Source organism: Nesterenkonia sandarakina (assembly GCF_014138825.1).
In the GTDB taxonomy this organism is placed as follows: domain Bacteria; phylum Actinomycetota; class Actinomycetes; order Actinomycetales; family Micrococcaceae; genus Nesterenkonia; species Nesterenkonia sandarakina.
Genome location: NZ_JACJIH010000001.1, coordinates 2,731,653 through 2,844,541 on the forward strand (window position 1 = coordinate 2,731,653; position 112,889 = coordinate 2,844,541).

Annotated in this window: 114 protein-coding genes and 4 tRNA genes (2 of these 118 cut by a window edge); 87 read left to right on the plus strand and 31 right to left on the minus strand. The window is 67.9% G+C overall.

The genetic code is table 11. The features are described from left to right. A protein-coding gene (gene menD / locus HNR24_RS12460; protein WP_182495920.1) for a 2-succinyl-5-enolpyruvyl-6-hydroxy-3-cyclohexene-1-carboxylate synthase crosses the window boundary here: on the plus strand, positions 1–1,102 show its 3' portion. 914 nt of this gene lie to the left of the window's left edge; only the last 1,102 of its 2,016 coding nucleotides appear in the window; its start codon lies off the left edge, out of view; the stop codon is at positions 1,100–1,102. A 116-nt stretch (positions 1,103–1,218) separates the two neighbouring features. Here menD and HNR24_RS12465 read toward each other — a convergent pair whose 3' ends face one another. Beyond that, positions 1,219–2,604: an isochorismate synthase gene (locus HNR24_RS12465; protein ID WP_182495921.1), complete on the minus strand. Its 1,386-nt coding sequence runs from the start codon at positions 2,602–2,604 to the stop codon at positions 1,219–1,221. Between the two features lie 60 nt (positions 2,605–2,664). Here HNR24_RS12465 and HNR24_RS12470 point away from each other — a divergent pair, with 60 nt between their 5' ends. Next, complete coding sequence (locus HNR24_RS12470; protein WP_269745502.1) at positions 2,665–3,393, plus strand: demethylmenaquinone methyltransferase; 729 nt, start codon at positions 2,665–2,667, stop codon at positions 3,391–3,393. A gap of 21 nt (positions 3,394–3,414) precedes the next feature. Then, positions 3,415–4,467, plus strand: coding sequence for a polyprenyl synthetase family protein (locus HNR24_RS12475; RefSeq protein ID WP_182495922.1), 1,053 nt, complete (start codon positions 3,415–3,417; stop codon positions 4,465–4,467). Between the two features lie 57 nt (positions 4,468–4,524). Here the strand turns inward: HNR24_RS12475 and HNR24_RS12480 are convergent, their stop codons facing one another. Next, on the minus strand, positions 4,525–5,034 hold the full coding sequence (locus HNR24_RS12480; RefSeq protein ID WP_182495923.1) for an HIT family protein: 510 nt from the start codon (positions 5,032–5,034) through the stop codon (positions 4,525–4,527). Next, on the minus strand, positions 5,031–5,480 hold the full coding sequence (locus HNR24_RS12485) for a hypothetical protein (protein ID WP_058887577.1): 450 nt from the start codon (positions 5,478–5,480) through the stop codon (positions 5,031–5,033). The genes HNR24_RS12480 and HNR24_RS12485 overlap by 4 nt, the downstream gene beginning before the upstream one ends. A 99-nt stretch (positions 5,481–5,579) precedes the next feature. On the opposite strand from HNR24_RS12485, the gene HNR24_RS12490 reads away from it, so the two are divergent. After that, positions 5,580–7,019 (plus strand): FAD-dependent oxidoreductase, encoded by a 1,440-nt coding sequence (locus HNR24_RS12490; protein ID WP_182495924.1) that lies wholly within the window; start codon positions 5,580–5,582, stop codon positions 7,017–7,019. Positions 7,020–7,180: 161 nt separating this feature from the next. Here HNR24_RS12490 and HNR24_RS12495 read toward each other — a convergent pair whose 3' ends face one another. Next, on the minus strand, positions 7,181–8,062 hold the full coding sequence (locus HNR24_RS12495) for a M48 family metalloprotease (protein ID WP_179440993.1): 882 nt from the start codon (positions 8,060–8,062) through the stop codon (positions 7,181–7,183). Positions 8,063–8,336: 274 nt separating this feature from the next. Between HNR24_RS12495 and HNR24_RS12500 the strand changes: the two genes are divergently transcribed. Both HNR24_RS12500 and HNR24_RS12505 read left to right on the plus strand, forming a co-directional pair. Next, a complete protein-coding gene (locus HNR24_RS12500) occupies positions 8,337–9,572 on the plus strand; it encodes a Na/Pi symporter (protein WP_182495925.1) in 1,236 nt (411 codons plus the stop codon). 162 nt (positions 9,573–9,734) lie between these two features. Beyond that, positions 9,735–10,025 (plus strand): hypothetical protein, encoded by a 291-nt coding sequence (locus HNR24_RS12505; protein ID WP_182495926.1) that lies wholly within the window; start codon positions 9,735–9,737, stop codon positions 10,023–10,025. 102 nt (positions 10,026–10,127) lie between these two features. On the opposite strand, the gene HNR24_RS12510 is transcribed toward HNR24_RS12505, so the two are convergent. Continuing rightward, a complete protein-coding gene (locus HNR24_RS12510) occupies positions 10,128–10,616 on the minus strand; it encodes a YajQ family cyclic di-GMP-binding protein (protein WP_058887572.1) in 489 nt (162 codons plus the stop codon). Between the two features lie 147 nt (positions 10,617–10,763). Next, positions 10,764–12,131 (minus strand): aminotransferase class I/II-fold pyridoxal phosphate-dependent enzyme, encoded by a 1,368-nt coding sequence (locus tag HNR24_RS12515; RefSeq protein ID WP_182495927.1) that lies wholly within the window; start codon positions 12,129–12,131, stop codon positions 10,764–10,766. 207 nt (positions 12,132–12,338) lie between these two features. Here HNR24_RS12515 and HNR24_RS12520 point away from each other — a divergent pair. Next, positions 12,339–12,423 (plus strand) — tRNA-Tyr (locus tag HNR24_RS12520). Positions 12,424–12,504: 81 nt separating this feature from the next. On the opposite strand, the gene HNR24_RS12525 is transcribed toward HNR24_RS12520, so the two are convergent. Continuing rightward, positions 12,505–13,137 carry a LysE family translocator gene (locus HNR24_RS12525; protein ID WP_182495928.1) on the minus strand — a complete coding sequence of 211 codons (633 nt, stop codon included), beginning with the start codon at positions 13,135–13,137 and terminating at the stop codon, positions 12,505–12,507. Between the two features lie 139 nt (positions 13,138–13,276). Here HNR24_RS12525 and trxA point away from each other — a divergent pair, with 139 nt between their 5' ends. Beyond that, positions 13,277–13,663 carry a thioredoxin gene (gene trxA / locus HNR24_RS12530; RefSeq protein ID WP_058887569.1) on the plus strand — a complete coding sequence of 129 codons (387 nt, stop codon included), beginning with the start codon at positions 13,277–13,279 and terminating at the stop codon, positions 13,661–13,663. A gap of 6 nt (positions 13,664–13,669) precedes the next feature. Here trxA and HNR24_RS12535 read toward each other — a convergent pair whose 3' ends face one another. Then, on the minus strand, positions 13,670–14,788 hold the full coding sequence (locus HNR24_RS12535) for a DNA-3-methyladenine glycosylase family protein (protein WP_182495929.1): 1,119 nt from the start codon (positions 14,786–14,788) through the stop codon (positions 13,670–13,672). Positions 14,789–14,927: 139 nt separating this feature from the next. Here HNR24_RS12535 and HNR24_RS12540 point away from each other — a divergent pair, with 139 nt between their 5' ends. The 6 genes from HNR24_RS12540 (at position 14,928) to HNR24_RS12565 (ending at position 21,129) form a co-directional block, all read left to right on the plus strand. Continuing rightward, positions 14,928–16,475 (plus strand): pyridoxal-phosphate dependent enzyme, encoded by a 1,548-nt coding sequence (locus HNR24_RS12540; protein WP_182495930.1) that lies wholly within the window; start codon positions 14,928–14,930, stop codon positions 16,473–16,475. Further along, positions 16,472–17,629, plus strand: coding sequence for a cystathionine gamma-synthase (locus HNR24_RS12545; protein ID WP_182495931.1), 1,158 nt, complete (start codon positions 16,472–16,474; stop codon positions 17,627–17,629). The genes HNR24_RS12540 and HNR24_RS12545 overlap by 4 nt, the downstream gene beginning before the upstream one ends. A 4-nt stretch (positions 17,630–17,633) precedes the next feature. Then, positions 17,634–18,260 carry an MOSC domain-containing protein gene (locus tag HNR24_RS12550; RefSeq protein WP_182495932.1) on the plus strand — a complete coding sequence of 209 codons (627 nt, stop codon included), beginning with the start codon at positions 17,634–17,636 and terminating at the stop codon, positions 18,258–18,260. Between the two features lie 387 nt (positions 18,261–18,647). Continuing rightward, complete coding sequence (locus tag HNR24_RS12555) at positions 18,648–20,741, plus strand: DEAD/DEAH box helicase (RefSeq protein WP_182495933.1); 2,094 nt, start codon at positions 18,648–18,650, stop codon at positions 20,739–20,741. Positions 20,742–20,881: 140 nt separating this feature from the next. Further along, positions 20,882–20,953, plus strand: a tRNA-Thr gene (locus HNR24_RS12560). Positions 20,954–21,052: 99 nt separating this feature from the next. Further along, positions 21,053–21,129 (plus strand) — tRNA-Met (locus HNR24_RS12565). A 145-nt stretch (positions 21,130–21,274) separates the two neighbouring features. On the opposite strand, the gene HNR24_RS12570 is transcribed toward HNR24_RS12565, so the two are convergent. The 3 genes from HNR24_RS12570 to nirD all read right to left on the minus strand — a co-directional run bounded on the left by HNR24_RS12570 (position 21,275) and on the right by nirD (position 24,858). Beyond that, positions 21,275–23,437, minus strand: a complete 2,163-nt coding sequence (locus tag HNR24_RS12570; RefSeq protein WP_182495934.1) for a DEAD/DEAH box helicase — start codon at positions 23,435–23,437, stop codon at positions 21,275–21,277. Between the two features lie 280 nt (positions 23,438–23,717). Then, entirely contained in the window at positions 23,718–24,479 is a 762-nt protein-coding gene (locus HNR24_RS12575; RefSeq protein WP_182495935.1) for a sirohydrochlorin chelatase, read from the minus strand. Positions 24,480–24,489: 10 nt separating this feature from the next. Further along, positions 24,490–24,858 (minus strand): nitrite reductase small subunit NirD, encoded by a 369-nt coding sequence (gene nirD, locus HNR24_RS12580; RefSeq protein ID WP_058887566.1) that lies wholly within the window; start codon positions 24,856–24,858, stop codon positions 24,490–24,492. 259 nt (positions 24,859–25,117) lie between these two features. On the opposite strand from nirD, the gene nirB reads away from it, so the two are divergent. The 3 genes from nirB to HNR24_RS12595 are packed head-to-tail and all read left to right on the plus strand — an operon-like array spanning position 25,118 to position 29,852. Further along, on the plus strand, positions 25,118–27,871 hold the full coding sequence (gene nirB / locus HNR24_RS12585) for a nitrite reductase large subunit NirB (protein ID WP_182495936.1): 2,754 nt from the start codon (positions 25,118–25,120) through the stop codon (positions 27,869–27,871). Further along, positions 27,868–28,683, plus strand: coding sequence for a uroporphyrinogen-III C-methyltransferase (cobA, locus tag HNR24_RS12590; RefSeq protein WP_182495937.1), 816 nt, complete (start codon positions 27,868–27,870; stop codon positions 28,681–28,683). Before nirB ends, cobA begins: the two co-directional genes overlap by 4 nt. Next, positions 28,683–29,852, plus strand: coding sequence for a uroporphyrinogen-III synthase (locus tag HNR24_RS12595; RefSeq protein WP_182495938.1), 1,170 nt, complete (start codon positions 28,683–28,685; stop codon positions 29,850–29,852). Before cobA ends, HNR24_RS12595 begins: the two co-directional genes overlap by 1 nt. A gap of 47 nt (positions 29,853–29,899) precedes the next feature. Here HNR24_RS12595 and HNR24_RS12600 read toward each other — a convergent pair whose 3' ends face one another. From HNR24_RS12600 to HNR24_RS12610, 3 genes are read right to left on the minus strand one after another with little or no spacing between them, the layout of a single operon-like run. Then, positions 29,900–31,432 (minus strand): FAD-dependent oxidoreductase, encoded by a 1,533-nt coding sequence (locus HNR24_RS12600; RefSeq protein ID WP_182495939.1) that lies wholly within the window; start codon positions 31,430–31,432, stop codon positions 29,900–29,902. After that, a complete protein-coding gene (locus HNR24_RS12605; RefSeq protein WP_182495940.1) occupies positions 31,429–33,654 on the minus strand; it encodes a molybdopterin oxidoreductase family protein in 2,226 nt (741 codons plus the stop codon). Before HNR24_RS12605 ends, HNR24_RS12600 begins: the two co-directional genes overlap by 4 nt. Continuing rightward, positions 33,654–35,084 (minus strand): MFS transporter, encoded by a 1,431-nt coding sequence (locus tag HNR24_RS12610; protein ID WP_182495941.1) that lies wholly within the window; start codon positions 35,082–35,084, stop codon positions 33,654–33,656. The genes HNR24_RS12605 and HNR24_RS12610 overlap by 1 nt, the downstream gene beginning before the upstream one ends. A gap of 206 nt (positions 35,085–35,290) precedes the next feature. Between HNR24_RS12610 and HNR24_RS12615 the strand changes: the two genes are divergently transcribed. From HNR24_RS12615 to HNR24_RS12645, 7 genes are all read left to right on the plus strand, one after another. Further along, the gene (locus tag HNR24_RS12615) at positions 35,291–35,554 is read left to right on the plus strand and encodes a hypothetical protein (protein ID WP_179440981.1); all 264 of its coding nucleotides are present in this window, start codon (positions 35,291–35,293) and stop codon (positions 35,552–35,554) included. Then, a complete protein-coding gene (locus HNR24_RS12620) occupies positions 35,555–36,034 on the plus strand; it encodes an FAS1-like dehydratase domain-containing protein (RefSeq protein ID WP_058887561.1) in 480 nt (159 codons plus the stop codon). Continuing rightward, positions 36,031–36,534 carry a MaoC family dehydratase gene (locus tag HNR24_RS12625; protein WP_058887560.1) on the plus strand — a complete coding sequence of 168 codons (504 nt, stop codon included), beginning with the start codon at positions 36,031–36,033 and terminating at the stop codon, positions 36,532–36,534. Before HNR24_RS12620 ends, HNR24_RS12625 begins: the two co-directional genes overlap by 4 nt. A 163-nt stretch (positions 36,535–36,697) precedes the next feature. Then, a complete protein-coding gene (locus tag HNR24_RS12630) occupies positions 36,698–37,570 on the plus strand; it encodes an ABC transporter substrate-binding protein (RefSeq protein WP_259392459.1) in 873 nt (290 codons plus the stop codon). Positions 37,571–37,575: 5 nt separating this feature from the next. After that, positions 37,576–38,370 carry an amino acid ABC transporter permease gene (locus HNR24_RS12635; RefSeq protein WP_182495942.1) on the plus strand — a complete coding sequence of 265 codons (795 nt, stop codon included), beginning with the start codon at positions 37,576–37,578 and terminating at the stop codon, positions 38,368–38,370. 14 nt (positions 38,371–38,384) lie between these two features. Continuing rightward, positions 38,385–39,209: an amino acid ABC transporter ATP-binding protein gene (locus HNR24_RS12640; protein WP_182495943.1), complete on the plus strand. Its 825-nt coding sequence runs from the start codon at positions 38,385–38,387 to the stop codon at positions 39,207–39,209. A 103-nt stretch (positions 39,210–39,312) separates the two neighbouring features. After that, positions 39,313–40,491: a UDP-N-acetylmuramate dehydrogenase gene (locus HNR24_RS12645; RefSeq protein WP_182495944.1), complete on the plus strand. Its 1,179-nt coding sequence runs from the start codon at positions 39,313–39,315 to the stop codon at positions 40,489–40,491. Positions 40,492–40,621: 130 nt separating this feature from the next. Here the strand turns inward: HNR24_RS12645 and asd are convergent, their stop codons facing one another. From asd to HNR24_RS12680, 7 genes are all read right to left on the minus strand, one after another. Next, positions 40,622–41,830, minus strand: coding sequence for an aspartate-semialdehyde dehydrogenase (gene asd / locus HNR24_RS12650; protein ID WP_182495945.1), 1,209 nt, complete (start codon positions 41,828–41,830; stop codon positions 40,622–40,624). A 37-nt stretch (positions 41,831–41,867) separates the two neighbouring features. Then, positions 41,868–42,731, minus strand: a complete 864-nt coding sequence (locus HNR24_RS12655) for a dihydrofolate reductase (protein ID WP_182495946.1) — start codon at positions 42,729–42,731, stop codon at positions 41,868–41,870. Beyond that, positions 42,728–43,537: a thymidylate synthase gene (locus HNR24_RS12660; protein WP_182495947.1), complete on the minus strand. Its 810-nt coding sequence runs from the start codon at positions 43,535–43,537 to the stop codon at positions 42,728–42,730. The genes HNR24_RS12655 and HNR24_RS12660 overlap by 4 nt, the downstream gene beginning before the upstream one ends. Before the next feature lie 108 nt (positions 43,538–43,645). Continuing rightward, positions 43,646–43,981 (minus strand): GNAT family N-acetyltransferase, encoded by a 336-nt coding sequence (locus HNR24_RS12665; RefSeq protein WP_182495948.1) that lies wholly within the window; start codon positions 43,979–43,981, stop codon positions 43,646–43,648. Positions 43,982–44,040: 59 nt separating this feature from the next. Next, positions 44,041–45,063 (minus strand): NUDIX hydrolase, encoded by a 1,023-nt coding sequence (locus tag HNR24_RS12670; RefSeq protein WP_310735444.1) that lies wholly within the window; start codon positions 45,061–45,063, stop codon positions 44,041–44,043. 14 nt (positions 45,064–45,077) lie between these two features. Continuing rightward, positions 45,078–46,142, minus strand: coding sequence for a mycothiol synthase (mshD, locus tag HNR24_RS12675; protein WP_182495949.1), 1,065 nt, complete (start codon positions 46,140–46,142; stop codon positions 45,078–45,080). 40 nt (positions 46,143–46,182) lie between these two features. After that, a complete protein-coding gene (locus HNR24_RS12680; RefSeq protein WP_058887553.1) occupies positions 46,183–46,893 on the minus strand; it encodes a response regulator transcription factor in 711 nt (236 codons plus the stop codon). A 166-nt stretch (positions 46,894–47,059) separates the two neighbouring features. Here HNR24_RS12680 and HNR24_RS12685 point away from each other — a divergent pair, with 166 nt between their 5' ends. From HNR24_RS12685 to ygfZ, 4 genes are all read left to right on the plus strand, one after another. After that, positions 47,060–47,902, plus strand: a complete 843-nt coding sequence (locus tag HNR24_RS12685; RefSeq protein WP_182495950.1) for a hypothetical protein — start codon at positions 47,060–47,062, stop codon at positions 47,900–47,902. Between the two features lie 17 nt (positions 47,903–47,919). Further along, positions 47,920–48,054, plus strand: a complete 135-nt coding sequence (locus HNR24_RS14170; protein ID WP_255342456.1) for a hypothetical protein — start codon at positions 47,920–47,922, stop codon at positions 48,052–48,054. 69 nt (positions 48,055–48,123) lie between these two features. Beyond that, positions 48,124–48,759, plus strand: a complete 636-nt coding sequence (locus HNR24_RS12690) for a nitrobindin family protein (RefSeq protein WP_182495951.1) — start codon at positions 48,124–48,126, stop codon at positions 48,757–48,759. Between the two features lie 80 nt (positions 48,760–48,839). Further along, entirely contained in the window at positions 48,840–50,003 is a 1,164-nt protein-coding gene (gene ygfZ, locus HNR24_RS12695; protein WP_182495952.1) for a CAF17-like 4Fe-4S cluster assembly/insertion protein YgfZ, read from the plus strand. Between the two features lie 20 nt (positions 50,004–50,023). Here ygfZ and HNR24_RS12700 read toward each other — a convergent pair whose 3' ends face one another. The 3 genes from HNR24_RS12700 to HNR24_RS12710 form a co-directional block, all read right to left on the minus strand. Continuing rightward, complete coding sequence (locus HNR24_RS12700) at positions 50,024–50,755, minus strand: hypothetical protein (protein WP_182495953.1); 732 nt, start codon at positions 50,753–50,755, stop codon at positions 50,024–50,026. Further along, positions 50,745–51,776 (minus strand): 6-phosphofructokinase, encoded by a 1,032-nt coding sequence (locus HNR24_RS12705; RefSeq protein WP_182495954.1) that lies wholly within the window; start codon positions 51,774–51,776, stop codon positions 50,745–50,747. The genes HNR24_RS12700 and HNR24_RS12705 overlap by 11 nt, the downstream gene beginning before the upstream one ends. Before the next feature lie 102 nt (positions 51,777–51,878). Further along, entirely contained in the window at positions 51,879–53,096 is a 1,218-nt protein-coding gene (locus HNR24_RS12710; protein ID WP_182495955.1) for a pyridoxal phosphate-dependent aminotransferase, read from the minus strand. A 174-nt stretch (positions 53,097–53,270) separates the two neighbouring features. On the opposite strand from HNR24_RS12710, the gene HNR24_RS12715 reads away from it, so the two are divergent. The 7 genes from HNR24_RS12715 (at position 53,271) to rplL (ending at position 57,459) form a co-directional block, all read left to right on the plus strand. Beyond that, positions 53,271–53,343, plus strand: a tRNA-Trp gene (locus HNR24_RS12715). A 38-nt stretch (positions 53,344–53,381) separates the two neighbouring features. After that, on the plus strand, positions 53,382–53,684 hold the full coding sequence (gene secE, locus HNR24_RS12720; protein WP_179440966.1) for a preprotein translocase subunit SecE: 303 nt from the start codon (positions 53,382–53,384) through the stop codon (positions 53,682–53,684). Positions 53,685–53,789: 105 nt separating this feature from the next. Then, entirely contained in the window at positions 53,790–54,650 is an 861-nt protein-coding gene (gene nusG / locus HNR24_RS12725; protein WP_182495956.1) for a transcription termination/antitermination protein NusG, read from the plus strand. 232 nt (positions 54,651–54,882) lie between these two features. Continuing rightward, positions 54,883–55,314, plus strand: coding sequence for a 50S ribosomal protein L11 (gene rplK / locus HNR24_RS12730; protein ID WP_179440964.1), 432 nt, complete (start codon positions 54,883–54,885; stop codon positions 55,312–55,314). A gap of 108 nt (positions 55,315–55,422) precedes the next feature. Next, a complete protein-coding gene (gene rplA, locus HNR24_RS12735) occupies positions 55,423–56,127 on the plus strand; it encodes a 50S ribosomal protein L1 (protein ID WP_179440963.1) in 705 nt (234 codons plus the stop codon). 372 nt (positions 56,128–56,499) lie between these two features. Beyond that, positions 56,500–57,018, plus strand: coding sequence for a 50S ribosomal protein L10 (rplJ, locus tag HNR24_RS12740; RefSeq protein ID WP_058887543.1), 519 nt, complete (start codon positions 56,500–56,502; stop codon positions 57,016–57,018). Positions 57,019–57,078: 60 nt separating this feature from the next. Next, positions 57,079–57,459, plus strand: a complete 381-nt coding sequence (gene rplL, locus HNR24_RS12745; RefSeq protein ID WP_058887542.1) for a 50S ribosomal protein L7/L12 — start codon at positions 57,079–57,081, stop codon at positions 57,457–57,459. 162 nt (positions 57,460–57,621) lie between these two features. Here rplL and HNR24_RS12750 read toward each other — a convergent pair whose 3' ends face one another. Beyond that, positions 57,622–58,095 carry a hypothetical protein gene (locus tag HNR24_RS12750; RefSeq protein ID WP_182495957.1) on the minus strand — a complete coding sequence of 158 codons (474 nt, stop codon included), beginning with the start codon at positions 58,093–58,095 and terminating at the stop codon, positions 57,622–57,624. Beyond that, a complete protein-coding gene (locus HNR24_RS12755; protein ID WP_182495958.1) occupies positions 58,095–59,504 on the minus strand; it encodes a PspC domain-containing protein in 1,410 nt (469 codons plus the stop codon). Before HNR24_RS12755 ends, HNR24_RS12750 begins: the two co-directional genes overlap by 1 nt. A gap of 137 nt (positions 59,505–59,641) precedes the next feature. On the opposite strand from HNR24_RS12755, the gene HNR24_RS12760 reads away from it, so the two are divergent. From HNR24_RS12760 to glmM, 42 genes are all read left to right on the plus strand, one after another. Next, complete coding sequence (locus HNR24_RS12760) at positions 59,642–61,063, plus strand: ATP-binding protein (protein WP_182495959.1); 1,422 nt, start codon at positions 59,642–59,644, stop codon at positions 61,061–61,063. Continuing rightward, positions 61,056–61,733, plus strand: coding sequence for a LuxR C-terminal-related transcriptional regulator (locus tag HNR24_RS12765; RefSeq protein ID WP_182495960.1), 678 nt, complete (start codon positions 61,056–61,058; stop codon positions 61,731–61,733). Before HNR24_RS12760 ends, HNR24_RS12765 begins: the two co-directional genes overlap by 8 nt. Positions 61,734–62,036: 303 nt before the next feature. Further along, entirely contained in the window at positions 62,037–65,555 is a 3,519-nt protein-coding gene (gene rpoB / locus HNR24_RS12770) for a DNA-directed RNA polymerase subunit beta (protein WP_058887537.1), read from the plus strand. A gap of 62 nt (positions 65,556–65,617) precedes the next feature. Then, on the plus strand, positions 65,618–69,505 hold the full coding sequence (locus HNR24_RS12775) for a DNA-directed RNA polymerase subunit beta' (protein WP_182495961.1): 3,888 nt from the start codon (positions 65,618–65,620) through the stop codon (positions 69,503–69,505). 323 nt (positions 69,506–69,828) lie between these two features. Beyond that, complete coding sequence (rpsL, locus tag HNR24_RS12780) at positions 69,829–70,203, plus strand: 30S ribosomal protein S12 (RefSeq protein ID WP_036473238.1); 375 nt, start codon at positions 69,829–69,831, stop codon at positions 70,201–70,203. Further along, on the plus strand, positions 70,203–70,673 hold the full coding sequence (gene rpsG, locus HNR24_RS12785) for a 30S ribosomal protein S7 (protein ID WP_058887535.1): 471 nt from the start codon (positions 70,203–70,205) through the stop codon (positions 70,671–70,673). Before rpsL ends, rpsG begins: the two co-directional genes overlap by 1 nt. 18 nt (positions 70,674–70,691) lie before the next feature. Continuing rightward, complete coding sequence (gene fusA, locus HNR24_RS12790) at positions 70,692–72,806, plus strand: elongation factor G (protein ID WP_058887534.1); 2,115 nt, start codon at positions 70,692–70,694, stop codon at positions 72,804–72,806. A gap of 243 nt (positions 72,807–73,049) precedes the next feature. Continuing rightward, positions 73,050–74,240, plus strand: coding sequence for an elongation factor Tu (gene tuf / locus HNR24_RS12795; protein ID WP_058887533.1), 1,191 nt, complete (start codon positions 73,050–73,052; stop codon positions 74,238–74,240). Positions 74,241–74,799: 559 nt separating this feature from the next. Then, complete coding sequence (rpsJ, locus tag HNR24_RS12800) at positions 74,800–75,108, plus strand: 30S ribosomal protein S10 (RefSeq protein ID WP_022871716.1); 309 nt, start codon at positions 74,800–74,802, stop codon at positions 75,106–75,108. Positions 75,109–75,129: 21 nt separating this feature from the next. Further along, positions 75,130–75,792 carry a 50S ribosomal protein L3 gene (gene rplC / locus HNR24_RS12805; RefSeq protein ID WP_058887532.1) on the plus strand — a complete coding sequence of 221 codons (663 nt, stop codon included), beginning with the start codon at positions 75,130–75,132 and terminating at the stop codon, positions 75,790–75,792. Between the two features lie 5 nt (positions 75,793–75,797). Beyond that, positions 75,798–76,412, plus strand: coding sequence for a 50S ribosomal protein L4 (gene rplD / locus HNR24_RS12810; RefSeq protein ID WP_182495962.1), 615 nt, complete (start codon positions 75,798–75,800; stop codon positions 76,410–76,412). Beyond that, positions 76,409–76,717, plus strand: a complete 309-nt coding sequence (gene rplW, locus HNR24_RS12815; protein ID WP_058887531.1) for a 50S ribosomal protein L23 — start codon at positions 76,409–76,411, stop codon at positions 76,715–76,717. Before rplD ends, rplW begins: the two co-directional genes overlap by 4 nt. 37 nt (positions 76,718–76,754) lie before the next feature. Further along, positions 76,755–77,591: a 50S ribosomal protein L2 gene (rplB, locus tag HNR24_RS12820; RefSeq protein WP_182495963.1), complete on the plus strand. Its 837-nt coding sequence runs from the start codon at positions 76,755–76,757 to the stop codon at positions 77,589–77,591. 12 nt (positions 77,592–77,603) lie between these two features. Continuing rightward, positions 77,604–77,885, plus strand: a complete 282-nt coding sequence (gene rpsS / locus HNR24_RS12825) for a 30S ribosomal protein S19 (RefSeq protein ID WP_058887529.1) — start codon at positions 77,604–77,606, stop codon at positions 77,883–77,885. A 68-nt stretch (positions 77,886–77,953) separates the two neighbouring features. Continuing rightward, complete coding sequence (gene rplV / locus HNR24_RS12830) at positions 77,954–78,319, plus strand: 50S ribosomal protein L22 (protein ID WP_036473246.1); 366 nt, start codon at positions 77,954–77,956, stop codon at positions 78,317–78,319. Continuing rightward, positions 78,319–79,137: a 30S ribosomal protein S3 gene (rpsC, locus tag HNR24_RS12835; protein ID WP_058887528.1), complete on the plus strand. Its 819-nt coding sequence runs from the start codon at positions 78,319–78,321 to the stop codon at positions 79,135–79,137. Before rplV ends, rpsC begins: the two co-directional genes overlap by 1 nt. After that, positions 79,137–79,553, plus strand: a complete 417-nt coding sequence (gene rplP / locus HNR24_RS12840; RefSeq protein WP_058887527.1) for a 50S ribosomal protein L16 — start codon at positions 79,137–79,139, stop codon at positions 79,551–79,553. The genes rpsC and rplP overlap by 1 nt, the downstream gene beginning before the upstream one ends. Positions 79,554–79,555: 2 nt before the next feature. Next, on the plus strand, positions 79,556–79,843 hold the full coding sequence (gene rpmC / locus HNR24_RS12845) for a 50S ribosomal protein L29 (protein WP_058887526.1): 288 nt from the start codon (positions 79,556–79,558) through the stop codon (positions 79,841–79,843). A 2-nt stretch (positions 79,844–79,845) separates the two neighbouring features. Continuing rightward, a complete protein-coding gene (gene rpsQ / locus HNR24_RS12850) occupies positions 79,846–80,118 on the plus strand; it encodes a 30S ribosomal protein S17 (RefSeq protein ID WP_083504573.1) in 273 nt (90 codons plus the stop codon). A gap of 414 nt (positions 80,119–80,532) precedes the next feature. After that, positions 80,533–80,904 (plus strand): 50S ribosomal protein L14, encoded by a 372-nt coding sequence (rplN, locus tag HNR24_RS12855; protein ID WP_036473253.1) that lies wholly within the window; start codon positions 80,533–80,535, stop codon positions 80,902–80,904. Between the two features lie 3 nt (positions 80,905–80,907). Continuing rightward, positions 80,908–81,243, plus strand: a complete 336-nt coding sequence (rplX, locus tag HNR24_RS12860) for a 50S ribosomal protein L24 (RefSeq protein WP_058887524.1) — start codon at positions 80,908–80,910, stop codon at positions 81,241–81,243. Beyond that, positions 81,243–81,818, plus strand: coding sequence for a 50S ribosomal protein L5 (rplE, locus tag HNR24_RS12865; RefSeq protein ID WP_058887523.1), 576 nt, complete (start codon positions 81,243–81,245; stop codon positions 81,816–81,818). The genes rplX and rplE overlap by 1 nt, the downstream gene beginning before the upstream one ends. Before the next feature lie 116 nt (positions 81,819–81,934). Continuing rightward, positions 81,935–82,333, plus strand: coding sequence for a 30S ribosomal protein S8 (gene rpsH / locus HNR24_RS12870; protein ID WP_036473257.1), 399 nt, complete (start codon positions 81,935–81,937; stop codon positions 82,331–82,333). A 20-nt stretch (positions 82,334–82,353) separates the two neighbouring features. Continuing rightward, positions 82,354–82,890, plus strand: coding sequence for a 50S ribosomal protein L6 (gene rplF, locus HNR24_RS12875; RefSeq protein WP_179440943.1), 537 nt, complete (start codon positions 82,354–82,356; stop codon positions 82,888–82,890). Positions 82,891–82,893: 3 nt separating this feature from the next. Then, on the plus strand, positions 82,894–83,265 hold the full coding sequence (rplR, locus tag HNR24_RS12880; protein ID WP_058887521.1) for a 50S ribosomal protein L18: 372 nt from the start codon (positions 82,894–82,896) through the stop codon (positions 83,263–83,265). Continuing rightward, the gene (rpsE, locus tag HNR24_RS12885) at positions 83,262–84,023 is read left to right on the plus strand and encodes a 30S ribosomal protein S5 (protein WP_310735445.1); all 762 of its coding nucleotides are present in this window, start codon (positions 83,262–83,264) and stop codon (positions 84,021–84,023) included. Before rplR ends, rpsE begins: the two co-directional genes overlap by 4 nt. Continuing rightward, on the plus strand, positions 84,020–84,256 hold the full coding sequence (gene rpmD, locus HNR24_RS12890; protein WP_058887519.1) for a 50S ribosomal protein L30: 237 nt from the start codon (positions 84,020–84,022) through the stop codon (positions 84,254–84,256). The genes rpsE and rpmD overlap by 4 nt, the downstream gene beginning before the upstream one ends. Before the next feature lie 2 nt (positions 84,257–84,258). Next, the gene (gene rplO / locus HNR24_RS12895) at positions 84,259–84,753 is read left to right on the plus strand and encodes a 50S ribosomal protein L15 (RefSeq protein ID WP_182495964.1); all 495 of its coding nucleotides are present in this window, start codon (positions 84,259–84,261) and stop codon (positions 84,751–84,753) included. A gap of 186 nt (positions 84,754–84,939) precedes the next feature. Next, positions 84,940–86,247: a preprotein translocase subunit SecY gene (gene secY, locus HNR24_RS12900; protein ID WP_058887517.1), complete on the plus strand. Its 1,308-nt coding sequence runs from the start codon at positions 84,940–84,942 to the stop codon at positions 86,245–86,247. Continuing rightward, the gene (locus tag HNR24_RS12905) at positions 86,244–86,813 is read left to right on the plus strand and encodes an adenylate kinase (RefSeq protein WP_058887516.1); all 570 of its coding nucleotides are present in this window, start codon (positions 86,244–86,246) and stop codon (positions 86,811–86,813) included. Before secY ends, HNR24_RS12905 begins: the two co-directional genes overlap by 4 nt. Beyond that, on the plus strand, positions 86,810–87,658 hold the full coding sequence (gene map, locus HNR24_RS12910) for a type I methionyl aminopeptidase (RefSeq protein ID WP_058887515.1): 849 nt from the start codon (positions 86,810–86,812) through the stop codon (positions 87,656–87,658). The genes HNR24_RS12905 and map overlap by 4 nt, the downstream gene beginning before the upstream one ends. A gap of 266 nt (positions 87,659–87,924) precedes the next feature. Continuing rightward, positions 87,925–88,146, plus strand: coding sequence for a translation initiation factor IF-1 (infA, locus tag HNR24_RS12915; RefSeq protein WP_036473267.1), 222 nt, complete (start codon positions 87,925–87,927; stop codon positions 88,144–88,146). A 62-nt stretch (positions 88,147–88,208) separates the two neighbouring features. Further along, complete coding sequence (gene rpmJ, locus HNR24_RS12920) at positions 88,209–88,325, plus strand: 50S ribosomal protein L36 (protein ID WP_036473268.1); 117 nt, start codon at positions 88,209–88,211, stop codon at positions 88,323–88,325. Between the two features lie 214 nt (positions 88,326–88,539). After that, entirely contained in the window at positions 88,540–88,908 is a 369-nt protein-coding gene (gene rpsM, locus HNR24_RS12925) for a 30S ribosomal protein S13 (protein WP_058887514.1), read from the plus strand. Positions 88,909–88,971: 63 nt separating this feature from the next. After that, a complete protein-coding gene (gene rpsK, locus HNR24_RS12930) occupies positions 88,972–89,373 on the plus strand; it encodes a 30S ribosomal protein S11 (RefSeq protein ID WP_036473271.1) in 402 nt (133 codons plus the stop codon). Positions 89,374–89,491: 118 nt separating this feature from the next. Continuing rightward, positions 89,492–90,508: a DNA-directed RNA polymerase subunit alpha gene (locus tag HNR24_RS12935; protein ID WP_058887513.1), complete on the plus strand. Its 1,017-nt coding sequence runs from the start codon at positions 89,492–89,494 to the stop codon at positions 90,506–90,508. Between the two features lie 77 nt (positions 90,509–90,585). Next, a complete protein-coding gene (gene rplQ, locus HNR24_RS12940; RefSeq protein ID WP_058887512.1) occupies positions 90,586–91,122 on the plus strand; it encodes a 50S ribosomal protein L17 in 537 nt (178 codons plus the stop codon). 142 nt (positions 91,123–91,264) lie between these two features. Further along, positions 91,265–92,143, plus strand: a complete 879-nt coding sequence (gene truA / locus HNR24_RS12945; protein ID WP_058887511.1) for a tRNA pseudouridine(38-40) synthase TruA — start codon at positions 91,265–91,267, stop codon at positions 92,141–92,143. A gap of 229 nt (positions 92,144–92,372) precedes the next feature. Continuing rightward, on the plus strand, positions 92,373–93,836 hold the full coding sequence (locus HNR24_RS12950; protein WP_058887510.1) for a sugar porter family MFS transporter: 1,464 nt from the start codon (positions 92,373–92,375) through the stop codon (positions 93,834–93,836). Between the two features lie 369 nt (positions 93,837–94,205). Further along, positions 94,206–94,649: a 50S ribosomal protein L13 gene (gene rplM, locus HNR24_RS12955; RefSeq protein WP_058887509.1), complete on the plus strand. Its 444-nt coding sequence runs from the start codon at positions 94,206–94,208 to the stop codon at positions 94,647–94,649. A gap of 37 nt (positions 94,650–94,686) precedes the next feature. Beyond that, positions 94,687–95,184, plus strand: a complete 498-nt coding sequence (gene rpsI, locus HNR24_RS12960) for a 30S ribosomal protein S9 (RefSeq protein WP_058887508.1) — start codon at positions 94,687–94,689, stop codon at positions 95,182–95,184. Positions 95,185–95,312: 128 nt separating this feature from the next. Beyond that, positions 95,313–96,665 carry a phosphoglucosamine mutase gene (gene glmM, locus HNR24_RS12965; RefSeq protein ID WP_058887507.1) on the plus strand — a complete coding sequence of 451 codons (1,353 nt, stop codon included), beginning with the start codon at positions 95,313–95,315 and terminating at the stop codon, positions 96,663–96,665. A gap of 57 nt (positions 96,666–96,722) precedes the next feature. Here glmM and mscL read toward each other — a convergent pair whose 3' ends face one another. The 3 genes from mscL to coaA form a co-directional block, all read right to left on the minus strand. Continuing rightward, on the minus strand, positions 96,723–97,253 hold the full coding sequence (mscL, locus tag HNR24_RS12970; protein WP_083504572.1) for a large conductance mechanosensitive channel protein MscL: 531 nt from the start codon (positions 97,251–97,253) through the stop codon (positions 96,723–96,725). Between the two features lie 107 nt (positions 97,254–97,360). Then, a complete protein-coding gene (locus HNR24_RS12975) occupies positions 97,361–98,383 on the minus strand; it encodes a M15 family metallopeptidase (protein WP_058887506.1) in 1,023 nt (340 codons plus the stop codon). A 76-nt stretch (positions 98,384–98,459) separates the two neighbouring features. After that, positions 98,460–99,449, minus strand: coding sequence for a type I pantothenate kinase (coaA, locus tag HNR24_RS12980; RefSeq protein WP_375139293.1), 990 nt, complete (start codon positions 99,447–99,449; stop codon positions 98,460–98,462). A gap of 86 nt (positions 99,450–99,535) precedes the next feature. On the opposite strand from coaA, the gene glmS reads away from it, so the two are divergent. The 8 genes from glmS to tsaD all read left to right on the plus strand — a co-directional run bounded on the left by glmS (position 99,536) and on the right by tsaD (position 107,803). Continuing rightward, positions 99,536–101,407, plus strand: a complete 1,872-nt coding sequence (glmS, locus tag HNR24_RS12985) for a glutamine--fructose-6-phosphate transaminase (isomerizing) (RefSeq protein WP_182495966.1) — start codon at positions 99,536–99,538, stop codon at positions 101,405–101,407. A 140-nt stretch (positions 101,408–101,547) separates the two neighbouring features. After that, positions 101,548–101,898, plus strand: coding sequence for a holo-ACP synthase (locus HNR24_RS12990; protein ID WP_058887504.1), 351 nt, complete (start codon positions 101,548–101,550; stop codon positions 101,896–101,898). A 2-nt stretch (positions 101,899–101,900) separates the two neighbouring features. Next, positions 101,901–103,385 carry an NAD(P)H-hydrate dehydratase gene (locus HNR24_RS12995; RefSeq protein WP_182495967.1) on the plus strand — a complete coding sequence of 495 codons (1,485 nt, stop codon included), beginning with the start codon at positions 101,901–101,903 and terminating at the stop codon, positions 103,383–103,385. A gap of 45 nt (positions 103,386–103,430) precedes the next feature. Further along, complete coding sequence (gene alr / locus HNR24_RS13000) at positions 103,431–104,747, plus strand: alanine racemase (protein WP_182495968.1); 1,317 nt, start codon at positions 103,431–103,433, stop codon at positions 104,745–104,747. Next, complete coding sequence (gene tsaE, locus HNR24_RS13005) at positions 104,744–105,334, plus strand: tRNA (adenosine(37)-N6)-threonylcarbamoyltransferase complex ATPase subunit type 1 TsaE (RefSeq protein WP_182495969.1); 591 nt, start codon at positions 104,744–104,746, stop codon at positions 105,332–105,334. The genes alr and tsaE overlap by 4 nt, the downstream gene beginning before the upstream one ends. A 17-nt stretch (positions 105,335–105,351) precedes the next feature. Next, positions 105,352–106,131, plus strand: coding sequence for a tRNA (adenosine(37)-N6)-threonylcarbamoyltransferase complex dimerization subunit type 1 TsaB (gene tsaB / locus HNR24_RS13010; RefSeq protein WP_182495970.1), 780 nt, complete (start codon positions 105,352–105,354; stop codon positions 106,129–106,131). Then, positions 106,128–106,679 carry a ribosomal protein S18-alanine N-acetyltransferase gene (gene rimI / locus HNR24_RS13015; protein WP_182495971.1) on the plus strand — a complete coding sequence of 184 codons (552 nt, stop codon included), beginning with the start codon at positions 106,128–106,130 and terminating at the stop codon, positions 106,677–106,679. The genes tsaB and rimI overlap by 4 nt, the downstream gene beginning before the upstream one ends. After that, on the plus strand, positions 106,676–107,803 hold the full coding sequence (tsaD, locus tag HNR24_RS13020; protein WP_182495972.1) for a tRNA (adenosine(37)-N6)-threonylcarbamoyltransferase complex transferase subunit TsaD: 1,128 nt from the start codon (positions 106,676–106,678) through the stop codon (positions 107,801–107,803). Before rimI ends, tsaD begins: the two co-directional genes overlap by 4 nt. 27 nt (positions 107,804–107,830) lie before the next feature. Here tsaD and HNR24_RS13025 read toward each other — a convergent pair whose 3' ends face one another. Then, entirely contained in the window at positions 107,831–108,994 is a 1,164-nt protein-coding gene (locus HNR24_RS13025; protein ID WP_179440917.1) for a glutamate--cysteine ligase, read from the minus strand. A gap of 161 nt (positions 108,995–109,155) precedes the next feature. On the opposite strand from HNR24_RS13025, the gene HNR24_RS13030 reads away from it, so the two are divergent. Continuing rightward, on the plus strand, positions 109,156–110,958 hold the full coding sequence (locus tag HNR24_RS13030) for a glycoside hydrolase family 3 protein (RefSeq protein WP_182495973.1): 1,803 nt from the start codon (positions 109,156–109,158) through the stop codon (positions 110,956–110,958). Positions 110,959–110,962: 4 nt separating this feature from the next. Here the strand turns inward: HNR24_RS13030 and HNR24_RS13035 are convergent, their stop codons facing one another. After that, the gene (locus tag HNR24_RS13035) at positions 110,963–112,252 is read right to left on the minus strand and encodes a class I SAM-dependent methyltransferase (RefSeq protein WP_182495974.1); all 1,290 of its coding nucleotides are present in this window, start codon (positions 112,250–112,252) and stop codon (positions 110,963–110,965) included. Positions 112,253–112,475: 223 nt separating this feature from the next. Between HNR24_RS13035 and HNR24_RS13040 the strand changes: the two genes are divergently transcribed. Beyond that, positions 112,476–112,889, plus strand: partial view of a siderophore ABC transporter substrate-binding protein gene (locus HNR24_RS13040; RefSeq protein WP_182495975.1) — the 5' portion only. It continues 708 nt past the right edge of the window; 414 of the gene's 1,122 nt are visible here — the first part of the coding sequence; it begins with the start codon at positions 112,476–112,478; its stop codon lies off the right edge, out of view.

A 112,889-nucleotide genomic window follows, 5' to 3' on the forward strand; every position in this document is an offset into this window, starting at 1 on the left:
GGCCGGGCCGGGCACGGCGCGCACCGTCTTCGTCATGGGCGCCGACGCCCCTGCAGAAGCCCGTGAGCTGGCCCGCCGGCTCGGGCACCCGCTGCTCGCGGAGCCCAGCAGCGACGCTCGCTGGAGCGATCTGGGCACCATCCAGGGCTACCGGCTGATCCTGCAGGCCCCGGAGGGCTCGCCCGCGGGCATCCTCACCGACAGCGTCGATCGCGTCGTCGTCGCCGGTCGGCCCACGCTGACCCGACCGGTCCAGGCGCTGATCAACCGGTCCGACGTCGAGGCGGTGCAGTACGCCCCCGGTGGGGAGGCCTGGTTCGATCACCGGCTCGCCCGGCGGGTGCTTCCCGATCTGCTCGCGCTGGCGCAGTTCGCCCGCAAGGCGCCCCCGGGGTGGCATGACTCCTGGACCGAACGAGGACTGGCCGCGCAGCGCCTGATCGACGCGGCGCTGACCGAGCAGGAGGCCCTCGCCCAGGGAGAGCTCTCCTCGGTGCGGGTGGCGCAGTTCGTGGCGGAGACGGTGAAGACCCCGCTGCTGCTGGGCTCCTCCTCGGTGATCCGCGACGTGGACCTCGCCGCGGTGCTCAACCGCACCGTGCTCGGCGCCCGCGACGACGCCCGGCGGATCTATGCGATGCGCGGTCTGTCCGGGATCGACGGCAACCTCTCTGCGGCCTCCGGGATCGCGCTGGCCCGCAGCACCCGGGTCACCGCGCTGGTCGGGGATCTGACCTTCCTGCACGATGTGAATGCGCTGCTGCTTCCGGCCACCGAGCGCGAGCCGGACCTGGACATTGTGGTGGTCAACGATTCCGGGGGCGCGATCTTCGACCAGCTCGAGCACGGGGCGGTCGGGCGCCGAGAGGGCCAGGCCGAGGCGGTGGAACGCTTCTTCGGCACCCCGCAGACCGTGGACATCGAGGCGCTCGCCGATGCCTACGGCCACGACTACCACTTCGCCGAGGACCTCGAGGCGCTGGGCGAGGGACTCTCCGGGCTCGAGGACCGGGTGGGCATCCGGATCATCGAGGTGCGCACCGACCGCAGCGTGCTCCGGGACTTCCACGCCCGGCTCCGCGCCGCGGCCGCCGACCTCTGACCCCTCCCGCCCGCACCCCCCTCCCCGCGTTTTACCGGGCTCTACGTGAGATACCGGCCTTACGGCAGGCCCAGTAACACCGCCAAGGGCCGGTAAAACGCTGGCGAGGGGAAGCCTCAGGGCAGGCGGACGCCGAGGGCGCCGAGCATCGGGCGCATCTTGGCCCAGGTCTCGGCGAGCTCCTCCTCGGGATCTGACCCGGCCACGATCCCGCAGCCGGCGAACAGCCGGATCTGGGTGCCTTGTTCCTCCAGGACCCCGCCGCGCAGCGCGATGCCGAAGTCCGCATTGCCCTGGGCGTCGAGCCAGCCCACGGGCCCGGAGAACGCGCCGCGGTCCAGACCCTCCAGGGTGGAGATCAGCTCGGCGGCGGTGGCTGTGGGGGTGCCGCAGATCGCAGCCGTGGGGTGGGCGCGCTCGGCCACCAGCAGCGCCGGGGTCTGGGCGGTCAGCTCGCCGGTCACGTCGGTGGAGAGGTGAAAGACGTTGGGCAGCTGGAGCACCGCCGGAGGATCCTGGGCGTGCAGGTGCTGCGCCACCGGCGCCAGCTGGTCCAGCAGCGACTGGGCGGCCAGGCGGTGCTCGTCGCGCTGTTTCGGATCCTCCAGCAGCAGGGCCCGCGCCTGCTGCAGACCAGTGCCGCCGTCCACGGTGCCGGCCAGCACCCGGGCCGAGAGCTGGCGTCCCCGGATCTTGACCAGCATCTCCGGGGTGGCGCCCAGCACGTCTCCGGCGAGGTAGGTCCAGCAGTCGGCGTAGTCGGCGGCCAGCGCGGCCAGCACCGGACCGGTCGCCAGCGGTGCGTCGGCGGCGACGACGACGTCGCGGGCCAGCACCAGCTTCTCGAGCCTGCGGTGCCCGATCGCCTGGACACCGGCGCGCACCGCCTGCAGATAGTGCTGCTCGGAATGTGCGCCCTGGATCAGCGAGGTGGCCGCTGAGGTGCCCACTTCAGACGCGCCGGCCCCGGCTGAGCCTGCCTTGCCCGGATCGGCCAGGCTCAGCCGTCCCTCTCGCAGCTGCAGGGCATGCTTCGCCAGGAGCTGCTGCACCTGAGACAGTCGCGCGGCGTCGTCCTCCGTGTCGATCGGCTCATCCAGAGCGGAGGTGCGGACCACCGCGGTGACCCAGGCGGTGCCCTCGGCCGCGCCCAGGATCAGCTCGGGAAGGATCAGGTGGGAATCGGCGCCGGAGGTGGAGGAGTAGGTGATCGATGTCAGCGCCACCGGCCCGGCCCCGGGGATTCCATGGAGCTCGTCCGGCAGCGGCGAGGTCTCGGCCAGCGGCGTCAGATGCTGGGCATGCCACTCCGCCAGCTCGGCGAAACGCTCCGCTCCCCGGGTGCGCACGTGCGCAGTGGTGCCCAGACCGATCAGGCCCTCCCCGCGCAGCAGCCACACCCCGCTGGGCTCGAGCCCCGGCAACAGGTCCGCCAGGGTGGTTCCGAGGGGGAGATCCACCACCAGGGTGGTGGAGTCGAGGGAACCGGGGAGCGCTGTCATGGCTGGACAAGTCTAGGACATGGCGGTGGGAGGGATCGGCGCATGTGGGAGAATGCCAAGGTGAATCGCCCCAGCACCGGAAGCCGCGCAAGCCTCGCGAAGAAGCCCGAGGACGTCGCCTCGATGTTCGATGAGGTCGCCGACCGCTACGACATCACCAACGACGTGCTCTCGCTGGGACAGACCCGGCGCTGGCGCCGGAAGCTGGTCGCCGCGCTCGCGGTCCGCCCAGGTGAGCGGGTCCTGGACCTGGCCGCAGGCACCGGGAGCTCCACCGAACCCTTCCACGACGCCGGTGCCGAGGCCGTGGCCTGCGACTTCTCCCTGGGCATGCTTCAGGTTGGCAAGCGACGCCGTCCGGACATGAGCTTCATCGCCGGGGACGCGATGAACCTGCCCTTCGCCGATGACACCTTCGACGCCGTCACGATCTCCTTCGGTCTGCGTAACATCGTGGATCCGCTGGCCGGGCTGCGCGAGATGCTGCGGGTCACCAGGCCCGGTGGACGCCTGGCCGTGATGGAGTTCTCGGACCCCACGAACAAGGTCTTCAACACCGTGTATAACGAGTACCTGATGCGCGCGCTGCCTCCCACGGCGCGGGCCGTGTCCTCGAACCCGGAGGCCTACGTGTACCTCGCCGAGTCCATCCGGGCCTGGCCGGATCAGGACCACCTGGCCGCCGAGATCTCTGCCGCCGGCTACGCCGCGGTGAAGTACCGCAACCTCAGCGGGGGAATCGTCGCGATTCATCACGCCACCAAGCCCGGCGACCTCCTCGCATCCTGACCCTGGATAGGCTAGACACCGATGACTGAATCAGCTGCTGACCCCCTGACCGCGAAGCTGCCGGCAGGGTTCGACGTGCTGGCCGACGACGTGGCGCTGGCCACCGAGGTCGCCGAGGCCCTGACCCAGGTCGAGGAGGACCTCCTGGGCTCCCTGGCCAGCGCCGATGAGCTGGTCAACGCCTCGGCGCGATACCTGGCCCAGGCCGGCGGCAAACGGGTCCGTCCGCTGCTCACCGTGCTGACCTCGATGCTCGGCGACGGGGTCGATGACCGGGTCCGCCGGGTGGCAGCGGTCATGGAGATGACCCATCTGGCCACGCTGTACCACGATGACGTGATGGACTCCGCGCCGGTGCGCCGCGGGGCGCCCGCGGCCCATCAGGTGTGGGGCAACTCCGTGGCGATCCTCACCGGGGACCTGATCCTGGCCCGGGCTTCCCGGTTGATGTCCGAGCTCGGCGTGCAGGCCTCGGAGATCCAGGCCCAGACCTTCGAGCGTCTGGTCATGGGTCAGCTGCATGAGACCGTCGGCCCCCAGGAGGGCGAGGACGCCTACGCGCACTACCTGCGCGTGATCGGTGACAAGACCGGTTCCCTGGTCGCCGCGGCCTCACGGCTGGGTGCGCACTTCGGCGGCTGCTCCGCCGAGACCATCGCGATGCTCGCCAGCTACGGCGAGGCGGTCGGCGTCGCGTTCCAGCTCGCCGATGACGTCATCGACCTCACCGCGGATCCGGAATCCTCCGGGAAGACTCCTGGGACCGACCTGCGCGAAGGGGTGGCCACGCTGCCGGTGCTGCTGCTGCGCCAGCAGGCCCAGAATGCCGACTCGGTGCAGGAGCAGCAGGAGGCGGCGCGGCTGCTGGCCATGATCGACGCCGACCTCAGCTCGGACGAGGCGCTGGCGCAGGCCGTCGCCGCCGTCGTCGCCCATCCGGTGACCGAGCAGTCCTGGCAGGTGGCGCACAGCTGGGCCGAGCGGGCCAAGGACGCCATCGCCGAGCTGCCGGAGTCCACGGTGAAGTCCGCGCTGCTCGCCTTCGCCGACGCGGTGGTCGAGCGCGAGGGCTGAGCCCGACCGGAGGGGCCTGGGGGTGCCCTCGACAGAGGTGACCTTCTCCGAGGTGGCTCAGCTGCGCTCGGCGAGGACCTGGATCAGTGCTGCCCGCAGCTCACGGGCCTTCTCGGCGCGCACCTCCACGTCGACCGGATGGCGGACCTGGCGGTAGAGCATGTCATCGGCGTAGCGCGGGAACACATGCAGGTGGTAGTGCCACACGTGCTGGTTCCCGGCGGGCTCGTTGTGCTGGCGCACCGAGGTGCCCTCCGGGTTCCACGCCAGCTTCATCGCCTTGGAGACCTCGCGGGACATGATCGCGATCTTTCCCAACAGCTCGTCGTCGAGGTCGTACAGCGCCTCGCGGTGCTGGACCGGGGTGATCATCGCGTGCCCCTCATGCGGGCCGAAGCCGTCGCAGGCCATGAAGACCAAGACATCCGCATCCTGGTGCACCAGGTCGCTGAGCTCGCACCGGTTCCCGGGGTCTGCCACATCCCCGCGGGCGAGTCCGCAGAACGGACAGGAATAGCCCTCCGGGGAGTGCGAGGTCCACAGCTGCGCCAGATCCGGGGCGCTCATGGCGAGTCCTCCTCCTCGAAGGAGAACTCCAGCAGGTCGAAGATGAACTCGCTGACCGTGGCGCCCTCGTCGTTCCACATTCCGGAGTTGTTGCTGCGCCGCACGATCAGCGGATCCGGAACATCCAGAGTGTCCACATCGACGCCCCAGACCCAGCGCTCCTGCTCATCCTCTAGGAAGAGCAGGTGCCCGTCCTCGACGATGAGCTCATCGGGATCGAAGAAGAAGTGGTAGGCCTCCATGATCTCCTCGCAGCTGCCCAGCGCCAGGTAGAACTCCTCGAGCACCTGGGGCAGCCGCGGGCGGGCCTTGAGCTCATCGGGCAGCTCGGAATCGGCGATCATCTGGCGCAGCTGATCGACGGTGAGGCCCTCGGCGGGGGTCCACTTGGCGTCGAGATAGGCAGGCACCAGGGCGCGGAACTTGTCGAGGAACATATCAGCCATGGCCACAGTCTAGAAGACCGGGAACAGAGTCATTCGCCGCCGACGTTGAGACCAATACGGCATACTGTGCTGAGTTAATCGATCGATAGGAACCTATCCGTGTCCCAGAATTCCTCGCAGCGGCCAGCAGACCGGGCCATCCGAGTCGCCGTCGTCGGCGCCGGCCCCGCAGGCGTGTACGCCTCCGACATCCTGGCCAAGGCGCAGAAGAAGAGCGACTTTGAGTTCAGCATCGACCTCTATGACCGCTACCCGGCCCCGTTCGGGCTGATCCGCTACGGCGTGGCCCCGGACCATCCGCGGATCAAGGGGATCGTCAAGGCGCTGCACAAGGTCCTGGACCGCGGCGACATCCGGCTGATCGGCAATGTCGAGATCGGCAAGGACCTCACCTTGGAGGACCTGCGCCGACACTACGACGCCGTGATCTTCGCCACCGGCGCGATCAAGGACGCCGAGCTGGACATCCCGGGGATCGAGCTGCAGGGCAGCTTCGGCGCCGCTGACTTCGTCTCCTGGTACGACGGGCACCCCGACTACCCCCGCGACTGGCCGCTCGACGCAGAGCAGGTGGCGGTCATCGGCAACGGCAACGTCGCCCTGGACGTGGCCCGGGTGCTCTCCAAGCACGCCGAGGACATGCTCACCACGGAGATCCCGGAGAACGTCTACACCGGGCTGAAGGCCTCCCCGGTCACCGATGTCCACGTCTTCGGGCGGCGCGGCCCGGCGCAGGTGAAGTTCACCCCGCTGGAGCTGCGCGAGCTCTCGCACAGCCGCGACGTCGACATCATCCTGAACGAGGAGGACTTCGACTTCGACGCCGGCTCCGATGAGGCGATCAGGACCAATAACCAGGTCAAGACGATGGTCAACACCCTGGGCAACTGGCTGGTCGAGCAGGAGGAGCGTGAGGCCGAGGCCTCCCGCCGCCTGCACCTGCACTTCCTGCTGCAGCCGGTAGAGATCCTCGAAGGAACCGACGAGGCCGGACAGGGCACCGGCGCCGTGGCAGGCATCCGGTTCGAGCGCATGGAGCTCGATGGGACCGGCAACGTGCGCGGCACCGGTGAGTTCCAGGACTTCGAGGTCCAGGCGGTCTACCGCGCGGTGGGCTACCTCGGCTCGGAGATCCCCGGGCTGCCCTTCGACCAGCGCCGAGGCGTGCTGGTCAACGAGGCCGGCCGGGTCAAGGACGACGTCGGCGCCCACGTCCCTGGCATCTACGCCACCGGGTGGATCAAACGCGGCCCCGTGGGGCTGATCGGGCACACCAAGGGCGACGCCCTGGAGACCATCGGCTGCCTGCTCGAGGACCTGCACCACCTGCCGGTGGCGCCGGAGCCCGCCGAGGACGCGGTGATCGAGCTGCTAAAGTCCCGCAGCGTGGAGTACACCACCTGGGACGGCTGGCAGAAGCTCGATGCCCACGAGGTCTCCCTGGGCGAGGCCTACGGCCCGCTGCCCGACGGCGGTGCCCGGGAGCGGGTCAAGGTCGTCGAGCGCGAGGACATGATCCGGATCTCCCGAGAGGGCTGAGCCGGCGCGAGCGCCCCAGCCAGAGCCCGGACGCAGCGATGCCCCCACGCCTGATGGCGCGGGGGCATCGCTGCGTCCGGGGGTGGATCTAGCCGGGCTTGGTTCCCTCGGCCTGAATCAGCCGGGTCCGGCTCAGCCAGCTCGGCTCAGCCGGGTCCGGCTCAGCTCGGGTTGTGACCGGCCATCGCTTCGAGTCGGGCGATACGCTCGGGCATCGGTGGGTGGGTGCTGAAGAGCTTCTTCGCGCGGGCCCCGAAGGGGTTGGCGATCATCATGTGCGCGTGCGCGTCGTGCTTGGGATCTTCCTTCAGCGGGTAGCGCGAGATTCCGCGCTCCAACTTGTCCAGCGCGGAAGCCAGCGCCAGCGGATCTCCGGTGAGCGCGGCGCCGTCGGCGTCGGCGTCGTACTCCCGGGTGCGGCTGACCGCCATCTGGATCAGGCTGGCGGCGATCGGCATCAGGAACACCGCGACGATCGCCCCGATCAGGGCCAGCGGGTTGCCGCCCTGGTTGTTGCCCCGGCCGCCGCCGAAGAGCAGGAAGAACTGGCTGATGGTGGTCAGGAAGCCGGCCACGGCCGCGGCGACCGAGGAGATCAGGATGTCGCGGTTATAGACATGCATCAGCTCGTGGCCGGTGACTCCGCGCAGCTCACGCTCGTTGAGCAGGTTCAGGATGCCCTCGGTGAAGCAGACCACCCCGTTCTCCGGATTACGACCGGTGGCGAAGGCGTTCGGCGTGGGGGAGGGGGCGATGAAGATCCGCGGGGCCGGCTGCTGGGCGCGCTGGGCCAGCTCCTCGACCATCTGGTAGAGCTGGGGCGCCTGCTCCCGGGTTACCGGATAGGCCTTCATCGCCTTGAGCGCGATCTTGTCCGAGTTCCAGTAGGAGTAGGCCACGGAGACCAGGCCGATCAGCCCGAAGACGAAGATCAGTCCCGGGGTCTGGGTGGCATAGGCGATCACGGCGCCGACGAGCAGGAGCATCGCGAAGAGGAACGCGAGCAGACCCGCTGTGCGCAGCCGTCCGTGGTGCTGGTGCATGGACTCTCCTAGAGGGGGATCAGGGTCTTGATGGTCGCCATGTGACCAATGACATCCTACTCTCGAGCGGTTTCGGTGGATCGTTCACCTGCAGTTCACCTTCCCGTGTGACGCTCGTCGAGCACGCGGTGCACAGTGTTCCACGGCCCTTCATCCGGCAGTGGTATCCGCCCCTGTGATGCGCCTCGCAGACGCTGTGAGGATCGGTTCGCTCAAGTGCCAGCGCCAAGACTCAAACAGGGCTCACCACGCTCGTGTTCCAAGAGGAGATTGCATGTCCGCACCGTCGATTCAGGCCCAGCAGCGGGTCGCCGGCACCGTAGACGAAGCACCCGCCACGCGGACCTTCAGTCCTTTCGAACGGTTCGGACTCACCGGGCGCCCCCTCGACGCCGCCAACTGGGTCTCCGTGGCCCTGGCGATCTACGTGCTGATCACCGCGGTCAACGTGATCGGCACCGGTTTCGGCATCGCCACCGGGGATCAGGCCGAGAGCCTCTTCGCCTTCGCGAGCAACCCGGTGATCGGTCTGATGATCGGCATCTCGGCCACCGCGCTGACCCAGTCCTCCTCCACCACCACCTCGGTCACGGTGGGCCTGGTCGCCGGCGGGCTGCCGCTGGGGATTGCGATCCCGATCATCCTCGGCGCCAACATCGGCACCACCTTGACCAACACCCTGGTCAGCCTGGGCATGGTGCGCGAGCAGGAGTCCTTCCGCCGCGGCTTCGCCGCCGCCACCGTGCACGACTTCTTCAACCTGATCGCAGTGGTGATCTTCCTGCCGCTGGAGATGATGTTCAGCCTGCTCGAGCGGCTCTCCACCTTCTTCGCCGGACTCGCGGTGGGCACCGACGGCGGCCCGGTCGCCTATGTGCTTGAAGGCGTGGGCTCCACCATCAAGGCCGGCACCAAGCCGCTGGCGAACCTGATCGAGGATTCGCTGAGCTTCATCCCGGGCAGCTGGCACGGGGTGGCGATGATCGTCGTCGCGATCGTGCTGATCCTGCTGGTGATCAACTTCATCGGCAAGCTGCTCAAGGTGCTGCTGGTCGGCAAGGCCCGTCAGGTGCTCCACGCCGCCATCGGTCGCGGTCCGATCGCGGGCATCGGCTCCGGGGCGGCGGTCACCGTGATGGTGCAGTCCTCCTCGACCTCCACCGCGCTGATCGTGCCGCTGGCCGGTTCCGGCGCGTTCTCGCTCAAGCAGCTCTACCCCTTCACCCTGGGGGCGAACATCGGCACCACGGTGACCGCGCTGATCGCGGCCTTCGCCTTCGACGGCCCCGCGGGGCAGATCGCGCTCACTGCGGCCCTGGCCCACCTGCTGTTCAACGTGATGGCCACCTTGATCATCTTCTGCACCCCGTGGCTGCGGGACCTCCCGCCGCGCGGCGCCACCTGGCTGGCCGACCTGGCCGCGGAGAAGAAGCTCTGGGCGTTCACCTGGGTGCTCGGCGTCTTCGTCCTCGTCCCGCTCACGCTGATCGGCCTGAGCATCCTGTTCTGAGCCTCCCCCCCCACCAAACCCCGCTGGTTGAGTTCTCCGGCAGATACGTATCCACCGGAGAACTCAACCAACGGGGTTTGTTCGTGTGTGGAGTCGCGCTAGCGTGGGGCGCTGGACGTTGATCGCGCAGGTCAGCGCCATGACATCGACATGGAGGACCCCATGACCTTGACCACGCTGCTCAGTGCCGGTGACACCAACCCGATGGTGCCCAACCCCGTGGACGTGCTCGGGCTCGGCTTCTTCCTGATCGTTCCGCTGCTCGCGCTGGCGCTCGCGATCTGGGCCATCGTGGTGGTCATGCGCACCGCGACCCTGGATATCACCGCCAAGGGTGTGCTGTTGCTTCTGACTCTGAGCGCGCCGATCCTCGGACCGATCCTGGCGCTGCTGCTGTGCCGCCAGAGCCGCCGAGCACGAGCCGGGCACGGCGAGGCTGACTGGCGAGGCTAGAGCCGGTCCGGCACCGAAAAACCCGGCTGGTTGAGTTCTCCGGTGGATACGTATCCACCGGAGAACTCAACCAGCCGGGTTTCTTGGGGTGTCGGGGGAGGGTCAGCGCATGTTGACGAACTGCAGGTCGGCGTCCTCGAAGTTCTTCAGCATCGTGATGACCTCCTGGAGATCGTCCCGGGACTTCGAGGTCACGCGGAGCTCGTCACCCTGGATCGTGGCCTTCACGGACTTCGGGCCCTCATCGCGGATGAGCTTGGTGATCTTCTTCGCGGTGGGCTGATCGATGCCCTCCTTGATGGTCCCCTCGATCCGGAACTCCTTGCCTGAGGCATAGGGCTCCCCGGAGTCGAAGGACTTCAGCGAGATCCCGCGCTTGACCAGCTTGGAGCCGAAGACGTCCTCCACGGCCTTGGCGCGCTCCTCAGAGTTGGCCTTGATCAGGAGCTTCTCGCCGGAATAGTCGATCTCCGCGCCGGTGCCCTTGAAGTCATAGCGCTGCGCGATCTCCTTCTGCGCCTGGTTCAGCGCATTGGCGACCTCCTGCTTGTCCACCTTCGAGACGACGTCGAACGTCGAGTCCTTGGCCATGAGTACCTCCTGATCGGCATGGATATATGCGGCTGAGTCTAATCATTGTGGCCACGGCGATCATTGTGGCCGCTCCGAGCGGAGGAACCGGTCCGACGACGACGCAGCACCTCGCCCGCTCGAGCGACGCTGCTGCGCAGGGGTTGCTCAGACGAAGGTGGAGTTCAGTCCGTCCTCGGTGGCGTGGCGCACCAGCTGCGCCAGTCCGTCGAGCAGCTCCATGTCCTCGGGGAGCTGAGCGATCGAGAGGCGCAGCAGGCCGGTGGGCTGTTCGGTGATGAAGGAGCTGGTCCCCACATCGGTGATGACGCCCTGGGCGCTGAGGGTCAGCGCAGCGGCGCGCTCATCGGGGACCTTGACCCAGATGGCCCAGCTGCCGGGACCTGCCTGTGCCGAGAGCCCCGCTGAGGTGAATGCCTCCAGCGCGAGTCGACGGCGATTGGCATAGCGTGTCCTGGCGCTGTTGACCCGTCGAGCGGCAGCCGGGTCGCGCAGCAGGAAGGCCAGGGTGTTCTGCAGGATCCGGCTGTTCGAGCTCACGCCTCCGGAGCGCTCCGCGATCGCCGCGGTGATCAGGTGCTTGGGCCCGGCCACCACGGCGGTGCGCAGGTCCATGCCATAGGCGCGTTCGAACCCGATGACGCGCAGCGTGCGCTCGGGCAGCAGGGCGTCCAGGGAGGGCGCGAACGGTGTCTCCTCGGCGAGCGGGCCCAGTGGGTCCTCTTCGATGATCACGGTCTCAGGGGAGGACTCCAGCACCTGCGCGAGCTCCTGAGCGCGCTCGGAGCTCAACACGTGGCGTGGCGAGAAGGCGCCGCCGGGGCTGTGCAGGAACGCCACGGCGCCGGCGTCGAGCGCCCGCTGCAGCGCCTCGGGGACCGGGCCGTGCTCATCCACCGGGACCCCGATGGTACCCAGTCCCAGGCTCTTCGGGACGGAGAGATAACCGGGGGAGGCGGGCTCCTCCACGGCGATCAGGGCGCCGCTGCCAGCCACGGATCGCGTCGCGAGCCACAGCCCCTCGGTGGCGGAGGAGACGGCGGCGAAGCTGCGCCCGCGAGCGGGCTCGGCCGGGTGTCCCAGTTTCTTCTCCATGGCGCGCTGGAGCTCCGGCAGGATGTGCTCCCGGCTCCAGCTGTGCAGCTGAGGTTGTTTGAGGCTGCGCACCAGCCCCTCCTCCAAGGAGGGCAGGAGTCGCTGATCCGGGCTGGAGTGCAGCAGATCGACTCCGGACCAGTTGCGGAAGTTCGGCCCGCCGACGTCGCCGGGCTCCACGATCCGAGTCCCGCCGCGGCGGCGGGTCTCGACCAGGTTGGACTCTCGCAGCAGGCTCCAGGCCTGCGCGATCGTCCCTACGCTGACACCGATCTCGGTGGCCAGGTCGCGGACGGTGGGCAGGCGCATCCCGCCGCTGAGGGTGCCGGCGCTGATCAGCTCGCGCACCTGCTCGGCGATTCCATTGGGACTGCGTTCACTGAGGTGTCGAGCCAGTGTCTCAGCCTCGATATCGGCCACGGTGCTCCTTGAGATGGGTGCTAGGGATCGGGCATGCGTCGACGTCGACGATCTGAACGGGGATCGTCGAACACGCAGCAATGATGAGTTCAACCCTACTCCTGGTATGAGCCGCGGATTCGAAAATTTCCCCTGTTGTCGCTAAAGTAATGGGGTGCCTCTTACGGGGCGCCGGAAACTCCTCAGGGAGCGTCCGCATGGTTGCACGGCAGATTACCCGAGCGGCCAAAGGGGGCTGACTGTAAATCAGCTGGCATCGCCTACGGGGGTTCGAATCCCTCATCTGCCACCATGGGATGTCTCAGGACATCAGAGAAGGGCTCTGAACTTCGGTTCAGGGCCCTTCTTCGTGTGCCAAGTCCGTCCCAGCGGCTCAGGTCAGAGCCTGCAGCGCGAGCAGCACGGCCATCACCAGCAGGGCCAGACCGGACCCGCCCTCGACCACGCGGATCCAGGTGGAGCTCAGCGTGCGCTTGACCCCGGCGATGAAGCCGGCGCAGAGGAAGCAGCAGAGCAGGGACGTGATCATGAAGGCGATGAAGAAGACCAGCAGCGAGCTCAGCGCGGCATCCTCCCCGAGTGCTCCGGCCACCGCGCCACCGGCTCCGCCCCAGTAGACGACGTTCCAGACGTTGCCCACCGACAGCAGCGCCCCGGCTGCCAGTGGACCTCGAAGCATGTGCGTACCGGGTGCGCTGCTGCCCGTCGCGGGGGCGACGGCGCGCCCGGACGCGGCGTAGATCCCCTGCGCCCCCAGGATCACCAGCACCAGGCAGCCTGCCAGGGTGATCGGGATGTGCAGATGAGGCTGGGTGAGAAGGGCCGCCGCCCCGGCGAGCCCCAGAACCGCCCACACGGCGTCGCCTACCAGGGATCCGAGCTGGACTCCGAGTGCGGACCGGAACCCGCCGCGCACCCCGCGGCGCAGCGACTCCGTGAAGATCGGACCAGGGGCGGCGTTGTAGAGAAGTCCCAGCCAGATCCCGGTGAGGATGATCTGTATCACCTGAACATCATGTCCTGAATGCCCGGTTGCAGTCTTCAACGGTGTTCCCCGGACGTGGGTTCCGCTGGACGCTTAAGTGCTCCCGGGGGCGCAGGGCGGGGGCCGACAATCCGCGCGTGCTCGCGTAGGGTGGCGAGGCATGGCTACCACTGACCTGACCACGACAGACTTCCAGCAGACCCTGGAGGACAGCGACATCCTGCTCGTCGACTTCTGGGCCGACTGGTGCGGCCCGTGCAAGCAGTTCGCCCCGGTGTACTCCGCGGTCTCCGAGCAGCACCCCGACGTCACCTTCGCCAAGGTGGACACCGAGGCCGAGCGGGAGCTCGCCGCCGCCGCGAACATCACCTCGATCCCGACCCTGATGGCCTTCCGGGAGAAGGTCCTGGTCTTCTCCCAGCCCGGCGCGCTGAACGCCGAGCAGCTCAACGAGGTCATCACTGCGGTGAAGGACCTTGACATGGCTGAGGTGCATAAGCAGATCGCCGAGGACCAGGCCGCGCAGGACACCACTCCGCAGGCCTGACCTCGCTCAGCGGCCCCGGTGATCCGCCGGGGTCAGCTTGGGACCATACTTCTGGTCCCGGAAGCCGGAGAGCTTCAGCAGTCGGATGATCCGCTGCCGGTGCGGGGAATAGGGCGCGAGCAGGCGCAGCATGCCGGGATCGTCGGTGCGCGCCCCGGTCATCGCGGCCCCCACGAAGTTGCTCAGGTGATAGTCCCCGACCGAGGGAAGATCCGCCGACCCGTGGGAGCGCTGCAGCGCCTCCGCCACCGTCCACTCTCCGATCCCGGGGATCGAGCGCAGCCGCTGAGCCAGCTCCGCGACTGCGTCGGTCTGCGCGGCGGTGCGCGCACTGAGCTGATGGATGGTGCTGGCGCGCTCCGCCACCCGCTGGATGGTCTTGGACAGCGCGGGCTGGACCCAGAGCCGGTGCCATTCCCAGGAGGGCACCCGGCGCAGCTGTGCACCGGTCAGCGGAAGCCGCATCCACGGTGGAGCCGGCAGATGCGCCGAGCTTGGGGCGAGCTCACCATGCCGACGCAGCAGCTCGCGCCATCCGCTGCGCGCCTGATCGTGGGTGACCTTCTGTTCGAAGGTGGCTGTCACGAGTTGGTCGAAGAGCCCGCCGGTGGCCGGCAGGCGCACACCGGGATGCCGACGTCGCACCCGCACCAGCGCGGCCGAGAGCTGGTCTCCAAGGGCGTCCAGCAGCAGCTCCACCTCCTGCCAGTCATCCTCGACGCCGAGGATCTGCCCGCCCCGCCGGGCGGCGAGATCGGCCACCGCCTCGGCCTCGAGTCCGGGACCGGCCGCGGTCACGCGCACCCGCACCGTCGAGGCGGTGCGCTGATCGAAGCGCCAGGTCGCCGCCCCGAGCTGCGCCCCGGTCGGGTCATAGATCCGTTGGCACATCCATGCGCCCGCGCCGGGAGTGCCGCGCGGGCCTCCGGTCATCGACGCGGCACCCGGATCCAGCCTGATGCTCGGGTCGCCGGCGCCGCGCTGGAGCACCGCGAGCGTGCGCGGTAGGTCGATCGGCCCGCCGAGGTCCAGGAGCACCTCGTGATGGTGCGCCGCCGGGGTCACAGCCGGGGTCGCCGCAGGGGTCGGGCCCGGGGTCGCGCCGGTGGTTGCTCCCGTGGTCATGGTTCCACTGTGGCACAGGCCCGCGGCATCGTCCCGGCGCCCGTCCGGTGGGCCCCCACAGACCCAGATCAGCGGGGTGAGGTTTCCTCAGAAGACCGGGCCTGACTGATCCGCTTCCCAGGTCGGTAGAGTTGGCGGCATGAAATATGCCCAGTCTGTCGTCGAGCTGATCGGCCGCACCCCCCTGGTGAAGCTGAATCGGATCACCGAGGGCGTCTCCGCCACTGTCCTTGTGAAGCTCGAATACCTCAACCCTGGCGGGTCCATCAAGGACCGCATCGCGCTGAAGATGATCGAGGAGGCCGAGTCTGCGGGCCTGCTCAAGCCCGGGGGAGTGGTGGTCGAGCCGACCTCCGGGAACACCGGCGTCGGCCTGGCGCTGGTGGCCCAGCAGAAGGGCTACCGGGCGGTGTTCGTGACGGTTCCCAAGGTGGCCCAGGAGAAGCGTGACGTGCTGCGCGCCTATGGCGCCGACGTCGTCGTGGGCCCGGCCGGTGTCCCCTCGGAGTCTCCGCTGTCCTACTACGGGATCTCGGATCAGCTGGCCGAAGAGATCAAGGGCGGCTACAAGCCGGACCAGTTCTCCAACCCGGCCGCGCCGAACTCGCACTACGAGACCACCGGGCCGGAGATCTGGGAGGACACCGAGGGCAAGATCACCCACCTGGTGGTCGGCGCCGGCACCGGGGGCACCGTGACCGGCTCCGGGCGCTACCTCAAGGAGGTCTCCGCGGATCGCCCACAGGGGCCCGTCCGCGTGGTGGTGGCCGACCCGGACGGTTCCATCTACTCCGGCGGGGAGGGCCGCCCCTACTTCGTGGAGGGCGTCGGCGAGGACATCTGGGTGAAGAACTACGACGCCTCGATCCCCGATGAGCACCACGCCATCTCCGACGCCGAGTCCTTCGCGATGGCGCGCCGGCTCGCCACCGAGGAGGGTCTGCTGGTCGGCGGCTCCTCCGGCACCGCCGTGGTCGCCGCGCTGAAGGTCGCCAAGGATCTCGGCCCCGAGGATGTGGTGGTCGCGGTGCTGCCCGACTCCGGCCGCGGCTACCTGGGCAAGATCTTCAACGACCAGTGGATGATCGACCACGGCTTCGGCGCCGTGGTCTCGAACTCCACCGGCGTGGAGATCAGCGTGAAGACCTCCGCAGAGCTCAGCGAGGCGGTCAGCACCGGGCTGATCGGCGCCGAGCCCGAGGACGGCGAGGCCCAGGCCGCCGAGGAGTCCGGGGGCCAGGACGCTGAACCGGTCACCGCCTCCGACGTGCTGCTGGCGAAGAGCTCGCTGTTCTCCTCCGCGATGCCCGAGGTGGTCTCGATCTCCCGGCACACCACGCTGCGCGAGGCGGTCTCGGTGATGAACCGCTACGGCATCGACATCGTCCCGGTGATCGACCAGCCCGGCCGGGTGGCCCGGATCGGGGAGGTCTACGGCGTCGTCGACGTCGCGCACCTCTCCGAGGACCTGATCATCGGTCATGCCACCCCCGATGAACTGGTCTCCGAGCATCTGGACATCAACCTGCCGCTGGTCGGGATCACCGAGACGCTGCCGGAGATCCTGAAGAAGCTGCGGACCAGCCCCACCCTGCTGGTCGCCGAGAATGGCGACATCGTAGGAGTGCTCACCCGAAACGACCTGCTCGCGCACCTCTCCGGTGCCCAGAAGAAGGAGACCCGATGACCGAGAACCGCCACGGATTCGCCACCGACGCCATCCACGCCGGACAGGAGGTCGATGAGGTCTTCGGAGCAGTGGTGCCGCCGCTGCACTTCTCCACCACCTACGCCCCCGACGGTATCGGCAACCTGCGCCGCGGCTACGACTACGGCCGGGCCGGCAACCCCACCCGCACCTCGCTGCAGACCCAGCTGGCGGCACTCGAGGGTGGCCGCCACGCGTTCAGCTTCGGTTCCGGGCTCGCCGCCGAGGATGCGATCATCCGGGCGGTGACCCGGCCCGGGCAGCGGATCGTGATGGGCAACGACGCCTACGGCGGCTCCTACCGGCTGATCAGCCGGATCCACGGCGACTGGGGGATCGCGAACACCCCGCTGGATCTCACCGACCTCGACCGGGTCGAGGCCGAGCTCGCCACGCCGGACGCCACGCTGCTCTGGGTGGAGACCCCGTCGAACCCGCTGATGGCCATCACCGACATCGCGGCCCTGGCGAAGATCGCCCATGCCAACAACGCGCTGCTGCTGGTGGACAACACCTTCGCCAGCCCCTACCTCCAGCAGCCGCTGGCGCTGGGCGCGGACATCGTGGTGCACTCCACCACGAAATACATCGGCGGGCACTCCGATGTGGTCGGCGGCGCCGTGATCACCTCCGACGACGAGCTGGCCGCCGCCATCGGCTTCCAGCAGTTCGCCGTGGGTGCGGTCTCCGGCCCGCTGGATGCCTACCTGACCACCCGCGGGCTGAAGACCCTCGCGGTGCGGATGGACCGGCACTGCAGCAACGCCCAGGTGATCGCCGAGCACCTGGTGGACCACCCCGCCGTGGAACGGGTGCTCTACCCGGGTCTGCCGGACCACCCCGGCCACGAGCTGGCCAAGACTCAGATGAGCGGCTTCGGCGGGATGGTCTCGGTCCAGCTCGCCGGGGGTGAGGCTGCCGCCCGGAAGGTCGCCGAAGGCACCCGGCTGTTCATCCTCGCGGAGTCTCTCGGGGGCATCGAGTCGCTGATGAACTACCCGCATGAGATGACCCACGCCTCGGTGCGCGGCACCGAGCTCGCCGTCCCGGAGAACCTGCTGCGGCTCTCGGTGGGCATCGAGGATGTCGCGGACCTGATCAACGACCTCGACATCGCGCTCGCCGGACTCTGATCCGATGACCGAGGCGTCACCGACCTGCCTGGCGGGCGCGGCCGACCGGCTGGGACTCACCGGCACGATCGATGCGGTCTGCGTGGTGCACCAGCTGGTCACCGACGACGTCGGGCAGGTCGGGGTCAGCGGGATCGACAAGCGCCCGGTCTCCGGCCCGGTCCGGGTGCGCACCCTGGGACTCCACGGTGATGTCCAGGCCGACCGCAAGCACCATGGTGGAGCATTGAAGGCGATCTACGGCTACACCGCCGAGGACGCCGCCTGGTGGGCCCAGGAGCTGGGACGGGAGATCCCCGCAGGAAGCTTCGGGGAGAACCTGCGGATCTCCGGGATCGACCTGGATGGCGCCCACCCTGGCGAGCGTTGGCAGATCGGGGATCACGTGGTGCTCGAGGCCACGGTCCCGCGGATCCCCTGCGCCACCTTCGGCCGGTGGCTGGGCGAGCCCGGCTGGGTGAGGCGCTTCCTGGCGGCCGGCCGGCCCGGCACCTACTTCAAGGTGATCACTCCCGGCACCGTGCAGGCGGGGGATCGCGCCGTGGTGAGCGCGATCCCAGAGAACCCGGGCCCCAGCATCCGGGAGACCGCGCTGCGGCGGGGCCCGGCCCTGGCTCGCCCGGGCGACTGAGCCGCCGGCGCATCCGGCACATCGTGAGCTTCGTCTCCTAAGGCGACAGCTGAGGATGATGTGGGCTAGACTCAATGGGCATTCTCCGGATGATCCCGTTTTCTCTTGCTGACTCCGAGCGTGCCCCATTCACATGGGGCCGGAAGCTCGTTGAGGGTTGTGTGTATCCACGGGTCGACTCCGGAGCCGACAAAGCGGCCGAGTCCCTGTGACTGATCCAGTCCCGTCCTAGAACCTTGAGCAACCTGCCCTGCCCATGCAGCGGCTGCGTGCAGTGCCATTCGGCATGCCCAGCTGCTTCGAGCAGCGGTGGTTGATTGTGCAGGTTTCTGGGACTGGATCCTCAGCGGGGACTCTCGGTCGCGTGACATGTGACGAGGAGTCAACATGACCATCCAGGACCAGTTCCCCACCGAGCCCACGCCGGCCGACGCGGAGACCGCAGCTGCCGCTCAGACGGCGGCCACCACCGAGTCCGGCGCGACGCAGACGCCGGAGACTGCCCCCACTGCTGAGGCTCCGGCCGCTGAGGCTCCGGCCGCTGAGGCTCCCGCCGCTGACGCGGCTCCGGCGGCTGAGGCCCCGGCCGAGAAGGCTCCGAAGGCCGCCGAAGAGTCCACCGGACCGAAGTTCTCGGAGCTGGGCCTGGATGACCGGGTGCTGGAGTCGGTGACCAAGCTGGGCTACGAGACCCCGTCGCCGATCCAGGCGCAGACCATCCCGCTGCTGAGCCAGGGCCGCGACGTCGTGGGCCTCGCCCAGACCGGCACCGGCAAGACCGCTGCCTTCGCGCTGCCGGCGCTCTCGCACATGGCTCGGGCCCACGATTCCGGTGAGCTCGGGAACTCCCCCTCCACCCTGGTGCTCGCGCCCACCCGTGAGCTGGCGATCCAGGTCGCCGAGGCGTTCTCCACCTACGCCCAGGGCGTGCCCGGGATCACCGTGCTGCCCATCTACGGCGGCTCCCCCTATGGCCCGCAGCTGGAGGGCCTGCGCCGCGGCGCGCACGTCGTCGTCGGCACCCCGGGGCGCGTGATTGACCACATGACCCGCGGTTCGCTGAACCTCTCCACGATCAAGCACCTGGTGCTCGACGAGGCCGACGAGATGCTGCGCATGGGCTTCGCCGAGGAGGTGGACCAGATCCTGGCCCGCACCCCGAAGACCAAGCAGGTCGCGCTGTTCTCCGCCACCATGCCCAAGGCGATCCGCCGGATCTCCGCGGACTACCTCAACGACCCGGTCGAGGTCTCGGTGAAGTCCAAGACCTCCACCGGCACCAACATCCGGCAGCGCTTCGTGCTGATCAAGCACTCCGCGAAGCACGAGGCCCTGACCCGGATCCTGGAGACCGAGCCGCACGACGCCGCGATCGTCTTCGTGCGCACCCGCTCGGCCACCGAGGAGGTCGCCAACAAGCTCGCCGCCCGCGGGTTCCGCACCGCGGCGATCAACGGTGACATCCCGCAGAACCTGCGCGAGAAGACCGTGGAGAACCTCAAGGCCGGTCGAGTCGACGTGCTGGTCGCCACCGATGTGGCGGCCCGCGGGCTCGACGTGGAGCGGATCAGCCACGTGTTCAACTACGACATCCCGCTGGACACCGAGTCCTACGTGCACCGGATCGGGCGCACGGGCCGCGCCGGTCGCTCCGGCGAGGCCGTGCTGTTCGTGACTCCTCGGGAGAAGCGCATGCTGCGCGCCATCGAGAAGGCCACCCGCCAGCCGGTGGAGCAGATGTCCATGCCGACCATCGCGGACGTGAACTCCTCGCGGCTGGAGCGCTTCTCGGAGCGGATCACCGAGACCCTGGCCTCTGAGGAGCTCGAGGAGTACCGCGGACTGGTCTCCTCCTACACCCAGGAGCACAACACCCCGGCCGAGGACGTCGCCGCCGCCCTGGTGGCAATGGTCCACGAGGGCCGGCCGCTGCTGCTCGATGAGAAGCGCGACGACGAGCTGGTTCGCGAGTCCAAGCGCGAGGTCGGCGAGATCCGCCCCAGCGGGGACCGCCCCGAGCGTGGACCGCGGGACCGCGGACCGCGCACCGCCGGTCCGGGCAATGCGATGTACAAGATCGCCGTGGGCCGTCGCAACGGGGTGAACCCCGGGCACATCGTCGGGGCGATCGCCAACGAGGCTGGGCTCAGCGCCCGCGAGATCGGCGGGATCGACATCCGCCCCACGCACTCCCTGGTGGAGCTGCCCGAGAAGCTCTCCTCCGAGCAGTGGGCCGCCCTGGCGAAGACCCGCATCGGTGGCGAGCTGCTGAAGATCGAGCGTGACACCGGCGCTCCCTCCGGCTCAAGCGATCGCGGCGGCTCCAGCGACCGCGGCGGCTATAAGCGTGAGGGCGGCTACGGCGAGTCCCGCGGCGGCTACGCCGGCAAGCGTGACGGCGGCTCGAGCGATCGAGGCGGCCGCGCAGGCTCCGGCGACAGCCGATTCGGCAACAAGGATCGCAAGCCCCGCTGGAAGTGATCTCGTCCCCCGCGAGGGAGTCGGTCTTCGTCGCCGCAGGTCTCGATCTGTGGCGGCGAAGACCCCGGTCCGGGGAGACGCAGCTCACCTCTGATCGGTTTTTGAACGGTGCTGGACTGATGGTAGAGTTTAGTGCTGTTGCCCCAATAGCTCAGTGGTAGAGCGCAGTCTTGGTAAGACTGAGGTCGCGGGATCGATTCCCGCTTGGGGCTCTGATTGAGAGCCCGCGCAGCGCAGCATATTGCGCGGCGCGGGTGTTTCTCATTCACACCGATTCTCCGCCCGCACAGCGAGCCGGAGGAACGGGGTATGGCGGTGTAGCTCAGCTGGTTAGAGCGCACGACTCATAATCGTGAGGTCCCGGGATCGAGCCCCGGCACCGCTACCACACGCCGCACAGGCGAGCGAGACGATTCGGGCCCCCACGCATCACCGCGTGGGGGCCCGATCTGTCTCCGCCCATCGGCGGGCGGCCTGGACCGCTTCACGCTCCAGTGCCAGGCCCACCCGTTCTGCCGCCGCGCCGAGGAGCCTCAGGGCTCCTGCCGGATGCCGCGTTCTTCCAGAGCCGCCTCCAGGAGCGTGACGAGCGCCTCGAGCTGCACATCTGCGGAGTCTGGGAGCTCCTGCTCGGCCCCGTCCAGCGCCCGAGCAGCCAGCCCCGCCTTGGCGTCGATGAGCTCAGCGATCCTGGTGTCCGGGGTCTGCGCCGCGATGATCCGCCACGCCGTCACCGGTTCCTCCTGCCCGATGCGGTGGATGCGATCGATGGCCTGGGTCTGCTCGGCGTCGGTCCAGGAGAGCTCCGCGAGCACCATGTTCGACGCGACCTGCAGGTTCAGCCCGACGCCTGCGGCCGTGAGGGAGCACACTGCGATGCTGACGTCGGGGTCGTTGGTGAACGCGTCGATGTGCTTCTGCCGGGCCGAGGCCGTCTGGTCTCCTCGGATCGAGGCGTACCGGATGCCCTGCTTGGCGAAGGTCTCCTCGGCGATGTCCATGACATCGATGTGCTTGGCGAAGAAGACCACCTTGCCCGCGCTGCGGGCGAGCTGCGCGGCATAGTCGGCCGCGAGCCCGGCCTTGGCCTGACCGATGCGCCGGGTCATGGTGAACACGTTCTCGGTGGACTTCTTCGTGGACTTGCTCGCACGCTCCTGTGCGGCGACCTGACGCACCAGCGCGTGGTCGATGCCCTCAGCGGCCTCGCCCGCCGGCTTCGCCGCCAGCGCCCGTTCATAGCGTGTGAGCAGGCGATCGGCGAGCTTCTGCTCGGCGGCTCGGATGGAGCGCGCGGCCGCGTCGTCGATCTCCACCGGGACGTCGGCCACCCGGCGGGCCGGCAGGTCGGCGGCCACGTCCATCTTGCGCCGGCGCACGATGCCACGGTTGATCACGGCCGCGCGGGCCGCCGGGGAGAAGCCGCGGTCGGCCGGGGTCAGGCCGATCGCCTCGAGCGACTCCATCAGCTCACCGATCGGATTGGTCTCATCGACCCAGCCGAGGAACTGCCAGATCGCCCGGAAGTCTTCGATGTCGTTGATCAGCGGGGTGCCGGTGAGCGCGATGAGCAGCGGGTCAGCGATCCGCGTGCGGATGCGCTCGGAGAGGTGCAGCACGTTCTGTGACCGCTGTGAGCGGCGGTTCTTGATGTAGTGCGCCTCATCGACCACCATCCCGCGCAGCCCCAGTTCCTGCAGCCATCCCGCGTGCCGGTCGAGCACCTCGTAGTTCACGATGATGATGTCCGCGAAGCCGTCGATCCGCTCACCGTCGCCGTGGACCACGGTGGCCGGGTGATTCGGCGTCCACAGCTCAGCCTCTCGCGCCCAGTTCATCTTCACCACGTTCGGCACGACGACGAGCAGCGGATAGGCGTTGGCTGCCTGTGCGGCCAGCAGCGCCTGTGCCGTCTTGCCCAGACCGGGCTCGTCGGCGATCAGGAAGGACCGGTGTCCCTGCGCGGCGGAGGCGACCAGCCGTGCCTGGTGCGGCATCAGGTCCAGCTCCCGGCTCATCCGGGAAGCGCCGGGCTGCGGCAGGTCCATGCAGGCCAGCGAGCCGCCCTCGGCGAAGGATTTCATCAGCGGCTCGATGAGCTCCCAGCCCACGAGGCGACGCGGCTTGGCGGTGCGCTTGGCGGCCGCCGAGTAGTCAGGCTCCAGGAAGGGGTTGGCGAGCTGGCGGGACTCCACCGAGACCGGCACCACTCGGCGCTGCCGGTCCTCTCTGGGGGCGGCCGGTTCGGGCGCCTTGGCGGGCTCGTCCGGGACCTCGATGCCGGCGGACTCCAGCAGCTCCCGGCGCAGCGAGCGCGCGCGGTCGGAGATGACGGCGTCATCGGCGAGCAGTCCCAGAAGCGAGGTGTCGCGGGCGGCGGTGGTCGCGAGGATGGTGGCGACGCCGTCGAGCCGCTTCAGGTCCTCGGCGCCGCGGGATCCGGTCTTGGCCTCCACCGCTTTGAGCCGGGCGCGCTCCTCCCGCACCAGAAGCGCCACCACTTGGAACTTGGTCCGGGTCGAGGGCAGGTCGAGGCCGCGCTGGACCGCGGACTCGACCTCGCGCACGACCTTGGCGAGCAGCGCGATGATCCCGCCGTCCTCGCGTCGGCGGGGTCGCCGGCGGGCGCGGCTGCGCGTGGGGTTCTGACGCTGGGCTCCTCGAGCCACGGAGTCCTCCTTGGAGCGATGGGTCATTCCTCTCGGCGGGACAGAGCCCACACTGCACCCGCGGCGGGGTGAGGGACGTCCGAGCAGTCTCGGCAGAGACGTCCCGGTGCACAAGCTGGTCCAGCGGATCCGTGAAAGAGATCGACGCATGGAGCGTGCCCCGCCGGGAGGGCCCAGCCAGCGTACCGCGTGCGGGGCGAATCTCAGCCTTCGCAGGGAGATTCATGACGCGGGACACGCCGGGGGACCACTTTGAGGCAGCGGCGCGGGTTGCGTTTTCTGCAGAGGGTTCGGTGTCCGAGAGCCCTCAGAGCGGCGTCTGCAGGGCGGGGGACAGCTTCGCCAGTCCCGCGGTGAAGCGATCCAGGATGATCTCCACCAGCTCCGGCGGCGCCTGCGTGGAGTCCTGCGGGAGCAGGGAGCTGGTGACCAGATCGGCGCCTGCGCGCTGCAGGAGGTTTTGGAAATACCCCGGGGCCAGCAGATAGCTGATCAGCACGACCCGACCCCGTGCGGTCTCTCGGGCCTGCGCCACCGCCGTCTTCACCGAGGGCTGCGCGAAAGAGAGGTAGGCGTCCTGGACCGGGCGGCCCAGTCTCCTCTGGAGCCGCGCTGCCATGTCCTGGCAGTCCCGCACGGCCGAGCTGTCCGAGGATCCGGCGGCGGCAAAGATCAGGGCGTCTCGAGCGGGGTCCACCCCGGATTCCTGCATGCGACGCAGCAGCAGATCCACCAGCCGGTCATCGGGGCCCAGCGCGGCGGCGACGGTCACCGGACGATCCAGATCGGCGGTGTCCTTCCTGAGGTCCACGTTGACGTGGAACCCGGCGGAGAGCAGCAGCGGCACTACGACGGCGGCAAGCTCCTGCGGCAGGGCGGCCAGGCTGGCAGGGACGTCGGGCTGCTGCACGTCCACGTGTCCGAGCCTTATCAGGTCCTGCCGCCCTTGTGCGGCGGCGGCCTCGCGGACCCGGTGCGCGAGCTGGGTGACCAGACGCTGACCCTCGGGGTTGGAGGTGCCGTGGGAGACCGCCACCAGCGCGGCCCGTGATGGTGCGGCGTGGGTCATCCAGGACACCTCAGACCTTCACCTCGACGAATCCGGCCTCGACGCGGACCGGATAGGACTTCAGCTGCAGCGCCTCGTCGCTGAGGCACCGACCGGTGGCCAGATCATAGGGCTGCTTATGGATCGGGGAGGCCAATGTGGGCCGGCCAGCTTTGGACCCGACGATACCGCGAGACATCACATTCGCCCCGGCGTAGGGATCCCACTGGGACACTGCGTGCACGGTCTCACCCTGGAGCCGGACCAGTGCGATCTGCGTGCCCTCGATCAGGGCGGCCTCTCCCCACATCGGCTCCAGGTCTGCCACGCGGCACACTCGATGCCAGCCAGGCTCGGCGCTGTGGGTGGGCGTGGATGAAGGCGTGGTCCCAGGGCTCATCGCCCCAGCCTAGGCCGGGCTGATTTCGTCCGAGAAGCGCCTGTGTAAAGGCCTCATGACACTGGTCTCACGGGCACTGACATCATGATGAGGACCTCGTCACTTTGGTGTTACAAATGCGACACCGCGTAGAAACCGCCCGTTCCTAGGCTGAAGCGAACCCTCGACGGTCAGGCGGACCCTGTGGAACACCGAACCCCTCCGCCCGATCGACGTGAAGGCATATCGCACTCATCGTCTACCGCGAAGGTGAACCCCCATGGACGCAACCACACACTCGGCCGAGGTCGCAGCCAAGGCCAGGGTCGAACGGCATATCGCCGTCGTCGGAGGCGGCCCCGCCGCACACCGGCTGACCGAGGCGCTGATCTCTCGAGACCCGGCGGATCTGCGGATCAGCGTGTTCACCGAGGAGACGTCGGCGCCGTACGACCGGGTGGCGCTGTCCCGGCGCTTCGCGCAGTTCGACGATGAGCTGCTGCTGGGGGACCCGGCGCTCTGGGATGACCCGCGGGTCCAGCTGCACACCGGCACCGCGGTGACCGAGCTGGACGTGGAGGCCAAGACGATGCGCACGGCGGCCGGTGAGCTGATCGGCTTCGACGAGCTGGTGCTAGCCACCGGATCCTCCGCACCGCGCCCCCCGATCGAGGGCAGCGAGCACATCGCGGTCTACCGCACCCTGGACGACGTCGACTGGTTGCGCCTGCGGGCCGCCGAGCTCAGCGAGGAGCTTGGCCGCCCGGCCCGCTGCGCGGTGATCGGCGGCGGCCTGCTCGGCCTGGAGGCCGCCGGAGGGCTGCGCGGCCTCGGCGCCGAGGTCACCGTGGTGCATTCCCGCCCCTGGCTGATGAACGCCCAGGTCGACGAGTACGGCGGTCGCACCCTGAACCGGCTGCTGCAGCAGGAGGGATACCGGCTGCAGCTGGGCCACCGGCCGACCCGCATGGCCGTGGACCCGGAGGCAGGCCCCGAGCGCAGCCGCTACACCCTGGAGTTCGCTCAGGCCGAAGCCCTCCCGGCCGACCTGGTCGTCGCCGCGATCGGCATCACCGCTCGCGACGAGCTCGCTGCCGCAGCAGGGCTCGATTGCGCCGAGCGCGGGGGAGTCGTCATCGACGAGACCTGCGCCAGCTCGGCACCGAACATCTGGGCCATCGGGGAGGTTGCGAGCTACCAGGGCACCTCCATGGGTCTGGTCGCTCCGGCCAACGCCATGGCCGAGGTCGTCGCCGACCGGCTCAGCGGTGGCCAGGCCTCCTTCGTCGGGTTCGACACCGCCGCGAAGCTCAAGCTCGCCGGCATGGACGTGGCCTCCTTCGGTGATGCCTTCGCTGAGACCCCCGGCGCGCTCGAGGTGGTCTACGCCGATGCCGTCGGTGGGATCTACCAGAAGATCGTGGTCACCGACGACGCCACCACCCTGCTCGGCGGAGTCTTCGTCGGCGACGCCAGTCCGTATTCCTCACTGCGCCCGCTGCTGGGCCGGGAGCTTCCCGCCGCCCCGGGCGCCTTCCTCTCCGCCGCCGGCGGCGCAGACCTGGACCTGGAGCTGCCCGATGACGCACAGGTCTGCTCCTGTAAGGACATCTGCGCCGGAACGATCCGATCCGCCGTCGCCGGGGACGCCGGCACACCCGGCTGCACCGATATGACCGCTATGAAGAGCTGCACCAAGGTGGGCACCCAGTGCGGCTCCTGCATCCCGATGGCGAAGAAGATCATGGAGGCCCAGATGTCCTCCCTGGGTCTGGAGGTCTCCAAGGCGCTGTGTGAGCATTTCGGGCACTCCCGCGCCGAACTCTTCGAAGCCGTGCGCGCCACCCAGCTGAGAACCTTCACCGAGATCGTCGAGCGGTTCGGCAGCCCGGCGGACGCGCAGCGCAACCTCGGCTGTGACATCTGCAAGCCCGTGGTGGCCTCAATCCTGGCCGCCCAGCACGGCGCCGAATACATCCTGGAATCGGGTCGCGGCTCGCTGCAGGACACCAACGACCGAGCGCTGGCGAACATGCAGAAGGACGGCAGCTACTCGGTGATGCCAAGGATCCCCGGCGGGGAGATCACCCCGCAGAAACTGAAGGTCATCGCCGAGGTCGCGGCCGACTTCGATCTCTACACCAAGATCTCCGCCGCGCAGCGGGTGGACATGTTCGGCGCCCGGCTGGAACAGCTGCCGCAGATCTGGCGCCGGCTGGTCGACGCCGGTTTCGAATCCGGACAGGCCTACGGCAAGGCGCTGCGCAACGTGAAGTCCTGCGTGGGTTCGAGCTGGTGCCGCTACGGAGTCCAGGACTCCGTGGCCATGGGCATCCGGCTGGAGAACCGATACCGCGGACTGCGCTCGCCGCACAAGATGAAGTTCGGCGTCTCCGGCTGCGCCCGCGAATGCGCCGAGGCTCGGGCCAAGGACGTCGGCGTGATCGCCACCAGCGACGGCTGGAACATGTACGTGGGCGGCAACGGCGGGGCCACGCCCGCCCACGGACAGCTGCTGGCCAAGGACCTCGACGACGAGGCGCTGCTGCGCTACATCGACCGCTACGTCATGTACTACGTGCGCACCGCGGATCGGCTCCAGCGCACCGCCCGCTGGATCGAGGAGCTGCCCGGGGGAGTCCAGCATGTCTACGACGTGGTGGTCAAAGACTCGCTGGGCATCGGCGAGGACCTCGAAGCGGCTATGGCCCAACACGTGGACGGCTACGAGGACGAATGGGCCGCCACGCTGCGCGACCCGGAGCGGCTGCGTCGCTTCCGCAGCTTCGTCAACGCCCCCGACGCCCCTGACCCCGGCCTGGCCTACGTGCTGGAACGCGGCCAGCGTCGCCCGGCCACCGAGCAGGAGAAGGCCGAGGCCGTCTCCGGTGACGGCCCGGTGCTGCTGACCGGGCCGCGGATCCCGGTGCGCGAAGAGATGGCCCGAGAAGACGCAGCTCACCAAGAGGCAGCGCGGGCGCGGGAGGGCGCACCGGTCCCCGACAATCTGGCACCGGCGGAGGGAAGCTCATGATGGATCTGGGAGAGGTCACACTGATCGGGGGCGGCCCAGGAGCCGCAGACCTGATGACCGTGCGAGCCCGCGACGCGCTGGCCATCGCCGACGTCGTCTTCTACGACCGGCTCGCACCCACCGAGGGGCTGCGCGAATGGGCCCCGGCCGCGGAGCTTTTCGACGTGGGCAAGCGTCCAGGCCACCACCGGGTGACCCAGGAGGACATCCAGTCGTTGATGACCGACGCCGCGCGCCGCGGCCGCCGGGTGGTTCGGCTCAAGGGCGGTGACCCGTTCGTCTTCGGACGCGGCTGCGAGGAGGTCGCCGCCTGCCGCGATGCTGGCATCCCGGTCACTGTGGTCCCCGGCATCACCTCGGCGATCGCGGTGCCCGCCGCGGCCGGCATCCCGGTGACCGCCCGCAACGTCTCGAAGTCCTTCACCGTGATTTCCGGCCACGACCCGCTCGGGGAGCAGGAGCTCGCCGGGCTGGCCGCGCTGGGCGGCACCGCGGTGATCCTGATGGGCGTGGGCACGCTCGGACACACCATGACCGGGCTGCAGCGCCATGGACTCGCCGGGGACACCCCGGTGGGCATCGTGGAGCGCGGCTTCAGCCCCGACCAGCGGGTGCTCATCGCCCCCCTGAGCGAGATCCTCGGCGTCGCGGCCGAGGCCAGGCTGCGCTCGCCGGCGGTGCTGGTCATCGGGGAGGTGGTCCGGCTGGCCGCGGCCGAACCCTGCTCCGGTGAGGCGCGCACCGACACCGACTCCTCTCCGGCGGTCGCTGGAGAACAGGTCATCCGCGCCATGGCCGGGGTGGTGCTCTGATGAGCACGGCGAGCTCCTCCACGGCCTCGATGCCCGCCGGCCCCGCGGGGGATGCCGCGGCATCGGTGCCGCAGACCCTGGCGGGCTTCCGGATCGGGGTCACCTCGGACCGACGCAGCGAAGACCTGATCTGCGCCTTCCGACGTCGCGGCGCCGAGGTGATGCATGCCCCCGCGCTGCGGATCGTGGCCCTGACCGAATCCGTGACCCTGCAGCAGGACACCCGCAGGGTGATCGAGGCCGCACCGGACTTCGCGATCATCACCACCGCCTACGGGATGCGCCGCTGGTTCGAGGCGGCCGACACCTATGGGCTGGGCACCGAGCTCTTCGAGACCCTGGAGCAGGCCACGATCCTGGTCCGAGGCCCCAAGGCGCGCGGCGCGGTCCGGGCCGCCGGACTCGACGACGACGGCTCCGCCGAGGACGAGCGCACCGCCACCGTGGTGGACATGCTGCTGACCCGAGACGTGCGGGGCAAGACCGTGGCGCTGCAGCAGCACGGGGCCAGCGATGACTCCCAGATCCACCGGATGCAGGCGGCCGGCGCCACCGTGGTCACCGTGCTGCCCTATACCTGGACCAAGCCCGATGAGGATTCAGACCTGCTGCGCATGATCGACGCAGTGATCGAACGTCAGCTCGATCTGGTCACCTTCACGGCCGCCCCGGCCGTGGAGGCGTTCCTCTCGGTGGCCCGGCAGTACGGCAGGTTCGAGGCGCTGGTGGCCGCGCTGCGCGGGGACGTGGTCTCGGTGGCGGTGGGGGCAGTGACCGCTGGACCGCTCTATGACGCAGGGCTCAGCCCGATCATTCCCTCCCGCTGGCGTCTGGGCGCGATGATCAAGTTGGTCTGCGACCACCTGGAGGAGCACCAGACGCTGCGGATCTCCACACGGCACGGCCCGGTGGAGATGCGCGGCTCCGAGGTGCGGGTGCCGCAGGTCACCGACGAGCCGGTGCGTCTTCCTCCGGGCCCGCTGTCCTTGATGCGGGCGCTGGTCAAGGCCGAGGGGGCGGTGCTCTCCCGCGAGCACCTGATGCAGCTGCTGAGCCAGTGCGATTCGGAGCACGCTCTGGAGATGTGGGTCTCCCGGCTGCGCAAATCGCTGCCCGTCAGCGATCTGGTCAGCACGGTGGTCAAACGCGGATACCGCCTCTCCGTCTGAGCTCCTCGCCGTTCGCCTCTCCGTCTGAGCTCCTCGCCGTTCGCCGCTCAGGCGGTCACCCCCGCCGGGAGCTGCTGCGTCTCCTCGCGCAGCAGCTTCTCGATCCGCCCATGACAGGTCCCGCAGCCGGTGCCTGCCCGGCAGGCCGTCCCGACCTCAGCCACGCTGGAGGAGCAGGCCGCGGCGTCCTGCACCTGGGCCAGGGTTGTGCCCGCGCACCGGCACAGCACGTCCTGCGGACCGAGCTGCGCCTCGCGGGTCGCGTGCTCGGCGGCCAGCAGCGCGGTCCGGTCGGTCACCGGCATGGTTCCGCGACCAGCATGCATCGCCAGCTCGGCGGCCGAGCGCGGCATCCCGACCGAGACGAATCCGAGCAGCCGGTCCTGATCCGAGACGATGCGCAGGTACTGCCCGCCCTTGGGATCAGACCAGGTCGAGACCGTGGGCGAGTCGGGGTTCCAGGGATCCACGTCGGTGGTGCCGGCGCAGGCGATGTTCAATGTGTGGGACTTCAACAGAATGACGTCCAGTCCGGTGGCAGCCGCAAGCTCCACCGGGGCCCCGGCGGCATCGCGCTCACGCGGCTGCTTCAGCCCCACGTCTTCGCGCAGCGTCTGCGCCACGGTTCCGGCGTGCTCCCAGCCCGGGGCGATCAGCCCCGCGGAGACCCTTCCCGCCACCGTGGCGCAGTCACCGATCGCGAAGATCCGCGGATCGCTGACGCTGCGGCAGGCCTCATCGGTCATCACGCCCCAACGGGTGGGCAGGCCCGCCGCCCCGGCCAGCTGGTCCCGGGCGCGGACGCCGGTGCAGGTGACCAGCAGCGCGGCGGGCAGCTTCTCGCCCAGCGAGGTGCGCACGGCGCACAGGCTGCCGGATTCAGCGATCACCGTGGTGATGTCCGCGGCCGCTCGCACCTGGACCCCGGCGCGGATCAGCTCGCGGCGCAGCAGCATCCCCGCGTCGGTGTCGATCTGCCGGTTCATCGGCACATTGCCCCGGTGGACCAGGGTCACCGGGGCGCCCACCTCGGCGATCGCCAGCGCGGCCTCGACGCCGAGCACGCCTCCGCCGAGCACGACCACCGGCTCGCCGCGACGCACAACCTCGGCGAGGCGCAACGCGTCTCCCATCTCGCGCAGCGCCAGGATCCCGTCGGGGAGTCCGCTGGCCCGCACCTCCGCGTCGATGGCGCCGCCGCGGCGTGACTCCACCTCGAAGCTCGGCGTCATGGGTTCCGCTCCGGTCGCGAGCACCAGCCGGTCATAGCCGATCGTGTCGCCGTCCTCGAGCATGACCTGCCGGGTCTCGCGGTCGATCGCCCTCGCCCTGACCCCGGTTCGCACGTCGACGCCGGCCTCGCGCAGCGCGGTCAGGTCGGTCAGGTCGAGGTCGGCGGGCTGGATCCGGCCGACGGAGACGTCCCCGATGCGGATCCGCTGATAGGCCGGCTCAGCCTCGGCCCCGATCACGGTCAGCCGCAGCGCGCCGCTGGAGACCTCCTCCAGGAGCTCATCGATCAGCCGAGCGGCCACCGGACCGAACCCGAGCACCAGCACGTGGGGGACGGAGCGGGTCATGCGGCTGCCTCCAGGGACGTGGCGGGACGTATCCGGACAGGAGTGTTCTTGAATTCCGGCATCTTCGAATCCGGATCGGTCAGACCTCTGGTGAGCAGGTTCGCAGCGCCCCGGCCGGCGAAGTGGAAGGGAGAGAAGATCGTGTCGGCGCGGATCCCCGCGTCGAGGACCACCTTCGCGGTCAGTGCGCCCTGCGCGTTCTCGACCACCGCGAATCCGTCTTCGACCAGCCCGTACTGACGCGCGGTGGCGGGGTGGACCTGCACCGTCACCTGCGGGTGCGCGGCATCCAGGGTCGGCACCCGCCGGGTCTGGGTGCCCGACTGATAGTGCTCCATCAGCCGCCCCGTGGTCAGGGTCAGCTCCGCCGCCCGCGGCGCCGCCTGGGCGCGCGGCCGGATCGCGCGCAGCACCGCTCGGCCGTCCGGGTGGGCGAAGCGCTCGGCGAACATCCGCGGGGTTCCGATGATCGGCTCCCCGGTGCTGGTGAGCTCCGGTGAGCCCCGCCTGCCGGTGTCTGCGGAGGGGTCACCAGTGGCCGGGTGCGGCCAGTACCCGGCGTGCCCGGCGTCGAGCAGCTCCCAGCTCATCGCTGAGTAGTCGGCGGGCGCCCCTGCAGTGGCTCGGCGGATCTCTTCGAAGACCTCCGCCGGATCGGTCGGGAAGCCGGTGGGGGTGCCGAGTCGGCGGGCCAGCTCGGCGAAGATCCACAGCTCGGAGCGGCAGCCCGAGGGTGGGTCCACCGCTCGGCGCCGACGCAGCAGTCGACCCTCCAGGCTGGTCATGGTGCCGTCCTCCTCGGCCCACTGCAGGACCGGCAGGACGACGTCGGCCTCGGCGGCGGTCTCGGAGAGGAAGAAGTCCGCGACCACCAGCAGGTCCAGGGCGCGCAGGTTCTTCAGCACTCGGGAGGTCTCGGGCGCCGAGACTGCCATGTTGGAGCCATGCACCAGCAGCGCCCGGACCCCGGCCGGACCGTGCTCGGTCCGGGTGCCCATGGTGTGCAGCAGCTGCGTGGCCGGGATGCCGGGACCCGGGATCGTCTCAGGCGCCACGCCCCAGACCCCGGCGATGTGCGCGCGATCGGTCGGCGAGGTGATCGAGCGCAGTCCCGGGAGCTGGTCCGACTTCTGCCCCATCTCGCGCCCGCCCTGCCCGTTGCCCTGACCGGTGAGGGTGCCATAGCCGCCGTGGGCGCCGGGCAGTCCCAGGATCAGCGCCAGGCTGAGCGCGGCGCGGGCCGTGTCGGTGCCGTCGCGGTGCTGCTCCACCCCACGTCCGGTGAGGATGAACACCGGGTCCCCGCCGTCGCGGGCCTCCGCGGCGGCAGATCCGAGGCGGCGGGCAATGAAGCGGATCTGGTCCGCCCCGACCCCGGTGGCGGCCTGGGCTCGTTCGGGCCACCAGGCGGCAGCGGACCGGCGGAAGTCTTCGACGCCGCGGACCCGCTGCGCCAGATAGTCCCGATCGGTGCAACCTTCTTCGAAGAGCACATTGGCCAGGGCCAGCAGCAGCACCAGGTCCCCGCCCGGGGTCGGAGCCACATGGAAGCCGGCGCCGTCGGCGGTGAGCTGCGCGGTGGTGCTGCTGCGCGGGTCCACCACGATCAGCCCGCCCTTGGACCGGGCTCCTTCGAGGTGCTGCACGAAGGGCGGCATGGTGTCTGCCACATTGGAGCCCAGCAGCAGCACGGTGCAGGCGGCGTCGAGATCGGTGAGCGGGAACGGCAGACCACGGTCCACTCCGAAGGCTTCGGAGGAGGCCTTGGCCGCCGAAGACATGCAGAACCTGCCGTTGTAGTCGATCTGTGAGGTCCCCAGCGCGACCCGGGCGAACTTCCCGAGCGCGTAGGTCTTCTCATTGGTCAGGCTTCCCGATCCGAACACCCCGACGGCGTCCCGGCCATGGGCGGTCTGGATGCTGCTCAGCCGTCCCGCGATGTGGTCCAGCGCCTCCTCCCAGGAGGCCTCGCGGAAGCTGTGTCCGCCGTCGTCGTCGGTCTGCTTGATCAGTGGAGCGCGCAGCCGGTCGGTGCGGGGGCCGAGCAGCTCCGCAGCGGTGCTGCCCTTCCGGCACAGCCGCCCGCGGTTGGTCGGGAACCGGGCGCCCTCCACGGTGATGCCCGGCTCGGGCGCCTCGGTGATCTGCAGGGTCATCGCGCACTGCAGCGCGCAGTACGGGCAGTGGGTGCTGACCTCTCGGGTCTTCGCCGGCACCGGCATCAGACGTTGGCGCGGGCGAAGACGGTGCCTGGGCGCATGTAGACGAACCAGGTGAGTCCGGCCAGGGCGATGTAGCAGGCGGCGAAGACCCAGAAGGCGACGTCGAAGGACCCGGTGGACTCGTTGGAGACCCGCAGGATCTGCGGAATCGCGAACCCGCCGTAGGCCCCGATCGCGCCGATCAGGCCCAGCGCCGAGGAGGCCTTGCGCTCGTGCCCCACTCGGTCGGCCGGGTCGACCGAGAGCTTGAAGACCACCGGGATCATCCGGTAGCTGGATCCGTTGGCCACACCGGTGAGCGTGAACAGTGCCAGGAACAGCAGAAGGTAGATCCAGAAGTTCGCCATCGAGAGTGTGAGCACCACGGCGGCGGTGACGGCCGCCATCGCCAGGAAGCTGGTGATGGTGACCCGGGCTCCGCCGATCCGGTCGGCGAGCTTGCCGCCATAGGGTCGGGCCAGGGATCCCACCAGCGGGCCGAGGAAGGCCAGCGAGAGGGCGGCGCCGAGGACCTGGATGCTGGAGAACTCGGGGAACTGGATGTTGATCAGGGTCGGGAACACCGAGCCGAAGCCCATGAAGGAGCCGAAGGTGCCGATGTAGATCAGCGAGATGATCCACAGATGCTTCTCCTTCAGCGCCGAGAGCGAGCCCTTGAGGTCGTTCTTGGCGTGCGAGAGGTTATGCATGTACCTCCGCGCACCCCAGGCGGCGAGCAGGATGAACGGGATCCAGAACAGCCCGGCCGCGGGCAGGTTCGGCTGCAGCGCGCCGAAGGCGAAGGCGGTGACCACGATCGGCACGGTGAACTGGGCGACGGCGACCCCGAGGTTGCCGCCGGCGGCGTTGACGCCCAGCGCCGCGCCCTTCTCCCTGGCCGGATAGAAGAAAGTGATGTTCGCCATCGAGGAGGAGAAGTTGCCGCCCCCGAACCCGGCGGCAGCCGCGATCGCGAACAGCGCCCAGTTCGGAGTCTCCGGATTCCCCAGCGTCAGCGCCATCGCCGCGGTGGGGATCAGCAGCAGCAGCGCGGAGACGATGGTCCAGTTGTGTCCCCCGATCATCGCCACCATGAAGCTGTAGGGGACCCGCAGAGTCGCCCCGACCAGCGGCGGCAGTGACACCAGCCAGAACTGCTCGGAGGTGGTCAGATCGAAGCCGACCAGGGGCAGGAAGACCACCGTGACCGACCAGAGCTGCCACACAGCGAACCCGAGGAACTCGCAGAACACGCTCCAGATCAGGTTCCGCCGCGCCGTCGTACGTCCAGGCCCCTCCCAGAACTCCTCGTTCTCCGGCTGCCAGTTGGTGATCCAGCGACCCTCCTCCACGAGGAGCCGATCGGTAGGCGCGGCGGTCTCGGCGGTCTCGGAGGTCTCTGTGGATTGACCGTGGTGTTCAGCCGTAGCGGTGGAACTCTGGGGATTCATCGCGGTGTCCTGCTTCCTGGCGTCTCGCGGGGCTGGGCCGCACGGTGACCCTTCGGGGGTCCGGTGATGGAGCTCCCACTCTGGCAAGACCGTGTTTCCGACAGTGGAGTGGGGAGTTTCGGTCGCGATAAACCAGGCTCATACTCTGCGCCGGTCACTGTGAGGTTTTTCGAGCTCGCCTCCTCGGGGCCTGTAAGCTGGCCGCCGTGAGCACTCAGCCCTTCGATCCGTGGAACAGCGGGACGCGCGCCTACCGGGTCACCCTGGTCCTGGGCATGGCCTGCACCGCCGTGGGCGTGATCCTGGTGATCCTGGCGGCCATGCTGGACTCCGCAGAGGCGACGACGGCGCTGCGCAGCATCGGCCTGGTCCTGCTGGGTGCCGGAATCCTGAGTCACCTGATCTCCATAGGGCTGCGCCGTCGCCAGGCCGTGCAGATCCTCTCCCGCCGAGCGTCGAAGGACGACTGAATGATCAACCCCGACCGGCAGGGTCACCAGTACCCGCCCGCCGCGCCCTACCAGGTCAGCCGGGAGGCGATCCGTGAGTTCGCGTTCTCGGTGCAGGCCGAGCACCCGGCCCACCACGACGTCGACGCCGCCCGAGCACTGGGGCACCGAGACCTGGTGGCCCCGCCGAGCTTCGCAGTGATCATCGCCCAGCGCGCCGAGGCCGCCGTGGTCAACGACGCCGAGGCTGGCATCGACTTCTCCCGCGTGGTCCACGCCGAGGAGCGCTTCACCCATCACAGCCCGATCCTGGCGGGAGACACGCTGAGCTCCCAGGTCACCCTGGAGAAGATCCGCACCATGGGCGCCGGCGCGATGGTGACCACCGTGGTGCAGATCAGCGCCGAGGACGGCTCGCCCCGGACCACCGTGACCTCCAGCCTGCTGGTCCGCAATGATCCCGCCGACTCGCCGGCCCGCAATGAGAAGGATGACGCATGAGCGCCCCGGTCTTCGAAGAGCTCGAGAAGGGACAGCAGATCGGCACCCGCGAGCTGCGCTTCTCCCGTGCCGATCTGATCCGCTACGCGGCCGCCTCCGGGGACCACAACCCGATCCATTGGAACGAGAGGTTCGCCCGGGAGGTCGGCCTGGACGGGGTCATCGCCCACGGCATGCTCACCATGGGCTCCGCGGTGGACCTGGTCAGCGCCTGGGCGGGCGATCCGGGCGCCGTCGTCGACTACCAGTCCAGGTTCACCAAACCGGTGCCCGTGCCCGACGCGGCCTCCGGGGCACCGGATACGCCCACCGCACGGCTGGTGATCAGCGGGAAGATCGGCGCGCTGGACCTCGATGAGCGCCGCGTCCGGGTGGACCTCAGCGTAGAGCTGCTCACCGAGCCCGCCCCCGAGGCGGGAACGAATGAATCCCAGGATGAGACTGCGGAACCCGTCCGCACGAAGGTGCTCGCGAAGTCCCAGGCCCTGGTGCAGCTCTAGGTCGCAAGCCGCGCCCAGTGGCGCCCAGCTCGCGAAGTCGAGCTCAGAGACAACACGCCGTCAAGCTCCTGCCCGGTGGTCATAGGGCGGAAACACAGCTTCACCGTATAATCGCCGGGACCGTCAGACTTCGGTTTCTGCTGATCAACCTAAGGATCCCAACATGGCTATGCATAAGACCGCGGCCCAGGCCGTAGGCGCCTCCGCGCTGGCAGCGCTCGTCCTGACCGCCTGCGGCGGCGACGAGAACGGGTCCGGTGACGCGGACCAGGAGATGCTCAACAACGCCGGCACCCTCCAGGTCTGCTCCGACGTTCCCTACCCGCCGTTCGAGTACTACGACGCCGAGGGTGAGGTCGTCGGCTTCGACATCGACATCGCCGAGGCGATCGCAGAGTCGCTCGACGTCGAGCTGGAGATCGTGCAGACCGGATTTGAAGGCATCCAGTCCGGAGTGGCGCTGGATTCGAACACCTGCGACCTGGCGATCTCGGGGATGACCATCACCGAGGAGCGCGCGGGCAACATGCTCTTCTCCGAGCCCTACCTCGATGACAACCTGGGCCTGCTCGCCGCCACCGACGCCGATGTCGCCTCGCTGGAGGACCTCGAAGGCCTCACCGTCGGAGTCCAGACCGAGACCACCGGCGCGGACTACGCGACCGAGGCCGGATACGACGTGCGCGACTACCCGGATTCCGGCCTGCTGATCCAGGGCCTGGAGTCCGGACAGGTCGACGCCGCGATCGGCAACATCTCCATCCTCGGCTACCAGGCCGGGGAGTCTGACACCGCCGAGTTCATCGAAGAGATCGACACCGGAGAGCAGCTGGGCATCGCCGCGCAGAGCGAGAACACCGAGCTGATCGACGCGGTCAACGAGGCGCTCGCCGAGATGGACTCATCCGGTGAGATGCAGGAGCTCGAAGACAGCTGGTTCCGCGAGGGTGACACCCCTGAAGAGGGCGACGCCGAAGGTGAGGCCTCCGAGGAGCCCACTGAGGACGCAGCCACCGAGGACGAGGGCGACGAATAACCCTCATGGCCATGACAACCCGTGACCGAGCGCGACTGAGCATCGGGATCCAGGCAGCGATCTTCCTGGCAGTCGTGATCGTGCTGGCCATCCTGATCGACTGGACCGCGATCCGCGGCAGCTTCTTCGCTTTCGAGAACCTGGGACCGATGTTCCCGGAGATCATCACCGTCGGACTGGTGAACACGGTCCAGTACACCGTGGTGGGCTTCTTCTTCGGTCTGCTCGGCGGGACCCTGCTGGCGCTGATGCGCATGTCCTCGTTCCCGATCTACCGGTGGGTGGCCACCGCGTACATCGAGTTCTTCAGGGGCATCCCCGCGATCCTGGTGTTCATCGCGCTCGGTTTCGGTGCGTCGCTGGCCTTCGGATGGAACCTCTCCACCCTGCAGATCGCCGGTTCCGCGCTGGCCATCGTGGCCAGCGCCTATATCGCAGAGACCCTGCGTGCCGGGCTGCAGGCCGTGCCCAAGGGCCAGCTGGAGGCGGCCCGCGCGCTGGGCATGCCGGCCTGGCGCGCCATGGTCACGATTCAGATCCCGCAGGCCTTCCGGATCGTGCTGCCCCCGCTGACCAATGAGGCGATCCTGCTCACCAAGGACTCCTCGCTGATCTTCGTGGTCGGCATGGCCGGCGGCGCCGCCGAGCTGACCAAGATGGGCCGTGACGGCATCAACATCTACCAGGCGGGACTGACCCCGCTGGTGGTCGCTGGATTCTGCTACCTGCTGCTCACCGTGCCGCTCTCGCTGCTGGCGCGCCGCATGGAGCACCGCAACCCCCGGACGGCGAAGAAGTAGAGATGGACGCGAACATGAGCCAGAGCGAGTCCCCAGAAGTCCCGGCAGCACGCGCCGCCTCAGCCAAGGGCGTGCCCGGAGGCCACGGCACAGACGCCGCAGGGGTCACCCTCACCGGACTGCACAAGTCATTCGGCGACAACGAGGTGCTCAAAGGCATCGACATGAGCGTGGCCCCCGGCGAAGTGGTCTGCCTGATCGGCGCCTCCGGCTCGGGCAAATCCACGCTGCTGCGCTGCGTGAACCGTCTGGAGACGCCCAATGCAGGCACCATCACGGTGGGCGAGCACGAGGCCACGCATCCAGACGTGAACCTCGACGCCATGCGTCGGCAGATCGGCATGGTCTTCCAGCAGTTCAATCTGTTCCCGCACCTGAGCGTGCTGGAGAACTGCACCATCACGCCACGGCGCGTGCTGGGGCAGTCCAAGACGGAGGCCGAGGCGGAGGCGATGGCCCAGCTCGACGCCGTCGGGCTCAAGCACCTCTCCGAGCGCCGCCCCGACCATCTCTCGGGCGGTCAGCAGCAGCGGGTGGCCATCGCCCGGGCACTGACCATGAAGCCGCAGCTGATGCTCTTCGACGAGCCCACCTCCGCGCTGGACCCGGAGACCGTGGGTGACGTGCTCGCGAGCATGCGCAAGCTCGCTCAGGCCGGGATGACCATGCTCGTGGTCACCCACGAGATGGGCTTCGCCCGCGAGGTCGCGGACCGCGTGGTCTTCATGGACCAGGGTCTCGTGGTCGAGGAGGGCCCGGCCATGGCGGTCATCGGCGACCCGCAGCAGCCGCGCACGCAGGACTTCCTGCGCCGGGTGCTGAATCCGCTCGGCGAGTAGCGATACCTCAGTCCCGGGGGTCCACCCGGGCTCCCAGGGGTCCCGACTGGCTTCGCCGGGGCGCAGATGCCCATTGCCGCGACGCCGGGTAGGCTTCTGGGCTGTGACCAGTGTCGACGATTCCTCCCTCGCAGCCCCCAGCCGTTTCAGCGCTCACACCACCTCCCGTGTCGGTGGGCCCGCCGGCCGGTGGGTCCGCGCGGACACCCAGGAGCAGGCGCTTCAGGTGCTGCGGGCGCACCCGCTGCCGGATCACGCGGCGCGTGAACGCGGGGAGGACACCCTGATCGTCTTGGGCGGCGGATCAAACCTGCTGGTCACCGAGGACGGGTTCCCCGGCACGGTGCTGCAGCTGGCATTCCACGGCATCAGCACCGAGTTCCACGGCGAGCATGATGTGCTGCTCACCGTCGCCGCAGGGCACAACTGGGACGACGTCGTCCGGTTCAGCGTGGCGCGCGGCCTGACCGGCCTGGAGGCGCTCTCCGGGATCCCCGGCTCCACCGGCGCGGTCCCGGTGCAGAACGTGGGCGCCTATGGCGCCGACGTCGCCCACACGCTCAAAGACATCCAGGCCTGGGACCGGGAGCGCGGAGAGCTGGTGCGGTTCAGCAACGCCGAGCTGGCGTTCGGCTACCGCGACTCGGTGCTCAAGCAGACCACCGTGCACGGTTCCCCGCGCTACGTGGTGCTCCAGGTCCGCTTCATGCTTCAGAACCGCCGAGACGGGCTTTCCGCGCCGGTGCGCTACGGCGAGCTGGCCCGGACCCTGGGCCTGGATGCCGAGAGCGCGGACCACGAGCGCCGGGCGCCGTTGAAAGAGGTCCGCAGCACGGTGCTGCGGCTGCGTGAGGGCAAAGGCATGGTGCTGCAGGAGGGTGACCACGACACCTGGTCCACCGGCTCCTTCTTCACCAACCCGATCGTTCCCCGCGAGGTCGCTGCAGCGCTGCCCAGCGCAGCCCCGAAGTTCTCCGCCGGGGTCGACGACGCGGGCGTCCCCCTGGTCAAGCTCTCCGCGGCCTGGCTGATCGACAACGCGGGCTGCGGCAAGGGTTTCGGTCTGCCCGATGGTCCGGTGGCCGGACGCGGAGCCCAGGGGGCCGGGATCGCCGGAGGCCGGGCGTCACTCTCGACCAAGCACACCCTGGCGGTGACCAACCGCGGCACGGCGACCACCGATGACCTGCTGGCCGTCGCACGGGCCGCGCGGGATCAGGTCTCCACGGCCTTCGGCATCACGATGCACGAAGAGCCGGTGCTGATCGGTCACTCGCTCTAAGCGCGCCTCGCAGCGGCTCGCAGGGGTTCTCACAGGCCCGCAGCGGGGCTGCGCCCGGGGCCGAAGCATTCTCCGGGCCCGGGCGCAGCCGATTCCCCTGGATGGACTCAGGTGTCCTCCGGGGCTGAGCTTAGAGCTTGCCGACGCTGATCAGCAGCATCCGGCGCAGCGGCTCGGCCGCACCCCAGAGCAGCTGGTCCCCGACGGTGAACGCCGAGATGTACTCCGGGCCCATCTCGAGCTTGCGGATCCGCCCCACGGGGATCTGAAGCGAGCCGGTCGCGGCGACCGGGGTCAGCGCAGCGACGGTGGCGTCCTTCTCGTTGGGGACGAAGCTGGAGAACTCGGTGCCCGAGGTGATGATCGATTCGATCTCGGCCAGCGGCAGGTCCTCGCGCAGCTTCAGGGTCAGCGCCTGGGAATGTGAGCGCAGCGCGCCCACCCGGACACAGAGCGAGTCGAAGGGCACTGCGGCGCCGCGGGAGGTCACCCCGGGGGCGAGGTTCTCACCGCGGCCCAGGATCTTGTTGGTCTCCACACCGGCCTTCCACTCCTCCTTGGCCACACCGTTGCCGAGGTCTGCGTCGATCCAGGGGATCAGCGAGCCGGCCAGCGGGACGCCGAACTGGGTGGCGTCGAGGTCGTTGCGCTGGGCCTCAAGCACGGCGCGGTCGATGTCCAGGATCGCGGCCGCGGGATCGCTGAGGTCCTCGGCGACGGCGGAGTGCAGGGTGCCGAACTGGTTGAGCAGCTCGCGCATGTGCTTGGCGCCGCCGCCGGAGGCCGCCTGGTAGGTCATCGCGGTGCCCCACTCGACCAGGTCATTGGTGAAGAGCCCGCCCAGGCCCATCAGCATGTTCGAGACCGTGCAGTTGCCGCCGATGAACTCCTTCACGCCGGCTTCCAGACCGGCGTCGATGACATCGCGGTTGATCGGGTCCAGCGCGATGATCGAGGTGTCCGCCATGCGCAGCGTGGACGCGGCGTCGATCCAGATCCCGCTCCAGCCAGCCTCGCGCAGCTTCGGGTAGACCTCGGAGGTGTAGTCCCCGCCCTGGGCGGTGACGATGATCGGCAGCTTCAGCAGCGTGTCCAGATCGAAGGCGTCCTGCAGCGTGGTCTCCTCGGGGGTGACCCCGGGGAAGCTCGGCGCCTGACCCCCGGCGTTCGAGGTGGAGAAGAAGACCGGGTTGATGTGCGCGAAGTCGCCTTCTTCGAGCATGCGGGTGATCAGCACCGAGCCGACCATGCCGCGCCAACCGATCAGGCCCACCGAAGGGGACTCGCCGGCGACGGCGGAGAGGGCAGGGGACACGGAGGAGTTCACTGCAGAAGTCATGCCTCCAGGGTAGCGGAGTCGACTCAGCGGGTCAGAGTCAGCCCTCGGCGCCGAGGTTCTCCTGGTGGTTCGTGGAGGCGCTGGCTTCCTTGATCTCCTGAAGCAGACGACGGCGCTTCAGATGCGCCCACAGCCCCCCGGCCACCCAGAGCTGGGCGAGGAACAGGAAGGCCAGGCCCGGGATGATCCGGTCGTTGAGCACCAGCACGAAGCCCAGCGTCACCGTGAACAGAGCCAGGAACGGCAGGATCAGGTAACCGCCGAGGCCGAGCAGCATCAGGTTCGTCGAGGTGGCCTGGGAGCTCGTCTCGGCGCTGCGGGTCGCGTCCTCGGTGGAGAGGGAGGTCGGTGTCATCTCAGGCTTTCGTCGGTGGGTCTCGATGTGGAACGCCAGACCGTTGGCTCCCTGGTGCCGCCCGGCAGCGGGCTCACGCTCGGTCAGCTCCCATTCCGGGGTCAGTGCCGGGGCCGAGGTGTCGCCGGAGGCGTCGGACTGGATCACGGTGATCACGGCGAGATCTGCGAGGCCTCGGTCCATGGTCTCGGCATAGACCCGCCCGCCCCCGATGATCCAGATCTTCTCCGTCGCGACCTCCGAGGCGATCTTGATCCCCTCGTCCAGGCTGGTCACCGGATGTCCGCCCAGCTCGCGGATCTGCTCGGCGGCATGCGGATCCTTAGTGATCACGATGTTCTGCCGCCCGGGGAGCGGACGGTATTTCGCCGGGAAGGACTCCCAGGTCCGGCGGCCCATCACCACCGGGGCGCCGCCGGTGGTGGCCTTGAAGTGCGCCAGGTCCTCGGGCAGGTGCCAGGGCATGGCCCCGGCGTCGCCGATCACACCGTTTTGAGTCTGGGCCCAGATCATGCCGATCTGTGCCGGGGTGGGGTCCCCGCTCATACGGCGACGGCGGCCTTGATCGCCGGGTGGTGCTGGTAGTCACGCACGTCGAAGTCTTCGAACTCGTAGTCGAAGATCGACTCCGGGGTGCGGGTGAACTCCAAGCGGGGGGAGGGGTAGGGGGCGCGGGAGAGCTGTTCGCGCACCTGCTCCACGTGGTTGTCATAGATGTGGCAGTCGCCGCCGGTCCAGATGAACTCACCTGGCTGCAGCCCGACCTGCTGGGCGACCATCCGGGTGAGCAGGGCGTAGGAGGCGATGTTGAAGGGCACACCGAGGAACATGTCTGCGCTGCGCTGGTAGAGCTGGCAGGAGAGTCGCCCGTCGGCCACGTAGAACTGGAACATGATGTGGCAGGGCGGCAGCGCCATCTCATCGATCTGCGCCGGGTTCCAGGCGCTCACCACGTGGCGCCGGGAATCGGGGTTCGTCCTCAGCGAGGTGATCAGCTGCTGGATCTGATCGATGTCCTTGCCATCCGGAGTCGGCCAGGAGCGCCACTGCACTCCGTAGATCGGGCCGAGCTCACCGTCCTCACCGGCCCATTCGTTCCAGATCCGCACGCCGCGCTCCTGGAGCCAGCCGGCGTTGGAGTCCCCGCGCAGGAACCACAGCAGCTCCAGGGCCACCGACTTGAAGTGGACCCGTTTGGTGGTGATCAGCGGGAAGGACTCGCTGAGGTCGAACCGGATCTGGCGTCCGAAGACGCTTCGGGTGCCGGTTCCGGTGCGGTCGGACTTGGCGGTGCCGGTGCGCAGCACGTCAGCCAGCAGGTCCTCATAAGGGGTGGGGATCGGCGAGTTCACGGACCCAGCATACCGGTGCAGGCCAAGCGCACCTGAGGCGTTTCGTCCGCCGTCGCAGTCCGGCTGATGGCCGGCTCGCAGCGGCTGCCGGTCACCGCGTCCGGCGGCTCAGGAGAACGTGGCCTGCTGGGAGCGGTACTCCGGGTAGCGGTGCAGATAGGCATCCACATAGGTGCATTCCGAGGCGAAGAGCCGGTCCTCCGCCTTCAGCTGGTCCAGCAGCAGGGTGACCAGGCAGCGGGCGTAGCCCTGACTGCCGTACTGCGGGTGCACGATGGTGTGCTGCAGAAGTGTGACCTCCTGGCCGCGAAGCGTCTCGGGGGTGAACCCGATGAACCCGATGAAGGTGCGCCGGCCATTGATGGTGTCCCAGAGCTCCGCACGGCCTCGGTCCTCGTCGATGTTGAGCTCGGCGGTGGGATGAACGTTCTTCGGCGCACTCATGGACTGAGAGTACCGTCACAGTCCGTGATTGTCAGTCCTGGCGGCCGAGCCGGCGAGGCTCAGTCCTCGAAGGGCTCGTAGACCTCGATCGAGACGATCTCCCCGCCGCGGTCCATGGCCTGCTGAGCCACCAGCACGGCGCCGGGGCGCAGGTAGGGGTCCTCATCCGGGATGGCCTCCAGCAGCGCCCGGTCCTGGAGCCAGCCGCTGGTGGTCTCGAGGATCAGCGGCAGCACCGGGCGGTGGCTGCAGATCAGGGTGGGCAGCAGCAGCTCCAGGGCCCGTCGGACCCGAGCCTGGGTGCGCTCCGGGTGGACCTCGGCGCGCTTCTCGGTGAGCGACTTCCGGTAGGTGGCGCGGTTGCGGTGGGCCTTCACATAGGGAGCGATGGTCTCCGCGCAGCGCCGCCACGGACTGGATTCCAGGTGTCGGGGTCGCCAGCAGATGAGCAGCCGTTCCACGGCCCGGGCCTGCCGCTTGCCGGTCGCGGCGAGCGGACGCTCCGACTCGGCACGCGACCAGGAGGACCGCGGCTTGGCCTTGGCATGGCGCAGCACGATGAAGGGCAGGGTGTGCAGGCGCCGATCCTCGTGGAGCCGTTCGAGCTCGTCCAGCGGCAGCACGTCGCCCGGATTGCTCAGCAGCTCCCGGGCCCGGGCCACGCTGACCCACGCGGTCTCGTCGACCTCGTCACCATCGGGCACCGGAGTGCCCTCGGAGACCTGCGCGGCCCAGTACCAGACGGCCTTGTCCTTGCCGCCGTTGCCGTTCTTGGCGCCGCGGGCCTTGCCCACGCAGTAGCGGGTGATCGGCAGCGGCATGCCGAGCCGGACCTTCAGCCCGATCTCCTCGCGGACCTCTCGGACCGCGCACTCCGGGAGGGTCTCGCCCTCATCGAGCTTCCCCTTGGGGAAGGACCAGTCGTCATAGCGCGGCCGGTGGATCACCAGCACTTCAAGCTCGGAGCGGCGCAGGCGCCAGCACAGGGCGCCGGCGGCGAGTATCTCGGCGTCGAGCCCGTCATCGGAGACCGTGACAGTTCTGCGGCGGGGGACCTTGCTCATGGTCTCGGGGGAGCTCACGAGAGACCAAGATATCAGGCTGGTTCCGCCGCGGCCTCCACGGTCGGGGCGTACATCGTGTCCGCGTCCCACTTGGTGAAACCGAGCTTCTTGTAGAGCTTCACGGCGGCGGCGTTGTCGGCGTCCACGTAGAGCATGATGGCGGCGAGTCCCGCCCGGTGCAGATGCTCGATCCCCGCCAGGGTCAGACTGCGACCCAGTCCTCGACCCTGGGCCTCGGGCACCACGCCGACCACATAGACCTCACCGAGCTCCGGGTCCGCGACCTTGGTCCAGTGGAAGCCGAGCAGCGTCTCGCCCTCCCAGGCCAGCAGGAACCCCTCCGGGTCGAACCAGTCCTCGGCCATGCGGTCATGCAGGTCTTCCAGGGTCAGCCGTCCCTGTTCGGGGTGATCGGCGAAGGCCGAGGCGTTCGCGCTCAGCCAGGCCTGATCATCCACGCCGGGTCGGAAGGCGCGGATCGAGACGGTCTCCGGCAGCTGGGGAGCAGGCGCCTCATCGAGGTCGGTCAGGCGCATCCGCCAGAGCTCACGCACCGGCGCCCAGCCGAAGCGACGGGCCAGGCGGGCGGCCGCGTCGTGCTCCCCGTGGGCCCAGGCGCGCTGCACCCGGCCCGACTCGGGGGAGGGGGCGGCCTCGGTGAGCGCCTCGACCAGGGCGGCGCCGATCCCGCGCTGTCGGCAGTCCGGACGGACCACCATCTCCAGCACGTCCGGGACCCCGGTCTCACCTTCGACGACGACGCCGGCCCCGGCAAGCAGCCGCGAGTCCGGCCGCGCGTCGGTCCAGGCATAGACGATGCGCAGCGGAATGCGCCCCTGCGCCTGAACATCAGCGGCATCATCGGACTCGCTGGCATCAGCGGCATCGGACCGGGTGCCGGCCTCGGTCGCCCGCCGGTCCGCCGCTCGGTGCAGCTCGATGAGGGTCTGCTCGGAGAACGGCGGATTTGCGTCGGCCTCGGTGGCCACGGCGGCCAGCTCGAGCAGCGCGTGGTGCAGATCCGCGTCGGGTGCGCCTTCGCTGAGCTCGACGACCGCTGGGTCGATGCCTTCTGGGGTGACGTCGCCTGGGTTCATGGGCTCACTGTATCGGAGCTGAACCCTTGGGGTCACCGGCTCAGGCGGCGTCCGCGCCGTCGTCCTCTCGGTCGCCCTCCGGGGGGTCCACGGTGTCGGTTCCGCTGATCACCAGGCGGTATCCCACATTGCGCACCGTCCCGATCAGGGACTCGTGGTCGGGTCCGAGCTTCGCGCGCAGGCGTCGGATGTGCACGTCCACGGTGCGGGTGCCGCCGAAGTAGTCATAGCCCCAGACATCGTGGAGCAGCCGGTCCCGGGTGAAGACCTGGCCCGGGTGCAGAGCCAGGTGCTTGAGCAGCTCGAACTCCTTATAGGTCAGGTTCAGCAGACGCCCGTTGATCGTGGCCATATAGGTGGTCTCGTCGATGGTGATGCCCCCGGCGCGGATCTCCCCCACCGGGGTCTCCTCCACGGTCTCCACCGCAGCCAGTCGGATCCGGGCGTCGATCTCGCCGGGGCTGGCCTCGCCGAGGATGAAGTCATCGGCCTGCCAGGACTCGTTCAGCGTGGCCAGCCCGGCCTCGGTGACGATGACCAGCACCGGGGAGAGCATGGAGGACTTCACCAGCTGACACAGCGAGCGGGCGTGGGCGAGCTTGCTGCGCGCATCGATCAGCGTCACATCCACATTGGGGGCACGCACGATCGAGGAGGCCTCCGCGGGGAAGCTGCGAATGCGGTGCGTGAGCAGCTCCAGGGACGGAAGCGCGTCGTCCGGGGTGTCTGAGAGCAGCAGAACTTGAGCCATCCATGACTCCTTCCCCTTGGGTCACTGTCTTGTCCGGGTCCCGCAGGGTCTTCAACGGTGATTGCGGTCTTCAACGCCAGGTATTTCACAATGTGAAAACGCGATTCAGCGATCTGCCGTTGAGTATATGCGACGTGTGAAGCGCCGCCCCCTAGGATGGCCTGTTGTGAAGTACATCCCAGTGGCAGCCTCCGCCCTGCTCGCAGCCATGGCGCTCGCTCTGGCCTCCTGGGCCGGAGCCCTCGCGATGACCCTGGTGGTCTGCGGACTCTCGATCCTGATCGCCCTGGGATGGCCCCAGCTGATGGGCGTCTCCGCTCGGCGCTCGCTCTCAGCGGTGATCGCCGGCGCCGGCGTGATTTCGGCCCTCGGTGCCGGGGTCGTCGGCTCCGCGAGTGATCTGTTCTTCTGGTCCTCGGTGGCACTGGCCTTCGGGGTCATGAGCGTCTTTTTGATCCAGGTCCTGCGCGGCACCGGCAGGCCGCACCGCCTGGAGTCCACCATCGGCGCCTGTGCCGGCGTGCTGATCGCCACCACCGGGGCCGGGTGGGTGGCCGGGCTGCGCTACCCGGTGGAGCTCGCCGAGGCCTCCGGGGCAGAGGGTGCCCGAGGGCTGCTGGCGGTGCGGGGACTGCTCTTCGAGGACACCGCGCTGCTTGCGGTCACCGGCGCCTCCGGGGAGCTCGCAGTGGTGACGCTGGCCGCGGGCACTCTGATCGTGGCGACCCTGCTCGCCGTGATCCCGCTGCCGAACATGTGGGCGATGCTGCTGGTGGTGGTGGGAAGCACCGCGGCCGCCCTGGGCATGACCCTGGCCTGGGGCGAGCTCACCCTGCTCTTCGCCGGGACGCTGGGCCTGATCGCGGGGCTGCTGCTCGGGTCCTTCCGCCGGTTCCTGATCACCCAGGGGCCGCCGCAGGGGGTCCTCTCCGGAATCGCGGTCGGCGCGGCACCGATCGCGGCCATGGGAGCGCTGACCTACTTCACGGAGCGTCTTCTGCTGGTGTGAAGTTGTACACTTCCCCCATGAACTTCGCATTGCAGAACGTGTCACTGCTGGCACTGGAGATCTTCTTCATCGGGCTGCTGGTCCTGGTCACGCTGATGATCGCCGGCATCTCCTGGACCGTCATCTCCCGGCTGTACAAGGGTCAGCGCTGATCCGCCTGCACCGCCGCCCGAAAACGGCCCGTCCGGGCCTCGTCCACCGCGCGCCCAGGAGCTGAGCCGATGGCCCCGATGGAGCTTCCCACCGACCTGACCCCGGAGCTGGCTCCGCTGTACTGGCTGCTCGGCAGCTGGCGCGGCCAGGGCCGTCTCGGCTCGGGGGAGCAGGATGATCCGATCTTCACCCAGGACGTCACGTTCCGTGACACCGGGCTGGAGTTCGTGGAGTACCGCGCGGAGACCTGGCTCTCCGATGAGGCCGGGGCATGTCTGCGCCCGCTCTCCGTGGAATCCGGATTCTGGTCCCTGGACCGTGCCCGCACCGACGCCGACGTCGGACCGGGCCTGGAGCCGGCCGATGTGGTGCCGGCGTATAAGAGCGCGGCCGAGGTCGACCAGCTCGCCGAGTCAGACGGGTCCTTCGCGATCACCGCCACCATCGCCCATCCTGGCAGCATCGCAGAGCTCTACTACGGCAAGATCAAGGGACCGCAGCTGCATCTGGCCACGGACGCCGTGATGCGCGGAGAGCACGCCGCGGAATACCCGGGCGCCTCCCGGATGTTCGGACTGGTGAACAGCCAGCTGTTCTGGCGCTGGGACCTGCGCGCAGCCGGCGGTGAGATGGTCCCGCACGCCTCGGCGATCCTGGACCGCACCGCCTCCGCCGAAGAGGTCAGCGCCACGCGCACCGCCTGAGCTCCACTCGCACCTGCCCCCGGCAGGCCTCGCGCGCGGTGCGCCCCGCGCACCCGCCGCACCGATGAAGGAGTCCGCCCGTGGAAGAGCATTCGAAGTCGCCCCTGTTAGCGCGTTCCGGCGCCGTCCCCGAGGCCGGCGATGACGCCCCGGTCGCCGCGCACTACGGAGACCCCACCCGGGAGCAGCGCGCGCTGGCCCGCGGCGCCGGCGTCGTGGACCTCTCCCATCGCAGCGTGGTCACGGTCACCGGACCGGACCGGCTGAGCTGGTTGACCACGCTGTCCTCCCAGCAGATCGCCGGGCTGGCCCCGGGGGAGTCCACCGAGCTGCTGCTGCTGGACATCTCTGGGCGCATCGAACATGATGCCGCCGTGGTCGACGACGGCGAGACCGTCTGGCTGATCACCGAGAACTCCCACGGCGCCGAGCTGGCCCTGTGGCTGGACTCGATGAAGTTCATGCTCCGGGTGGAGATCACCGACCGCACCGCGGACTATGCCGTGCTCGGATCCACTGCGCCGCTGCCGGCTCCGGCCGACGCCGAGCTCGCCGTCGCCTGGGAGGACCCGTGGCCGAAGCTGGGCCCCGGCGCCTCCAGCTACGCCCAGGTCGCCGAAGAGGAGCATCCCGGCGTCGACTGGTCCTGGTGGCTGAGCGTGGTTCCGCGCACGGGGCTGCACGGCGTGGTGGAGCAGCTGGAGCAGGCGGGGTGGACCCTGGCCGGGACCATGGCGTCCGAGGCGCTGCGTGTCGCTGCCTGGCGGCCTCGGCTGGCCCGTGAGGTGGACGAGAAGACCATCCCGCACGAGCTGGACCTGATCCGCACCGCCGTGCACCTGTCCAAGGGCTGCTATAAGGGTCAGGAGACCGTGGCGCGGGTGCACAACCTGGGACATCCACCGCGCCGCCTGGTCTTCCTGCACCTCGACGGCAGCGAGCACACGCTGCCCGCCGTCGGCTCCGACGTGCTCTCCGCCGGCCCGGAGGCCACTGCGGAGGATCTGGCCCAGGAGCGCCCCGTGGGGAAGGTGACCTCGGTGGCCCGGCATCATGAGATGGGCCCGATCGCGCTCGCACTGGTGAAGCGGAAGGTGGACCCCGCGGTGCAGCTGGTGGTGCGCGACGGCGCGGCCGAGGAGGCGACCTTCTATGCCGCCGCTCAGGAGGTCATCGTCCGCCCGGATGCCGGGCAGGCCGTGGGGCGTCCCCAGGGCGACTTCCTGCGCGGCCAGCGCCGCTGAGCCTGGCCCACGGCCGGGGCTCAGTCCAGGATCACCGTGGTCTGGGTCCCTGCGGAGCTGAACCCCAGCCCGGCGGCGATCCGCAGCGCGGCGAGCGACTCGGTGCCGGCTCGCCACTGCGGTATGAGTCCCTCGGTGAACGCCTCCTCGGCCGCGACGGCGGCCAGCTGCAGCCCGACCCCGCGGCGACGCTGGCCCGGCACGGTGAGCACGCCCAGCTGGGCCAGCATCCCGGCCCAGATCTCGCGTCCGGCGGCGCCGAGGCTGACCCCTGTGTCCTCGTCGACCAGGGCGGCCATCCAGGGCGCCGCCCCGATCCCAGAGGCCTGGACGTCATCGGCCGGTGAGGCTGCGATCGCCGCCTGCACCGCCTCCGGCTCGAAGGAGATCGCGCCGCGCTGGGCGGCGGTCAGGATCGGCGGCTCCTCGGCGTAGAGCAGCTGGGCTGCACCGAGGCTGCGCGCACCGGCGGCACAGCGGCGCGCCAGCGCGAGCAGGCTGCGCTCATCAGCGAGCTCGGCATCGGCGAGCCGGCGTGCCTGGTGCAGCACCTCGCTCGGTGCGCTGAGCACCGTGTGGTCGAAGAGTCGCAGGAAGCTCACCGGGGATCCCGCGGGGGTGCTGAGCTCATGCCGGGAGCCCGGGCCGAGCAGATCCTTGTCGCCGAGGCCGAGCCTGCGGGCCCAGGACAGCGCGATGATGCTGCGGGTGTGCTCCGCGAGGCCGCCGCCCGGTGCTTCCTCAGCGGCCAAAGAGAATCTGAGCCTCTTCGTAGCGCTCGGGCGGCACGGTCTTGAGCCCGTCCAGCGCCTCGGCGAGATCGACCTTGACGATCTCGGTGCCGCGCAGTGCGGCCATATGACCCCAGGCCTGCTCATGCACCAGATCCAGGGCACGGATGCCGAACCGGGTGGCGAGCACCCGGTCATAGCCGGTGGGGTTGCCGCCGCGCTGGATGTGGCCCAGGGTCGTGTGGCGGGACTCGATCCCGGTCTTGGTCTCGATCTGGTGGGTCACCCACTCCCCGATGCCGCCCAGCCGTGGGCGTCCGTCGGACTCCTCGCCCTTGCCCGCAAGCGCGGACTCGGCGTCCTCGGGGATGAAGCCCTCCGCGACGACCACCAGCGGTGAGCGTCCGCGCGAGTGCACCTGCTCCACCCATTCACACACCTGATCCATGGAGACCTTGTGCTCCGGGATCAGGATCGCGTGGGCGCCGGCGGCCATGCCGGAGTGCAGCGCGATCCAACCCACGTGGCGGCCCATGACCTCGGCGACCATGCACCGGTGATGGGACTCCCCGGTGGTGCGCAGCCGATCCATCGCGTCGGTGGCGATGGAGATCGCAGTGTCGAATCCGAAGGTGTAGTCAGTGGCCTTGAGATCGTTGTCGATGGTCTTGGGCACGCCCACCACCGGGATTCCGTCCTCGGCGAGCCGCTTGGCGCCGGCCAGGGTGCCCTCGCCGCCGATGGCGATGACGGCGTCGATGTCATGGCGCTTGAGCTGCTTGGCGATGCTCTGCGGCCCGCCGCCCGGGTGGTTGTACGGGTGGGTGCGTGAGGTGCCGAGGATGGTGCCGCCCTCGCGGGAGAGTCCGCGCACCGACTGCCGGGGAAGATCGATGTAGTCCCCCTCGATGAGTCCTCGCCAACCGCCTTTGAAGCCGACGAACTCGTCGCCGTAGCTCTTGATGCCGTGCAGCACGGCGGAGCGGATGACAGCGTTCAGGCCGGGGCAGTCGCCGCCGGAGGTGAGCAGTCCGATGCGCATGGTGATTCAGCTCGTCCCTTCATGGATTTCAGGAAAAATCTCAGGCCTGACGTCCTCGGCAGGTTGCTGCGGCTCAGTCTATGGGGTCCGGCGGCGCGTGGGTCATCCCCCGAGCAGGTCCTTCAGCCGACTCATCCCGGTGGCCAGGTCCTCATCCCCCAGGGCGTAGGAGAGCCGCAGGAACCCGCTGGGGCCGAAGGCCTCACCCGGGACGACGGCGACCTTGACCTCCTCCAGGATCACCTCGGCCAGCTCCGCCGAGGTCTGCGGGGTGCGACCGGCGACCTCGCGGCCCAGCGCTCCCCGGACATCGACGTAGGCGTAGAAGGCGCCCTCGGGGGTGGGGCAGGAGAACCCTGGGATGGCGTTGAGCCCGGTGACGATCGCGCGGCGTCGTCGGTCGAAGGCGGTCTTCATCTCCACCACCGCGTCCAGCGGGCCCTGGACCGCGGCCAGCGCCGCCATCTGCGAGACGTTGGCGACGTTGCTGGTGGCGTGGGACTGCAGGTTCGCGGCGGCCTTGATGATGTCGCTGGGGCCGACCATCCAGCCCACCCGCCAGCCGGTCATCGCGTAGGTCTTGGCGACCCCGTTGAGGATGAGCACCTGATCGGCGAGCTCCTCGAGCGAGGCGATCGAGGTGAACTCGGCCTCGTCGTAGGTGAGGTGTTCATAGATCTCATCGGTGACCACCCACAGGCCCTTCTCCGCCGCCCAGCGGCCGATCTCGCGGACCTCCTCGGCGGAGTAGACCGCGCCGGTGGGGTTGGAGGGAGAGACGAAGACCAGCACCTTGCTGGCCGGGGTCAGGGTCTGCTCGAGCTGCTCGAGGGTCACCTTGTATCCCTGCTCGGGTCCGGCGAAGACCTCCACCGGCACGCCGCCGGCGAGCTTGATCGCCTCCGGGTAGGTGGTCCAGAAGGGTGCCGGGAGGATCACCTCATCACCGGGGTTCAGCAAGGTGGCGAAGGTGTTGTACACCGCCTGCTTCCCGCCGTTGGTGATCAGCACGTTCCCTGACTCGAGCGCCTTGCCCTGGATCCGGTAGCCCGAGTCCCGGGTGGTCTTCTCCGCCACCGCGGCGCGCAGCTCGGGCAGGCCTGCCGCGGGGGAGTAGCGGTGGAAGCGCGGGTTCAGCGCCGCCTCGCGAGCCGCCTGGACGATATAGTCCGGGGTGGGGAAGTCCGGCTCACCCGCGCCGAAGCCGATGACATCTTCACCCGCGGCCTTCAGGGCCTTGGCCTTGGCGTCCACCGCGAGGGTGGCGGACTCGGCGATGGAGCCGATGCGATCGGAGATGCGGGAGCTCGGAGCAGTCATGTCTGAGGGATCCTTTCGGGATTCATGGACTGTTTCCAGCCTACCGGTTTGTCCTGCGCCGGGCCGAGGGCGTAAAGTGGTCGTTCGGTGTCTCAGGCGCCCCGATCGATCGTGCCCCGAAACCGGACTTCCGGTCCTCGGTGCGGTAGCGTGACGGAAGCTGAAGAGTCCCCTAGGGCAGTGGCGCAATTGGTAGCGCAACGGTCTCCAAAACCGTAGGTTGCAGGTTCGAGTCCTGTCTGCCCTGCTAGGCATCCGCCTTAACCGTGAACAGATGGAGTCTTCGTGTCCCAGTCGCCTTCGACGCCAGATCAGGGCTCCACGCCCGCCGGTGGCGATGCGAAGGGCCCGTTCGGGAAGCTGTGGCTGTTCCTCCGCCAGGTCATCGACGAACTCCGCAAGGTGGTCGTCCCGACCCGTCGAGAGCTGACCAACTACACGCTGGTCGTGTTGGTCTTCGTGGTCATCGTGATCGGGATCGTCACCGGCTTCGACGCCGTCTTCAGCCGGGGCGCCGAGGCGCTCTTCGGCTCCACCGGAGGTGGCGTGGAGCAGCCCGCCGCGCCGCCGGCCGGAGTCGAGGACTGAGCAGGGCTCACCAGATGACCATGATGTGATGCCGCAGCCGGGGCATCCACCACGTGAACGAGAGCTCGCCGTGCGTCGGTGAGCACCACGGAAAGCAGGAGAACAGTGTCTGAACAGGATCTTTCGCAGCAGACCGAAGAGGTCGACGCCGCCCAGGATGCCGCCGCCGAAGCAGCAGCGGACACCGAGGACGCCTCAGCCGCTGTCGAGACGGCCGAGCAGACCGACGCCCCGAGCGAGGATGCGGCGCAGGACGCCGGGACCGGAGACGAGTCTGAGGCAGAGACTGACGCCGAGGCCACGTCTGAGGCTGACGCCGAGGTGCCCGAGGAGGAGAAGTCCTACGAGGAGCGCGCCGCCGCGCTGAAGTCGAAGCTGCGCCGCCAGCTCGGTGACTGGTACGTGGTGCACACCTACGCCGGCTACGAGAAGCGGGTGAAGTCCAACCTGGAGACCCGCATCCAGACCCAGGACATGGAAGACCACATCTTCGAGATCGAGGTCCCCATGGAAGAGGTCGTGGAGATCAAGGGCACCCAGCGCAAGGTCGTCAGCCGGGTGCGGATCCCCGGCTACGTGATCGTGCGCATGGAGCTCACCGACGCCTCCTGGGGCGTGGTGCGCCACACCCCAGGTGTCACCGGATTCGTCGGCAACGCCCACGACCCGCACCCGTTGAGCTCCGACGAGGTCTTCGACATGCTCTCGGATCACCTGCTGGGCAAGCCCGATGCACCCAAGCAGGGCGTTGGCGAGGACGGGGCCCCCGCAGCGGCGGCCTCCGACATCAAGGTGGACTTCGAGATCGGGGAGTCGGTCACCGTCACTGACGGCCCGTTCGCCACCCTCCCGGCGTCGATCTCGGAGATCCATGCAGACTCGCGTCAGCTGGTGGTGCTCGTCTCGATCTTCGAGCGCGAGACCCCGGTGACGCTGAACTTCAACCAGGTCGAGAAGATCTACTGATGTTCCTCGCAGGTGCGCACCGACGACGTCGTCGGAGCGCACCGTGTGAGACCTAGAGACTTTCGGTGCCGCAGGTGGCTTTGGCCGGCGGCGCCGAACCGGTCATCACGCCATGATGGCCACCCCCCTGCGTCACGCTCCTGTGGCACAGGGACACCAGGTGAGGGTTCGACGCCGTGCCGCTTCTCGGCACGGAGGGCAGAACCCGCCACGCATGAAAAGGACGCTGAACATGGCCCCGAAGAAGAAAGTCTCCGGCCTGATCAAGCTGCAGATCAACGCAGGCGCCGCTAACCCGGCCCCGCCGATCGGTCCCGCACTCGGTCAGCACGGTGTCAACATCATGGAGTTCTGCAAGGCTTACAACGCCGCGACTGAGTCCCAGCGCGGCAATGTGATCCCTGTGGAGATCACGGTCTACGAGGACCGCTCCTTCACCTTCGTCACCAAGACCCCGCCGGCCGCCGAGCTGATCAAGAAGGCAGCAGGCGTGGCCAAGGGCTCAGGCGTGCCGCACACCGAGAAGGTCGGCAAGCTCAGCCAGTCACAGGTCGAAGAGATCGCTCAGACCAAGATGGAGGACCTCAACGCGAACGACCTCGCCTCGGCCTCCAAGATCGTCGCCGGAACTGCCCGCTCCATGGGCATCACGGTCGAAGGCTGAACCGGGCTCACGCCCATCATCAACTGACAAACAGTCCGGCCCAGAGCCGGACGGTGGGAAGGGTCGAGCGCGACCCGCGTACCACGACTGCTAAGGAGAACAACGCAGATGGCAAAGCGCAGCAAAGCTTATGAAGCAGCGGCACAGAAGGTCAACGAGGACGCCCTGTACTCCCCGGCCGAGGCAGTAGCCCTGGCCAAGGAGATCAACCCCTCCAAGACCGACAGCACCGTGGAGGTCGCGATGCGCCTCTCGGTGGATCCGCGCAAGGCGGACCAGATGGTCCGCGGCACGGTCATCCTGCCCCACGGCACCGGCAAGACCGCCCGTGTGGTCGTCTTCACCCAGGGTGACAACATCGCCAAGGCCGAAGAGGCCGGGGCCGACCACGTCGGCGGCGATGAGCTGATCGCCAAGGTCGCTGACGGCTGGACCGATTTCGACGCCGCCGTCGCGTCCCCGGACATGATGGGCAAGGTCGGTCGCCTGGGCAAGGTGCTCGGTCCCCGCAACCTGATGCCGAACCCGAAGACCGGCACCGTGACCCCGGACGTGGCCAAGGCGGTCAACGAGCTCAAGGGCGGCAAGATCACGTTCCGCGTGGACAAGCACGCCAACCTGCACTTCATCGTGGGCAAGACCAGCTTCGATGCCAAGGCGCTGGCGGAGAACTATGCCGCTGCCCTGGAGGAGATCCTTCGGCTGAAGCCCTCGGCGTCCAAGGGTCGCTACATCTCCAAGGCCACCGTGACCACGACCTTCGGCCCCGGCATCCCCGTGGACCCGAACGTCACCAAGGTGATCGCTGACTGATACCAGCTCCTGGTGCAGCAGCTCAGAAGGCCCTCGACCTCGGACGGGGGCCTTCTGCTGTTCCTGCGTTGCGGGTGCCCGGATCCCCGTGTAGAGTAAGGGCTGACCAAAGACCGCCGGTCGTTGTTTTCGTGCGCAGATCATTGGCTGATCTGCGCGGTCAGCAGATACCAAGTCTGTGATGCGATGCAACGTAAAGACCCTAATCGGGCGACCTGCGCAGGACACGTTCAGCTCTCCTTGTATCACGCCGTCCGCGATCATTCGCGGCCAGCCTGCTCGTCGGAGATATGCCCCGTGCCTTGCGCAGCGGGGCATTTTTTATGCCCGGCCCGAAGCAGGTGACCGGCTTACATGATCGGAAGGAGTGCCATGGCGAATCCTGAGAAGGCTGCCGCCGTCGATGAGCTGAAGGAACTCTTCAACGCATCGACTGCCGCAGTGCTCACGGAATACCGCGGCCTCTCCGTGGGCCAGCTGCAGACACTGCGCCGGTCCGTGCGAGAGAACGCACACTACGCTGTGGTGAAGAACACGCTCACCGAGATTGCGGCCCGGGAAGTCGGCATCGACGCCTTTGAAGGCAAGATGTCCGGACCCTCTGCAATCGCCTTCGTCCACGGTGACCCCGTGGATGTGGCCAAGGCGCTGCGTGACTTCGCCAAGAGCAACCCTGAGCTCATCGTCAAGGGCGGCTACATGGATGGCGTCGCCCTCGATGAGGCAGGTATGAAGAAGCTCGCGGATCTTGAATCCCGTGAGGTTCTGCTCAGCAAGATGGCTGGTGCCCTCATCGGCGTCCAGTCCAAGGCTGCTGCGCTGTTCCAGGCGCCGCTGTCCAAGGCCGTTCGCACGGTCGAGGCGCTGCGCGAGAAGCAGGAAGCTGCCTGAGCTCGAGCTCACCACAGATCCGCAAGCAACACCCCTAAACATTGAAGAAGGAGCGCCCCCATGGCGAAGATGAGCAACGAAGAACTGATCGAACAGTTCAAGGACATGTCCCTGATCGAGCTCTCCGAGTTCGTCAAGGTCTTCGAGGAGACCTTCGACGTCACCGCAGCTGCCCCCGTGGCAGCAGCAGCTGCTCCGGCAGCCGGCGCAGCTGAGGAAGCTGAAGAGCAGACCGAGTTCGACGTCGTCCTGGAGTCCGCAGGCGAGAAGAAGATCGGCGTCATCAAGGAGGTGCGCGGTCTGACCTCCCTGGGTCTGAAGGAGGCCAAGGACCTGGTCGACAGCGCCCCCAAGGCCGTTCTGGAGGGTGTCGACAAGGCAACCGCCGACAAGGCCAAGGAGACCCTGGAAGGCGCAGGCGCCACCGTCACCCTCAAGTGATCGGTGCGGCTTCAGCCGCTGCCAGGCAGTCTTGACTGCATAGAGAGATCCCCCGGAAGGCTTCCTTCCGGGGGATCTCTCTCTGTGTATCGGGATCTCTCTGTGTCTGAAGATCTCTCTATGTCTGGGGGATCTGCGTCTGGGGGATCTCTGGCTGGCGGGTCAGAGTCGCGTGCCGGGCTTGGGCATCAGCCCGGTCACCACGAGCGCCAGTCCGGCCAGGGCGAAGACCCCGAGCGCCACGATCAGCCAGTCGATGTAGATGCCGAGCACCATGCTCGCCAGCACCCAGAGCGCCAGCGCCATGGCGATGGTCGCGTAGATCACCCCGGCGATGCGCGGTCCGCCGCCGGATCGGGAACCCGCGCGGCCAGATCTCCCCCTCCCCGCCGGCGGGGACTGCGCCTCGGGCACCGCCGGCGAGTGGCTCGGCGCAGCGGTGGCTGCGCTCAGCGCGGCCTGCTGCTCGGCGCGCTCGAACCAGCGGGGGCCGCGCTCGGGCTCCTTCCAGGTGAAGTCGCGCTCGCTCTGGGCGCGCAGCGACTCCGCCAGCAGCTCGTCGACGTCGGCGGGCTCGGCCGGAAGCGGCCTGGTGGGGTGGGTGCCGGCCTCGGGGTCTGGGCGTTCCGGGTTCATCACAGCTCAGCTTCTTCCTGCTCATAGGTGGTGGAGTCATAGATCGTGGTGTTGCCGAAGGCGGAGTTCAGCTCCAGGTGGATCTCGTCCTGGGACTCCTCAGGGCCGATGACCAGATCATCGCCGGAGATCCCGGAGCGCTCGAGGCGCTCATCCTGAGTGAGGATCTCCAGGTTGCTCAACGCCTGGCCGTTGCTGACGATCACCCGCGTCTCATCCGGGACGATCACGGTGGCATTGGAGAAGGCCTGGTTCACCTGGGCGTCCCAGACGACCGGATCGGCCGGGCCGTCCTGCGCGGGAAGCTCGCGCAGGTCCACCGTGGTGTTGGAGAAGACGCTCTGCACCTGAGACTCCGAGGTGCTGTAGTCACCGAACACGTGGTTCGCGCCGCCACCGAATCCGGAAGCCGACTGACCCGCGAAGAGCACGAGCATGACGGCGGTGCTCAGCCCGAGCAGCCCGGGGGTCCCGTGCCGGCCCTGAAGCGCCGCGGTGAAGTGGGTCAGCCCCAGGATCAGCACCAGGCCGGCGGTGGCCGCCAGGGCCACCGTGATGGTGGAGAGCCCGAGGGTCCCGCCCAGCCAGGCGAGGCCCACGATGACCGGCACCGCCAGCATCCCCAGCCCCCAGCTGAGCTGACGACGACGCCGTCGGGCGGCCCGCTCGCGGGGTGAGTCCTGCGTGCGGGACTCGCGGCTCCTGGTGGACACCGAGCTCGCCGGTGTCACAGCGGGGGAGGGGTGACCACCGGCGGTGCCGGCGGCGGAGGCCTGCGCCGTCGGACCTGGAGCCGGGCTGGCAGTCGGTGACTCCTCCTTGGGGTACCAGGCCGGTCTCCCGTCCGCGCGCGGCGGCTTCGAGCTCCCGGCCTCAGCTTTTCCCGGCGCGTCCTGCCCCGAGGTGCCGAAGCGGCCCGGCGCGGACCCTCCGTCGGCACCGGCCGGCGCGGATCCCGCGGTCTGCGCGGCGCCGGAGTTGCGCCGGTGATTGCGGACCATCACGTAGACCAGCCAGGCCACGGCTGCCAGGATGACCAGGTTCAGCAGCACCGCGAGCGGGCCCGCGACGCTGACCGGGGTGAAGATGTTCAGCGCACCGATCACCGCGAGCACCGCACCGCCGATGAAGCCCGAGGTGTAGTCCCCGCGCACCGCCTGCTGGGCATGGATCCTGCCCGCCCGGTCCGGGACGAACATCCAGGCCAGCCCGTAGAGCAGAGCCGCGGGGGAGAAGAAGATGATGAACGCGACGACGCCGAGCCCGCGCACCAGGGCGGCGTCCCATCCCACCTTCAGTGAGATTCCTGCAAAGATCCCTCCGAGCCAGCCTTCCTCGGGACGGGTGAGTCCTGTGGTGCGCATCCAGTCGAAGAAGCGGCGGCCTGTCTCAGGCTTCTGATTGTCCATGCCTCCAGTCTCCGCCGGACCCCCCGGTCCCCGCCATGAGGGGGCACCCTGATTGAACCCTGAATCCTGGCTCCAGCGCCCCGGATATGGGGCTTGAGCCATCGAAGTGCGCCGGGGGGCGTGGCAGTATGGAGGATATGGACAGCGCCAGCCCGCCGCCCCCGGCGTCGAAGCGCGCAGGCCCGCAGCGGCTCCCTCTGCTGCGCGCCGCGCAGACCCCCCTGGCGGGGGTGTGCCTGGGCCTGTCCCGGCATCTGGGTGTCTCGGTGACCTCGGTGCGCACCGTGATGATCGGACTCAGCATCGCCGGCGGGATCGGCCTGCTGCTCTACTGCTGGCTATGGATCTTCGTCCCCCGGGAGGACGAGCCGCGCCCCGATGCCGCAGCCCGAGGGCTCAGCGGACCGGCCGTCGAGGGTGACACCTCCGAGGGCGCAGCGAGCACCAGGTCCTGGGGCAGCGCCGCCAGCGGCATCGACCCTGATGCGGAGCCCGTCCAGTACTGGAGCGCCCGGGCACGCGAACTCCTGCACTCGCTGACCAGCTCGCCGCAGGTGCTGCTGGGCGGAGCGCTGCTCGGCGGCGCCGGTCTGATCGCGCTGCAGCTGCTGGGTGCCCAGATCAACTGGTGGCTCATCGGCCCCCCGCTGATCCTCGGCGTCGGGGTGCTGCTCGCCTGGTCCCAGGTCGACGCCATCGGCCCGCGCACCGGGGATCAGGATCCCGATCTGCACGCGCCGACCGCGCGCTCCCGGCAGGCGATCCTCTGGCAGTTCTCCATCGGTGCGCTGTTAGTGATCCTCGCCCTGCTGCTGCTGGCCGGTGGCTTCCTGCCCGCCGCTGACCTGCTGCTGGGCCTGATGGTGGCCGCGATGCTGCTCGCCGGCGTCGCCCTGGTCACCGCTCCCTGGCTGATCCGGCTCTACCGCACCTCCAACAGCGAACGCGCCCGTGCCGCCGCCGAGGCCGAGCGCGCGGACATCGCCGCCCACCTGCACGACTCCGTGCTCCAGACGCTGGCCATGATCCAGAAGCACCGCCATGATCCTGCCGCTGTGGAGCGGCTGGCCAGACGGCAGGAGCGGCAGCTGCGCGGCTGGCTCTACTCCCGGGACAGCCCCGAGACCGGCACCCTGAAGGAGCAGCTGAGCAGCGTCGCCGCCGAGCTGGAGGAGCTGCACCATGACCCCGTGGAGCTGATCGCAGTCGGCGAGTCACGGCGCAGCGATCACCGGGTGCTGGTCGCGGCGGCACGGGAGGGCATCGTCAACGCGCTCAAGCACGCCGGGCCGGCCTCGGTGTACCTGGAGTCCACTCCCGCCGAGGACGCGGTGTTCATCCGTGACCGCGGGGCCGGATTCGACCCTGCGGGGATCGAGTCCGACCGGCTGGGAGTGCGCGAATCGATCATCGGACGGATGCAGCGCGCCGGGGGTTCGGCGCGGATCCGCTCCGGGGAGACCGGCACCGAGGTCCAGCTGCGTATGCCCGTGGCTGTGGCGGGTGGACCGGAGACGCCCGTCGAACCGACGGCCCAGCGAGAGGAGACCCATGGCTGAGCTGGCAGGCGCCACGGAGGCCCCCGCGCTGCGCCGGGTGGTGATCATCGATGACCACGGCATCTTCCGTGCCGGACTGAAGGCCGAGATGTCCGGACGGGTCCAGGTCGTCGGGGAGGGTCACGACGTCGACTCCGCGATCGCCGCCGTCCGCGCCGCGCTGCCAGAGGTGGTGCTCCTCGATGTCCACCTCCCGGGCGGGACCGGCGGGGGAGGGGCCGAGGTCGTGCGTGCCTGCCGAGATCTGCCCCAGGTGCGCTTCCTGGCGATCAGCGTCTCGGACCAGGCCGAGGACGTGGTCTCGGTGATCCGCGCCGGGGCGCGCGGCTACGTCACCAAGACCATCTCCACCACCGAGCTCGCCGCAGCGGTGGAGAGCGTGGCCACCGGAGATGCGGTCTTCTCTCCGCGGCTGGCGGGATTCGTGCTGGATGCCTTCGGCACCGCCGGCGTCGCCGATGTCCGCGACGAGGAGCTCGACCGGCTCTCCGCACGCGAGGTGGAGGTGATGCGGCTGATCGCCCGCGGCTACACCTACCGGGAGATCGCGAGCGAGCTGTTCCTCTCGATCAAGACCGTGGAGACCCACGTCTCGAAGGTGCTGCGCAAGCTCCAGCTCTCCTCACGCCATGAGCTCACCCGCTGGGCGGAGCGCCGCAGGATCGTCTGATCCCTCACCGACCTGGGCGCGCCGTGGATGTGTCGCACCGCACGCCCGGCGGTGCGGGCTGGTACAGTTACTGCCCAGAAAGCCCGGAGGCCCATCTGCAATCTCCGCCGGCCTTCCCGTTCGGCGCCAGGCTCAGCCCTCGCGTCTTTCGCCCCAGCGGCCTTCTCTTGCCCTGGGCTGCCTTCATGGTCTACTCTGTACCTTTGCGCATCTTCTCTACATCAGTGCCTTCAAATAGCGGTGGGCAGTTGAATTTATGCGTGATTCCTACGGAAGCTACGAAGGTCTGTGGAAGGATCCAACTTGGTCGCCTCGAGCACCTCAACGACGCAAACCGCTGCCTCGGCCCGCACTGCTGAATACGCAGGCCGACTCTCATTCGCAAAGATTCACGAACCCCTCGATGTCCCGGAGCTGCTGGCTCTGCAGATCGACTCCTTCGACCGCCTGATCGGCAACGACAGCTGGGCTGCTCGGGTCGAGGAGGCCCGGCAGAAGGGCATCAAGGGCGTTTCCGAAACCTCCGGACTCTCCGACATCTTCGAAGAGATGTCACCGATCGAGGACTTCCAGGGCACCATGTCCCTGAGCTTCTCCGATCCTGAGTTCGCCGACCCCAAGATGCCGGTCGCCGAGTGCAAGGAGCGGGACACCACGTATTCCGCTCCGCTGTACGTCAAGGCCGAGTTCATGAACCACAACACCGGTGAGATCAAGCAGCAGACCGTGTTCATGGGCGATTTCCCGCTCATGACCGATCGCGGCACGTTCATCATCAACGGCACCGAGCGTGTCGTCGTCTCCCAGCTGGTCCGCTCCCCGGGCGCCTACTTCGAGCGCACCCCGGACAAGACCAGCGACAAGGACATCTACACGGCGAAGGTCATCCCCTCCCGCGGTGCCTGGTTCGAGCTCGAGATCGACAAGCGCGACCAGGTCGGCGTGCGTCTGGATCGTCGTCGCAAGCAGCCGGTGACCGCGCTGCTGAAGGCGCTGGGCTGGACCGAGTCCCGGATCCTGGAAGAGTTCGGCGAGTATGACTCGATCCGCGCCACCATGGAGAAGGACGCCTTCGAGACCCAGGCCGACGCGCTGATCGACATCTACCGCAAGCTGCGCCCGGGCGAGCCGCCGACCGTGGAGGCCGCCGAGTCGCTGCTGCGCGGGCTCTACTTCACTCCCAAGCGCTACGACCTCGCCAAGGTGGGCCGCTACAAGCTCAACCGCAAGCTCGGCGTGGACAAGGCCTTCACCGACGCCGACGCCTCGGTGCTCAGCGAGGCCGACATCGTCGCGATGATCCACTACCTCGCCGCGCTGCACGCCGGCAAGGAGACCATCAAGGGGATCCGCGACGCAGAAGAGATCGACGTCCACATCACCGTGGACGACATCGACCACTTCGGCAACCGGCGCATCCGCGCCGTCGGGGAGCTCATCGAGAACCAGGTCCGCACCGGCCTCTCCCGCATGGAGCGTGTGGTCCGCGAGCGGATGACGACTCAGGACGTCGAGGCCATCACGCCGCAGACGCTGATCAACATCCGCCCCGTCGTCGCCTCCATCAAGGAGTTCTTCGGCACCTCGCAGCTCTCGCAGTTCATGGATCAGAACAACCCGCTGGCCGGACTGACGCATAAGCGTCGCCTCTCCGCGCTGGGCCCGGGCGGTCTCTCCCGTGACCGCGCCGGCATGGAGGTCCGTGACGTCCACCCCTCGCACTACGGCCGCATGTGCCCCATCGAGACCCCGGAAGGCCCGAACATCGGCCTGATCGGCTCGCTGGCCACCTACGGACGGATCAACGCGTTCGGCTTCATCGAGACCCCGTACCGCAAGGTCGTGGGCGGTGTGGTCACCGACCAGATCGAGTACCTCACCGCCGATGACGAGCTGGTCTCCCAGATCGCTCAGGCCAACGCGCCGCTGAACGAGGACGGGACCTTCACCGAGGCCACCGTGCTCTGCCGTGGTCGTGCCGATGGCACCGGTGAGCAGGGCGAGCCCGTGCTGACCGTTCCCGAAGAGATCGACTACATGGACGTCTCGCCGCGCCAGATGGTGTCTGTGGCGACCGCCCTGATCCCGTTCCTGGAGCACGACGACGCCAACCGTGCACTCATGGGCGCGAACATGCAGCGTCAGGCTGTGCCGCTGCTGGAGTCGGAGTCCCCGCTGGTGGGCACCGGCATGGAGAAGTTCGCCGCCATCGACGCCGGAGACTCGGTCACCGCCGAGAAGCCCGGCGTGGTCACCCGTGTGGCCGCCGACATGGTCACCGTGCTCAACGACGACGGCACTCAGATCCATTACCCGATCATGAAGTTCCAGCGCTCGAACCAGGGCAACGCCTACAACCAGCGGGTGCGGGTCTCCGAGGGAGATCGCCTGGAGCGCCAGTCGATCATCGCCGACGGACCCTCCACCGAGGCCGGCGAGCTCGCCCTGGGCAAGAACCTGCTGGTGGCGTTCATGTCCTGGGAGGGTCACAACTTCGAGGACGCGATCATCCTCTCGCAGCGGATGATCCAGGACGATGTGCTCACCTCGATCCACATCGAGGAGCACGAGGTCGACGCTCGCGACACCAAGCTCGGTGCCGAGGAGGTCACTCGTGACATCCCCAACGTCTCCGAGGAGATGCTCGCCCAGCTCGACGAGCGCGGCATCATCCACATCGGCGCCGAGGTCTCGGCAGGCGACATCCTGGTCGGTCGCGTCACGCCCAAGGGCGAGACCGAGCTGACCCCTGAGGAGCGGCTGCTGCGCGCGATCTTCGGGGAGAAGTCCCGCGAAGTCCGCGACACCTCGCTGAAGGTGCCCCACGGCGAGTCCGGCACCGTGATCGGTGTCCGGATCTTCGACGCGGAGGACGGCGACGATCTGCCCCCGGGCGTGAACCAGCTGGTGCGCGTCTACGTGGCGCAGAAGCGCAAGATCACCGACGGCGACAAGCTCGCCGGGCGCCACGGCAACAAGGGCGTCATCTCCAGGATCCTTCCTGTGGAGGACATGCCCTTCCTGCCCGACGGCACCCCGGTGGACATCGTGCTGAACCCGCTGGGCGTGCCGGGCCGTATGAACATCGGTCAGGTCATGGAGGTCCACCTCGGATGGGCCGCCAAGCAGGGCTGGAAGATCGAGGGCGAGCCCGAGTGGATCCAGAAGCTGCCGAACCTGCCCCGTGAGACCGGACCCACCAAGGTCTCCACCCCGGTGTTCGACGGCGCCGAGCCGGCCGAGCTCACCGGAATCCTGGAGTCTGTGAACCCGTCACGCGACGGCGAGCAGCTGGTGGGCGCCAACGGCAAGGCGCAGCTCTTCGACGGCCGCTCCGGCGAGCCGTTCCCCGAAGGTGTGGCAGTGGGCTACATGTACATCCTGAAGCTGCACCACCTGGTCGACGACAAGATCCACGCCCGCTCAACCGGACCGTACTCGATGATCACCCAGCAGCCGCTGGGCGGCAAGGCGCAGTTCGGCGGTCAGCGCTTCGGTGAGATGGAGGTCTGGGCCCTGGAGGCCTACGGCTCCGCCTACACGCTGCAGGAGCTGCTGACGATCAAGTCCGATGACATCCACGGTCGTGTGAAGGTCTACGAGGCCATCGTGAAGGGCGAGAACATCCCGGAGCCCGGCGTTCCGGAATCGTTCAAGGTGCTCATCAAGGAGATGCAGTCGCTCTGCCTCAACGTGGAGGTCCTCTCCGCAGACGGCAGCAAGGTCGAGATGCGTGACTCGGAGGAAACCGGGTTCAGCGCTGCGGAGGAGCTTGGCATCGACCTCTCCCGCGCAGAGCCCAGCTCGGTCGAAGAGGTCTGAGGACCTCACCGATGCACCTTCACTCCGTCACGAATCTTTAGAGAAAAGAGAGATACCGGACTATGTCCCAAGAATCCTCATTCGGCACAATGCGTATCGGGCTTGCCACCGGTGACGAAATCCGTGGTTGGTCCTATGGTGAGGTCAAGAAGCCTGAGACCATCAACTACCGCACCCTGAAGCCCGAGAAGGACGGACTCTTCTGCGAGAAGATCTTCGGACCCTCCCGGGATTGGGAGTGCTACTGCGGGAAGTACAAGCGCGTGCGCTTCAAGGGCATCATCTGTGAGCGCTGCGGCGTCGAGGTGACCCGCGCCAAGGTGCGTCGCGAGCGGATGGGCCACATCCAGCTCGCCGCGCCGGTGACCCACATCTGGTACTTCAAGGGCGTTCCCTCGCGCTTGGGCTACCTGCTCGACCTGGCGCCGAAGGACCTCGAGAAGGTCATCTACTTCGCCGCCTACATGATCACCGAGGTCGACACCGACCGTCGCCATGACGACCTGCCGAACCTGCAGGCCGAGATCGACCAGGAGCTCAAGCACCTGGCAGATCAGCGCGACGCCGACATCGCCGCGATCTCCAAGGACCTCGAGGGTGACCTCGAGCGTCTGGAGGGCGAGGGCGCCAAGGCTGCCGAGAAGAAGAAGGCACGTGACACCTCTGATAAGCAGATGTCACAGGTGCGCAAGCGCGCCGACGCCGAGATCGAGCAGCTCGAGCGGGTCTGGGATCGCTTCAAGAACCTCAAGGTCTCCGACCTCGAGGGTGACGAGGCGCTCTTCCGCGAGATGCGCACCCGGTACGGCCAGTACTTCGAAGGCGCCATGGGTGCCGAGGCGATCCAGCGTCGCCTGGCCAGCTACGACATGGAGGCCGAGGCAGAGCGGCTGCGCGAGATCATCGCCACCGGCAAGGGCCAGCGCAAGACGCGTGCCCTGAAGCGGCTGAAGGTGCTCAACGCGTTCCTCTCCACCGGCACCACTCCGCGCGGCATGGTCCTGGAGGCCGTCCCGGTGATCCCACCGGAGATCCGGCCCATGGTCCAGCTCGACGGCGGTCGCTTCGCGACCTCGGATCTGAACGATCTCTACCGTCGCGTGATCAACCGCAACAACCGTCTGAAGCGTCTGCTGGATCTCGGTGCGCCCGAGATCATCGTGAACAACGAGAAGCGGATGCTCCAGGAGTCCGTGGACTCGCTCTTCGACAACGGTCGTCGCGGTCGTCCGGTCACCGGACCGGGCAACCGTCCGCTGAAGTCGCTCTCTGACATGCTCAAGGGCAAGCAGGGTCGCTTCCGGCAGAACCTGCTGGGCAAGCGCGTGGACTACTCGGGCCGTTCGGTCATCGTGGTGGGCCCGCAGCTGCAGCTGCACCAGTGTGGTCTGCCCAAGCAGATGGCGCTGGAGCTGTTCAAGCCCTTCGTGATGAAGCGCCTGGTGGATCTGAACCACGCGCAGAACATCAAGTCGGCCAAGCGCATGGTGGAGCGGCAGCGTCCCCAGGTGTGGGATGTTCTCGAAGAGATCATCACCGAGCACCCGGTGCTGCTCAACCGCGCACCCACGCTGCACCGTCTGGGCATCCAGGCCTTCGAGCCGCAGCTGGTGGAGGGCAAGGCGCTGCAGCTGCACCCGCTGGTCTGCTCGGCGTTCAACGCCGACTTCGACGGCGACCAGATGGCAGTCCACCTCCCGCTCTCACCCGAGGCCCAGGCCGAGGCGCGCATCCTGATGCTCTCCTCGAACAACATCCTGAAGCCCTCGGACGGACGCCCGGTGGCGCTGCCCTCGCAGGACATGATCATCGGTCTGCATCACCTGACCACTCAGCGCGAGGACGAGACCGGCGCAGGCCGTGCCTTCTCCTCCATCGGTGAGGCTCAGATGGCCTTTGACCTGCGGGAGCTGCACATCAACGCGCCCGTGAAGATCACCGTGGAGGGCTATACCCCTTCGGCGGCGGTCCCGGCCCCTGAGGGCTGGGAGCCGGGCACTCCGGCCACGCTGACCACCACGATGGGCAAGGTGCTCTTCAACCAGCTGCTGCCGGAGGGCTACCCCTGGCAGGACTCGGTGGCGGACAAGGGCCAGCTCTCGACCCTGATCAACGATCTGGCCGAGCGCTACCCGAACATCGTCACCGCGCGCACCCTGGACAACCTCAAGGACGCCGGCTTCTACTGGTCCACCCGTTCGGGTGTCACCGTCGCGATCTCCGACGTGACCTCGAACATGGACAAGAAGAAGATCATGGACGTCTACGAGGACCAGGCCGCGAAGGTCCAGTCCCAGTACGACATGGGTCTGATCGGCGACGACGAGCGCCACTCCGAGCTGGTCGAGATCTGGACCAAGGCCACCGACGAGGTGGCCGCAGCGATGCAGGCCGGCATGGATGAGCACAACAACATCAACCGGATGGTCACCTCCGGTGCCCGAGGCAACTGGCTTCAGGTCCGGCAGATCGCGGGCATCCGTGGTCTGGTGACCAACCCGAAGGGTGAGATCATCCCGCGTCCGATCAAGTCCTCCTACCGGGAGGGCCTCTCGGTCCTGGAGTACTTCATCGCCACCCACGGCGCCCGCAAGGGCCTGGCGGACACGGCGTTGAAGACGGCGAACTCGGGTTACCTGACCCGTCGTCTGGTCGATGTCTCGCAGGACGTCATCGTGCGTGAGGCGGACTGCGGGACCTCCCGCGGGCTGACCGTCACCATCGCGGTGGCCGATGACTCCGGTGAGCTGAAGCTGCATGAAGAGGTCGAGAACTCCGCCTATGCGCGGACGCTCGCCGTCGACGTCAGCGACGCCAAGGGCAACCTGCTCGCAGAGGCAGGCTCCGACGTCGGGGACGTGCTGATCGACGAGCTCTTCGCCGCCGGGATCAGCGAGATCAAGATCCGCTCCGTGCTCACCTGTGAGTCCGCCGTGGGTACTTGTACTCGCTGCTACGGACGCTCGCTGGCCACCGGGCAGACCGTGGACATCGGTGAGGCGGTGGGCATCATCGCCGCACAGTCCATCGGTGAGCCGGGCACCCAGCTGACCATGCGTACCTTCCACACCGGCGGCATCGCCTCCGCGGACGACATCACGCAGGGTCTGCCCCGTATCCAGGAGCTCTTCGAGGCCCGCACCCCCAAGGGTGTGGCGCCGATCGCGGAGGTCGCTGGTCGGGTGCACCTGGACGATTCCGAGAAGCAGCTCCGCCTGGTGCTGACTCCGGATGACGGTTCCGAGGAGCACGCCTACCCGATCCTGCGTCGTGCGCGTCTGCTGGTCTCTGACGGTGAAGCCGTCGAGGTCGGTCAGCAGCTGGTCGCAGGTGCCGTGGATCCCAAGCAGGTGCTTCGTGTGCTCGGCCCCCGGGCCGCGCAGAAGTTCCTGGTCTCCGAGGTCCAGGACGTCTACCAGTCCCAGGGTGTGGGCATCCACGACAAGCACGTGGAGGTCATCGTCCGGCAGATGCTGCGCCGGATCACCGTCATCGACTCCGGTGGCACCGATCTGCTCCCGGGCGAGCTTGCCGACCGGTTCCGCTTCACCGCGGCCAACCGCAAGGCAGTCGCCGAGGGTGCGCAGCCGGCCTCGGGGCGCGATGAGCTGATGGGCATCACCAAGGCCTCGCTGGCCACGGATTCCTGGCTCTCGGCGGCCTCCTTCCAGGAGACCACCCGGGTGCTCACCCAGGCGGCGATGGAAGGCAAGTCCGACCCGCTGCTGGGCCTGAAGGAGAACGTGATCATCGGCAAGCTGATCCCGGCCGGCACCGGTCTGGACCGGTACACCCAGTCCACGGTGGAGCCGACCGAGGAGGCCAAGGCCAGCCTGTTCACCGGCCCGAGCCTCTACGGCTCGAGCTTCGACTACGCAGGAGCCGAGGGCGACGGCGAGTTCCATGCCATCCCGCTCGACGACTACAACACCGATGTCGACTTCCGCTGAGCGAAGCTGACATCTGAGGTCGCACGGATCCGCAGGTCGGGGTCCGGCGGCTGAGGTTCACGAAGAGGTCCGGGGGAGCGATGCTCGCCCGGACCTCTTCGGCGTCTCGGGGCGCGTTCGCGCTCCGAGGGTGCACCTGGTAGTGTTAACCTGATTGTTTCTGATGTGGCAGAGGGACTCGGTCCGGGTTGCGGGGAAGGTGCGCAACACATGCCACATTTTTGCACGCCTGGGGACCAGAGCCCGCGGACAGTGTATAGAACTCTCGACCGCGGGCAGACCTCAGGCTCTGCTTCCCTCACTACACGTACGGAGAACGCATAGTGCCTACTATCCAGCAGCTTGTGCGCAAGGGGCGTCATCCCAAGCGCACCAAGAACAACACCCCTGCCCTGCAGGGCAGCCCGATGCGTCGTGGCGTGTGCACCCGTGTGTACACCACGACCCCGAAGAAGCCGAACTCCGCTCTGCGCAAGGTCGCCCGTGTGCGCCTGGGCGGCGGCGTCGAAGTCACCGCCTACATCCCGGGCGAGGGTCACAACCTGCAGGAGCACTCGATCGTGCTCGTGCGCGGCGGTCGTGTGAAGGACCTTCCCGGCGTCCGCTACAAGATCGTCCGCGGCGCCCTCGACACCCAGGGTGTCAAGGGTCGCGGTCAGGCTCGCTCCCGCTACGGCGCGAAGAAGGAGAAGAAGTAATGCCTCGTAAGGGACCCGCACCCAAGCGCCCTCTCGTCCAGGATCCGGTCCATGGATCCCCGCTGGTCACCCAGCTGATCAACAAGGTCCTGGTCGACGGCAAGAAGTCCACTGCAGAGCGCATCGTCTACGGCGCGCTCGATGGTGTCGCGAAGAAGTCCGGTGAGGACTCCGTGACGATCCTGAAGAAGGCCATGGACAACGTCCGCCCGGCCCTGGAGGTCCGCTCCCGCCGCGTCGGCGGCGCGACCTACCAGGTCCCGGTCGAGGTCAAGCCCGGTCGCTCGACCGCGCTGGCCCTGCGCTGGCTCGTCGGCTACTCCAAGGATCGCCGCGAGAAGTCGATGACGGATCGCCTGATGAACGAGATCCTGGATGCCTCCAACGGCCTCGGTGCTGCTGTGAAGCGCCGCGAGGACACTCACAAGATGGCTGAGTCCAACAAGGCCTTCGCCCACTACCGCTGGTAATAGAAAAGGGGAATCACCGTGGCACAAGACGTGCTCACTGACCTCAAGAAGGTCCGCAACATCGGCATCATGGCTCACATCGATGCCGGTAAGACCACCGCAACCGAACGCATCCTGTTCTACACCGGTATGAACCACAAGATCGGTGAAACCCACGACGGTGCGTCCACGACGGACTGGATGGAGCAGGAGAAAGAGCGCGGCATCACGATCACCTCCGCCGCGGTGACCTGCTTCTGGGGCGACAACCAGATCAACATCATCGACACTCCCGGCCACGTCGACTTCACCGTCGAGGTGGAGCGTGCGCTGCGCGTCCTCGACGGCGCCGTCGCAGTCTTCGACGGCAAGGAGGGCGTGGAGCCGCAGTCCGAGACTGTCTGGCGCCAGGCGGATAAGTACAACGTCCCGCGCATCTGCTTCGTCAACAAGATGGACAAGCTCGGCGCTGACTTCTACTACACCGTGGACACCATCAAGTCCCGCCTCGGTGCCACCCCGCTGGTGATGCAGCTGCCGATCGGCTCCGAGAGCGAGTTCGTCGGTGTCGTGGACCTGCTCCAGATGAAGGCGCTGGTCTGGCCCGGCGACGCCAAGGGCGATGTGACCATGGGTGCTCAGTACGAGACCCGTGAGATCCCCGAGGAGATGCAGGAGCAGGCCGAGGAGTACCGCAACACGCTCATCGAGCAGGTCGCGGAAGCCGACGACGTGCTGATGAACAAGTACCTCGAGGGCGAAGAGATCTCCAACGACGAGCTCAAGGAAGGTGTGCGCAAGCTCACCGTCGCCTCCGCCGCCTACCCGGTCTTCTGTGGCTCCGCGTTCAAGAACCGCGGCGTCCAGCCGATGCTCGACGCGGTCATCGACTACCTGCCCACCCCGGCAGACGTCGAGGCCATGGAGGGTCACAAGCCGAACAAGGAAGACGAGATCCTGACTCGTCGCCCGAGCAAGGACGAGCCGTTCTCCGCTCTGGCGTTCAAGATCGCCTCCCACCCGTTCTTCGGGCAGCTCACCTTCATCCGCGTCTACTCCGGCAAGCTCGCCGCGGGTGCGCAGATCGTGAACTCCACGAAGGGCAAGAAGGAGCGCATCGGCAAGCTCTTCCAGATGCACGCCAACAAGGAGAACCCGGTCGACGAGATCCAGGCCGGGCACATCTACGCGGTCATCGGCCTCAAGGACACCACCACCGGTGACACCCTGTGCGATCCGAACGACCAGATCGTGCTCGAGTCGATGACCTTCCCGGAGCCCGTGATCTCCGTGGCCATCGAGCCGAAGTCCAAGAGCGACCAGGAGAAGCTCTCCACGGCGATCCAGAAGCTGGCCGCCGAGGACCCGACCTTCACCGTCACCCAGAACGACGAGACCGGCCAGACCGAGATCGGCGGCATGGGTGAGCTGCACCTGGACATCCTGGTGGACCGCATGCGGCGTGAGTTCAACGTCGAGGCCAACGTGGGCAAGCCCCAGGTGGCCTACCGCGAGACCATCAAGAAGCGTGTGGAGAAGGTCGACTACACGCACAAGAAGCAGACCGGTGGTTCGGGTCAGTTCGCCAAGGTGCTGATGAACTTCGAGCCCCTGGACACCTCCGACGGCGAGATGTACGAATTCGCCAACCTGGTGACCGGTGGCCGCATCCCTCGCGAGTACATCCCCTCGGTGGATGCAGGCATCCAGGACGCCATGGGGCTCGGCGTGCTCGCCGGCTACCCGATGGTCGGTGTCAAGGCCGAACTGGTCGACGGCGCCTACCACGACGTGGACTCCTCGGAGATGGCGTTCAAGCTCGCCGGCTCCCAGGTGTTCAAGGAGGGCGCACGCCGCGCCAGCCCGGTGCTGCTCGAGCCGATGATGTCGGTCGAGGTCCGTACTCCCGAGGAGTACATGGGCGAGGTCATCGGTGACCTGAACTCCCGCCGCGGACAGATCCAGTCCATGGATGACGCGGCAGGCGTGAAGGTCATCAAGGCACTCGTGCCGCTCTCGGAGATGTTCGGCTACATCGGTGAGCTGCGCTCGCGCACTCAGGGCCGCGCAGTCTTCACCATGTCCTTCAACTCCTACGCGGAGGTTCCGAAGGCCGTGGCAGAAGAGATCATCGAGAAGAACCGCGGCGCCTGATCCCGCTTCGGCTCCCCGGGTTCGTCGCCTCCGCGCGGCGGACCCGGGGCCGGCCGGACCCAGGCGGGCGCAGCGCCGCGAGGATGCGAGGTCACCAATGACCTCCGCCGCTCCTCACCCAGCACCATTGCAGAGAATTTCACCAAATACCTAGCGATTAGTAGACTTGCATGAGTTTCAGCCTCGTTGACAGTGCGGCTGGAGTAAGTCTTCTTACCTGAACAAGTTCTATAGGAGGAACCTGTGGCCAAGGCAAAGTTCGAGCGTAACAAGCCGCACCTTAACATCGGCACCATCGGTCACGTCGACCATGGCAAGACCACCCTGACCGCCGCGATCTCCAAGGTCCTGGCGGACAAGTTCCCGGACCTCAACCAGGGCCGTGACTTCGCCTCGATCGACAACGCTCCCGAGGAGCGCGAGCGCGGCATCACGATCAACGTCTCCCACGTGGAGTACCAGACCGACAAGCGCCACTATGCACACGTGGACGCCCCCGGTCACGCTGACTACGTGAAGAACATGATCACCGGTGCCGCCCAGATGGACGGCGCGATCCTGGTCGTCGCCGCCACTGACGGCCCGATGGCACAGACCCGCGAGCACGTCCTGCTGGCACGCCAGGTCGGCGTCCCCTCGCTGCTGGTCGCACTGAACAAGTCCGACATGGTCGAGGACGAAGAGCTCCTGGACCTCGTCGAGATGGAGGTGCGCGAGCTCCTCGACTCCCAGGGCTACGACGGCGACAACGCACCGGTCATCCGCACCTCGGGCCTGAAGGCTCTCGAGGGCGACGCCGAGTGGGTCAAGACCGTCGAGGAACTGATGGAGGCTGTGGACAGCTTCATCCCCGAGCCGGAGCGCGATAAGGACAAGCCGTTCCTGATGCCGATCGAGGACGTCTTCACGATCACCGGTCGCGGCACCGTGGTCACCGGTCGCGCCGAGCGCGGCACGCTGAAGATCAACTCCGAGGTCGAGATCCTCGGCATCCGTGCCAAGCAGAAGACCACGGTCACCGGCATCGAGATGTTCCACAAGCAGCTCGACGAGGCATGGGCCGGCGAGAACTGTGGCCTGCTGCTGCGCGGTCTCAAGCGCGATGACGTCGAGCGCGGCCAGGTTGTGGCAGCTCCCGGCTCCATCACCCCGCACACCCAGTTCGAGGCCAACGTCTACATCCTCTCCAAGGATGAGGGCGGTCGCCACAACCCCTTCTACACCAACTACCGTCCGCAGTTCTACTTCCGGACCACCGACGTCACCGGCGTCATCTCGCTGCCCGAGGGCACCGAGATGGTCATGCCCGGTGACAACACCGAGATGACCGTGGAGCTCATCCAGGAGATCGCGATGGAAGAGGGCCTCGGCTTCGCCATCCGCGAGGGTGGACGCACCGTTGGTTCGGGTCGAGTTGTGAAGATCCTGAAGTAATCACCAACCTCAGAGCAGCGTCGCAGGGCTGAGAAGCTCCGCAGCGCAGTGCGATGAACAGAAGACCCCGGTGGCTGAGGCCACCGGGGTCTTCTGTTTGTCATGGTCGGGGATCTGTGTGAGAATAGACAGGTTGCTCACGGGCGCCATGCCCCGGTGTGCCCTCGGGTCCACCGTGTGGAGCGAATACCGAAACTTACCATCCGACACCTCGCGATGTGTTTCGCTGTGCGCAGGAATCCTGCTCATATAAGCGACACGCCCGACCGCGGGGGTCGGTAGCCCGTCAGCCCGAGGAACCCGTCGAGTCCTGCGTCATGCAGGATTCGCAGGCACGGATTCGGACTGAGCGGGTCGTGCAGCTGCTGCCTCATCGTCAGGCTCGGGAGACCGAGCAGATCGTGACGCGGCTGCGCAGCCCATAACTGCAGAAGGTCAGTACCGCCTGCGCCCCACCAGGGGCCAGCGCTGAATGCCTCTCTGGGAGCCCCATGGCTCCGTCCCGGTCTTGGGCTGCGACGTAAGACGAATGTCAGAACACCAGAAAGAGGCTCAACGCATGGCGGGACAGAAAATCCGCATCCGGCTGAAGTCGTATGACCACGAAGTCATCGACACCTCGGCCCGGAAGATCGTCGACACGGTCACACGTGCTGGTGCAACGGTTGTCGGCCCAGTGCCGCTGCCCACCGAGAAGAACGTGTACGCCGTGATCCGTTCTCCCCATAAGTACAAGGACTCTCGCGAGCACTTCGAGATGCGCACCCACAAGCGCCTGATCGACATCGTGGATCCGACGCCTAAGGCCGTCGATTCCCTGATGCGACTCGACCTGCCTGCAGACGTCAATATCGAGATCAAGCTCTAGCAGGGAGGTGCTGAGAAAACTATGACCAATATTTCCCGCGTTGAACTGAACGTCAAGGGACTGCTGGGCACGAAGCTCGGCATGACCCAGGTCTGGGACGAGAACAACGTTCTCATCCCAGTCACTGTTGTCCAGGCCGACTCCAACGTCGTGACCCAGGTCCGCACCACCGACAGCGACGGCTACAACTCCGTCCAGATCGGTTTCGGACGCATCGATCCCCGCAAGGTGACCAAGCCGCTGGCAGGTCACTTCGAGAAGGCAGGCGTGACCCCGCGCCGCCACGTGGTGGAGATCCGCACCGGTGACTCCGGGTCCTACGAACTCGGACAGGACCTCACCGTCGAGTCCTTCGAGACCGGCCAGAAGGTCGATGTCATCGGCAAGACCAAGGGCAAGGGCTTTGCCGGCGTCATGAAGCGTCACGGCTTCGGCGGCGTGGGTGCCTCGCACGGTGCCCACAAGAACCACCGCAAGCCAGGCTCCATCGGCGGTGCATCCACCCCGGGTCGCGTCTTCAAGGGTCTGCGCATGGCAGGTCGGATGGGCGGCGTCCGCCAGACCACCCATAACCTGACCGTCCACGCCGTGGACCCCGAGAAGAACCTGCTGCTGATCAAGGGCGCCCTTCCGGGTGCTCGCGGCCAGGTCGTCCTGGTCCGCACCGCAGTGAAGGGAGCATGATCCACATGGCTAACAAGGTTTCTGTCGACTTCCCCGCCGAGGTATTCGACGCCAAGACCAATGTCGCGCTGATCCACCAGGTGGTCGTCGCGCAGCGCGCTGCGGCACGTCAGGGCACCCACAAGACCAAGACTCGTTCAGAGGTCTCCGGCACCGGCGCCAAGCCGTTCCGGCAGAAGGGCACCGGCCGTGCCCGTCAGGGTTCCATGCGCGGTCCGCACATGATCGGCGGTGGCGTCGTCCACGGCCCGACCCCGCGTGACTACTCCCAGCGCACGCCCAAGAAGATGAAGGCCGCCGCCCTGCGCGGTGCCCTCTCGGACCGGGCACGCAATGACCGCATCGTCGTCGTGGACTCCCTGGTCACCGGCCAGGCCTCGACCAAGGCGGCCAAGGCTGCGCTGGCCGGTCTCGGCGGCGCGAACCGCAACTGGCTGGTCGTGATCGACCGCAGCGACGACGTCGCCGCGCTCTCGACTCGCAACCTGCCGCACGTCCACACCCTGTACGCCGATCAGCTGAACACCTACGACGTCATCGTCTCCGATGACATCGTGTTCACGCAGGCCGGCTATGACGCCTTCCTGGCTCAGGGCACTGCGAAGGAGGAGACCAAGTGAGCGTCCTGACTAGCAAGGACCCGCGCGACGTCGTCATCGCACCCGTCGTCTCGGAGAAGTCCTACAGCCTGATCGATGAGGGCAAGTTCACCTTCCTGGTGGACCCCCGGGCCACGAAGTCCGAGATCAAGTACGCCGTGGAGAAGATCTTCTCCGTGCGTGTGAACTCGGTCAACACCATCAACCGGGCTGGCAAGCGCAAGCGCACCAAGTTCGGATGGGGCTCGCGCACCGGCACCAAGCGGGCGATCATCACCCTCAAAGAGGGCTACAACATTGACATCTTCGGAGGATCCGCAGCCTGAACGGCTGATCGGAACCACTTGATCGAGGAAGAAGAATATGGCTATCCGTAACCTCAAGCCGAACACACCGGGCCAGCGCGGCTCGTCTGTGGCCGACTTTGCAGAGATCACCCGGGACACCCCGGAGAAGTCCCTGCTGCGTCCGCTGTCCAAGACCGGCGGCCGAAACAGCTCGGGCAAGATCACCACACGTCACAAGGGTGGTGGCCACAAGCGCCAGTACCGCGTGATCGATTTCCGCCGTGCAGACAAGGACGGCGTGCCGGCAAAGGTCGCTCATGTCGAGTACGACCCGAACCGCACCGCACGCATCGCCCTGCTGCACTTCATCGACGGCACCAAGCGCTACATCCTGGCCCCGGCCAAGCTGGAGCAGGGTGCAGCCGTGGAGTCCGGCCCCAACGCCGACATCAAGCCGGGCAACAACCTGCCGCTGCGCAACATCCCACTGGGCACTGTGGTGCACGCAGTGGAGCTGCGTCCGGCAGGCGGCGCCAAGCTGGGCCGCTCCGCAGGAGCCGGCATCCAGCTGGTGGCCCGCGAGGGCAAGTTCGCCCAGCTGCGTCTGCCCTCCGGCGAGGTCCGCAACGTCGACGTCCGCTGCCGGGCGACCATCGGCGCTGTCGGCAACGCCGAGCAGTCCAACATCAACTGGGGCAAGGCTGGACGCATGCGCTGGAAGGGTGTTCGTCCCACCGTCCGCGGTGTCGTGATGAACCCGGTGGACCACCCGCACGGTGGTGGCGAGGGCAAGACCTCCGGTGGTCGTCATCCGGTCAACCCGAATGGCAAGCCAGAGGGCCGCACCCGCCGTCCGAACAAGGAAAGCGACAAGCTCATCGTGCGTCGCCGTCGTACCAAGAACAAGCGATAGGAGCCTGGAGACATGCCACGCAGCTTGAAGAAGGGCCCCTTCGTCGATCAGCACCTGTACCTCAAGGTCGTCGCTGAGAACGAAAAGGGCACCAAGAATGTCATCAAGACATGGTCCCGCCGTTCCATGATCATCCCCGACATGCTCGGACACACCGTTGCCGTGCATGACGGGCGCAAGCACATCCCCGTGTTCATCACTGAGTCGATGGTCGGGCATAAGCTCGGCGAGTTCGCTCCGACGCGTACATTCCGCGGCCATGTGAAGGACGACAAGAAGGGCAAGCGCCGCTGATCGCTTCCTCTACCGAGGAGCGATGAGTGAGCTTGTACTTCGTGTCACAAGACGAGAGAAGGAAAGCAATGGAAGCCAAGGCAATTGCGCGCTACCTGCGTGTGACGCCTATGAAGGCCCGGCGCGTCGTCGACCTTGTCCGCGGCAAGCAGGCCAACGAAGCACTGGCCATTCTGAAGTTCGCCCCCCAGGGCGCTACAGAGCCGGTGGCCAAGGTGGTCGCTTCTGCGCTGGCGAACGCTCGCCAGCACGCAGACAAGGAAGGAGTCGCCTTTAACGAGGACGCCTTCTTCATCACCGAGGCACGCGTCGACGAAGGTCCGACCATGAAGCGGTTCCGTCCCCGGGCTCAGGGCCGGGCGTTCCGCATCAACAAGCGCACCAGCCACGTCACGATCGTGGTCGGCGCCGAAGAGAAAGGTGGGGATCAGTAGTGGGACAGAAGATCAACCCCAATGGTTTCCGTCTGGGCATCACCACTGACCACGTTTCGCACTGGTACGCCGACTCGACCAAGGCCGGTCAGCGTTACAAGGACTTCGTGAAAGAGGATGTCCAGATTCGTGAACTCCTGGCCAAGACCGTGGAGCGCGCCGGCATCTCGAAGGTTGAGATCGAGCGCACCCGCGATCGGGTCCGTGTGGACATCCACACGGCACGCCCAGGCATCGTCATCGGTCGCCGCGGCGCCGAGGCGGACCGGATCCGCAGTGAGCTGGAGAAGCTCACCGCCAAGCAGATCCAGCTGAACATCCTCGAGGTCAAGAGCCCCGAGACCGATGCTCAGCTGGTCGCCCAGGGTGTGGCCGAGCAGCTCGCAGCTCGTGTGGCGTTCCGCCGCGCGATGAAGAAGGCCATCACCTCGGCGATGCGTTCGGGCGCAAAGGGTATCCGTATCCAGTGCGCCGGCCGCCTCGGCGGTGCAGAGATGTCCCGCTCCGAGTTCTACCGTGAAGGTCGCGTTCCGCTGCACACCCTGCGCGCGAACATCGACTTCGGCAAGCACGAGGCCAAGACCACCTTCGGCCGCATCGGTGTGAAGGTCTGGGTCTACAAGGGCGATCTGACCGCCAAGGAGCTCGCCGCGCAGCAGGCTGCACAGCCTTCTGGCCGCGGTGGAGCACGTGGCGGTCGCGGTGGACCCCGTGGCGGAGGCGAAGAGCGCCGTCGTCGTGGTCCGGGCCGCGGTCGCGAGGCTGGCGCCCAGGCGCCTGCCGAAGCTTCAGCTGCAGCGGAAGGAGGGCAGAACTGATGTTGATGCCCCGCCGAGTCAAGTACCGCAAGCCGCACCGGCCCAAGCGCCGCGGCCGGGCCAAGGGTGGAACCGAGCTCGCCTTCGGCGAGTACGGCATCCAGGCCCTGGACCCCGCCTACGTGACGAACCGTCAGATTGAATCTGCGCGTATCGCCATGACCCGCCACATCAAGCGTGGCGGCAAGGTCTGGATCAACATCTACCCGGACCAGCCGCTCACCAAGAAGCCTGCCGAGGTCCGCATGGGCTCCGGTAAGGGTTCCCCGGAGTGGTGGATCGCCAACGTCAAGCCCGGACGCGTCATGTTCGAGCTGTCCGGTGTCACGGAGGAGGTCGCCAAAGAGGCGCTCCGCCTGGCAATCCACAAGCTGCCCATGAGGGCACGCGTGATCAGCCGAGAGAGTGGTGAGTGACAATGGCAGTTGGAACCAAAGAGCTGACCGTTGAGAAGCTCGCAGAGATGGACTCAGCAGCCCTGGCAGAGGCGCTGCGCTCTTCCAAGGAAGAGCTGTTCAACCTCCGCTTCCAGTCCGCGACCGGCCAGCTGGAGAGCTCCAGCCGGCTCAAGGACATCAAGCGCGACATCGCCCGGATCTACACCGTGGTGCGTGAACGTGAGCTGGGCATTCGTGAGAATGTCGATGCCGCCGCGGACTCCTCGGATTCGGCTGATGAGCAGAACGAGAAGAAGACTGAGGACTGAGCATGAGCGAAGCAACTGCAGAGACCCGCAATGACCGCAAGACCCTGCGCGGCGTCGTCGTCTCCGACAAGATGAACAAAACCATCGTCGTCGAGGTCGAGGACCGTCGTAAGCACGGCCTGTACGGCAAGATCATGAAGCGGCACAAGAAGTTCATGGCACACGATGAGAACGAGCAGGCAGGCGTGGGGGACACCGTGTTGATCTCCGAGACCCGCCCGCTCTCGGCAGCCAAGCGCTGGCGGCTGGCCGAGATTCTCGAAAAGGCAGAGTGATCCTCGTGTTCCGCGATGAGCCCGGCACGCCCCGAGGCTGATCGCGGAACACGGCGTTCTGCGTCCTCCAAGGGCCCGACGCCCACACCTCACCGGTGTGGGAGTTGGGCCCTTGGTGCATCTCGTGTAAGATATTGAGGCTGTGCGCCCTTATCGATGAGGCTATCCACCTCAAAGGACAGCGCATGTCCCCGAAAGGGTCCCGCGGGGCCCCGGGAAACGCCGCCTCGGCCATGCATTCATCTGCCCGTCCCGACAGGGATGGAGAGTGTGTGGGTAAGCGGCCAGGGGACTTGTCATCTAAGCCGAGGCGCTCGGCGGCATGATCGCCGCCGACGGTGCCCCGGCTCAGGCTAGAAGTTCCACAAGGCTCGGCACGACTGCGAGAACCAGTGAGACGACAGGAGAGAACAAGTGATTCAACAGGAATCGCGGCTCAAGATCGCCGACAACACCGGTGCCAAGGAAGTCCTTGTCATCCGGGTCCTCGGTGGATCGGGACGCCGCTATGCAGGTATCGGCGACACATTCGTCGCCACCGTCAAGGACGCAATTCCGGGCGGAAACGTCAAGAAGGGCGACGTCATCAAGGCTGTTGTCGTGCGCACCAAGAAGAAGATCCGTCGCAACGACGGCTCCTACATCAGCTTCGATGAGAACGCTGCTGTGATTCTTAAGGGTGAGACTCCCGAACCGCGCGGTACCCGTATCTTCGGGCCCGTGGGTCGAGAGCTGCGCGAGAAGAAGTTCATGAAGATCGTCTCGCTCGCTCCGGAGGTGCTCTGACTCATGGCCAAGATCAAGAAGGACGACCTCGTCCAGGTCCTCACCGGCAAAGACAAGGGCAAGCAGGGCAAGGTCCTGCAGGTCATGCCCGCCAAGGAGCGCGTCCTCGTCGAGGGCGTCAACCGCGTCAAGCGTCACCTCCGTGCCGGCCAGTTCGGCAGCACCGAGGGCGGCATCGTGGAGTCTGAGGCTGCTATCCACATCTCCAACGTCGCCGTGGTCGACCCCGAGACGGGCAAGCCCACTCGCGTCGGCTACCGGCAGGAGACCGTGGAGCGTGACGGCGTCAGCAAGACTGTGCGCGTCCGCTTCGCCAAAGCTTCCGGAAAGGACCTGTGATGACTGAGGTTCAGAGCGAGACTGTGAAGACCACCCCCCGTCTCAAGGGCAAGTACCGCGCGGAGATCCGTTCCACGCTGCAGGATGAGTTTGGATACTCCAACGTCATGGAGGTCCCCGGCCTGGTCAAGGTCGTGGTCAACATGGGCGTGGGCGAGGCAGCTCGCGACTCCAAGCTGATCCAGGGCGCCGTAGAGGATCTGACCAAGATCACCGGTCAGAAGCCCAAGGTGACCCGCGCACGGAAGTCCATCGCGCAGTTCAAGCTCCGCGAAGGACAGCCCATCGGTACGCACACCACGCTGCGTGGCGACCGCATGTGGGAATTCGTGGACCGCCTGGTGACCCTCGCGCTGCCCCGTATCCGCGATTTCCGCGGACTCAGCGGCAAGCAGTTCGACGGCAACGGCAACTACACCTTCGGGCTGACCGAGCAGTCGGTGTTCCACGAGATCGATCAGGACAAGATCGATCGCCCCCGCGGCATGGACATCACCGTGGTGACCACCGCAAAGACTGACGAGGAAGGCCGTGCGCTGCTCAAGGCGCTGGGCTTCCCCTTCAAGACCGACTAACAAGCACTACGCCGCAGGTCCTTTCACCAAAGGTTCCGAATCCTGAGGAGTCACATCCCCAGGCTCGAGTTCCTTCGGAGATCTGAAACCACGGCGAGGAAGGGCAGAAGCCCCTCATGACAATGACTGACCCAGTCGCAGACATGCTGACACGTCTGCGCAATGCCAACTCGGCTTTCCACGATCAGGTCTCCATGCCCAGCTCCAAGCTGAAGGTTCGCTTGGCTGACATCCTGAAGGCGGAAGGCTACATCTCCGAATGGCGCGAAGAGGAGGCCGAGGTCGGCAAGACCCTGGCCATCGACCTCAAGTTCGGCCCGAACCGTGAGCGTTCGATCGCCGGCCTGCGCCGCATCTCCAAGCCCGGTCTCCGGGTGTACGCGAAGTCCACGAACCTCCCGCACGTCCTGGGTGGCCTCGGCATCGCGATCCTGTCCACGTCCTCCGGTCTCCTCACGGACCGGCAGGCAGCCAAGAAGGGTGTGGGTGGGGAAGTCCTCGCCTACGTCTGGTAACCGGAAGGAGTCGAAGCACTATGTCACGCATCGGTCGTCTTCCGATCACCATCCCTGCCGGCGTCGAGGTCAAGCTGGAAGGTCGCCAGGTCTCTGTGAAGGGACCCAAGGGCGAACTTTCCCGCAGCCTTGCCGAAGGCATCACCGTCGAGAACGAGGACGGCACCCTCACGGTGTCCCGTCCCAACGATGAGCGCGAATCGCGTTCCCTCCACGGCCTGACCCGCACCCTGATCAACAACATGATCATCGGTGTCACCGAGGGCTACTCCAAGAAGCTCGAGATCGTCGGCACCGGTTACCGTGTGCTGGCCAAGGGCTCCGATCTGGAGTTCGCACTCGGCTACTCCCACCCCGTTCCGGTGAAGGCCCCCCAGGGCATCACCTTCGCGGTGGAGAGCGCGACCAAGCTCTCTGTCAGCGGCATCGACAAGCAGCAGGTCGGCGAGGTCGCCGCGAACATCCGTAAACTGCGCAGGCCTGACCCGTATAAGGGCAAGGGCGTGCGCTACGAGGGCGAGCAGGTTCGCCGCAAGGCCGGAAAGGCAGGTAAGTAAACCATGGCTATTGGTATCAAGGGCAAATCCAAATCCGCTGCCCGCGGCCGCCGCCACCTCCGCCTGCGCAAGAAGCTCAACGGAACCCCCGAGCGTCCGCGCCTGGTGGTCAACCGTTCCGCTCGCCACATGGTCGCTCAGGTCGTCAACGACCTGGAGGGCAAGACCCTGGTCTCCGCCACCACCATGGAGGCAGACCTGCGCAGCTTCGACGGTGACAAGACCGCCAAGGCGAAGAAGATCGGCGAGATGATCGCCGAGCGCGCCAAGGCTGCCGGCATCGACGCTGTGGTCTTCGACCGCGGCGGCAACAAGTACCACGGTCGCGTGGCCGCCGTCGCCGACGGCGCCCGGGAAGGTGGTCTGAAGCTGTGAGTGAGAACGCAAACAACCCTGAGAAGGACTCGTCTGTGACTGAGGCCAAGGAAACCGCCGCACCCGAGACTGCCCAGCAGACTCAGGCCGCCGGCGAGAACAGCAATGCTGCTCGAGGTGAGCGCGGCGGCCGCGGTGAGAGCCGCGGCGGTCGTGGTGGTCGCGGCGAAAGCGGCGGCCGCGGCGGTCGTGGTGGTCGTGGCGGACGCGAAGAGGAGAAGGACAAGTTCCTCGAGCGCGTCGTGACCATCAACCGTGTGTCCAAGGTCGTCAAGGGCGGTCGTCGCTTCAGCTTCACCGCCCTGGTCATCGTCGGAGACGGCGACGGCCTGGTCGGCGTCGGCTACGGCAAGGCCAAGGAAGTCCCGGCAGCCATCGCCAAGGGTGTGGAAGAGGCCAAGAAGAGCTTCTTCCGCGTCCCGCGCGTCGGTTCCACCATCCCGCACCTGGTCAAGGGTGAGGATGCAGCCGGTGTCGTCCTGCTTCGTCCGGCCGCACCGGGTACCGGTGTGATCGCCGGCGGTCCGGTCCGCGCGGTCCTGGAATGCGCAGGCATCCACGACGTGCTGACCAAGTCCATGGGCTCGGTGAACGCCATCAACATCGTTCACGGCACCATCGAGGCCCTCAAGCAGCTCGAAGAGCCCGAAGCCGTGGCGGCTCGCCGCGGCAAGGCTCTCGACGAGATCGCACCGGCCCGGATGCTGCGCACCATGGCGGCTGACCGCGAAGCCCGTGCACAGAAGGCAGGTGCATGACTTTGCGCAGTACCGTCAACTACAACACCGCGCGGAACCTGAAGGTCGGCGAGCACAAGCTCACCGTCACTCAGGTGAAGTCCCTGATCGGTGCCAACCCCAAGCACCGCGAGACTGTTCGTTCGCTTGGTCTGAAGCGGATCGGCCACACCGTGGTCCGTGACGCCGACGCCGTGACCGTGGGCATGCTCAACAGTGTGAAGCATCTAGTGCAGGCTGAGGAGGCGAACTAAGGATGCCAGAGAACACCGCTGAAGAATCCAACGTCCTCAAGGTCCACGATCTGCGTCCAGCACGCGGCGCCAAGAAGTCCCGCACCCGTGTGGGACGTGGTGAAGCCTCCAAGGGCAAGACCGCAGGCCGTGGCACCAAGGGCACCAAGGCCCGTTACCAGGTCCGCGCCGGCTTCGAAGGTGGGCAGCTCCCGCTGCACATGCGCCTTCCGAAGCTGCGCGGGTTCAAGAACCCGTTCCGGGTGGAGTACTCGCCGGTCAACCTGACCAAGCTGAGCGAGATGTTCCCCCAGGGTGGCGACGCGCACGCCGATGACCTCATCGCCAAGGGGGCTGCCCGCAAGGGCCGCCCGGTGAAGGTCCTGGGCTCCGGCGAGATCTCGGTCGCCGTGACCGTGAAGGCTCACGCCTTCTCGGCCAGCGCCGAAGAGAAGATCAAGGCTGCCGGTGGTTCCACCGAGCAGCTGCCGCTGAAGGCTGCTTCCAAGCAGGCCTGATCGGCTCGCCATGATCAAGACCCCCGTGGTTCCCACGGGGGTCTTGTCATATCCAGGCCGGATCCGGCCTGTCATGTCCCGGCCGGTCCCGGCCATAGGATTCTTTTACCGTGCGCACTGCGCGTTAGTATGACTGACTGTGCGGCCGATGGCCGCGCAACGGCAATTCACGCATCAGGAGGCCGCTTGTTCAGCGCGATCGCAAGGGTGTTCAAGACACCCGACCTGCGTCGAAAGATCTGGTTCACCATCGCGATCATCGCGATCTACCGCATCGGCGCATTCATCCCGGCACCCGGGGTGGACTACTCAGCAGTGCAGCAGTGCCTGGCACTGGGAACCACTGAGGGCGGCCTCTACTCCTTCGTGAACATGTTCTCCGGCGGAGCACTGCTCCAGGTGTCCATCTTCGCGCTGGGCATCATGCCCTACATCACCGCGGCCATCATCGTGCAGCTGCTGCGCGTGGTGATCCCACGCTTCGAGAACCTCCAGCGCGAGGGCCCCCAGGGTCAGTCCAAGCTCACCCAGTACACCCGGTATCTCACGATCGCACTGGCCCTGCTCAACGCCACCACCCTGGTCTCCATGGTCCGCACCGGGGCCCTGCTGGGCTGTGACATCCCGATCATCACCGAGGACGTGCTCCCCGTGGTGCTGCTGATGATCCTCTCCCTGGTCACCGGCGTCGCGCTGATCATGTGGCTCGGCGAGCAGATCACCGAGCGCGGCGTGGGCAACGGCATGTCCATCCTGATCTTCGTCTCCATCGCCGCCGGGTTCCCCGGAGCCATGGGCGAGATCTGGACCACCCAGGGCTGGCGGACCTTCGGCACGGTGATGCTGATCGGTCTGGTCACCATCGCAGCAGTGGTCTTCGTCGAACAGTCCCAGCGTCGCGTCCCGGTGCAGTACGCCAAGCGCCAGGTGGGCCGTCGCACCGTGGGCGGGACCTCCACCTACATCCCGATCAAGGTCAACATGGCGGGCGTCATCCCCGTCATCTTCGCCTCCTCGGTGCTGATGCTGCCCTCGGTGCTGGCGCAGTTCAACCAGCCCGGCCCCGGTGAGGAGCCCTCCGCCTTCATCCAGTTCATCCAGACCTACTTCGTCGGCGGGACGCACCCGCTCTACATGGCGGCGTTCTTCCTGATGACCATCTTCTTCACCTACTTCTACGTGACGATCACGTTCAACCCGAACGAGGTCGCCGAGAACATGCGCAAGTTCGGCGGATTCATCCCCGGGATCCGGGCAGGCAAGCCCACCGAGAGCTACCTCGCCTATGTGATCTCGCGGATCACCTTCCCCGGCGCGCTCTACCTCGGCCTGATCGCCCTGATCCCGCTGATCGCCTTCGTACTGATCGGGGCGAACCAGAACTTCCCGTTCGGCGGCACCTCGATCCTGATCATGGTCGGAGTCGGACTGACCACCGTGAAGCAGATCAACGCACAGATGGAACAACGGAACTACGAAGGGTTGCTGCGATGACGCGCATGTTGATAGTTGGGCCGGCCGGCTCGGGCAAGGGAACTCAGTCCAAGCGGATCTCCGAGGACTTGGGCATCGTCGCGATCTCCACCGGGGACATCTTCCGGGTGAACATCAAGGAGGCGACCGAGCTCGGCCGCGAGGCGCAGGGCTACGTGGACGCCGGGGACCTGGTGCCGGACTCGGTCACGAACCGGATGGTCGAGGATCGACTGACCTGGGAGGACGCCAAGAACGGTTTCCTGCTCGATGGCTACCCGCGGAACCGGACCCAGGTGTCCGCGCTCGATGAGATGCTCTCCCGGCTCGATGTCAGCCTCGACGTCGTGCTGGAGCTCACCGCGGACCGCGAAGAGCTGATCCAGCGCCTGAAGAAGCGTGCGGAGATCGAAGGCCGAGAGGACGACGCCGACGAGGACGCCATCCGCCGTCGGCTGGAGATCTTCGCCTCCGAGACCGCCCCGATGATCGCTGAATACGATGCCCGCGGACTGGTCCGCCGAGTGGACGGCCTGGGCGCCGTGGACGAGGTCAACGCCCGCATCATGGAAGCGCTGAAGCCCTGATGTTCTCCCGCAGCCGCGTCGAGCTGAAGACCCCGGAGCAGCTGCGCCACATGGCCGCAGCCGGAGAGATCCTCAATGAGGCGCTTCAGGCCACGCTGGCGGCCGCCGCGCCAGGGGTGACCACCGGGGAGCTCAATGACGTGTTCGCCGAGGTGATCACCTCTCGCGGCGCGAAGCCCAACTTCCTGAACTACCACGGGTTCCCGGGCTATATCTGCGCCTCGGTCAACGAAGAGGTCGTCCATGGGATCCCGGGGGAGCGGGTCCTCGCGCAGGGAGACGTGCTCAAGATCGACGGCGGCTGCATCATCGAGGGTTGGCATTCAGACTCCGCCCGCACCCGGATCCTGGGCTCATCCCAGGAAGGCACCGCCGATCCTGAGGATGAGCGGCTCTCCGCCATCACCGAAGCCGCCATGTGGCGTGGGATCGCGGCCTTCGCGACGGCGAAGAGCACCGGGGAGATCGGTGAGGCCATCGAGGACTACGTCTCCTCCCAGCCTGGGAAGAAGCTGGGCATCCTGGAGGACTACGTGGGCCACGGCATCGGCTCCCAGATGCACATGCCACCTGACGTGTTCAACTACGCCACCGGGTTCAAAGGGGCAAAGATCCGCCCCGGCATGGCGCTGGCCATCGAGCCGATGCTCACCCGCGGCGGCATCGAGACCGACGTTCTCGAGGACGACTGGACCGTGGTCACCAGTGACGGCTCCCGAGCCAGTCAGTGGGAACACTCCGTGGCCCGGCACGCCGAGGGCATCTGGGTGCTGACAGCGGCCGACGGCGGCGCCGCCGAGCTGGCGCCGCTGGGCGTCACGCCGGTGCCGCTGCCCGCGCACTGAGCACTTCCTTGCCGTCCACGCGGTGCGTCCCAGACGTGCCTGCCCTCCAGGGTGCGAGTTGTCCGGGGCAGAACCGTCCTGTAGGCTGTACTGCTGGTTGTCTCTGCCGTTCTGCGTGCCTGCGCACAGTGTCTTCACACGGTGCCTGCACTGGCGGATCTTGAGACGCCGCAGCAATTGAATCAGACCCTGTGGTCGGTCGGAAGCGCGCTGCGCCGCAGCGCGTGCTTCGAGCGGCCTCGGGTCACGAACGGTATGTGGAGCATATGGGTAAAAAAGAAGGCGTCATCGAAGTAGAGGGCCGGGTTTCTGAAGCCCTGCCGAATGCAATGTTCCGCGTGCGTCTGGAGAACGAGCACGTTGTCCTCGCGACCATCTCGGGCAAGATGCGCCAGCACTACATTCGCATCCTCCCCGAGGACCGCGTAGTGGTGGAGATGAGCCCGTATGACCTCAACCGTGGGCGCATCGTCTACCGCTATAAGTGAGTCGACGAACGCGTCGGTCAACGTAAAAACCTGTCGCACGCGACCGAATAAGAGGAGAACCCATGAAGGTTCAGCCGAGCGTGAAGCAGATCTGCACCGACTGCAAAGTCATCCGCCGCAGCGGCGTGATCCGCGTGATCTGCAAGTCAAACCCACGCCACAAGCAGCGCCAGGGCTGAGTCCTTCACTTACACCTTGTAAGTGAGGGCGCACCCGCGCTGGACAGCTCACATCATATGCAGTGCAGCCCGTCACTGAGCTGGACGGGCACACCCCCGGTTTCCGAAGGCCGGGGACCCGCTGATGACATCACCTCCGATGTCGGACCGTGAAGGTCCCAGAAGGAATTGCACTGCTGAAGACCTTCGGAAGAGAACAAGGAGGACTGCCACTGTGGCACGTCTGGCAGGTGTAGACATCCCGCGCGAAAAGCGCACGGTGATCGCACTCACTTATATCTATGGCGTTGGGCGCACGAGCGCCGAAGCAGCCTTGGAAGCAACCGGTATCGAAGCTGGTACCCGCGTGAAGGATCTGACTGACGATCAGCTGATCTCTCTGCGTGACTACATCGAGAGCAACCTCACCGTCGAGGGCGACCTTCGCCGTGAGGTCGCCGCCGACATCCGCCGCAAGGTCGAGATCGGCTCTTACGAAGGCATCCGCCACCGTCGCGGCCTCCCGGTCCGCGGTCAGCGCACCAAGACCAACGCTCGTACCCGCAAGGGCTCGAAGAAGACCGTCGCAGGTAAGAAGAAGTAGTTCAGCAGCGCAGACTCACATCGAGTCAGCAGTTGATCCGAAGAACTCAGTCACGGAGAAGAAATGCCACCAAAGTCACGCGCAGCGGCACGCAAGCCGCGCCGCAAAGTCAGCAAGAACATCACGCAGGGTCAGGCGCACATCAAGTCGACCTTCAACAACACCATCGTCTCGATCACCGATCCGCAGGGCGCCGTCGTGTCCTGGGCATCCTCGGGTGAGGTCGGCTTCAAGGGCTCCCGCAAGTCCACGCCCTTCGCCGCACAGCTCGCCGCCGAGCAGGCCGCGAAGCGCGCCCAGGAGCACGGCATGAAGAAGGTCGAGGTCTTCGTCAAGGGACCCGGTTCAGGCCGCGAGACCGCGATCCGCTCGCTGCAGGCCGCTGGCCTGGAGGTCGGCTCCATCTCGGACGTCACCCCGAGCGCGCACAATGGCTGCCGCCCGCCCAAGCGCCGCCGCGTCTGAGCGAACTTCTTTAAAAGACATTAGAGCCTGCCCCCGGCCGTCGCGCTGGGGGCAGGACGAGCATCATTACTCAGTGAGAATGCGTCATATAGCGGACGCACTCTGAAAGGAACAATCAGTGCTCATTGCACAGCGCCCCACGCTGACCGAAGAAGTTGTCGCCGAGAATCGCTCCCGCTTCGTGATCGAGCCCCTCGAGCCGGGCTTCGGCTACACCCTCGGCAATTCCATGCGTCGCACCCTGCTCTCCTCCATCCCCGGTGCCGCCGTCACCAGCGTCCGGATCGATGGTGTGCTCCACGAGTTCACCACCATCGCCGGGACCAAGGAAGACGTCACCGAACTCATCCTCAACGTGAAGCGGCTCTCCGTCTCTTCCGAGCACGATGAGCCCGTGGTGGCCTACCTCCGCAAGGAGGGCCCCGGCCCCGTCACCGCGGCCGACATCACCCCTCCGGCAGGAGTGGAGTTCCACAACCCGGAGCTGCACCTGGCCACGCTGAACGAGCACGGCAAGCTCGACATGGAGCTGACCGTGGAACGCGGCCGCGGCTACGTCTCGGCGGCTCAGAACAAGATGGCCGACGCGGAGATCGGCCGGATCCCCGTGGACTCCATCTACTCCCCGGTCCTGAAGGTCTCCTTCAAGGTCGAGGCGACCCGTGTGGAGCAGCGCACCGACTTCGACAAGCTCACTGTCGATGTGGAGACCAAGCCCTCCATGGAGCCCCGTGACGCACTGGCCTCGGCGGGCACCACCCTGGTGGAGCTCTTCTCCCTGGCTCGCGAGCTCAACGTGGCGGCAGAAGGCATCGAGATCGGCCCGTCGCCGACCGACGCCGCACTTGCCGCGGACATGGCTCTGCCGATCGAGGACCTGGAACTGACGGTGCGTTCCTACAACTGCCTCAAGCGCGAGGGCATCCACAGCGTGGGTGAACTCGTGGCACGTTCCGAGGCTGATCTGATGGACATCCGCAACTTCGGTGCCAAGTCCATCGACGAGGTCAAGGACAAGCTCGTCGAGCTTGGCCTGAGCCTGAAGGACTCCCCGGCAGGCTTCGACCCGACCGCGGCTCGCTTCCAGGAAGCTGGCGACGAGGACTACGTCGAAGAAGAGCAGCAGCGGTTCTGAAGAACTGCGGCCCAGAACAACTATTCGCGCTGACGTTCACCTGAACCGACTGCGCACCACTCAAGGAGAACCAGACCATGCCTACCCCCACCAAGGGTCCGCGCCTGGGCGGCAGCCCGTCGCACGAGAAGATGATGTTGGCGAACCTTTCCGCCAACCTGTTCGAGCACCGCTCGATCACCACCACGCTGACCAAGGCCAAGCGCCTGCGTCCCTACGCCGAGCGTCTGATCACCATGGCGAAGCAGGGCGACATCGCCGCGCGTCGTCGTGTGGTCGGCAAGATCAGCGCCAACAGCGCGACCAACCAGGCGATCGTCCACGAGCTGTTCACCGTGATCGCCCCGGCCATGGCCGAGCGCGAAGGCGGCTACACCCGCATCGTGAAGATCGGCAACCGCAAGGGTGACAACGCGCCCATGGCCGTGATCGAGCTCGTCATGGAGCCCGTCTCGCCGAAGCAGGCAGTGGTCAAGGAGGCCGAGCAGGCCACCGCGACCCCCGCCGCGCAGCCGGTCCAGGAGGAGACCCCCGAGGTCGAGTCCACCGAGACTGCCGACACCGAGGCGGAGTCCGCTGCAGCGGAGTCCACCGAGGGTGAGAGCCAGAAGTAAGCCTCTCAAAAACGCACACCTCAGGCGCCCCGATCTTACCGATCGCGGGCGCCTGACGTGTCTGCAGCGAAGTCTGAACCGCCCTGCGCACCGGGGGCACATCCGGTGCGTGCACGGAAGCCGCAGGAAGGGATGAGCGCCCATGCGCGTCCGCGAAGCCCATCAGGACCCGACTCAGCGGGTGCGTCTCGATCTCGCCTATGACGGCAGCGCCTACCACGGCTGGGCCGCACAGCCGGGTCTGCGCACCGTGGAAGGAGCTCTCCGGGAGGGTCTGGCCACACTCTTCCGTCGCGAGGTGCCGCTGGTGGTCGCCGGACGCACCGACGCCGGGGTTCATGCCCGGGGGCAGGTCGTCCACCTCGACCTGAGCGACGCCGAGTACTCCGGTCTCGGCCGAGGTCGCGGGATCACCCCCGATCAGGCACTGGTGCGCCGACTCGCTGGGGTCCTGCACCGGGAGCACGGCGCCGTCGTCGTCTTCTCCGCCGCCGCGGTGCCGCCGAGCTTCGACGCGCGATTCTCCGCGCTGAGTCGCAGCTACCGCTATCGCATCGCGGATGCTCCGGTGCTGCAGGACCCGCTGCGCCGTTGGGACACCGCCTGGCATCGCACGCCCCTGGACGCGGAGGCGATGCGCCTGGAGGCAGCCTCTGTGGCCGGACTCCAGGACTTCGGGAGCTTCTGTCGGCCCCGGGAGCGCAGCACCACCATCCGGGAGCTCCACGGTTTCAGCATCGGGCGTGACCCGCAGGGGGTGATCGTCGCGGAACTGACCGCTGACGCCTTCTGCCATCACATGGTGCGTGCGCTCATCGGCGCCTGCCTGGACGTGGGGGAGGGGCGCCGAGCCCCTGGCTGGCTGAGCAGCCGACTCGCCGAGCCGAGCTGGGACCAGTCGGTCAGGCTCGCCCAGCCCGCGGGGCTGGTGCTGGAATCGGTGCAGTACCCGGCTCCGGAGCAGCTGGGCCACCGCGCCGAGCAGACCCGGGCGCTTCGGCGCAGCGCCGAGCAGGCCTGAGCTGCGCGCGAAGCTGTGATATCAGGCACATCGGAGGAAGTTTCTCAGTCAGGTCCTGACGTGCCTGAAGCCTGTCACCACGCGGGAGAATGCCAGCATCAGCCCAGGCGGGTGGGGATCACCCGGGGGTCCGGGGGTGGCGTGGTTCACGTTCAGGCAGCATACTCATTCGGGCTTGCCTTCATCGACGAAGGCCCTCATCCCTGACCTGCTAAGGAACCAACCTCTGATGAGCACCACCCCCCGCTCCCAGGAATCCGGTCTAGGCGGCGTCGCGTGGGTCGTACTGGTCGCCGCGTTCGGCGGCTTCCTCTTCGGCTTCGACACCGCAGTGATCAACGGGGCCGTCGGCCCCATCCAGGACCAGTTCTCACTCTCAGACCTTGCCATCGGCTTCACCGTCTCCTCGGCGCTGCTGGGCTGCATGGTGGGCGCCTGGGCCGGCGGGAGCCTCTCAGACCGCATCGGTCGCCAGCGCGCGATGATGGTGGCCGCGGCGCTGTTCTTCATCTCCGCGATCGGCTCGGGACTCGCGTTCGGCGCCGTGGACCTGGTGCTCTGGCGGGTGCTCGGCGGCATCGGCGTGGGCATGGCCTCGGTGATCGCCCCGTCCTACATCGCCGAGGTCGCCCCGACACACCTGCGCGGACGCCTGGGCTCCACCTGGCAGCTGGCCATCGTGGTCGGCATCTTCATGGCTGCCGCCTCGAACGCGTTCATCGCCAACGTCGCTGACGGGGCAGCCGAGGAGCTGTGGTTCGGGCTGGAGGCCTGGCGCTGGATGTTCCTGCTCGAGGCGGGTCCGGCGCTGCTCTACGCCCTGCTTGCCTCCTCCATCCCGGAATCCCCGCGCTATCTGGTCTCCCGAGGCCGGGACAAGCAGGCGGCGAAGGTGTTGCAGGAGATCGTCGGCATTCAGGGTGAGGCCGCCATCGCGCAGAAGATCAAAGACGTCCGCGAAACCATCAACATGGAGGCCCGACAGCGCTTCCGCGACCTGATCGTGGGCGGGCGGCTCACCCCGATCGTCTGGGTGGGCCTGGGCCTGGCGGTCTTCCAGCAGTTCGTCGGCATCAACGTGATCTTCTATTACTCCAACACGCTGTGGCAGGCGGTGGGTATCGCGGAGGACCAGGCATTCCTGGTCCAGATCATCACCACCAGCGTGAACATCGTGGCCACCGTGATCGGCATCATCATCGTGGACCGGGTGGGTCGCCGGATCCCGCTGGCCGTGGGCTCTGCGGGCATGGCCGCAGGACTGGGCATGATGGCGGTGGCCTTCAGCCAGGCGATCATCACCGTGGGAGCCGACGGCGAGGAGCTGGTCTCGCTCCCCGGCGCCTGGGGCATGATCGCGCTGGTCTCCGCGAACGTCTTCGTGCTCTTCTTCGGAGCCACCTGGGGGCCGTTCATGTGGGTCCTGCTGGGGGAGATGTTCCCCAACCGGGTCCGCGCCGTGGCGCTGGGCGTGACCGCGTCCGCGAACTGGGCCGCGAACTTCCTGATCTCGATGCTCTTCCCCGAGATGGCGGCGTTCTCCCTGGTCTTCGCCTACGGCTTCTACGCGGCCTCGGCGCTGCTCTCCATGTTCTTCGTGCTCAAATGGGTGCCCGAGACCAAGGGGCGCGAGCTCGAGGACATGTCAGACTCCGCCTACGAGAAGACGCCGCGGGCCGCGAAGACACGCTGAATCGCGCCCGCGATCCCCGGCCGGCTCGGCTCCCAGGCCCCATCAATACAGTGCCGCCCCCGCCCCGTTGGGCGTCCCGCCAGCGGCCCGCCCGCAGCGCGACTTTGCTCAAAGGTGGGGGCGCTCTGTATAGTTATTGGTTGTTGTGCGTGTCCACCCCTGCGTGGGTCCGTGTCGAGGCGGCTCAGTTGCATGGTCGTCAGCCTCCACGGACTGCAGGGGAACTCACGGGCCCGGTCTTTTCCCAGTCCTCACCTGGGAATCCGGATGTCGCACTCGCGAAGAAACAGTCATTGACGCTCGGTGCTTCTCACACATCGCAGAGTCCAGTGCACTGAACCGTAGAACATCGACCGAAGGCATACCAACGTGCGTACGTACACCCCGAAGCCTGGCGACGCCGATGCCCAGTGGCACGTCATCGACGCGACTGACGTCGTGCTGGGCCGTCTCGCCTCCCACACCGCCACGCTGCTGCGCGGCAAGCACAAGCCGACCTTCGTCCCTCACCAGGACATGGGCGACTTCGTCATCATCATCAACGCCGAGAAGGTCGCCGTGACCGGCGACAAGGCCGAGAAGAAGCGCTACTGGCGCCACTCCGGCTTCCCCGGCGGCATCAAGTCGCTGACCTTCAACGAGATGGTCACGCGCTACCCGACCCGCGCTGTCTACCAGGCGGTCAAGGGCATGCTGCCCCACAACAAGCTCGGCACGGCACAGCTGAAGAAGCTGCGCGTCTACGCAGGTGCTGAGCACCCGCATGTCGCGCAGCAGCCGAAGCCGTTCGACATCTCCCAGGTCACTCAGTAGTCCTGGCCACCCGACACTAGAATTTTCAAGGAGAATCGTGGCTCAGAACACTGAAGAGCTCACCGAAACCGAGGAGCTTTCAAGCTACACCTCGGAATCAACCCCCACCGAGGAGACCGCCGGCGAGTCCGAGCGTGCACCGCTGACCGTCGGCGGCGCCGCCATCGGTCGTCGCAAGCGCGCCCGTGCCCGTGTGCGCATCACCCCGGGCACCGGCAAGTGGAGCCTGAACGGTCGCAGCCTGGAGGAGTACTTCCCCAACAAGCTGCACCAGCAGGAGGTCAATGACCCCTTCACCCTGCTCGGCCTCAAGGGCGCCTACGACGTCATCGCCCGCATCGACGGCGGCGGCCCCTCGGGTCAGTCCGGCGCGCTGCGGCTGGGCATCTCCCGGGCGCTGAACGAGGTCGACCGCGACCACAACCGTGCGCCGCTGAAGAAGGCTGGATTCCTGACCCGCGACGCCCGCGCCGTGGAGCGCAAGAAGGCCGGTCTGAAGAAGGCCCGCAAGGCCCCGCAGTACTCCAAGCGCTGATCGATCTGCTCCCGGGGCGCCACGCGCTGCCCCGGGACTGATCGTCCCGCTCGAAGAACCCCGCCGGAGACTCTCCGGCGGGGTTCTTCGCGTCTGAGCGGGCCTCGGCCAGTACACTGAACGTCATCATGGCACGACTTTTCGGCACTGACGGCGTGCGCGGTGTGGCCAACGAGCTGCTCACCGCTGAACTCGCCCTCACCCTCTCCCAGTCAGCAGCAACCGTCCTCGGCCACCGTCAGGTGCTCCCGGGCACCCGACCCACCGCGGTGGTGGCGCGCGACCCGCGCATCTCGGGAGAATTCATCTCCGCCGCCGTCCAGGCGGGCATCGCCAGCAGCGGCGTCGACGTCTTCGACGCCGGAGTGCTGCCCACTCCCGCCGCCGCCTTCCTGGTGGCCGACATCGACGCGGACTTCGGCGTGATGATCTCCGCCTCGCACAACGCGGCCCCGGACAACGGCATCAAGTTCCTGGCCCGCGGCGGCCACAAGCTCGATGACGCCGCGGAGGACGCGATCGAGACTCAGATGGGACTGACGCCGCCACGGCCCACCGGGGCCGATGTCGGACGGGTCAGCCGGTTCGCCGACGCGGAGGACCGCTACCTGGTGCACCTGCTGCGCTCCCTGGACGGCACCAGCCTCAAGGGGCTCAAGATCGTGCTGGACTGCGCCCACGGCGCCGCCGCCGGAGTCTCCCCGCAGGCCTTCACCGATGCCGGGGCCGAGGTGATCGTCATCGGCGCGGAGCCCGACGGGCTGAACATCAACGAAGGCTACGGCTCCACCCACCTGGGTCCGCTGCAGGACGCGGTGCGCGAGCATGGCGCCGACCTGGGCATCGCTCACGACGGCGACGCCGATCGCTGCCTGGCGGTCGATCACACCGGCGAGGTGATCGACGGTGACCAGATCATGGGCATCCTGGCGATCGCGCAGAAGGAAGCCGGGACCCTGATCGATGACACCCTGGTGGTCACCGTGATGTCCAACCTGGGGTTGAAGCTGGGCATGGAGGCCGCCGGGGTCAAGCTGGTGGAGACCGCCGTGGGGGACCGCTACGTGCTGGCCGCCATGCGCGCCTCCGGTTACAACCTCGGCGGGGAGCAGTCAGGGCATCTGATCTTCGCGGACTACGCCACCACCGGTGACGGCCTGCTCACCGGACTGCAGCTGGCCGCCCGGGTCGCGGCCACCGGCCGCTCCGTGCGGACCCTGGCGGACGAGGCGATGACCCGCCTCCCGCAGGTGCTGATCAACGTCAAGGGCGTGGACCGCACCCGGGTCAAGACGCACGAGCCGGTGCAGGAGGCCGTCGCGCAGGTCGAAGCCCGGCTGGGAGCCACCGGGCGGGTGCTGCTGCGCCCCTCGGGCACCGAACCGGTGGTCCGGGTGATGGTGGAGGCTTCCACCGCGGAGCTGGCCCGCGCCGAGTCCGAGGCGCTGGCGGACATCGTCAAGGCCGAACTCGCCCTGTAGCCCCACAGGCGCCTCGCTGGAGGATTCCCCGGGGCGCCCCTCAACGTCTGTTGGGGGCTAGTCCTTGCCCCAGACCACGTCTTTCGCCTTGCCCAGCACCGGGTGACGCCTGGGCTCCTGGGAGCTCCTCTGCTCCGCCTCCTCGGCCGCCTGCCGCTGCGCCTCGGCGAGCGAGGCGAGGAACGCGGGGTTGGTGACCTCGGTCTGGGCCTTGAGCTGGTCGCGGATCTCGCGGAGCAGCGAGATGTTCTCATCTTCGACGGCGGGCGGCGCCGTCTTCGCCCGACGCTCCCGGGCCTCCACCATCCGGGTCATCGGGGCGATGATCACGAAGTAGACCGCACCGGCGATCAGCAGGAAGTTCACCATCGCGGTCAGCAGTACCCCGAACCGGATGGGGGTGTCGTTGAGCACCACCAGCGCGAAGTCGTCGAAGTCCGGGGTCCCGACCAGCGCGGAGATCAGCGGCATGAGCACGCTCTCCACCAGGGCGCTGACGACGGCAGTGAATGCCGTTCCGATGACCACTGCGGTGGCCAGGTCCACGACGTTTCCGCGCGTGATGAAGTGCCTGAATCCTTTGAGCATGAGAGAAGTCTAGGACACCACTGACCTGCGACTGCGGCGTCCCGTGGCGGCCCAGGTGACGGCCAGGCGAGGCTTGCAGGGCCAGCCGTGGCGCTGCCGTCGTCCTGTCAGGGGGCTGCGGGCAGCTCCGGCGCCGCGGAGTCATAGTCAGGTGCCGCCGGCTGGTCCCAGTACTCCTCCAGGGTCAGCCCCTGCGCCGCGACCTCCTCGGCGGTCTCCCGCCCGACATAACGAAGATGCCAGGGTTCGAACTCATAGCCGGTGATCTCCTGAGCCCCTTCGAGATACCGGATGACGAAGCCGTGCTCGGCTGCGTTCTCCGCGACCCACCGGCCCTCGGAGGTCTCGGCGAAGCAATGACCCTGGGTGCACTCGGGGTTCTCGATGCTGATCACATCTGCCGCCAGTCCGGTCTGGTGCTCCGAATAGCCCGGCCGGGCCACCAGCTCATCGGTCTCCTCGGTGCCCACCGCCGCCTGCCGATTCGCGTAGATGCTTCGCTGAGCCTCGTAGGAGCGGTAGCCGCTGGTCATCGCGAGGACCTCACCGTCCTGGTTCGCGGCCTCGATGAGCTGGGCGAGCGCCTCGGCGGCCGGCTCGCGCAGCAGCAGCTGGTTCTGCGTGGTCGTCCGCACCTCTGGCACCACCAGGTCTTCAGGCGCGTAGCTCAGGGGCTCCAACGGGTTCCGCGCGTTCACCAGCACGTGGATCGAGTCGGGGTCCCACGAGGCTTCGCTGGCGCGCCCCGGCGTCGGTTCCGGGGTCGGCTCTGGAGTCGACTCCGGGGCGGGTTCTGCGGTGGGATCCGAATCAGTCTCCAAGCCTGACGCACTGTCGGACTCGGCGTCTGACGCCCCGTCGGACTCGGCGCCTGACGCCCCGTCGGACTCGGCGTCGGGATCCGGGGCCTGCGGGAGCTGGTCACCGCGCACCTCGGCCAGCGGCTGCTCCGCGCCCAATCCTGTGGCCACAGCGTTGAAGGCGCGCGGGACGAAGTAGCCGATCAGCAGCAGCACGCCGATCACCAGCACCGCTGCCAGCGCTCGACGCCGACGGTAGATCCGAGCGCGGCGGTCCGCCTGCTCCTGGAACTCACGGCGCCCCTGATCGGTGAGCCGGGCTCGCGGCATCACAGGCCCCCGAACCGGGGCCGGCTGCGGCGGGCGGGGCAGGGCGCACAGAGAGGCGGCAGGAACATCTTGTGAATCAGACCTTGCGCAGCAGCACCCGGGAGACCGAATGGTCCTCGCCCTTGGCCATGACCAGGCGGGCCCGGGAACGGGTCGGGGCGATGTTGGCGCGCAGGTTCGGGCCGTTGATCCGGCTCCAGATATCCGTCGCGCGCGCCTGGGCCTGCTCGTCGTCGAGGAAGGAGTACTGGTGGAAGTAGCTCTGCGGATCCGCGAATGCCCCGTCGCGCCACCGCATGAACCGATCCACGTACCACTGCTCGATGTGCTTGGGCTTGGCGTCGACGTAGATGGAGAAGTCGAAGAAGTCGCTCAGCGCCAGCCCAGTGGTGCCGTCCTCGCGCACCCGGGCGGGCTGCAGGACGTTGAGTCCCTCCACGATCAGCACGTCAGGCTGCCGGATCACCACTTCACGGTCCGGGACGATGTCATAGACCAGGTGGGAGTACCAGGGGGCGCGCACCTCAGGCTTGCCCGACTTCACCTCAGAGACCATCCGCAGCAGCGCCCGGCGGTCATAGGCCTCCGGGAAGCCCTTGCGGTCCATCAGGCCGCGGCGCTGCAGCTCGGCGTTGGGGTAGAGGAAGCCGTCTGTGGTGACCAGCTCCACCCGCGGGGTGGAGGGCCAGCGGCGCAGCATCTCCTGGAGCACGCGCGCGGTGGTGGACTTGCCCACCGCCACGGACCCCGCCACCCCGATGACGAAGGGGGTGCGCAGGGTCTGCTCACCCAGGAACTCGTTCGCCGCGGAGCGCAGCTGCGCGGCGGACTCCACGTAGATCGAGAGCAGCCGGCTCAGCGGAAGGTAGATCTGCTCGACCTCGTTGAGCGAGAGGTGCTCGCCGATGCCACGCAGCCGGTCGACGTCGTCCTGGTTCAGCGGCTGCTGGATGGTGTCTGCCAACCGGGCCCAGGCCTGCCGGTCCAGCTCCGCGAATGGGGAGTGGGAGGTGTTCGGCGGCTCGGGCTTGGAGGGTGATCCTGCCCAAGGTGCGGTGCCCGCCACCAGGGCGGGCAGCGGCCCCGTGGAGGCGCGCGGACGAGGATCTTCGGATGGGTGCTCAGACACGTTGACACGATACGCTATCCCCCATGTGTGGAATCGTCGGCTATATAGGCCTGCCCGAGAAGACCAGTCAGCACTCAGCACTCGACGTGCTTCTAGAGGGACTTCGTCGCCTGGAGTACCGCGGCTACGACTCCGCCGGCGTGGCGACCGTGGCGGCGGGGACCGTCTCCACGCGGAAGAAGTCCGGCAAGCTCGCGAACCTGCTCGCCGAGATCGACGCCGCCCCGATGGAGGCAGCCTCGGTGGGCATCGGGCACACCCGCTGGGCCACCCACGGAGCTCCCACGGATCAGAACGCTCACCCGCACCTGGCCGACGGCGGCAAGCTCGCCGTGATCCACAACGGGATCATCGAGAACTTCGCCCAGCTCAAGGCGAAGCTGGTCGCAGCCGGGGAAGAGTTCAGCTCGCAGACGGACACCGAGGTGGCCGCGAAGCTGATCGGTCAGTACTTCACCGGCTCCGCCGCCGGTGACCTCACGGAGGCGATGCGACTGGCCTCCAGCGAGCTCGAGGGCGCATTCACCCTGCTCGCCGTGCACGCCGACCAGCCTGATCGTGTGGTCGCCTCGCGGCGGAACTCGCCGCTGGTCGTCGGGCTGGGGGAGGGAGAGAACTTCCTTGGCTCCGACGTCTCCGGGTTCATCGACTTCACCCGGGAAGCCGTAGAGCTGGAGCAGGATCAGGTGGTGACCATCACCACCGAGGACGTCGCGATCATCAATTTCGACGGCACCGAAGCGGAGGGCAAGCGCTTCTCGGTGAACTGGGACGCCGCCGCCGCGGAGAAGGGCGGCTTCGGAACCTTCATGGAGAAGGAGATCCACGATCAGCCCAAGGCCGTGGAGGACACCCTGCTGGGCCGCACCGACGCCTCCGGTCGGCTGGTGCTCGATGAGCTGCGGATCGACCCCGAGGAGCTCAAGGGCATCTCCAAGATCATCGTGCTGGCCTGCGGCACCTCCGCCTACGCCGGCATGGTCGCCAAATACGCCATCGAGCACTGGGTGCGGGTGCCCGTGGAGGTGGAGCTCTCCCACGAGTTCCGCTACCGCGATCCGATCATCGACGACTCCACCCTGATCGTCTCGCTCTCCCAGTCCGGGGAGACCATGGACACCCTGATGGCGGTGCGCTACGCCAAGGAGCAGGGCGCACGCACCCTGGCGATCTGCAACACCAACGGCTCCACGATTCCGCGTGAGTCCGACGCCGTGCTCTACACCCACGCCGGGCCCGAGATCGCGGTGGCCTCCACCAAGGCATTCCTGGCGCAGATCACCGCCTCCTACCTGCTGGGCCTCTATATGGCGCAGCTGCGCGGGAAGCTCTTCCAGGGTGAGATCGAGGACATCCTGGCCGATCTGCACAAGATCCCCGGCAAGATCCAAGAGGTCCTCGACGGCGGGGATCAGATCCGCGAACTCGCCCGCGAGATGGCGCAGGAGCCTTCGGTGCTCTTCCTGGGCCGCCACGTCGGCTACCCGGTGGCGATGGAGGGTGCACTCAAGCTCAAGGAGATCGCCTACATCCACGCCGAGGGCTTCGCCGCCGGTGAGCTCAAGCACGGCCCGATCGCGCTGATCGATCAGGGCCAGCCGGTGTTCGTCGTGGTCCCCTCCCCACACGGCCGGGACTCCCTGCACGCGAAGGTGGTCTCGAACATCCAGGAGGTCCGGGCACGCGGGGCCAGGACGATCACCGTGGCCGAGGCCGGCGACGCCGACGTCGTGGACTACTCCGAGACGGTCTTCTACGTCCCCGAGACCCAGCCGCTGCTGATGCCGCTGCTGACCACCGTCCCGCTGCAGATCTTCGCCTGCGCGCTGGCCGCCGAGAAGGGCTACGACGTCGACCAGCCGCGCAACCTGGCCAAGTCGGTCACTGTGGAGTGACCATCGGTATGCAGTGACCTGCTGATCGGGTGACCCGATCAGCAGGTCGGCCCGCTGATCAGGTTGCCCGATCCTCGGGATGATCCGGTCATCGGAGTGACCCGGCATCGGAGTGACCCCTCGCGCAGAAGGAGCAGCATATGATCGTCGGAATCGGCGTCGACGTCGTCCTGGTGACCCGGTTCGAGCACCAGCTGCGGCGGACACCGGCGCTGCGGCAGCGCCTCTTCGTCCCGGCCGAGCGGGAGCTGAACACCCGCTCCCTGGCTGCCCGCTTCGCGGCGAAGGAGGCGGTGGCCAAGGCGCTGGGCGCCCCTGCCGGGATGAACTGGCAGCACGCACAGGTGGTCATGGACTCCGCCGGCGCACCCCATGTCGAGGTCTCCGGCACCGTGGCGCAGGTGGCTGAGTCCAAGGGGGTCAAGCGGTGGCACCTCTCGCTCTCCCACGACGGTGATGTGGCCACTGCGATGGTCATCGCGGAGGGCTGATCATGCCTGTTGCCTCGCTGCCCGTCTACTCCGGCTCCGCGATCCGTGCGGCCGAGGAGCCGCTGCTGGCAGAGGGTCAGGGGCCGGCGCTGATGCGCCGGGCCGCCCACGGCTTGGCCAGCCAGGTGCTGAGCCTGCTGCGCAGCCGGGGCAGCATCTATGGGTCCCTGGTGGTCGGGCTCATCGGTTCCGGCAACAACGGCGGAGATGGACTCTACGCGCTGGCACAGCTGCGCGCCCGGGGAGTCGACGCGCGAGCGGTGCTGGTCACCGAGCGAACCCACGCCGCGGCGCTGGAAGAGTTCCGGCGCGCCGGAGGACGCCTGAGCCAGGAGGTGCCGGGACAGACCACGGTGCTGATCGACGCGATCCTGGGCACCGGAGCGCGCGGCGCCTTCACGCTCCCCACGATCCCGGGCCTCGCTGAGGCCGCTCGCAGCAGCACCGTCGTCGCCTGTGACATCCCGTCCGGGGTGGATGCCGACACCGGACGCTGCCCCGGAGACGCGCTCGCCGCTCAGCACACCGTGAGCTTCGGCGCTGCGAAGCTGGGTCTGCTGCTGGGCGAGGGCGGGCTGCTCAGCGGCGAGATCCACACCGTGGACATCGGCCTCGGCGATCAGCTGCCGGCTCCCGCCGCGCGGGAGCTGACCGGTCCCGAACACGGCGCCCCACGACCCCGTCCGGGGGACCACAAGTACACCCGCGGCATCCTGCAGGTGGTCGCCGGCTCCGGCCAGTTCCCGGGGGCAGCCGAACTCACCGTGGGTGCTGCGATCACCTCCGGAGTTGGCATGGTCCGGCTCCAGGCCGAGCCGGCCGTCTCCTCCTCCGTGCTGCACTCCTGGCCGGAGGCCGTGATGAGTCAGGGCCGCGCTGTGAAGGCGCTCGAGGGGGCCACCGCCGTCGCCATCGGCCCGGGACTGGGACGGGACCGGTCACGACTGGTGGAGGCTGAGACCATGCTGCGCGGCACAGTCCAGGCCGAGCTGCCCTGCGTGCTCGACGCGACGGGCCTGGAGCTGCTGCGCGGTGACCTGCTGAGCGCCGGTGACCTGGGGGCGCAGCTGATCGTGACCCCGCACCTGGGCGAAGCCCGGCGCCTGGCAGAGGCACTGGAGGACGACGCGCTGCGAGAACTTCTGGCCGGTGAACCGAACACTCTCGAGGCGGCGCGCGCCCTGGCTCAGGCGCTGGGGGTCACGGTCCTGCTCAAGGGGCCCAGCACCGTGGTGGCCGGTCCCACGGACGAGCCGGCGTGGATCGTGCGCGCGGCGACCCCCGGGCTGGCCACGGCGGGCACCGGGGATGTGCTCACCGGGATCATCGGGGCGCTGCTGGCCACCGCACCGCGCACCTCTGATCTGTGCTTCTCCGGCATCGCCGCCGAGGGTGCGCGTCTGCACTCCGCCGCTGCCGCCCGCCTGGACCCCGAGGGCCGCGGGCACTTCGGTGCCAGCGCGCTCGTCGGCGCGCTGCGCGAGTAGCGGCCGCGCCACGACCGTGTCCGTGGCACTCGATAGGGTGGTTCCATGAGCATCCACGGCGACCCCCGCGCCACCTTCCACCCCGAGGCCGCTGAGCGCGCAGCGGTGATCGACCCTGCGGCGATCAGGCACAACGTGCGCACCATCGCGTCCTATGTGCAGCCAGCAAAGGTGCTGGTGGCCGTGAAGGCAGAGGGCTACGGACATGGCGCCGTCACCGCGGCCCGAGCCGCGCTCGAGGCAGGAGCCGACTGGCTGGGCACCGCCCATGTCAGTGAGGCGCTGGTGCTGCGCAGAGCCGGAATCCAGGCGCCGATCCTGGCCTGGCTGCACACCCGGGGAACGGACTTCGCGGCTGCCCTGGGAGAGCACATCGACCTGGGCATCTCCGGCTGGGAGATCCATCACGTGGCGCGCGCGGCCGAGTCCCTGCAGAAGCCCGCCCGGGTGCACCTGAAGATCGACACCGGCCTGGGTCGCAACGGCTGCACCATCGAGGAATGGCCCGAGCTGCTGCGCCTGGCCGCGCAGTACCAGGAGCGCGGCCTGCTCAGCGTGGAGGGGATCTTCACCCATCTCGCCGTGGCCGATGAGCCGGACCGTCGCGAGACCGATGACCAGCTCGCGGTCTATCGCCGCGCGCTGGAGCTCGCCGAGGAGCATCGGATCGTGCCGGACCTGAGACATGTGGCGAACACCCCAGGCGCCTTCTCCCGCCCGGACGCCCATTTCGACATGGTCCGGGTCGGGGTCGGGGTCTATGGACACAGCCCGTTCGCGGACCGGACAGCCGAGGATCTGGGCCTGCGCCCGGCCATGGAGCTGCGCACCACAGTGGCCAACGTGAAACGCGTCCCCACCGGCCAGGGCATCAGCTATGGGCTGACCCACCGGGTGGACCGCCCCACCAGCCTGGCGCTGATCCCGATGGGCTACGCCGACGGCATCCCACGCGTGGCGGTCCACGCCCCGGTCTGGATCCAGGGCCGGCGCTACCAGTCGGTGGGACGTGTGGCCATGGACCAGTTCGTGGTCGACCTCGGGGAGGAGGAGACCGACGTCCAGGTCGGGGATGAGGTGGTCATCTTCGGCGGAGACTCCGGGATCGAAGCCGCCGACTGGGGCAGCGCCGCCGGAACCATCAACTACGAGATCATCACCCGGATCGGGGAACGTGTGCCCCGCATCGTGCAGGACTCGGGGCTGGACTCGACGCAGGACTCTGAGCCCGGCGTTCCACGGGCCTCTGCGCCGGGCTCAGCGCGGGACTCAGAACAGAACCCAGGACAGAACCCAGGACAGAACGCAGGGCAGGGCGCCGCGGGCACCCCAGACGGGGGAGAGCGGCGGGATCTCGCATGAGCCGCGACCAGGGACCGGTCGCCGCGCTGCCGGGTGAGCACTGGAGCCGTGAGGTCATCCTGGAGGACCTCAGCGCCACTGCGGAGTTCGCCGAGGCGCTCGCCGGTCAGCTCAGGCCCGGTGATCTGCTGGTGCTCACCGGAGGCCTCGGCGCAGGCAAGACCACCTTCACCCAGTCCCTGGGCAGCGCGCTGCGGGTCAGCGGACCGATCAGCTCACCGACCTTCATCCTCAGCAGGATCCACCGGTCGCAGGACCATGGTCCGGACCTGGTGCACGTCGATGCCTACCGGGCCGCGTCAGGGAGCCTGGAATCTCTGGACCTGGCCTCCACCCTGGCGGACTCCGTGACCGTGGTGGAGTGGGGCCGCGGGATCGTTGAGACGGCGTTGATGGGGGCTGATGGGTCCTGGCTGGATCTCGAGCTGATCCGGGACCCGGGAGCCGCTTCCACACCGGGGACAGAACCGGAAGCCGACGCCATCCGCACCGACTTCTCGGAGACCGAGGCCGATCTGCTCGGAGCCCGACGGCGCGCCGTCCTGCGCGGCTATGGCCCGGACTGGACGCAGCCGCCGCAGCTGTGACGAACTACGATGGAGGGGTGCTTCTCGCGATCGATTCCTCCGCCGGCGCCTCTGTGGCCGTGCTCGACGACGGCCAGGTGCGGGCCCAGTGGCGCACCGCCGAGACGACGACCCATGCCGAGGTGCTCGCCGAAGCGGTGGCGCAGACGATGCGCGAGGCCCGGGTCACCGGAGCCGGGCTGCGCGGCGTCGTCGTCGGCGTGGGGCCGGGTCCCTTCACCGGGCTGCGGGTCGGACTGGCGCTGGCGCACTCGCTCGCCGAGGTCTGGGGCGTGCCGCTGCACGGGGTGTGCAGCCTGGACTCGCTGGCCCAGCGTGCTCTGAACCAATCTGCCCTGAACCAGCCTGCCCTGAACCAGTCGGCGGGGGACTCAGGACCCGTGAGCGGGGAGTTCCTCGCGGCCAGTGATGCTCGGCGCCGCGAGGTGTACTGGGCCCGCTACCGCAGCGATGCCCATGGATTCGCGGAGCTGCTGGAGGGGCCGCAGGTCAGTGCTGCCAGCGAACTGCCGGATCTGCCGGTGGTGGGCATCGCGGCGAGCCTCTACCCACAGGTGTTGACCCCGCGCTCGCCGGAACAGGGGCACTGGCTGCCCGATGCCGTGGAGCTGGGTCAGCTCGCCGAGCGCGCGCTCGAGCGCGACCCCACCGCCGAGCCCCGCCCCGCCCAGCGCGACCCCGCCGCCGAGCCCCGCGCCGCCGAGCCCGGTGCGGTGCTGCGCGACCCGCTCCCGCTCTACCTCCGGGAGTCCGACGCCAAAGTGCCAGCCCAGATGCGCGCCAGGCAGGCCTCATGAGCCGCCCAGAGACGCAACGCTCCGACCCGGAGCGCTACCAGGTGAGCCAGATGACGGCGCTGGACGTGCCCGAGGTGCTCGCCCTGGAGAACCGGCTCTTCCCGCACGACGCCTGGCCGGAGAGCTTCTTCTACGACGAGCTCGCGCACACCACCGGCAGCTCCGGCGAGGCGCCCACCCGGCGCTACTGGGTGGCCCGGGATGCCGCCGGTCAGCTCGCTGGATACGCCGGGATGATGTGCCTGCTGCCGCTGGCCGATGTGCAGACCCTGGCGGTGGCGCCCGAGGCGCAGGGCCGTGGGCTTGGCACCCGCCTGCTGCGCCTGCTGGTCCGCGCCGCACGTCAGGACGCCGCCGAGCAGATCCTGCTGGAGGTCCGCGCCGACAACCCGGGGGCGCAGGCCCTCTACCGGCGTGAGGGCTTCACCCACATCCACACCCGGGCGCAGTACTACCCCGACGGCCAAGACGCGCTGATCATGGCGAAGCCGCTGACCGACCTCTCCGCGCCCAGCTCGGCGACAGACCTCAGGAGCCCCACCCCATGACCGAGACTTCTCCGGCACCCCGCGCCCCGCTGGTGCTCGGCATCGAGACCTCCTGCGACGAGACCGGCATCGGGATCGTCCGAGGGACCCAGCTGCTGGCGAACACCGTCTCCTCCTCCATGGAGGAACACGTCCGCTTCGGCGGCGTGATCCCGGAGATCGCCGCCCGCGCCCACCTCGAAGCCTTCCGCCCCACGCTTCGCCAGGCGTTGGACACCGCCGGGATCGAGCTGGACGAGGTGGACGCGATCGCTGTGACCGCCGGCCCCGGGCTGGCCGGCGCCCTGATGGTGGGACTCTCCGCCGCCAAGGGACTCGCCCTGGCCGCCGGCAAGCCGCTCTACGGGGTCAACCACCTCGTCGCACACGTCGGCGTGGGCCTGCTGGACCCCGCAGAGGAGGGCACCGCGGCGAACGGCACCGGGCACTCCGGTATGCGGGCGCTGCCGCAGAACTCCGGGGCGCTGCTGGTCTCGGGCGGGCACACCGAGATCCTGCGGGTCGGCTCGCTGACCAGTGATGTGCAGCTGCTGGGCTCCACGATCGACGACGCCGCCGGTGAGGCCTTCGACAAGACCGCGCGCCTGCTGGGCCTGGGCTACCCGGGGGGCCCCGCGATCGACGCCGCGGCAGCCGGCGGGGATCCGCAGGCCTTCCGGTTCCCGCGCGGGCTGACCCTGCCGAAGTTCGAAGGCTCTGCGCAGGCCCCGGGAAAGCACCGGCACAACTGGTCCTTCTCCGGGCTGAAGACCTCAGTGGCCCGCGCGGTGGAACAGTTCGAGGCCGCCGGAAGGCCGGTCCCGGTGGCCGATATCGCGGCCAGCTTCCAGGAGGCCGTGGTGGACGTGATCACGGCCAAAGCGGTGCGCGCCGCCACGGAGCACGGGATCAAGACGCTGCTGCTGGGCGGGGGAGTCGCGGCGAACAAGCGGCTGCGCGAGCTGCTGGCGCAGCGCTGCGCCGAGGCCGGCATCGAGCTGCAGATCCCCCCGGTGAGCCTGTGCACCGACAACGGCGCGATGGTCGCCGCGTTGGGCGCCCAGCTCGTCGCCGCCGGGACGGCGCCGTCCTCGCTCTCGATCCCGGCCGATTCCTCCCAGCCGGTTCAGCGGATCAGCGTCTGAGTCGGATCCGGCTGGGGGCTGGACGGATCAGACCCGTCGGGGCCCGTTGATCGACATCCGGGTGCGCGCCGCCGCATCGAGCACCACCTGGCGCAGGTCCCCCTGGTGGGTCTCCGCGACCTGGCGCTGCCGCATATAGCCGGCACCGTCGCGCATCATCTGCTCGACCAGCGCCAGCTCATCGGCGCATCCCAGCTCCTTGGCCACCGGTTCCAGCCGGTTCAGCTCCTGCTGCAGATGATCGGTGACCAGCATCTCGTCGCCCTCGGCGTTGAGGATGATCTCGGCGTCGAGGCCGTAGCGCGCGGCGCGCCACTTGTTCTCCTGCACGAACCAGGGTGGCATCGAGACCACTTTGCCGCCGTTCTCCAGGTCCTTGACCGTGGAGTGCACGATGCACTGGGTCAGCGCCGCGACCCCGGCGATCTCCTCCAGCGTGGCCAGACCGTCGCAGACCCGCAGCTCCACGGTGCCCAGCCTCGGCACCGCCCGGACGTCCCAGCGCACCTCGGTGACGTCGTTGATCACCCCGGTGTGCTCCAAGTCGCTCACGGCCTTCTCATAGCCGGACCACTCCTCGAACTGGAAGGAGGCCCCGGCGGTGGGCAGCTGCTGGAAGACCAGGGCGCGCTGCGAGGCGTAACCGGTGTCCTCACCTGACCAGTACGGCGAGGAGGCGGTCAGCGCCTGGAAATGCGCGTTGTAGTTGCACAGCGCGTTGACCGCGGGCATCGCCTGGGCGACGTCGTCCAGGCCCACGTGGACGTGGACCCCGTAGATCACCATCTGGCGGCCCCACCACTGGGTGCGTCTGATCAGCTCCGCGTACCGCTCCTTGTCCGTGACCTCCTGCGCGGTGGGCGCGGCGAACGGGTGCGAGCCCTGGCAGTAGAGCTCGACGTCGAGCGGCTCGCAATGGCGCATCACATTGCGCGCGGTCTCGCGCAGCTGGTCCACCCCGGTGTTCACGTCTGGGCAGACATCGGTGACCAGCTCTACGGTGTTGGTGAGCAGCTCCTGCTTCACGTAGGGGTGCTCATCCTCCGAGCCGAGCTCCGGGAGATCCTGATGACAGGCGCGCAGGACCCGGTCCGCCACCGAGCGAAGATCTCCGGTCTGCCGATCCACCAGCGCCAGCTCCCACTCAAGGCCCAGGGTGGAACGTCGTGATTCAGCGAAGGGTAGTTCCAACAGAGGCTCCTCAGGTGTCGGGGCCGGCGGCCGCATCACCACACAGAATACTGCCCAGACCGGTCATTGCCTGGCGCCCGGCAGGACATTGCCTCGGCGTGCACGGTCCTGCCTGCCGCCGCTGCCCCGATCGTCCAGCCGGCGCGGATATCCTGAGCCACATGTCTTCTGCCGGTCCCTCGCGTCCTCGCCCGCTGCTGGCTGCCGCCGCGCTGTCCTGTCTGCTGCTCAGCTCCTGCGCCTCCGGATCCGACCCTGAGGCTCCGGAGGACACGTCGGGGCCCAGCGGGCAGAGCACCGAGGAGTCCGCGGCCGCCGCGGAGGAGCAGCGTCGCGCCGAGGCCGAGCAGGCCCGGGAGGCCGCGCTCGCGGGACCTGGACCGGAGCATCAGGAGCGCGCCGAGCAGATCGTCGCGGAGTACTCCCTGACCGAGCTGGCAGGGTCGGTGCTGGTGGGGGAGTACGCCACCACCGATGCCGCGCCGATGGCGGACCTGATCGAAGAGCTGCACCTGGGCGGCGCCATCATCATGGGTGCCAATGTCCCGACCGCGGAGCAGGGTGTGGCTACCGAGGAGCTGGCCGCCCAGCTGAGCACCCTGCGCGAAGCCGCCGGCGAGCGCGAGGTGCCCCCGATGATCGGCGTGGATCAGGAGGGTGGACTGGTCACCCGAGTCGGCGTCCCACTCACCGAATGGCCCACCCCGATGGCCTACGGAGCGGCCGCCGGGCAGGACGGGTCTGACCAGGACGAGGCCGATCAAGACGAGGCTGGACCCGACGACGACGCGCTCGCCCGCACCGGGCACCGGTTCCTCGCCTCGGAGCTCGCCGAGCTGGGGTTCAGCACCAGCTTCGCGCCCAACGGGGACGTCACCGTGGGGGCCACGGATCCGACCATCGGCTCGCGCTCCTTCGGCTCCGACGCCGAGGCCGTCACCGAGCTGACGATGCAGAGCATCCGCGGTCTGGCCGAGGGTGGCCTGGCCGGATCGATCAAGCATTTCCCCGGGCATGGCTCGGTCACCGAGGATTCCCACCAGACGCTCCCGGTCCAGGACGCCGGCCTCGAGGAGCTGCGCACCCGCGACTGGGCACCCTTCGCCGAGGCCGCCGAGGCAGGTGTCCCGATGATCATGATGGGCCACATCGAGGTGCCCGCGTTGGAAGAAGGCGTGCCCTCCTCACTCTCCGCCGCCGCCTACACCGAGCTGCGCGAACTGGGCCACGACGGGGTGGTGGTCACCGACGCGCTGAACATGGGCGCCATCGTCCAGGGCTACGGTGGTGACCAGGCCGCCGTGAGTGCGCTCACCGCAGGCGCGGACCTGCTGCTGATGCCCGCCGATGTCCGCGGCGCGCACGCCGGCATCCTCGCGGCCGTGGAGTCGGGCGAACTGGACCGCGAACGCCTTGAGCAGGCGGCGGAACGTGTCGCTGCGCTGCAGCTCTGGCAGGCCGAGCTGGCCGCCGGAGATCTCGCCGCCGGGCCGGGAGCTCAGCTGCCCGAGGAGCTGCGCGGGGAGCAGGAGGATGAAGACGCCGCCGCGGAATCGGATTCCGGCAGCGCAGAAGCGACTGCGGCGCAGCTGAGTGAATCCGCGGTGACCCTGGTCGCTGGTGAGTGCGAGGCGGACCTGGCCGCTGCCGGCATCAGCATCGTGGGCGGCAGTGAACAGGACCGCTCCCGGCTGACCGCAGCCGCCGAGGCCGCCGGCCTCAGCGTGGGCACCGGGACTGTGGTGAACCTGGTCGGGGAGTCCAGCGCCGCCGGGGGAGACGTCGCGGTCGCCCTGGACCGCCCCGAGGTCCTGGCTGGAGCCGATGCCGCCACGCAGATCGCGCTCTACGGGCGCACCGAGGAGTCCTTCCAGGCTCTCGCCGCGGTGCTCGCCGGAACTCAGGCGCCGGGAACGCTCCCGGTCGAGGTGGGGGAGCTGCCTCGCGGCCACTCCGCATGCTGAGCGATCACAGCGGCTCCACCACCGCGAAGACCCGCTCCTCGCCCAACCGGGTGATCACCAGCGTGGCGTGACGCTTCGGCCCCTTGGGCCGCTTCTTCGGCAGCAGCTGCTGGCGCAGCCTCTCCGGGACGACGTCGACGCCGCGCTTCTTGATCTCCAGACTGGTCACTGCGGCCTCGGTGACCCAGGCCTTGAGCGTCTTCAGATTGAAGGAGTCGACCTCAAGCACCTGGAACTGCCGGGAGAGCCGGTAGTCAGGGTCGGTCACGGGCTCATCGGCGCAGAAGTAGGCGATGTGTTCATCCAGCAGATGAGCTCCCAGCGAGTCCGCGAGCTCAGCGATGAGTCCAGATCGGATCACCGCAGGGTCCGGTTCATGCAGCACTCCGAAGAGCCCTTCTCGCCCCGACGGCTCGGCCTGGACGCCGGCGCCGAAGTCAGTGTCGCTGACCAGCTCCACAGCGGCGCTGCCGTCCTCAGGCAGCAGCGTGGCTGCCCGCCGGACGCCGGGCCGGGCCAGGGCGTTGAACCAGAGCACCACCTCGACCAGATCTCCGTCCACTGAGACCCACTCCGCCTCACAGTCGGAGGGGATCAGCTCATGCGGCAGCCCCGGACCGAGCTTGACCCCCATCGGGGTCCCGGTGCTGGCCAGCGCCTTCACGAAGCTCAGCGGCGGGGAGAAGGACTCGGGGTCCCAGAGCCTGGTGGGTCCGGCCGCCGCGGTCTCCTGGGCCGCGTGCGGATCCCGGCGCGCTGGATCCAGCCACAGCCCCCAGCCTCTGGGCGCCCCTGCCTGGAGAAGATCGAAGGTCGCCGCGAAGTCCTCGGCGGTGCCGTGCTGGACGTTCGCCTCCGGGAACGGATGCAGGTTCATGGTGGCCGCCGCAGCGGTGTTCTCATCCGCCTCCACGGCCGTCACGCTCAGCCCCAGGGACGCCGCCGCCAGTGCATCACCCCCGAGGCCGCAGCCGAGATCGACCACCCGGTCCAGTCCCGCGCTCCGGAAGCGCTGGGCGTGGCGCGCCGCCACGGGAAGCCGCGTGGACTGCTGCAGCCCCTCATGGGTGAAGAGCATCCGCGCGGCGAACTCGCCGAACTTCTGGCGTCCGGCCGCGCGCAGCCGGGACTGGGTCAGGGCAGAGGCCACCCGGTCAGGCGGGTGACCGGCGTCGCGCAGCCGCAGGTTCAGCTGCAGCGCCGTCTGCTCGTCATAGGGCGGCAGCGAGTTCAGCAGCTCCCACCCCTCCGGGGTGAGGACGGGGTCGAGCGCATCTGCGGCGGGAGAAGACATCGCCCCTACGCTACCGGGCAGAGTCCGCCGAGTGGAGGCGCTGCGCCGCGGGACGCACAGGAGAATAGCTCACAGTCGAATGTGCGAATCGCGAGAAAGCGTCATATCGCGGTCACCGTTTGCGCTGAATTAGTTAACTATGTAAGTTCTATTTAGCTTAGGACAGACTAACCAGCGACGACATGTCGCGCACTCCGCGCCACAGACCTTGAAAGGCAGGGCTATGCCCACTGCAGAACTCGCGTTCCAGAACACCGGCAGCATCAGCGGCGGAGGCCCCGAGGGTGAGGAGCGGTCCGTGACGCGCAGCTCCACCGGAACGCCGGGGCCTCGGATCCTGGGCGGACTCTGCGTCGGTGTGATCGCCCTGCTCGGACTCAGTGCCTGCGGCTCCGACGCGGCAGCCGATGAAGCCGGTGCCAGTGAGACGGCTGAGGAGGCCGGGGGCGATGCTGAGGGCTCTGGCACCGTCACGATCCAGGATGATCACGGCACCCATGAGGTCTCCACGGATCCAAGCAGCGTCGTGGTCACCGACAACAGGTCCTACCGCACACTGGAGGCCTTCGGGGTCGAGCCCACCGCCGCCGCCCGCAGCCTGATGGATGCTCAGACCCACGCCTATGCGGAGGATGAG

Coding starts and splice junctions, on each gene's coding strand:
- HNR24_RS12465 (WP_182495921.1), bottom strand. CDS start 2,604: ATGACAGCGCTCCCCGGTTCCCTCGACTCCACCACCCTGGTGGTGGAT.
- HNR24_RS12475 (WP_182495922.1), top strand. CDS start 3,415: ATGACTGAATCAGCTGCTGACCCCCTGACCGCGAAGCTGCCGGCAGGG.
- HNR24_RS12480 (WP_182495923.1), bottom strand. CDS start 5,034: ATGAGCGCCCCGGATCTGGCGCAGCTGTGGACCTCGCACTCCCCGGAG.
- HNR24_RS12485 (WP_058887577.1), bottom strand. CDS start 5,480: ATGGCTGATATGTTCCTCGACAAGTTCCGCGCCCTGGTGCCTGCCTAT.
- HNR24_RS12495 (WP_179440993.1), bottom strand. CDS start 8,062: ATGCACCAGCACCACGGACGGCTGCGCACAGCGGGTCTGCTCGCGTTC.
- HNR24_RS12500 (WP_182495925.1), top strand. CDS start 8,337: ATGTCCGCACCGTCGATTCAGGCCCAGCAGCGGGTCGCCGGCACCGTA.
- HNR24_RS12505 (WP_182495926.1), top strand. CDS start 9,735: ATGACCTTGACCACGCTGCTCAGTGCCGGTGACACCAACCCGATGGTG.
- HNR24_RS12510 (WP_058887572.1), bottom strand. CDS start 10,616: ATGGCCAAGGACTCGACGTTCGACGTCGTCTCGAAGGTGGACAAGCAG.
- trxA (WP_058887569.1), top strand. CDS start 13,277: ATGGCTACCACTGACCTGACCACGACAGACTTCCAGCAGACCCTGGAG.
- HNR24_RS12535 (WP_182495929.1), bottom strand. CDS start 14,788: ATGACCACGGGAGCAACCACCGGCGCGACCCCGGGCCCGACCCCTGCG.
- HNR24_RS12540 (WP_182495930.1), top strand. CDS start 14,928: ATGAAATATGCCCAGTCTGTCGTCGAGCTGATCGGCCGCACCCCCCTG.
- HNR24_RS12545 (WP_182495931.1), top strand. CDS start 16,472: ATGACCGAGAACCGCCACGGATTCGCCACCGACGCCATCCACGCCGGA.
- HNR24_RS12550 (WP_182495932.1), top strand. CDS start 17,634: ATGACCGAGGCGTCACCGACCTGCCTGGCGGGCGCGGCCGACCGGCTG.
- HNR24_RS12555 (WP_182495933.1), top strand. CDS start 18,648: ATGACCATCCAGGACCAGTTCCCCACCGAGCCCACGCCGGCCGACGCG.
- HNR24_RS12570 (WP_182495934.1), bottom strand. CDS start 23,437: ATGACCCATCGCTCCAAGGAGGACTCCGTGGCTCGAGGAGCCCAGCGT.
- HNR24_RS12575 (WP_182495935.1), bottom strand. CDS start 24,479: ATGACCCACGCCGCACCATCACGGGCCGCGCTGGTGGCGGTCTCCCAC.
- nirD (WP_058887566.1), bottom strand. CDS start 24,858: ATGAGCCCTGGGACCACGCCTTCATCCACGCCCACCCACAGCGCCGAG.
- nirB (WP_182495936.1), top strand. CDS start 25,118: ATGGACGCAACCACACACTCGGCCGAGGTCGCAGCCAAGGCCAGGGTC.
- cobA (WP_182495937.1), top strand. CDS start 27,868: ATGATGGATCTGGGAGAGGTCACACTGATCGGGGGCGGCCCAGGAGCC.
- HNR24_RS12595 (WP_182495938.1), top strand. CDS start 28,683: ATGAGCACGGCGAGCTCCTCCACGGCCTCGATGCCCGCCGGCCCCGCG.
- HNR24_RS12600 (WP_182495939.1), bottom strand. CDS start 31,432: ATGACCCGCTCCGTCCCCCACGTGCTGGTGCTCGGGTTCGGTCCGGTG.
- HNR24_RS12605 (WP_182495940.1), bottom strand. CDS start 33,654: ATGCCGGTGCCGGCGAAGACCCGAGAGGTCAGCACCCACTGCCCGTAC.
- HNR24_RS12610 (WP_182495941.1), bottom strand. CDS start 35,084: ATGAATCCCCAGAGTTCCACCGCTACGGCTGAACACCACGGTCAATCC.
- HNR24_RS12620 (WP_058887561.1), top strand. CDS start 35,555: ATGATCAACCCCGACCGGCAGGGTCACCAGTACCCGCCCGCCGCGCCC.
- HNR24_RS12625 (WP_058887560.1), top strand. CDS start 36,031: ATGAGCGCCCCGGTCTTCGAAGAGCTCGAGAAGGGACAGCAGATCGGC.
- HNR24_RS12630 (WP_259392459.1), top strand. CDS start 36,698: ATGGCTATGCATAAGACCGCGGCCCAGGCCGTAGGCGCCTCCGCGCTG.
- HNR24_RS12635 (WP_182495942.1), top strand. CDS start 37,576: ATGGCCATGACAACCCGTGACCGAGCGCGACTGAGCATCGGGATCCAG.
- HNR24_RS12640 (WP_182495943.1), top strand. CDS start 38,385: ATGAGCCAGAGCGAGTCCCCAGAAGTCCCGGCAGCACGCGCCGCCTCA.
- asd (WP_182495945.1), bottom strand. CDS start 41,830: ATGACTTCTGCAGTGAACTCCTCCGTGTCCCCTGCCCTCTCCGCCGTC.
- HNR24_RS12655 (WP_182495946.1), bottom strand. CDS start 42,731: ATGAGCGGGGACCCCACCCCGGCACAGATCGGCATGATCTGGGCCCAG.
- HNR24_RS12665 (WP_182495948.1), bottom strand. CDS start 43,981: ATGAGTGCGCCGAAGAACGTTCATCCCACCGCCGAGCTCAACATCGAC.
- mshD (WP_182495949.1), bottom strand. CDS start 46,142: ATGAACCCAGGCGACGTCACCCCAGAAGGCATCGACCCAGCGGTCGTC.
- HNR24_RS12680 (WP_058887553.1), bottom strand. CDS start 46,893: ATGGCTCAAGTTCTGCTGCTCTCAGACACCCCGGACGACGCGCTTCCG.
- HNR24_RS14170 (WP_255342456.1), top strand. CDS start 47,920: ATGAACTTCGCATTGCAGAACGTGTCACTGCTGGCACTGGAGATCTTC.
- HNR24_RS12690 (WP_182495951.1), top strand. CDS start 48,124: ATGGCCCCGATGGAGCTTCCCACCGACCTGACCCCGGAGCTGGCTCCG.
- HNR24_RS12705 (WP_182495954.1), bottom strand. CDS start 51,776: ATGCGCATCGGACTGCTCACCTCCGGCGGCGACTGCCCCGGCCTGAAC.
- HNR24_RS12710 (WP_182495955.1), bottom strand. CDS start 53,096: ATGACTGCTCCGAGCTCCCGCATCTCCGATCGCATCGGCTCCATCGCC.
- rplK (WP_179440964.1), top strand. CDS start 54,883: ATGGCCCCGAAGAAGAAAGTCTCCGGCCTGATCAAGCTGCAGATCAAC.
- rplA (WP_179440963.1), top strand. CDS start 55,423: ATGGCAAAGCGCAGCAAAGCTTATGAAGCAGCGGCACAGAAGGTCAAC.
- rplJ (WP_058887543.1), top strand. CDS start 56,500: ATGGCGAATCCTGAGAAGGCTGCCGCCGTCGATGAGCTGAAGGAACTC.
- rplL (WP_058887542.1), top strand. CDS start 57,079: ATGGCGAAGATGAGCAACGAAGAACTGATCGAACAGTTCAAGGACATG.
- HNR24_RS12750 (WP_182495957.1), bottom strand. CDS start 58,095: ATGAACCCGGAACGCCCAGACCCCGAGGCCGGCACCCACCCCACCAGG.
- HNR24_RS12755 (WP_182495958.1), bottom strand. CDS start 59,504: ATGGACAATCAGAAGCCTGAGACAGGCCGCCGCTTCTTCGACTGGATG.
- HNR24_RS12760 (WP_182495959.1), top strand. CDS start 59,642: ATGGACAGCGCCAGCCCGCCGCCCCCGGCGTCGAAGCGCGCAGGCCCG.
- HNR24_RS12765 (WP_182495960.1), top strand. CDS start 61,056: ATGGCTGAGCTGGCAGGCGCCACGGAGGCCCCCGCGCTGCGCCGGGTG.
- HNR24_RS12775 (WP_182495961.1), top strand. CDS start 65,618: ATGTCCCAAGAATCCTCATTCGGCACAATGCGTATCGGGCTTGCCACC.
- rpsG (WP_058887535.1), top strand. CDS start 70,203: ATGCCTCGTAAGGGACCCGCACCCAAGCGCCCTCTCGTCCAGGATCCG.
- rpsJ (WP_022871716.1), top strand. CDS start 74,800: ATGGCGGGACAGAAAATCCGCATCCGGCTGAAGTCGTATGACCACGAA.
- rplC (WP_058887532.1), top strand. CDS start 75,130: ATGACCAATATTTCCCGCGTTGAACTGAACGTCAAGGGACTGCTGGGC.
- rplD (WP_182495962.1), top strand. CDS start 75,798: ATGGCTAACAAGGTTTCTGTCGACTTCCCCGCCGAGGTATTCGACGCC.
- rplB (WP_182495963.1), top strand. CDS start 76,755: ATGGCTATCCGTAACCTCAAGCCGAACACACCGGGCCAGCGCGGCTCG.
- rpsS (WP_058887529.1), top strand. CDS start 77,604: ATGCCACGCAGCTTGAAGAAGGGCCCCTTCGTCGATCAGCACCTGTAC.
- rplV (WP_036473246.1), top strand. CDS start 77,954: ATGGAAGCCAAGGCAATTGCGCGCTACCTGCGTGTGACGCCTATGAAG.
- rplP (WP_058887527.1), top strand. CDS start 79,137: ATGTTGATGCCCCGCCGAGTCAAGTACCGCAAGCCGCACCGGCCCAAG.
- rpmC (WP_058887526.1), top strand. CDS start 79,556: ATGGCAGTTGGAACCAAAGAGCTGACCGTTGAGAAGCTCGCAGAGATG.
- rpsQ (WP_083504573.1), top strand. CDS start 79,846: ATGAGCGAAGCAACTGCAGAGACCCGCAATGACCGCAAGACCCTGCGC.
- rplX (WP_058887524.1), top strand. CDS start 80,908: ATGGCCAAGATCAAGAAGGACGACCTCGTCCAGGTCCTCACCGGCAAA.
- rplE (WP_058887523.1), top strand. CDS start 81,243: ATGACTGAGGTTCAGAGCGAGACTGTGAAGACCACCCCCCGTCTCAAG.
- rpsH (WP_036473257.1), top strand. CDS start 81,935: ATGACAATGACTGACCCAGTCGCAGACATGCTGACACGTCTGCGCAAT.
- rplF (WP_179440943.1), top strand. CDS start 82,354: ATGTCACGCATCGGTCGTCTTCCGATCACCATCCCTGCCGGCGTCGAG.
- rplR (WP_058887521.1), top strand. CDS start 82,894: ATGGCTATTGGTATCAAGGGCAAATCCAAATCCGCTGCCCGCGGCCGC.
- rpmD (WP_058887519.1), top strand. CDS start 84,020: ATGACTTTGCGCAGTACCGTCAACTACAACACCGCGCGGAACCTGAAG.
- rplO (WP_182495964.1), top strand. CDS start 84,259: ATGCCAGAGAACACCGCTGAAGAATCCAACGTCCTCAAGGTCCACGAT.
- HNR24_RS12905 (WP_058887516.1), top strand. CDS start 86,244: ATGACGCGCATGTTGATAGTTGGGCCGGCCGGCTCGGGCAAGGGAACT.
- infA (WP_036473267.1), top strand. CDS start 87,925: ATGGGTAAAAAAGAAGGCGTCATCGAAGTAGAGGGCCGGGTTTCTGAA.
- rpmJ (WP_036473268.1), top strand. CDS start 88,209: ATGAAGGTTCAGCCGAGCGTGAAGCAGATCTGCACCGACTGCAAAGTC.
- rpsK (WP_036473271.1), top strand. CDS start 88,972: ATGCCACCAAAGTCACGCGCAGCGGCACGCAAGCCGCGCCGCAAAGTC.
- rplQ (WP_058887512.1), top strand. CDS start 90,586: ATGCCTACCCCCACCAAGGGTCCGCGCCTGGGCGGCAGCCCGTCGCAC.
- truA (WP_058887511.1), top strand. CDS start 91,265: ATGCGCGTCCGCGAAGCCCATCAGGACCCGACTCAGCGGGTGCGTCTC.
- HNR24_RS12950 (WP_058887510.1), top strand. CDS start 92,373: ATGAGCACCACCCCCCGCTCCCAGGAATCCGGTCTAGGCGGCGTCGCG.
- glmM (WP_058887507.1), top strand. CDS start 95,313: ATGGCACGACTTTTCGGCACTGACGGCGTGCGCGGTGTGGCCAACGAG.
- mscL (WP_083504572.1), bottom strand. CDS start 97,253: ATGCTCAAAGGATTCAGGCACTTCATCACGCGCGGAAACGTCGTGGAC.
- HNR24_RS12975 (WP_058887506.1), bottom strand. CDS start 98,383: ATGCCGCGAGCCCGGCTCACCGATCAGGGGCGCCGTGAGTTCCAGGAG.
- glmS (WP_182495966.1), top strand. CDS start 99,536: ATGTGTGGAATCGTCGGCTATATAGGCCTGCCCGAGAAGACCAGTCAG.
- HNR24_RS12990 (WP_058887504.1), top strand. CDS start 101,548: ATGATCGTCGGAATCGGCGTCGACGTCGTCCTGGTGACCCGGTTCGAG.
- HNR24_RS12995 (WP_182495967.1), top strand. CDS start 101,901: ATGCCTGTTGCCTCGCTGCCCGTCTACTCCGGCTCCGCGATCCGTGCG.
- alr (WP_182495968.1), top strand. CDS start 103,431: ATGAGCATCCACGGCGACCCCCGCGCCACCTTCCACCCCGAGGCCGCT.
- tsaE (WP_182495969.1), top strand. CDS start 104,744: ATGAGCCGCGACCAGGGACCGGTCGCCGCGCTGCCGGGTGAGCACTGG.
- rimI (WP_182495971.1), top strand. CDS start 106,128: ATGAGCCGCCCAGAGACGCAACGCTCCGACCCGGAGCGCTACCAGGTG.
- tsaD (WP_182495972.1), top strand. CDS start 106,676: ATGACCGAGACTTCTCCGGCACCCCGCGCCCCGCTGGTGCTCGGCATC.
- HNR24_RS13030 (WP_182495973.1), top strand. CDS start 109,156: ATGTCTTCTGCCGGTCCCTCGCGTCCTCGCCCGCTGCTGGCTGCCGCC.
- HNR24_RS13035 (WP_182495974.1), bottom strand. CDS start 112,252: ATGTCTTCTCCCGCCGCAGATGCGCTCGACCCCGTCCTCACCCCGGAG.